This is a genomic window from Rhodococcus sp. K11/5 (genome assembly GCF_055193735.1).
The window spans coordinates 3,502,635-3,614,814 of sequence record NZ_CM143721.1 but is presented as its reverse complement, the minus strand read 5'-3'; the positions used below and the strand labels follow the sequence as shown (position 1 = coordinate 3,614,814).

Annotated in this window: 117 protein-coding genes and 1 pseudogene (2 of these 118 only partly in view); 75 read left to right on the top strand and 43 right to left on the bottom strand. The window is 68.2% G+C overall.

Annotation, left to right across the window (positions count from 1 at the left end; all coding sequences use genetic code 11):
* Together ACY466_RS17085 and ACY466_RS17080 are read left to right on the top strand one after the other, a co-directional pair.
* Positions 1–285, top strand: partial view of a non-ribosomal peptide synthase/polyketide synthase gene (locus tag ACY466_RS17085; RefSeq protein WP_463246836.1) — the 3' end only. The gene continues 30,639 nt to the left of window position 1, outside the view; 285 of the gene's 30,924 nt are visible here — the last part of the coding sequence; its start codon lies beyond the left edge, outside the window; it ends in the stop codon at positions 283–285.
* 106 nt (positions 286–391) lie between these two features.
* On the top strand, positions 392–1,432 hold the full coding sequence (locus ACY466_RS17080; protein ID WP_463252335.1) for an alpha/beta hydrolase: 1,041 nt from the start codon (positions 392–394) through the stop codon (positions 1,430–1,432).
* Between the two features lie 28 nt (positions 1,433–1,460).
* Here the strand turns inward: ACY466_RS17080 and ACY466_RS17075 are convergent, their stop codons facing one another.
* Positions 1,461–1,952, bottom strand: a complete 492-nt coding sequence (locus ACY466_RS17075; RefSeq protein ID WP_463246834.1) for a hotdog fold domain-containing protein — start codon at positions 1,950–1,952, stop codon at positions 1,461–1,463.
* A 415-nt stretch (positions 1,953–2,367) separates the two neighbouring features.
* Here ACY466_RS17075 and rpsJ point away from each other — a divergent pair, with 415 nt between their 5' ends.
* The 12 genes from rpsJ (at position 2,368) to ACY466_RS17015 (ending at position 8,735) form a co-directional block, all read left to right on the top strand.
* Positions 2,368–2,673 (top strand): 30S ribosomal protein S10, encoded by a 306-nt coding sequence (rpsJ, locus tag ACY466_RS17070; RefSeq protein ID WP_003938093.1) that lies wholly within the window; start codon positions 2,368–2,370, stop codon positions 2,671–2,673.
* Between the two features lie 14 nt (positions 2,674–2,687).
* On the top strand, positions 2,688–3,353 hold the full coding sequence (rplC, locus tag ACY466_RS17065; RefSeq protein WP_463246832.1) for a 50S ribosomal protein L3: 666 nt from the start codon (positions 2,688–2,690) through the stop codon (positions 3,351–3,353).
* The gene (gene rplD / locus ACY466_RS17060; RefSeq protein WP_463246830.1) at positions 3,350–4,042 is read left to right on the top strand and encodes a 50S ribosomal protein L4; all 693 of its coding nucleotides are present in this window, start codon (positions 3,350–3,352) and stop codon (positions 4,040–4,042) included. Before rplC ends, rplD begins: the two co-directional genes overlap by 4 nt.
* Complete coding sequence (gene rplW / locus ACY466_RS17055) at positions 4,039–4,344, top strand: 50S ribosomal protein L23 (RefSeq protein WP_463246829.1); 306 nt, start codon at positions 4,039–4,041, stop codon at positions 4,342–4,344. The genes rplD and rplW overlap by 4 nt, the downstream gene beginning before the upstream one ends.
* Positions 4,345–4,391: 47 nt before the next feature.
* On the top strand, positions 4,392–5,228 hold the full coding sequence (gene rplB, locus ACY466_RS17050; RefSeq protein ID WP_463246827.1) for a 50S ribosomal protein L2: 837 nt from the start codon (positions 4,392–4,394) through the stop codon (positions 5,226–5,228).
* Between the two features lie 18 nt (positions 5,229–5,246).
* A complete protein-coding gene (gene rpsS / locus ACY466_RS17045; RefSeq protein ID WP_463246825.1) occupies positions 5,247–5,528 on the top strand; it encodes a 30S ribosomal protein S19 in 282 nt (93 codons plus the stop codon).
* Complete coding sequence (gene rplV / locus ACY466_RS17040; RefSeq protein WP_463246824.1) at positions 5,525–5,929, top strand: 50S ribosomal protein L22; 405 nt, start codon at positions 5,525–5,527, stop codon at positions 5,927–5,929. The genes rpsS and rplV overlap by 4 nt, the downstream gene beginning before the upstream one ends.
* Positions 5,929–6,732 carry a 30S ribosomal protein S3 gene (rpsC, locus tag ACY466_RS17035; RefSeq protein ID WP_463246822.1) on the top strand — a complete coding sequence of 268 codons (804 nt, stop codon included), beginning with the start codon at positions 5,929–5,931 and terminating at the stop codon, positions 6,730–6,732. The genes rplV and rpsC overlap by 1 nt, the downstream gene beginning before the upstream one ends.
* A 3-nt stretch (positions 6,733–6,735) precedes the next feature.
* Positions 6,736–7,152, top strand: a complete 417-nt coding sequence (rplP, locus tag ACY466_RS17030) for a 50S ribosomal protein L16 (RefSeq protein WP_463246820.1) — start codon at positions 6,736–6,738, stop codon at positions 7,150–7,152.
* Positions 7,152–7,397, top strand: a complete 246-nt coding sequence (gene rpmC / locus ACY466_RS17025; RefSeq protein ID WP_463246819.1) for a 50S ribosomal protein L29 — start codon at positions 7,152–7,154, stop codon at positions 7,395–7,397. The genes rplP and rpmC overlap by 1 nt, the downstream gene beginning before the upstream one ends.
* Positions 7,394–7,693, top strand: a complete 300-nt coding sequence (gene rpsQ, locus ACY466_RS17020) for a 30S ribosomal protein S17 (protein WP_463246817.1) — start codon at positions 7,394–7,396, stop codon at positions 7,691–7,693. The genes rpmC and rpsQ overlap by 4 nt, the downstream gene beginning before the upstream one ends.
* Before the next feature lie 67 nt (positions 7,694–7,760).
* On the top strand, positions 7,761–8,735 hold the full coding sequence (locus ACY466_RS17015; protein ID WP_463246816.1) for an FAD-binding oxidoreductase: 975 nt from the start codon (positions 7,761–7,763) through the stop codon (positions 8,733–8,735).
* 103 nt (positions 8,736–8,838) lie between these two features.
* On the opposite strand, the gene ACY466_RS17010 is transcribed toward ACY466_RS17015, so the two are convergent.
* The gene (locus ACY466_RS17010; protein ID WP_463246814.1) at positions 8,839–10,383 is read right to left on the bottom strand and encodes an alanine/glycine:cation symporter family protein; all 1,545 of its coding nucleotides are present in this window, start codon (positions 10,381–10,383) and stop codon (positions 8,839–8,841) included.
* Positions 10,384–10,514: 131 nt separating this feature from the next.
* A complete protein-coding gene (locus ACY466_RS17005) occupies positions 10,515–11,519 on the bottom strand; it encodes an aldo/keto reductase family protein (RefSeq protein WP_463246813.1) in 1,005 nt (334 codons plus the stop codon).
* A 58-nt stretch (positions 11,520–11,577) separates the two neighbouring features.
* Between ACY466_RS17005 and ACY466_RS17000 the strand changes: the two genes are divergently transcribed.
* Complete coding sequence (locus tag ACY466_RS17000; protein ID WP_463246811.1) at positions 11,578–12,270, top strand: hypothetical protein; 693 nt, start codon at positions 11,578–11,580, stop codon at positions 12,268–12,270.
* A 1-nt stretch (position 12,271) separates the two neighbouring features.
* Here the strand turns inward: ACY466_RS17000 and ACY466_RS16995 are convergent, their stop codons facing one another.
* From ACY466_RS16995 to ACY466_RS16975, 5 genes are all read right to left on the bottom strand, one after another.
* Positions 12,272–15,388, bottom strand: coding sequence for a helicase HerA domain-containing protein (locus ACY466_RS16995; RefSeq protein WP_463246809.1), 3,117 nt, complete (start codon positions 15,386–15,388; stop codon positions 12,272–12,274).
* 11 nt (positions 15,389–15,399) lie between these two features.
* Positions 15,400–16,083, bottom strand: a complete 684-nt coding sequence (locus ACY466_RS16990) for a hypothetical protein (RefSeq protein WP_463246807.1) — start codon at positions 16,081–16,083, stop codon at positions 15,400–15,402.
* Entirely contained in the window at positions 16,080–17,111 is a 1,032-nt protein-coding gene (locus tag ACY466_RS16985; RefSeq protein ID WP_463246805.1) for an endonuclease domain-containing protein, read from the bottom strand. Before ACY466_RS16985 ends, ACY466_RS16990 begins: the two co-directional genes overlap by 4 nt.
* Before the next feature lie 77 nt (positions 17,112–17,188).
* Positions 17,189–18,454, bottom strand: a complete 1,266-nt coding sequence (locus tag ACY466_RS16980) for an AIM24 family protein (protein ID WP_463246803.1) — start codon at positions 18,452–18,454, stop codon at positions 17,189–17,191.
* Positions 18,455–18,550: 96 nt separating this feature from the next.
* Positions 18,551–19,447 (bottom strand): hypothetical protein, encoded by an 897-nt coding sequence (locus tag ACY466_RS16975; RefSeq protein ID WP_463246801.1) that lies wholly within the window; start codon positions 19,445–19,447, stop codon positions 18,551–18,553.
* A gap of 326 nt (positions 19,448–19,773) precedes the next feature.
* Between ACY466_RS16975 and rplN the strand changes: the two genes are divergently transcribed.
* The 5 genes from rplN (at position 19,774) to ACY466_RS16950 (ending at position 22,016) form a co-directional block, all read left to right on the top strand.
* Positions 19,774–20,142 (top strand): 50S ribosomal protein L14, encoded by a 369-nt coding sequence (rplN, locus tag ACY466_RS16970; RefSeq protein WP_463246800.1) that lies wholly within the window; start codon positions 19,774–19,776, stop codon positions 20,140–20,142.
* Between the two features lie 2 nt (positions 20,143–20,144).
* A complete protein-coding gene (gene rplX / locus ACY466_RS16965) occupies positions 20,145–20,459 on the top strand; it encodes a 50S ribosomal protein L24 (RefSeq protein ID WP_463246798.1) in 315 nt (104 codons plus the stop codon).
* Complete coding sequence (gene rplE / locus ACY466_RS16960) at positions 20,459–21,025, top strand: 50S ribosomal protein L5 (RefSeq protein WP_463246797.1); 567 nt, start codon at positions 20,459–20,461, stop codon at positions 21,023–21,025. Before rplX ends, rplE begins: the two co-directional genes overlap by 1 nt.
* Before the next feature lie 4 nt (positions 21,026–21,029).
* Complete coding sequence (locus ACY466_RS16955; RefSeq protein ID WP_463246795.1) at positions 21,030–21,215, top strand: type Z 30S ribosomal protein S14; 186 nt, start codon at positions 21,030–21,032, stop codon at positions 21,213–21,215.
* Positions 21,216–21,383: 168 nt separating this feature from the next.
* A complete protein-coding gene (locus tag ACY466_RS16950) occupies positions 21,384–22,016 on the top strand; it encodes a GPP34 family phosphoprotein (protein ID WP_463246794.1) in 633 nt (210 codons plus the stop codon).
* 59 nt (positions 22,017–22,075) lie between these two features.
* Here ACY466_RS16950 and ACY466_RS16945 read toward each other — a convergent pair whose 3' ends face one another.
* The 3 genes from ACY466_RS16945 to ACY466_RS16935 are packed head-to-tail and all read right to left on the bottom strand — an operon-like array spanning position 22,076 to position 24,307.
* Positions 22,076–22,657 (bottom strand): hypothetical protein, encoded by a 582-nt coding sequence (locus ACY466_RS16945; protein WP_463246792.1) that lies wholly within the window; start codon positions 22,655–22,657, stop codon positions 22,076–22,078.
* Positions 22,658–22,667: 10 nt separating this feature from the next.
* Complete coding sequence (locus tag ACY466_RS16940) at positions 22,668–22,769, bottom strand: methionine/alanine import family NSS transporter small subunit (RefSeq protein WP_463246790.1); 102 nt, start codon at positions 22,767–22,769, stop codon at positions 22,668–22,670.
* Positions 22,766–24,307: a sodium-dependent transporter gene (locus ACY466_RS16935; protein WP_463246789.1), complete on the bottom strand. Its 1,542-nt coding sequence runs from the start codon at positions 24,305–24,307 to the stop codon at positions 22,766–22,768. The genes ACY466_RS16940 and ACY466_RS16935 overlap by 4 nt, the downstream gene beginning before the upstream one ends.
* Positions 24,308–24,727: 420 nt before the next feature.
* Here ACY466_RS16935 and rpsH point away from each other — a divergent pair, with 420 nt between their 5' ends.
* From rpsH to map, 9 genes are all read left to right on the top strand, one after another.
* The gene (gene rpsH / locus ACY466_RS16930; RefSeq protein WP_463246787.1) at positions 24,728–25,126 is read left to right on the top strand and encodes a 30S ribosomal protein S8; all 399 of its coding nucleotides are present in this window, start codon (positions 24,728–24,730) and stop codon (positions 25,124–25,126) included.
* A 14-nt stretch (positions 25,127–25,140) separates the two neighbouring features.
* The gene (gene rplF, locus ACY466_RS16925) at positions 25,141–25,680 is read left to right on the top strand and encodes a 50S ribosomal protein L6 (RefSeq protein WP_463246785.1); all 540 of its coding nucleotides are present in this window, start codon (positions 25,141–25,143) and stop codon (positions 25,678–25,680) included.
* Complete coding sequence (rplR, locus tag ACY466_RS16920; RefSeq protein WP_463246784.1) at positions 25,680–26,105, top strand: 50S ribosomal protein L18; 426 nt, start codon at positions 25,680–25,682, stop codon at positions 26,103–26,105. Before rplF ends, rplR begins: the two co-directional genes overlap by 1 nt.
* 46 nt (positions 26,106–26,151) lie before the next feature.
* Complete coding sequence (gene rpsE / locus ACY466_RS16915; protein WP_463246782.1) at positions 26,152–26,832, top strand: 30S ribosomal protein S5; 681 nt, start codon at positions 26,152–26,154, stop codon at positions 26,830–26,832.
* Positions 26,825–27,010 (top strand): 50S ribosomal protein L30, encoded by a 186-nt coding sequence (gene rpmD / locus ACY466_RS16910; protein WP_463246781.1) that lies wholly within the window; start codon positions 26,825–26,827, stop codon positions 27,008–27,010. The genes rpsE and rpmD overlap by 8 nt, the downstream gene beginning before the upstream one ends.
* Positions 27,007–27,450: a 50S ribosomal protein L15 gene (gene rplO, locus ACY466_RS16905; protein WP_463246780.1), complete on the top strand. Its 444-nt coding sequence runs from the start codon at positions 27,007–27,009 to the stop codon at positions 27,448–27,450. The genes rpmD and rplO overlap by 4 nt, the downstream gene beginning before the upstream one ends.
* Positions 27,451–27,661: 211 nt before the next feature.
* Positions 27,662–28,984, top strand: a complete 1,323-nt coding sequence (gene secY / locus ACY466_RS16900; RefSeq protein WP_463246778.1) for a preprotein translocase subunit SecY — start codon at positions 27,662–27,664, stop codon at positions 28,982–28,984.
* Positions 28,981–29,538, top strand: a complete 558-nt coding sequence (locus ACY466_RS16895; RefSeq protein WP_463246777.1) for an adenylate kinase — start codon at positions 28,981–28,983, stop codon at positions 29,536–29,538. Before secY ends, ACY466_RS16895 begins: the two co-directional genes overlap by 4 nt.
* Positions 29,539–29,543: 5 nt before the next feature.
* On the top strand, positions 29,544–30,338 hold the full coding sequence (map, locus tag ACY466_RS16890) for a type I methionyl aminopeptidase (RefSeq protein WP_463246775.1): 795 nt from the start codon (positions 29,544–29,546) through the stop codon (positions 30,336–30,338).
* 9 nt (positions 30,339–30,347) lie between these two features.
* On the opposite strand, the gene ACY466_RS16885 is transcribed toward map, so the two are convergent.
* Together ACY466_RS16885 and ACY466_RS16880 are read right to left on the bottom strand one after the other, a co-directional pair.
* Positions 30,348–31,367 (bottom strand): glutathione S-transferase family protein, encoded by a 1,020-nt coding sequence (locus ACY466_RS16885; RefSeq protein WP_463246773.1) that lies wholly within the window; start codon positions 31,365–31,367, stop codon positions 30,348–30,350.
* 9 nt (positions 31,368–31,376) lie between these two features.
* Positions 31,377–32,090, bottom strand: a complete 714-nt coding sequence (locus ACY466_RS16880; RefSeq protein ID WP_463246771.1) for a GNAT family N-acetyltransferase — start codon at positions 32,088–32,090, stop codon at positions 31,377–31,379.
* Between the two features lie 193 nt (positions 32,091–32,283).
* Here ACY466_RS16880 and ACY466_RS16875 point away from each other — a divergent pair, with 193 nt between their 5' ends.
* The gene (locus tag ACY466_RS16875) at positions 32,284–33,072 is read left to right on the top strand and encodes an enoyl-CoA hydratase/isomerase family protein (protein WP_463246770.1); all 789 of its coding nucleotides are present in this window, start codon (positions 32,284–32,286) and stop codon (positions 33,070–33,072) included.
* On the opposite strand, the gene ACY466_RS16870 is transcribed toward ACY466_RS16875, so the two are convergent.
* Positions 33,069–33,839, bottom strand: a complete 771-nt coding sequence (locus ACY466_RS16870) for a tyrosine-protein phosphatase (RefSeq protein ID WP_463246768.1) — start codon at positions 33,837–33,839, stop codon at positions 33,069–33,071. The two genes, ACY466_RS16875 and ACY466_RS16870, sit on opposite strands and share 4 nt — an antisense overlap.
* Before the next feature lie 142 nt (positions 33,840–33,981).
* Here ACY466_RS16870 and ACY466_RS16865 point away from each other — a divergent pair, with 142 nt between their 5' ends.
* Both ACY466_RS16865 and ACY466_RS16860 read left to right on the top strand, forming a co-directional pair.
* Positions 33,982–34,461 (top strand): MarR family winged helix-turn-helix transcriptional regulator, encoded by a 480-nt coding sequence (locus ACY466_RS16865; RefSeq protein ID WP_463246766.1) that lies wholly within the window; start codon positions 33,982–33,984, stop codon positions 34,459–34,461.
* Between the two features lie 79 nt (positions 34,462–34,540).
* Positions 34,541–36,430, top strand: a complete 1,890-nt coding sequence (locus ACY466_RS16860; RefSeq protein ID WP_463252334.1) for an MDR family MFS transporter — start codon at positions 34,541–34,543, stop codon at positions 36,428–36,430.
* A 152-nt stretch (positions 36,431–36,582) separates the two neighbouring features.
* On the opposite strand, the gene ACY466_RS16855 is transcribed toward ACY466_RS16860, so the two are convergent.
* The 8 genes from ACY466_RS16855 to ACY466_RS16820 are packed head-to-tail and all read right to left on the bottom strand — an operon-like array spanning position 36,583 to position 43,372.
* Positions 36,583–37,014, bottom strand: coding sequence for a heme-binding protein (locus ACY466_RS16855; protein WP_463246765.1), 432 nt, complete (start codon positions 37,012–37,014; stop codon positions 36,583–36,585).
* Positions 37,011–38,063, bottom strand: coding sequence for an L-glyceraldehyde 3-phosphate reductase (gene mgrA, locus ACY466_RS16850; RefSeq protein WP_463246763.1), 1,053 nt, complete (start codon positions 38,061–38,063; stop codon positions 37,011–37,013). Before mgrA ends, ACY466_RS16855 begins: the two co-directional genes overlap by 4 nt.
* 10 nt (positions 38,064–38,073) lie before the next feature.
* Entirely contained in the window at positions 38,074–38,691 is a 618-nt protein-coding gene (locus ACY466_RS16845; protein WP_463246762.1) for a bifunctional 4-hydroxy-2-oxoglutarate aldolase/2-dehydro-3-deoxy-phosphogluconate aldolase, read from the bottom strand.
* Positions 38,679–39,422 (bottom strand): IclR family transcriptional regulator, encoded by a 744-nt coding sequence (locus tag ACY466_RS16840; RefSeq protein ID WP_463246761.1) that lies wholly within the window; start codon positions 39,420–39,422, stop codon positions 38,679–38,681. The genes ACY466_RS16845 and ACY466_RS16840 overlap by 13 nt, the downstream gene beginning before the upstream one ends.
* A gap of 57 nt (positions 39,423–39,479) precedes the next feature.
* Complete coding sequence (locus ACY466_RS16835; RefSeq protein WP_463246759.1) at positions 39,480–40,391, bottom strand: sugar kinase; 912 nt, start codon at positions 40,389–40,391, stop codon at positions 39,480–39,482.
* Positions 40,384–41,883 carry a tripartite tricarboxylate transporter permease gene (locus ACY466_RS16830; protein WP_463246758.1) on the bottom strand — a complete coding sequence of 500 codons (1,500 nt, stop codon included), beginning with the start codon at positions 41,881–41,883 and terminating at the stop codon, positions 40,384–40,386. Before ACY466_RS16830 ends, ACY466_RS16835 begins: the two co-directional genes overlap by 8 nt.
* Positions 41,880–42,368 (bottom strand): tripartite tricarboxylate transporter TctB family protein, encoded by a 489-nt coding sequence (locus ACY466_RS16825; protein ID WP_463246757.1) that lies wholly within the window; start codon positions 42,366–42,368, stop codon positions 41,880–41,882. The genes ACY466_RS16830 and ACY466_RS16825 overlap by 4 nt, the downstream gene beginning before the upstream one ends.
* Before the next feature lie 17 nt (positions 42,369–42,385).
* Positions 42,386–43,372 carry a tripartite tricarboxylate transporter substrate binding protein gene (locus ACY466_RS16820; protein WP_463246755.1) on the bottom strand — a complete coding sequence of 329 codons (987 nt, stop codon included), beginning with the start codon at positions 43,370–43,372 and terminating at the stop codon, positions 42,386–42,388.
* Positions 43,373–43,611: 239 nt separating this feature from the next.
* On the opposite strand from ACY466_RS16820, the gene ACY466_RS16815 reads away from it, so the two are divergent.
* Complete coding sequence (locus tag ACY466_RS16815; protein WP_463246754.1) at positions 43,612–44,613, top strand: IS481 family transposase; 1,002 nt, start codon at positions 43,612–43,614, stop codon at positions 44,611–44,613.
* Here ACY466_RS16815 and ACY466_RS16810 read toward each other — a convergent pair.
* A complete protein-coding gene (locus ACY466_RS16810) occupies positions 44,610–46,097 on the bottom strand; it encodes a molybdopterin-dependent oxidoreductase (protein WP_463246752.1) in 1,488 nt (495 codons plus the stop codon). The genes ACY466_RS16815 and ACY466_RS16810 overlap by 4 nt on opposite strands.
* Positions 46,098–46,200: 103 nt before the next feature.
* Here ACY466_RS16810 and ACY466_RS16805 point away from each other — a divergent pair, with 103 nt between their 5' ends.
* Positions 46,201–46,881 (top strand): TetR/AcrR family transcriptional regulator, encoded by a 681-nt coding sequence (locus ACY466_RS16805; protein WP_463246751.1) that lies wholly within the window; start codon positions 46,201–46,203, stop codon positions 46,879–46,881.
* On the opposite strand, the gene ACY466_RS16800 is transcribed toward ACY466_RS16805, so the two are convergent.
* Positions 46,850–50,290 (bottom strand): TM0106 family RecB-like putative nuclease, encoded by a 3,441-nt coding sequence (locus ACY466_RS16800; RefSeq protein ID WP_463246749.1) that lies wholly within the window; start codon positions 50,288–50,290, stop codon positions 46,850–46,852. The two genes, ACY466_RS16805 and ACY466_RS16800, sit on opposite strands and share 32 nt — an antisense overlap.
* Before the next feature lie 99 nt (positions 50,291–50,389).
* On the opposite strand from ACY466_RS16800, the gene ACY466_RS16795 reads away from it, so the two are divergent.
* Entirely contained in the window at positions 50,390–51,007 is a 618-nt protein-coding gene (locus ACY466_RS16795; protein WP_463246748.1) for an alpha/beta hydrolase, read from the top strand.
* Here ACY466_RS16795 and ACY466_RS16790 read toward each other — a convergent pair.
* Together ACY466_RS16790 and ACY466_RS16785 are read right to left on the bottom strand one after the other, a co-directional pair.
* Entirely contained in the window at positions 51,000–52,574 is a 1,575-nt protein-coding gene (locus ACY466_RS16790; protein WP_463246746.1) for a molybdopterin-dependent oxidoreductase, read from the bottom strand. The two genes, ACY466_RS16795 and ACY466_RS16790, sit on opposite strands and share 8 nt — an antisense overlap.
* Before the next feature lie 122 nt (positions 52,575–52,696).
* The gene (locus ACY466_RS16785; protein WP_463246745.1) at positions 52,697–54,487 is read right to left on the bottom strand and encodes an AMP-dependent synthetase/ligase; all 1,791 of its coding nucleotides are present in this window, start codon (positions 54,485–54,487) and stop codon (positions 52,697–52,699) included.
* A 178-nt stretch (positions 54,488–54,665) separates the two neighbouring features.
* Here ACY466_RS16785 and ACY466_RS16780 point away from each other — a divergent pair, with 178 nt between their 5' ends.
* A complete protein-coding gene (locus tag ACY466_RS16780) occupies positions 54,666–56,420 on the top strand; it encodes a DEAD/DEAH box helicase (RefSeq protein WP_463246744.1) in 1,755 nt (584 codons plus the stop codon).
* Positions 56,421–56,467: 47 nt separating this feature from the next.
* Positions 56,468–56,590 (top strand): type B 50S ribosomal protein L36, encoded by a 123-nt coding sequence (ykgO, locus tag ACY466_RS16775; RefSeq protein WP_463246742.1) that lies wholly within the window; start codon positions 56,468–56,470, stop codon positions 56,588–56,590.
* A 13-nt stretch (positions 56,591–56,603) separates the two neighbouring features.
* Here the strand turns inward: ykgO and ACY466_RS16770 are convergent, their stop codons facing one another.
* Entirely contained in the window at positions 56,604–57,890 is a 1,287-nt protein-coding gene (locus tag ACY466_RS16770; RefSeq protein ID WP_463252333.1) for an MFS transporter, read from the bottom strand.
* A 783-nt stretch (positions 57,891–58,673) separates the two neighbouring features.
* On the opposite strand from ACY466_RS16770, the pseudogene ACY466_RS16765 reads away from it, so the two are divergent.
* Positions 58,674–60,434: pseudogene (locus ACY466_RS16765) on the top strand (putative bifunctional diguanylate cyclase/phosphodiesterase); the annotation flags it as partial.
* A 37-nt stretch (positions 60,435–60,471) separates the two neighbouring features.
* Here ACY466_RS16765 and ACY466_RS16760 read toward each other — a convergent pair.
* Positions 60,472–61,077 carry a histidine phosphatase family protein gene (locus ACY466_RS16760; protein ID WP_463246741.1) on the bottom strand — a complete coding sequence of 202 codons (606 nt, stop codon included), beginning with the start codon at positions 61,075–61,077 and terminating at the stop codon, positions 60,472–60,474.
* A gap of 98 nt (positions 61,078–61,175) precedes the next feature.
* Between ACY466_RS16760 and ACY466_RS16755 the strand changes: the two genes are divergently transcribed.
* Together ACY466_RS16755 and ACY466_RS16750 are read left to right on the top strand one after the other, a co-directional pair.
* Positions 61,176–62,351 (top strand): acyl-CoA dehydrogenase family protein, encoded by a 1,176-nt coding sequence (locus ACY466_RS16755; RefSeq protein ID WP_463246739.1) that lies wholly within the window; start codon positions 61,176–61,178, stop codon positions 62,349–62,351.
* An 11-nt stretch (positions 62,352–62,362) separates the two neighbouring features.
* Entirely contained in the window at positions 62,363–63,493 is a 1,131-nt protein-coding gene (locus ACY466_RS16750) for an acyl-CoA dehydrogenase family protein (protein WP_463246738.1), read from the top strand.
* 187 nt (positions 63,494–63,680) lie between these two features.
* Here the strand turns inward: ACY466_RS16750 and ACY466_RS16745 are convergent, their stop codons facing one another.
* On the bottom strand, positions 63,681–64,514 hold the full coding sequence (locus ACY466_RS16745; protein WP_463246737.1) for a tryptophan-rich sensory protein: 834 nt from the start codon (positions 64,512–64,514) through the stop codon (positions 63,681–63,683).
* Positions 64,515–64,906: 392 nt separating this feature from the next.
* Here ACY466_RS16745 and ACY466_RS16740 point away from each other — a divergent pair, with 392 nt between their 5' ends.
* From ACY466_RS16740 to ACY466_RS16705, 8 genes are all read left to right on the top strand, one after another.
* Positions 64,907–65,455 (top strand): alternate-type signal peptide domain-containing protein, encoded by a 549-nt coding sequence (locus ACY466_RS16740; protein WP_463246735.1) that lies wholly within the window; start codon positions 64,907–64,909, stop codon positions 65,453–65,455.
* Between the two features lie 51 nt (positions 65,456–65,506).
* Entirely contained in the window at positions 65,507–66,067 is a 561-nt protein-coding gene (locus ACY466_RS16735) for a hypothetical protein (protein ID WP_463246734.1), read from the top strand.
* Positions 66,064–66,621, top strand: coding sequence for a signal peptidase I (locus ACY466_RS16730; protein WP_463246733.1), 558 nt, complete (start codon positions 66,064–66,066; stop codon positions 66,619–66,621). Before ACY466_RS16735 ends, ACY466_RS16730 begins: the two co-directional genes overlap by 4 nt.
* Entirely contained in the window at positions 66,618–67,166 is a 549-nt protein-coding gene (locus ACY466_RS16725) for a SipW-dependent-type signal peptide-containing protein (protein ID WP_463246731.1), read from the top strand. Before ACY466_RS16730 ends, ACY466_RS16725 begins: the two co-directional genes overlap by 4 nt.
* A 31-nt stretch (positions 67,167–67,197) precedes the next feature.
* Entirely contained in the window at positions 67,198–68,751 is a 1,554-nt protein-coding gene (locus ACY466_RS16720) for a signal peptidase I (RefSeq protein WP_463246730.1), read from the top strand.
* A gap of 145 nt (positions 68,752–68,896) precedes the next feature.
* Entirely contained in the window at positions 68,897–69,403 is a 507-nt protein-coding gene (locus ACY466_RS16715) for a mycothiol transferase (protein ID WP_463246728.1), read from the top strand.
* Between the two features lie 46 nt (positions 69,404–69,449).
* Positions 69,450–69,977, top strand: a complete 528-nt coding sequence (locus ACY466_RS16710) for a hypothetical protein (RefSeq protein ID WP_463246726.1) — start codon at positions 69,450–69,452, stop codon at positions 69,975–69,977.
* A gap of 53 nt (positions 69,978–70,030) precedes the next feature.
* Entirely contained in the window at positions 70,031–70,510 is a 480-nt protein-coding gene (locus ACY466_RS16705) for a phosphoribosyltransferase (protein WP_463246724.1), read from the top strand.
* 38 nt (positions 70,511–70,548) lie between these two features.
* Here the strand turns inward: ACY466_RS16705 and ACY466_RS16700 are convergent, their stop codons facing one another.
* Positions 70,549–71,574: an NADPH:quinone reductase gene (locus tag ACY466_RS16700; RefSeq protein WP_463246722.1), complete on the bottom strand. Its 1,026-nt coding sequence runs from the start codon at positions 71,572–71,574 to the stop codon at positions 70,549–70,551.
* Positions 71,575–71,654: 80 nt separating this feature from the next.
* Between ACY466_RS16700 and ACY466_RS16695 the strand changes: the two genes are divergently transcribed.
* Genes ACY466_RS16695 through ACY466_RS16685 form a run of 3 tightly spaced genes read left to right on the top strand, consistent with a single transcriptional unit; the run spans position 71,655 to position 75,069 of the window.
* Positions 71,655–73,304, top strand: coding sequence for an alkaline phosphatase D family protein (locus ACY466_RS16695; RefSeq protein WP_463246720.1), 1,650 nt, complete (start codon positions 71,655–71,657; stop codon positions 73,302–73,304).
* A 38-nt stretch (positions 73,305–73,342) separates the two neighbouring features.
* Positions 73,343–74,185 carry an oxygen-dependent tRNA uridine(34) hydroxylase TrhO gene (gene trhO / locus ACY466_RS16690; protein WP_463246718.1) on the top strand — a complete coding sequence of 281 codons (843 nt, stop codon included), beginning with the start codon at positions 73,343–73,345 and terminating at the stop codon, positions 74,183–74,185.
* Entirely contained in the window at positions 74,182–75,069 is an 888-nt protein-coding gene (locus ACY466_RS16685; protein WP_463246716.1) for a pseudouridine synthase, read from the top strand. The genes trhO and ACY466_RS16685 overlap by 4 nt, the downstream gene beginning before the upstream one ends.
* 13 nt (positions 75,070–75,082) lie before the next feature.
* Here the strand turns inward: ACY466_RS16685 and ACY466_RS16680 are convergent, their stop codons facing one another.
* Genes ACY466_RS16680 through thiM form a run of 3 tightly spaced genes read right to left on the bottom strand, consistent with a single transcriptional unit; the run spans position 75,083 to position 78,044 of the window.
* Entirely contained in the window at positions 75,083–75,955 is an 873-nt protein-coding gene (locus ACY466_RS16680) for an alpha/beta hydrolase family protein (RefSeq protein WP_463246714.1), read from the bottom strand.
* Positions 75,952–77,184: a glutaminase A gene (gene glsA / locus ACY466_RS16675; RefSeq protein ID WP_463246712.1), complete on the bottom strand. Its 1,233-nt coding sequence runs from the start codon at positions 77,182–77,184 to the stop codon at positions 75,952–75,954. The genes ACY466_RS16680 and glsA overlap by 4 nt, the downstream gene beginning before the upstream one ends.
* Complete coding sequence (gene thiM, locus ACY466_RS16670) at positions 77,181–78,044, bottom strand: hydroxyethylthiazole kinase (RefSeq protein WP_463246710.1); 864 nt, start codon at positions 78,042–78,044, stop codon at positions 77,181–77,183. The genes glsA and thiM overlap by 4 nt, the downstream gene beginning before the upstream one ends.
* Positions 78,045–78,317: 273 nt before the next feature.
* On the opposite strand from thiM, the gene ACY466_RS16665 reads away from it, so the two are divergent.
* The 8 genes from ACY466_RS16665 (at position 78,318) to ACY466_RS16630 (ending at position 86,216) form a co-directional block, all read left to right on the top strand.
* Positions 78,318–78,518, top strand: a complete 201-nt coding sequence (locus tag ACY466_RS16665) for a cold-shock protein (RefSeq protein ID WP_027504730.1) — start codon at positions 78,318–78,320, stop codon at positions 78,516–78,518.
* 198 nt (positions 78,519–78,716) lie between these two features.
* Positions 78,717–79,805 (top strand): BMP family lipoprotein, encoded by a 1,089-nt coding sequence (locus ACY466_RS16660; protein ID WP_463246708.1) that lies wholly within the window; start codon positions 78,717–78,719, stop codon positions 79,803–79,805.
* A gap of 16 nt (positions 79,806–79,821) precedes the next feature.
* Positions 79,822–81,372, top strand: a complete 1,551-nt coding sequence (locus ACY466_RS16655; protein ID WP_463246706.1) for an ABC transporter ATP-binding protein — start codon at positions 79,822–79,824, stop codon at positions 81,370–81,372.
* On the top strand, positions 81,369–82,589 hold the full coding sequence (locus ACY466_RS16650; RefSeq protein WP_463246704.1) for an ABC transporter permease: 1,221 nt from the start codon (positions 81,369–81,371) through the stop codon (positions 82,587–82,589). The genes ACY466_RS16655 and ACY466_RS16650 overlap by 4 nt, the downstream gene beginning before the upstream one ends.
* Positions 82,586–83,845, top strand: a complete 1,260-nt coding sequence (locus tag ACY466_RS16645) for an ABC transporter permease (RefSeq protein ID WP_463246702.1) — start codon at positions 82,586–82,588, stop codon at positions 83,843–83,845. The genes ACY466_RS16650 and ACY466_RS16645 overlap by 4 nt, the downstream gene beginning before the upstream one ends.
* A 99-nt stretch (positions 83,846–83,944) precedes the next feature.
* The gene (locus tag ACY466_RS16640) at positions 83,945–84,592 is read left to right on the top strand and encodes an SDR family oxidoreductase (protein ID WP_463246701.1); all 648 of its coding nucleotides are present in this window, start codon (positions 83,945–83,947) and stop codon (positions 84,590–84,592) included.
* Between the two features lie 9 nt (positions 84,593–84,601).
* On the top strand, positions 84,602–85,438 hold the full coding sequence (locus ACY466_RS16635) for an HAD family hydrolase (protein ID WP_463246699.1): 837 nt from the start codon (positions 84,602–84,604) through the stop codon (positions 85,436–85,438).
* 52 nt (positions 85,439–85,490) lie between these two features.
* The gene (locus ACY466_RS16630) at positions 85,491–86,216 is read left to right on the top strand and encodes a siderophore-interacting protein (RefSeq protein ID WP_463246697.1); all 726 of its coding nucleotides are present in this window, start codon (positions 85,491–85,493) and stop codon (positions 86,214–86,216) included.
* 17 nt (positions 86,217–86,233) lie between these two features.
* On the opposite strand, the gene ACY466_RS16625 is transcribed toward ACY466_RS16630, so the two are convergent.
* Genes ACY466_RS16625 through ACY466_RS16615 form a run of 3 tightly spaced genes read right to left on the bottom strand, consistent with a single transcriptional unit; the run spans position 86,234 to position 89,186 of the window.
* Positions 86,234–86,836 (bottom strand): hypothetical protein, encoded by a 603-nt coding sequence (locus ACY466_RS16625; protein WP_463246695.1) that lies wholly within the window; start codon positions 86,834–86,836, stop codon positions 86,234–86,236.
* 56 nt (positions 86,837–86,892) lie between these two features.
* Positions 86,893–87,690, bottom strand: coding sequence for an ESX secretion-associated protein EspG (locus ACY466_RS16620; protein ID WP_463246694.1), 798 nt, complete (start codon positions 87,688–87,690; stop codon positions 86,893–86,895).
* Entirely contained in the window at positions 87,687–89,186 is a 1,500-nt protein-coding gene (locus ACY466_RS16615) for a WXG100 family type VII secretion target (protein ID WP_463246692.1), read from the bottom strand. Before ACY466_RS16615 ends, ACY466_RS16620 begins: the two co-directional genes overlap by 4 nt.
* Before the next feature lie 212 nt (positions 89,187–89,398).
* On the opposite strand from ACY466_RS16615, the gene ACY466_RS16610 reads away from it, so the two are divergent.
* Positions 89,399–90,634, top strand: a complete 1,236-nt coding sequence (locus ACY466_RS16610; RefSeq protein WP_463246691.1) for a metallophosphoesterase — start codon at positions 89,399–89,401, stop codon at positions 90,632–90,634.
* On the opposite strand, the gene ACY466_RS16605 is transcribed toward ACY466_RS16610, so the two are convergent.
* Positions 90,603–91,898, bottom strand: a complete 1,296-nt coding sequence (locus tag ACY466_RS16605) for a helix-turn-helix domain-containing protein (protein WP_463246690.1) — start codon at positions 91,896–91,898, stop codon at positions 90,603–90,605. The genes ACY466_RS16610 and ACY466_RS16605 overlap by 32 nt on opposite strands.
* A 149-nt stretch (positions 91,899–92,047) precedes the next feature.
* Between ACY466_RS16605 and ACY466_RS16600 the strand changes: the two genes are divergently transcribed.
* Genes ACY466_RS16600 through ACY466_RS16580 form a run of 5 tightly spaced genes read left to right on the top strand, consistent with a single transcriptional unit; the run spans position 92,048 to position 96,927 of the window.
* Positions 92,048–92,854, top strand: coding sequence for an ABC transporter ATP-binding protein (locus tag ACY466_RS16600; RefSeq protein WP_463246688.1), 807 nt, complete (start codon positions 92,048–92,050; stop codon positions 92,852–92,854).
* On the top strand, positions 92,844–93,605 hold the full coding sequence (locus ACY466_RS16595) for an ABC transporter ATP-binding protein (RefSeq protein WP_463246687.1): 762 nt from the start codon (positions 92,844–92,846) through the stop codon (positions 93,603–93,605). The genes ACY466_RS16600 and ACY466_RS16595 overlap by 11 nt, the downstream gene beginning before the upstream one ends.
* A 16-nt stretch (positions 93,606–93,621) precedes the next feature.
* Positions 93,622–94,500, top strand: coding sequence for a branched-chain amino acid ABC transporter permease (locus ACY466_RS16590; RefSeq protein WP_463246686.1), 879 nt, complete (start codon positions 93,622–93,624; stop codon positions 94,498–94,500).
* Position 94,501: 1 nt separating this feature from the next.
* Positions 94,502–95,596: a branched-chain amino acid ABC transporter permease gene (locus tag ACY466_RS16585; RefSeq protein WP_463246684.1), complete on the top strand. Its 1,095-nt coding sequence runs from the start codon at positions 94,502–94,504 to the stop codon at positions 95,594–95,596.
* Entirely contained in the window at positions 95,593–96,927 is a 1,335-nt protein-coding gene (locus ACY466_RS16580) for an ABC transporter substrate-binding protein (RefSeq protein ID WP_463246682.1), read from the top strand. The genes ACY466_RS16585 and ACY466_RS16580 overlap by 4 nt, the downstream gene beginning before the upstream one ends.
* Positions 96,928–96,944: 17 nt before the next feature.
* Here the strand turns inward: ACY466_RS16580 and ACY466_RS16575 are convergent, their stop codons facing one another.
* Positions 96,945–97,589, bottom strand: a complete 645-nt coding sequence (locus ACY466_RS16575) for a maltokinase N-terminal cap-like domain-containing protein (RefSeq protein ID WP_463246681.1) — start codon at positions 97,587–97,589, stop codon at positions 96,945–96,947.
* Between the two features lie 10 nt (positions 97,590–97,599).
* Positions 97,600–98,763, bottom strand: a complete 1,164-nt coding sequence (locus tag ACY466_RS16570; RefSeq protein WP_463246680.1) for a hypothetical protein — start codon at positions 98,761–98,763, stop codon at positions 97,600–97,602.
* A 217-nt stretch (positions 98,764–98,980) separates the two neighbouring features.
* Here ACY466_RS16570 and ACY466_RS16565 point away from each other — a divergent pair, with 217 nt between their 5' ends.
* The 6 genes from ACY466_RS16565 (at position 98,981) to ACY466_RS16540 (ending at position 103,417) form a co-directional block, all read left to right on the top strand.
* A complete protein-coding gene (locus ACY466_RS16565) occupies positions 98,981–99,646 on the top strand; it encodes a CsbD family protein (RefSeq protein WP_463246678.1) in 666 nt (221 codons plus the stop codon).
* Between the two features lie 284 nt (positions 99,647–99,930).
* The gene (locus ACY466_RS16560) at positions 99,931–100,290 is read left to right on the top strand and encodes a WXG100 family type VII secretion target (RefSeq protein WP_463246677.1); all 360 of its coding nucleotides are present in this window, start codon (positions 99,931–99,933) and stop codon (positions 100,288–100,290) included.
* Positions 100,287–100,580 carry a WXG100 family type VII secretion target gene (locus ACY466_RS16555; RefSeq protein WP_463246675.1) on the top strand — a complete coding sequence of 98 codons (294 nt, stop codon included), beginning with the start codon at positions 100,287–100,289 and terminating at the stop codon, positions 100,578–100,580. Before ACY466_RS16560 ends, ACY466_RS16555 begins: the two co-directional genes overlap by 4 nt.
* Positions 100,580–101,851, top strand: coding sequence for a WXG100-like domain-containing protein (locus ACY466_RS16550; RefSeq protein WP_463246674.1), 1,272 nt, complete (start codon positions 100,580–100,582; stop codon positions 101,849–101,851). Before ACY466_RS16555 ends, ACY466_RS16550 begins: the two co-directional genes overlap by 1 nt.
* Complete coding sequence (locus ACY466_RS16545; RefSeq protein WP_463246673.1) at positions 101,848–102,090, top strand: hypothetical protein; 243 nt, start codon at positions 101,848–101,850, stop codon at positions 102,088–102,090. The genes ACY466_RS16550 and ACY466_RS16545 overlap by 4 nt, the downstream gene beginning before the upstream one ends.
* Before the next feature lie 196 nt (positions 102,091–102,286).
* The gene (locus ACY466_RS16540) at positions 102,287–103,417 is read left to right on the top strand and encodes a cellulase family glycosylhydrolase (RefSeq protein WP_463246671.1); all 1,131 of its coding nucleotides are present in this window, start codon (positions 102,287–102,289) and stop codon (positions 103,415–103,417) included.
* Positions 103,418–103,546: 129 nt separating this feature from the next.
* Here ACY466_RS16540 and ACY466_RS16535 read toward each other — a convergent pair whose 3' ends face one another.
* Entirely contained in the window at positions 103,547–104,143 is a 597-nt protein-coding gene (locus tag ACY466_RS16535; RefSeq protein WP_463246670.1) for an excalibur calcium-binding domain-containing protein, read from the bottom strand.
* Between the two features lie 115 nt (positions 104,144–104,258).
* A complete protein-coding gene (locus ACY466_RS16530) occupies positions 104,259–105,632 on the bottom strand; it encodes an MmgE/PrpD family protein (RefSeq protein WP_463246669.1) in 1,374 nt (457 codons plus the stop codon).
* Positions 105,633–105,803: 171 nt separating this feature from the next.
* Between ACY466_RS16530 and ACY466_RS16525 the strand changes: the two genes are divergently transcribed.
* Both ACY466_RS16525 and ACY466_RS16520 read left to right on the top strand, forming a co-directional pair.
* Positions 105,804–106,619, top strand: a complete 816-nt coding sequence (locus ACY466_RS16525) for a cyclase family protein (RefSeq protein ID WP_463246667.1) — start codon at positions 105,804–105,806, stop codon at positions 106,617–106,619.
* The gene (locus tag ACY466_RS16520) at positions 106,616–108,022 is read left to right on the top strand and encodes an MmgE/PrpD family protein (RefSeq protein WP_463246666.1); all 1,407 of its coding nucleotides are present in this window, start codon (positions 106,616–106,618) and stop codon (positions 108,020–108,022) included. The genes ACY466_RS16525 and ACY466_RS16520 overlap by 4 nt, the downstream gene beginning before the upstream one ends.
* 34 nt (positions 108,023–108,056) lie before the next feature.
* Here ACY466_RS16520 and ACY466_RS16515 read toward each other — a convergent pair whose 3' ends face one another.
* On the bottom strand, positions 108,057–108,902 hold the full coding sequence (locus ACY466_RS16515; protein WP_463246665.1) for an HpcH/HpaI aldolase/citrate lyase family protein: 846 nt from the start codon (positions 108,900–108,902) through the stop codon (positions 108,057–108,059).
* The gene (locus tag ACY466_RS16510) at positions 108,899–109,711 is read right to left on the bottom strand and encodes an IclR family transcriptional regulator (RefSeq protein ID WP_463246663.1); all 813 of its coding nucleotides are present in this window, start codon (positions 109,709–109,711) and stop codon (positions 108,899–108,901) included. The genes ACY466_RS16515 and ACY466_RS16510 overlap by 4 nt, the downstream gene beginning before the upstream one ends.
* A gap of 277 nt (positions 109,712–109,988) precedes the next feature.
* Between ACY466_RS16510 and ACY466_RS16505 the strand changes: the two genes are divergently transcribed.
* Both ACY466_RS16505 and ACY466_RS16500 read left to right on the top strand, forming a co-directional pair.
* On the top strand, positions 109,989–111,209 hold the full coding sequence (locus tag ACY466_RS16505) for an ABC transporter substrate-binding protein (RefSeq protein WP_463246661.1): 1,221 nt from the start codon (positions 109,989–109,991) through the stop codon (positions 111,207–111,209).
* Positions 111,206–112,180 carry the 5' portion of a branched-chain amino acid ABC transporter permease gene (locus ACY466_RS16500; protein ID WP_463246660.1) on the top strand. 24 nt of this gene lie beyond the right edge of the window, so 975 of the gene's 999 nt are visible here — the first part of the coding sequence; its start codon is at positions 111,206–111,208; its stop codon lies off the right edge, out of view. Before ACY466_RS16505 ends, ACY466_RS16500 begins: the two co-directional genes overlap by 4 nt.

Here is a 112,180-nt window from a genome sequence, read left to right as displayed (position 1 = left end):
GTGCAGCGATGGATCCGGGGAATCGATCGGGCGGTGGAACTGTGGATGTCACACACGCCGAGCGTCGTCGACGTCCCCCTGCTGTACCTGGCCGCAGGACAGGACGACCCGACCGGCCTCCGCGGCGTCGAAGAATGGTCGTCCTATGTGACGGGTCATAAAGACAGTTACGCTATCGACACTTCACATTGGCGAATGGCGACGGCCGAATCATGGAAGATCATCGGAGTTGCCCTCGGCGACGAGCCGGTGCCCGTCCGCCGGACTTCAGACCGACAGACCTAGCCCGACAGAAGGACGCAGGACACACGTGAACGAAGCACCTCGCACACACGGCCGGACGCCCCGCGCTCTCGTGCGTACGCCGTCGATTCTTCTCGCTGCCACCACGGTGACCGCAGCTCTCGTCTTCGGATCCGGCGTCGCGGCTGCCGACGGCCTCCCGGACGCACCCGCCGCATCCGCACCCGTGTCGGGCGCCGTCACCTCCAGCGCACCCGCGTCGGGCGTCGTCACCGCCGACGGCACCCGCATCGAGTCGGTCACCGCCGTCGGTGGCAACCGGTACGACGTCACCGTGTACTCGCCGTCCATGGATCGGGTCATCGACCTGCAGGTCCTGCGTCCGGCGGACACCTCGGCGCCGCGCCCCACCCTGTACCTGCTCAACGGCGCCAGCGGCGGCGAGGATCCGAGCAGCAATTGGCCGGACCAGGCCGACATCGAACAGTTTTTCGCGGACAAGAACGTCAATGTCATCGTGCCCAAGGGCGGCGCGTTCAGTTACTACACCGATTGGCGCCAGGACGACCCCGAGCTCGGGCGCAACAAGTGGGAGACGTTCCTGACGAAGGAACTGCCGCCCGTCGTCGACGCCTCGTTCGGCACCAGCGGCCGTCAGGCCATCGCCGGTATCTCGATGTCCGGCAGTGCCGTGCTGATGCTGGCCGCGAACTCGCCGGGGCTGTACTCCTCGGTGGCGTCGTACAGCGGGTGCGCCCGGACGTCCGACCCGGTGGGGCAGTTCTACGTGAACTCCGTCGTCGAGGCCCGCGGCGGCGGCGACACCGTGAACATGTGGGGCGAGGCCGACGATCCCCTCTGGGCCGAGAACGACGCGTTCCTGCAGGCCGAGAAGCTTCGCGGCACCCCGATCTACGTGACCACCGGATCCGGACTGCCGGGGCGCGACGACAACCTGGCCAGCCCGCGTCTCGAGGGCTCGCCCGTCGCACTGGCCAACCGCGTGATCGTGGGCGGTCTCATCGAGGCCGCCACCGCCGAGTGCACCCGCCAGCTCGCGGGACGACTCGCCGAACTGCAGATTCCGGCGACGTTCGATTTCCGTCCGGACGGCACCCACTCGTGGGAGTACTGGCAGCAGGATCTCAAGGACAGCTGGGCGATCCTGGGCCCGTCGATCGGCGCCTGAGTCTCGCGAGGTCGGCGGCTGCGGGAGGTCAGCGGTCCCGCGGCGTCACCCACACGGTGATGTCCGCGTGGACCACCTCGCGACCGTCGCGATCTCGGATGGACACCGGCACCGTCAACTCCCGCCCCTCGGTGACCTCCGCCCACACGGGGAGGTCGTCGAGGCGGGCTGTCGCCGTCATGCGCGTCGTGCCCGGTCGGAGGTACTGCACCGTCATGCCCTTCGGGATCCACCGGTGCGAGGTGGGCACCGTCGCCTCCGCGAGCATGCCCATCGCCACCTCGGCGAGATTGCACGACGCGATGGCGTGGAACGTTCCGAGGTGGTTGCGCACGCCCCACCACTTCGGGGCCGTCACGACGCAGTGCCCGGGTGCGAGTTCGGTGACGCGGGGCAGCACCGACGCGAAGTAGGGCACCCGGGCACACATGCCCAGCGAGAACGCGACCGAGCCGACGACGTTGTCGGGGAGCTTGCGCCACATCGAGTAGGTGGCGGTGGGGGCGGAGCCGGGATTCATGGTCGGGGACCTTACTCGACGGTAGGGTCGCCGGCTTCGCGTACGGATTTGAACTCGAGTGCTCCCGTGGGTCATACTGTTCGGGTTGCCTTGACCGAGGTGAGTGTCGCCGTGCGTTCGCGCGTGGCCACGACTCTCGGTGGAGGTGGAGCACGAAGAACGTAGCAACACCGCGCCGGCACCGTTGGCGCATCCGGAATCTGCTGTTCGGGCGAGCGACACACCCGACCGCGTGGACCGGAGAACCATGACAGATGAACAGCGGCAACGGATGACCCTGGCCACGCCTGTGCGTGCAGCGAGACTCTGCCACGTTCTTCTTCATGGTTGCTACCGAAACATCGAGACCGGATCCGCGGATCCACCGAGACCCTCGGAATCACCGAGAACTACGGGCAAGGAAGAGGACATAAGCGTGGCGGGACAAAAGATCCGCATCAGGCTCAAGGCCTACGACCACGAAGCGATCGACGCCTCAGCGCGCAAGATCGTCGAGACCGTGACCCGTACCGGGGCACGCGTGGTCGGACCTGTGCCGTTGCCCACCGAGAAGAACGTGTACTGCGTCATCCGTTCGCCGCACAAGTACAAGGATTCTCGCGAGCACTTCGAGATGCGCACGCACAAGCGACTCATCGACATTCTCGACCCGACCCCGAAGACGGTCGACGCGCTCATGCGCATCGACCTGCCGGCCAGTGTCGACGTCAACATTCAGTGAGCGCGGGGACAACCATGACTGACAACATCAAGCGTCCGGCCAAGGGAATTCTGGGCACCAAGCTCGGAATGACCCAGGTCTTCGACGAGAACAATCGCGTCGTCCCGGTCACCGTCGTCAAGGCGGACCCGAACGTCGTGACCGCAATCCGCACCGAAGAGCGCGACGGCTACAGCGCCGTGCAGGTCGCCTTCGGCGCGATCGATCCGCGCAAGGTGAACAAGCCGGTCTCCGGTCAGTTCACCAAGGCCGGAGTCACCCCTCGCCGTCACCTCGCGGAGCTGCGCATCGCCGATGCGTCGAGCTACGAGGTCGGCCAGGAGCTCACCGCTGCCGAGTTCGAGGACGGCGCCTTCGTCGACGTCACGGGCGTCAGCAAGGGCAAGGGATTCGCCGGAACGATGAAGCGTCACGGCTTCGCCGGTCAGGGTGCGAGCCACGGTGCACAGGCTGTCCACCGCCGCCCCGGTTCCATCGGTGGCTGCGCGACCCCCGGCCGTGTCTTCAAGGGCATGCGCATGTCGGGTCGGATGGGTAGCGATCGCATCACGACGCAGAACCTCTCGGTCCACAAGGTGGACGCCGAGAACGGCCTGCTGCTGATCAAGGGAGCGATCCCGGGCCGCAAGGGCGGCGTCGTGATCGTCAAGAGTGCAGTGAAGGGTGGTGCGCGAGCATGACCAGTGTCGAGAAGAAGTCCGACGTCAAGCTGACGCTCGACGTGAAGGAAGCCGGCGGTAAGACCAACGGCACCGTCGATCTCCCCGCCGAGATCTTCGACCGCACCGCGAACATCGCGCTGATGCACCAGGTCGTCGTCGCGCAGCTCGCTGCCGCACGCCAGGGCACGCATTCGACGAAGACGCGTGGCGAGGTCCGCGGCGGTGGCAAGAAGCCGTACCGCCAGAAGGGCACCGGCCGCGCCCGTCAGGGCTCGACCCGCGCACCGCAGTTCGTCGGCGGTGGCACCGTCCACGGCCCGCAGCCGCGCGACTACAGCCAGCGGACCCCCAAGAAGATGAAGGCCGCAGCCCTGCGCGGAGCCCTCTCCGACCGGGCCCGCAGCGAGCGCATCCACGTGATCACCGAACTCGTCGCCGGACAGGTTCCCTCCACCAAGGGCGCCCGCACGTTCCTCGCCGAGCTCACCGATCGCAAGAAGGTCCTGCTGGTCATCGGCCGCGCCGACCTGGCTGCATGGAAGTCCGTGCAGAACCTGGACGGCATCCACCCGATCGCGCCGGATCAGCTCAACACGTACGACGTTCTGGAAGCCGACGACGTGATCTTCAGCGTCGAGGCCCTGAACAGCTTCATCGCCGGGCCGGCGAACACGGCAGCAGTGGAATCCCAGGAGGACGCCAAGTGAGCACCATCGCCGATCCCCGCGACATCCTGCTGGCGCCGGTCATCTCGGAGAAGTCGTACGGACTGATCGAGGAGGGGACCTACACGTTCATCGTGCACCCCGACTCCAACAAGACGCAGATCAAGATCGCCGTCGAGAAGATCTTCGGTGTGACCGTGACCAGCGTCAACACGATGAACCGACAGGGCAAGCGCAAGCGGACCCGATTCGGCTACGGCACGCGTAAGAGCACCAAGCGCGCGCTCGTGACCCTCTCGGCCGACAGCAAGCCGATCGAGATCTTCGGAGGCCCGGTCGCGTAAGCGGCCGGCGCACCGAGGACCCTCGAGGATCAAGGGACGAGACAAACATGGCAATTCGTAAGTACAAGCCGACCACTCCTGGTCGTCGTGGCGCGAGTGTCTCCGATTTCGCGGAGATCACGCGTTCGACGCCCGAGAAGTCGCTCATCCGCCCGCTGCACGGCCATGGTGGCCGCAACGCCCACGGCCGCATCACCACCCGTCACAAGGGTGGCGGCCACAAGCGCGCCTACCGGTTGATCGATTTCCGTCGTAACGACAAGGACGGCGTGCCGGCCAAGGTCGCTCACATCGAGTACGACCCCAACCGCACCGCCAACATCGCACTGCTGCACTTCGCAGACGGCGAGAAGCGCTACATCATCGCGCCCAAGGGCATCTCGCAGGGTTCGCCCATCGAGACCGGTCCGACGGCCGACATCAAGCCGGGCAACAACCTGCCGCTTCGCAACATCCCGACGGGTACCACCATTCACGCGGTGGAGCTTCGTCCCGGTGGTGGCGCCAAGATGGTGCGCTCCGCCGGTGCGGGTGCGCAGTTGCTCGGTAAGGAAGGCCCCTACGCCACGCTGCGTATGCCGTCCGGCGAGATCCGTCGCGTCGACGTGCGCTGCCGCGCCACCGTCGGCGAGGTCGGCAACGCCGAGCAGTCCAACATCAACTGGGGCAAGGCCGGCCGTATGCGCTGGAAGGGCAAGCGCCCGACCGTCCGTGGTGTCGTCATGAACCCGGTCGACCACCCGCACGGTGGTGGTGAGGGCAAGACCTCCGGTGGTCGCCACCCGGTCAGCCCCTGGGGACAGCCGGAAGGCCGTACCCGCAAGAACAAGCCGAGCGATCAGCTCATCGTTCGCCGTCGCCGCACCGGCAAGAACAAGCGCTAGCCAAGGAGGGAGTACAGGATGCCACGCAGCCTCAAGAAAGGCCCGTTCGTCGACGACCACCTCCTTGCGAAGGTGGATGTTCAGAACGAAAAGGGCACCAAGCAGGTCATCAAGACCTGGTCACGACGCTCCACCATCACCCCTGACTTCATCGGTCACACCTTCGCCGTCCACGACGGTCGCAAGCACGTGCCGGTGTTCGTCTCGGACGCGATGGTCGGACACAAGCTCGGTGAGTTCGCGCCGACGAGGACCTTCAAGGGTCACATCAAGGACGACCGGAAGGCGAAGAGGCGATGACCAACTACACCGAAACCGCCAACCCGATCGCTCGGGCCACGGCCAAGCACGTTCGCGTGACGCCGATGAAGGCTCGACGCGTCGTGGATCTGGTCCGCGGTCGTAGCGTCGAGGACGCACTCAACATCCTCAAGTTCGCACCGCAGGCCGCCAGCGAGCCCGTGGCCAAGGTCGTGGCCAGTGCCGCAGCCAACGCCGAGAACAACCTGAACCTCGACCCCAGCACGTTGATCGTTGCTGCTGCCTACGTCGACGAGGGTGCAACCCTCAAGCGTTTCCAGCCGCGTGCACAGGGTCGCGCGTTCCGCATTCGCAAGCGCACGTCTCACATCACGGTCATCGTGGAGAGCATCCCCAAGTCGGGCGGCTCTGCACGTGGTCGCCGGAAGGGAGCTCAGTAGTGGGCCAGAAGATCAACCCGCACGGCTTCCGCCTCGGCATCACGACCGACTGGAAGTCCCGCTGGTACGCAGACAAGCAGTACGCGGAGTACGTCAAGGAAGACGTCTCCATCCGCAAGCTCCTCGCCACGGGCATGGAGCGGGCCGGCATCGCCAAGGTGGAGATCGAGCGCACGCGTGACCGCGTTCGCGTCGACATCCACACCGCGCGTCCCGGCATCGTCATCGGTCGCCGCGGCGCCGAGGCGGACCGCATCCGTTCCGAGCTCGAGAAGCTGACCGGCAAGCAGGTTCAGCTCAACATCCTCGAGGTGAAGAACGCCGAGTCCGAGGCTCAGCTCGTCGCCCAGGGTGTCGCCGAGCAGCTCTCGAACCGTGTTGCCTTCCGTCGGGCCATGCGTAAGGCCATTCAGTCGGCCATGCGTCAGCCCAACGTCAAGGGCATCCGCGTTCAGTGCTCCGGTCGCCTCGGCGGCGCGGAGATGAGCCGGTCCGAGTTCTACCGCGAAGGTCGCGTTCCGCTGCACACGCTGCGTGCGGACATCGACTACGGCCTCTACGAGGCGAAGACCACCTTCGGTCGCATCGGCGTGAAGGTCTGGATCTACAAGGGCGACATCGTCGGCGGCAAGCACGAAGCCGTCGCCGCTGCAGCACCGGCCGGCGATCGCCCCCGTCGTGAGCGTCCGTCCCGGCCGCGTCGCAGCGGTGCCTCGGGCACCACGGCGACCAGCACCGAGGCCGGCCGCGCCGCGACCGCAACCGCTGATGCACCCGCTACGACCGAGCAGAAGGAGGGCTGACGCATGTTGATCCCCCGTCGGGTCAAGCACCGCAAGCAGCACCACCCCAAGCGTTCGGGTGCCGCCAAGGGCGGAACTCAGGTGACCTTCGGTGACTACGGCATCCAGGCTCTCGAGCCCGCCTACATCACCAACCGTCAGATCGAGTCGGCCCGTATCGCGATCACTCGCCACATCAAGCGTGGCGGCAAGGTCTGGATCAACATCTACCCGGACCGCCCGCTCACCAAGAAGCCTGCCGAGACCCGCATGGGTTCCGGTAAGGGTTCGCCGGAGTGGTGGGTTGCGAACGTCAAGCCCGGTCGCGTGCTCTTCGAGCTCAGCTACCCGGACGAGCAGATCGCTCGTGAAGCCCTGACGCGCGCGATTCACAAGCTGCCGATCAAGGCACGCATCATCACGAGGGAGGTTCAGTTCTGATGGCTACCGGTACCCCGGCTGCCGAGCTCCGTGAGCTCGGCGACGAAGAACTGATCGACCGCCTTCGTGAGTCGAAGGAGGAGCTGTTCAACCTCCGCTTCCAGATGGCCACCGGCCAGCTGGACAACAACCGTCGACTGCGTGTGGTCCGCCACGAGATCGCACGCATCTACACCGTGATGCGCGAGCGTGAGCTCGGGCTCGCTGCCGGACCGGCCGAGGACACGGCAGGTGACGCAGCATGAGCGAGGACACTGTGAACAGCACCGCTTCAGATTCCCCAGACCAGGCACGCAACAGCCGCAAGGTTCGTATCGGCTACGTCGTCTCCGACAAGATGGAGAAGACGATCGTCGTCGAGCTCGAGGACCGTGTGAAGCACGCCCTCTACGGCAAGATCATCCGTCGCACCACCAAGGTGAAGGCCCACGACGAGAACGGAGTCGCCGGCGTCGGTGACCGCGTTCAGCTCATGGAGACCCGGCCCCTGTCCGCCACGAAGCACTGGCGACTGGTCGAGGTCCTGGAGAAGGCCAAGTAATACCTGATCACACACGGCCCCGCACTCGAATCCGAGTGCGGGGCCGTTGTGCGTCCGGGCTCTGTGAGTGCCCCCTCGGATTCCGCGTACGGAATGTGCGGTTGCACGCGAAATATCGCGTGCGGATGGCAATGTCGGTCGCGAAATCGGTGGTGGAGGCACAAAGTCCTCGTGGATCCGGGCATGCGATGCCGTCACGCCGTCCATCGCGGCGGCCTGGGACGAGGTGTACTGGCTGTTCGCCACACAGCTGATCGCCACCGAAGCGCGGATGTACGCGGCGGCGGACATCGATCCGCACGATGCGTTGCGGCTCTACCGCGTCGTGAAGCGGGTGCAGGAAAGTGCCGGAACCGTGTCGCTGGTACTCGAGACGGTCGACGGGGCGCCGCTTCCGATGATCGAGCCGGGCCAGTACGTCTCCGTGTTCGTCGATCTCGCCGACGACACGCGCCAGCCGCGGCAGTACAGCGTCTCGTCGCTCGTGTCGACGACCCGGCTGCAGATCACCGTCGCCGCGGTACGGACGGGGCCTCCCGGACAGGTGTCGACGCATCTGCAAGAAGTCGTCGCCGTCGGCGATGTTCTGGAGGTGAGTACCCCTGCCGGTGACTTCACGATCCCCGAGGGCGACGGCCCGATCGTGCTGGCGACGGCCGGCGCCGGGATCACGACCGCATTGCCGCTCGTGGAACATCTGTCCCGTACACACCCCGCGCGTCCGCTGATCCTGGCGCATGCGGATCGGACTCGGTCCGACCACGCTCTGCGCGCATCGGTGGCCGATGCGGCCGCCGGGCTCGATCACGTCACGTCGCACTCCTGGTACGAGGAACTCGACGACAACGACTCGACGTCGTCGCGACGCCTCATGGACTTCGATCGGCTGGAGATGAGCGCGCAGACGCATGTGCTCGGGTGCGGGCCGCTGCCGTTCCTGCGCGCCCTTCGTGCCGCCGCCCTGGTGCACGGTGTTCCCGCCGAGCAGATCTCGTACGAGGTGTTCGGGCCGGACCTCTGGTCGCCGCAGCTCGCGTCCTGAGGGCGCCCCCTCGGATTCCGCGTACGAAACTGCCACCCGCTCACGAAATATCGCGTGCGGATGGCAGTTTCGGTCGCAGAATCGGGGGAGGGGAGCGGGGAGGTTACTTCTTCAGCGACGTGGTCCCGGCCGGATCCGTGGAGTTCCGCCGCATCGCCATGTACTCGCTGAGTTCCCTGCGCACCACCGGGAGCAGGATGTAGAGCCCGATGATGTTCACGACGGCCAGCGCGAACAGGGCCGCGTCGGCGAAGTCGAGGACCGATCCGAGCGAGAGCACCGTACCGATGACGGTGAAGACGCAGAAGATGATGTTGAAGGAATGGCGCGAGACGGCGCTGCGGCCGAAGAGCGACTGCCACGCCTGCGATCCGTAGTAGGCCCAGGTGATGGCGGTGGACAGGGCGAACAGGGCCACGGCCACGGTGAGGACGTACGGGAACCACGGCAGCACGGTGGCGAACGCGTCGGACGTGAGGGTCACGCCGCCCGCGGGAAGCTCACCGGTCTCGGCGACCACCTGGCGCTGATCCTGCCAGGTCTGCGTGTTGGCGATGACGATGGTGAGGGCGGTCGCGGTGCAGATGATGACCGTGTCGATGAAGGGCTCGAGCATGGCCACGAATCCCTCGGTGACCGGGTGGCGCGTCTTGACCGCGGAGTGCGCGATGGCGGCCGAACCGAGGCCGGCCTCGTTGGAGAACGCGGCGCGCTGGATACCGATGATCATGACGCCGAGGATGCCGCCGGTGACTCCGGTCGGAGTGAACGCGCCCTCGAAGATGGCGACGAACGCGCCGGGAACCTGGTCGTAGTTCACGCCGATGACGATCGCGCAGGCCACGATGTAGATGATCGCCATGGAGGGCACGAGCTTCGCGGTGACCGACGAGATGGACTTCATGCCGCCGATGATCACGAGGCCGATGACGATGGCGACGACGAGGCCGAAGCCGAACTTGGCGGCGTCGGAGCCGAGGAAGCCGTCGTCGCCGCCCGTGACGTCACGCACCTGGGCGTAGGTCTGGTTGGCCTGGAACATGTTTCCGCCGGAGACACCGAAGAAGATGATGATGACGGCGTAGACGACGGCCATGCCCTTGCCCAGGCGGGGAAGGCCGCGCTCGGCGAGACCCTTCGTCAGGTACTTCATGGGCCCGCCGGAGACGGTGCCGTCCTCGTGCACGTCGCGGTACTTCACGCCCAGCGTGCACTCGACGAACTTCGTCGCCATCCCGAGGAAACCGGCGAGGATCATCCACAGCGTGGCGCCGGGGCCACCGAGCGTGACGGCGACGGCGACGCCGGCGATGTTGCCGAGACCGACGGTGCCGGACACGGCGGCCGTGAGCGCTCGGAAGTGGCTCACCTCGCCGGGGGCGGTGGGATCGTCGTGCTTACCGCGCACCAGTTCGAGGGAATGCTTGATCCCGCGAACCTGCAGCAGCTTGAACGTGACGGTGAAGATGATGGCTGCTGCGAGCAGCCACAGCACCACGAGCGGTACCGACGCGCCACCGATGTTCACGGAGTAGAAGACGACGCTCGTGACAGCGGTGGTGATCGGATCGAAGGTGCTGTTGATCGCGTTCTCGATGGACGACAGGGTGCCGCCGTCGGCGGCCAACGTCCAGGTCTCGGGGGTCATGGTTACACCCAAGACCTATTGCCGGATTTTTGCACGGTCAACGAGAAGATTCGCTGGTCGATTTACCGAATGTTGACGAAATTCCCGTTGACGAAGCGCCTGTTGGCGGCACCCTGTCGAACCGAGACGGGTCAGACGATGCGCGTCTCCGGGCTGACCGTCTTCGCCGGATCCTTCTCGACGATGTCGCCGAGCGCGTCGTCGATCTTCGCCAGCACGTCCGCGTCGAGGGTGACGTCCATGGCCTTGACGTTGTCGGCGATCTGCTCCGGGCGCGACGCGCCGACGAGCGCGGCCGCGATGTTGTCGTTGGCCAGCACCCAGGCGATGGCGAGCTGCGACATGGTGATGCCGAGATCGTCCGCGACGGGCTTGAGCTTCTGCACGCGGGTGAGCGTGTCGTCGTTCATGTAGCGCGAGATCATGTCCGCGCCGCCCTTGTCGTCCGTGGCACGCGAGCCTTCCGGAAGCGGCTGTCCCGGAACGTACTTACCGGTCAGGACGCCCTGGGCGAGCGGGGACCACACGATCTGCGAGATGCCGAGTTCCTTCGACGCCGGCACCACGTCCGCCTCGATCACGCGCCACAGCGCGGAGTACTGCGGCTGGTTCGACACGATCGAGAATCCGCGCTCCCGGGCGAGCTCCTGCCCGCGGCGCAGCTCGTCGGCCGTCCACTCCGAGACGCCGATGTACAGCGCCTTGCCCTGCTGGACCACGTCGCCGAACGCGGCGATGGTCTCCTCGAGCGGCGTTTCGTAATCGAAACGGTGCGCCTGGTAGAGATCCACGTAGTCCATACCGAGGCGGGTCAACGACTTGTCGATGCCCTCGAAGATGTGCTTGCGCGACAGGCCGGTGTCGTTCGGGCCCTTGTTCCCCACCGGGAAGTAGACCTTGGTGAAGATCTCGAGGTTCTCGCGCTGCTCACCGGCAACGGCCTTGCCCAACACCGTCTCCGCCGCACCGTTGGCGTAGACGTCCGCGGTGTCGAAGGTGGTGATGCCGGCGTCGAGCGCGGCCTTCACGCACGCGGTCGCGACGTCGTTCTCCACCTGCGAGCCGTGGGTGAGCCAGTTGCCGTAGGTGATCTCGGAAACCTTGAGTCCACTGTTGCCCAGATATCTGTAAGCCATGCGAACCAACCTACGCTCGATAGACTTCGGCGACGACCGACAGTCGAGGGGTGAAGTCATGGGAGCGATTCTGCAGTTCATCGCGCAGTACTGGTGGCTGTGGTTCATCTTCGGCGGATCCATCGCCGGGGGTGTGAAGGCCGTCGGTGCGGCCAACGAGCGTCGTGCCGACCGGCGGCTCGAACGCTTTCGCATCAAGGAGCAGGCCAAGGCTGCGGCCCTCGAACGTACTGCCGCGCTTCACCTCGACGAGGACTCGCAACGGCGCGCGGCGCGGAAGGCCCTGGACGAGCACACCGCCACCGACGCTCGATGGTTCGCCTACGAGACCGACGTCGTCGATCTGCTCGAGTACCCGATGATGACGAACATGCGCGACCCGCTGACCGTGGCGTTCCATCGCGCCAAGCTCGAAGCCGATTCACGGCGCCCCGCCGATGCCGACGAACTCGTCGGAAAGCCGGAAGCCCTGGCCGAGTACCGCTCCGCTGTGCACGACTACGTCGTCGCGTTCGCCGCCGCCGAGTCCGAGGCCAAGCGTCGTCGCCGCGGCGATTTCGCCGACGCCGAGCAGAAGCGGTTGGTCCGGGCACAGCAGTTGCTGCGGATGGCCATGGACGAGGCGTCGACCCCGGCCGAGCGGCAGGCCGCCTACCGCAAGGCGCGGGCCGAACTCGACGGCCTCGTCGCGCTCCCGGCGGTCGCGTACGCCCAGATCGAACACCGCATCGCCGGGGCGCTCGAGGCCTGACTCACTGCCTCGCGAGCTCCAGGACCTCCTCCTCGGTGGGCGGGCTCTTCGGGTGATAGGTCAGGCACAGGGGAGTAGCCGTGCGGCGGAACTCCGACCCCTCGACCGCGGCGTAGAACTGGCCGGCGGGCAGGCGTCCGACATCGGGAACCGACCCGCCCTTCGCCCGCGCCATCTCCTGCGCGGCATGAATCTGCGCCGGGCTGTTGAGAAGTCCGTAGAATTGCGTGGCGGCGTTGCCCGCGATGCGGTTGTGCAACCCCTTCGGCGCCTGCGTCGCGAACACCAGGCCGAGCCCGTACTTGCGCGCCTGGGACGCCAGCGCGAGCGTGCTGTGCGTCGCGGCGGTCGCGCGGTCGGACGGAGCGTAGTTCTGCGCCTCGTCCATCACGAACAGGCCGCCGAGCGGCCGGTCACCCGCGGGGTTCTTCTTGATCCACGCGAACAGACCCATCTGCAACTGGTTGACGAAGCTCTGCTTCTGCTCCTCCGTCGTCAGCCCGGACAGGTTGATCACCGACACCCGAGCCTTCTTGCCGTCGGTCGGGGTGAGAAGCACTCCGGGATCGACGGGGGTACCCGCACCGGCGAACATGGGATCGTTCGTCATCGCGGCCTTGAGGTTCTCCGCCAGACCCGCCGCGATACGCACCGCGTCCCGCATCTCGCTGCCGTCCTCGGGGAAGTTCTCGAGGAGGTCGACGAAGTCGGACAGGTCGCCCGCCGAGCGTCGGCCGAAGCCCGCCAACGCTTCCCGGAGCACGGCCTGGCGATGCCGAGCCTTCTCCGACGGCCCGGTCACCCCGGCGGCCGGGGCGAGGGCCGCCAATGCGGATTCGACGGACGCGTCGAACTCGTCGGGATCGTTCACCACGCTCGCGAAATCGGGCAGCGGCTGGAAGCTCAGCGGTCGGCCGCTGGACTTGCGCGGAGTCCACACGACCACCTCCGTGTCCTCCAGGTACGACGCGGCTTTCGCCTCGTCGCCGGGCGGCCAGGTGCGGTCGTCCTCGGGCCACGCGGTGCCCAGACGAGCGAGGTCGTTGTTGATGTCGAGCACGATCGACGAAACACCCTGCAGTGCAACCTCTTCGACGAGGCGACGTATCAGGACGGTCTTGCCCGAGCCGGATCCCGCGAAGATCGCGGTGTGCTTGCGCAGCGCCTCCAGCGGAATCTGCACCTCGCCGTTGGTGGTCACCTCGGCGCCGATGGTGATCGACGCACGGCGCGGGGCGGGCGCCGGAGTCGCCGGTGTGTCCTCGGGTTCCGCGGCGACGGCATCGTCGACGGCCGAGACCTCCGGCAGGATCGTGCGGAACAGCTCCACGTCGTGAGCGGGCTTGCGAGCGAGCAGCCACGCCGTCAGGTGCGGGGAGTTCTCGGCCAACAACGTGCCGAGAGCGGACAGCGCCCGACGGTCCGCGTCACCGAGGGCCACCTCGACGCCTCCCGCCCGGTGCAGCGCCGCGACGGTCTGCTCGGTCTTGGCGCCGTTGGGCCAGGGGGTGTTGCGAATCAGGACGAGCTTGCGGCGCGGCATGTCGATGTGCAGACCGGCCGCGGTGACCGCACGCTCGATGCGGGCGAGCGCCGCGCGCGCGTTGGGCGAGGTGACCGCCCGGAAGCACCAGTGCTCCTCGTCGTCGGTGTCCGTGTCGACGGTGTGCCGCAGCCGGGCGTGCAGAGCCGGCTTGCCGCTCGGCGGCGGATCCTGCGCCAGGCTGTCGTCCGAGGTCTGGTGCTCGTGGATCCACGCGGTCAGACCGGCCGACAGCAGAGCGGGAACCAACGAGTCCTCGCTGCCGGGAGCGAGCGGGGTGGACAGGTCCGCGTGGTCCCGGAGTTCGGCGTAGCGCTTGTCCAGCGTTTCCATCTCGCCCTTCTCGGGCGGCGGGATGACGGGCTTCTCGTCGGGTCCGGAACTCTCCCGGAAGTCGGTCAGCTCCGTCGCCGTCCCCGTCTCGAGGCACCGGCGGATGTGCCGGTCCACCGCTATCAGCAGCTGCCGGGGCGTGAAGTCGGGGGCCTGCGCGAAGGCGTCCTCGGCCACCGGCCACGTCAGGTACGGCGGTTCGAAGTCCACCTCACGGAAGCACGCCTGCAGGCGTCGTCCCAGCAGCAGACGGCCGATCTCCGACGACGGAATGCGCTCGAGATCGTCGGTGATGCGGAACCGGTCCTTCACCGGAGCGGTCCCGCGGGCGGCGATGAGCTCCCACGCGCTGGACAGGGCCGACAGCACGGACGCCGTGCGCGGCAACGTCTCCCGCAACGACATCAGACCGTGCGCGAGCTGCTCGACGACCTTGTCCTCCTGCGCGTCCGCGTAGCCCTGATCCGCACCGGTGCGGGCCTGAGCGACGAGGGTGTCGATCTGGTCGATCGCCAGGATCGTCGGTCCGGTGATGGCGAGCAGGCGCGAGATGTTCTCCGCGATGCCCTGGTGGCCGAGTTCCGCCCGGCGGATGCCCCAGGTCTCGAACTCGCCCGGATCGACGTCGTCGATGGACTGCAGGTACGCGTCGCCGATGTCCTGGACCGACGCGTCGGGCGCGATCGACAGGACCAGGGCGCGCAGCGTGTGCTGCGAGGTTCGCCGGTGCCGCGGGTAGGCCTTGTAGACCCCGGTGACGAAGTCGTTCAGCGTCTCGAGGTCGATCATCTTCTCGCCCATGACCTGCAGGCGCTGATCCTCGGTCATCCCCCCGATCTCGCACAGTCGGCGCAGGGCCAACCCGAGCTGGCTGTCGGCGTCGTGTCCGGAGGGTCGGGTGAGGTCGTCGAGCATGCCCATCAGCACCGACCGCCAGAAGCCCGCGGCGTCCAGAAGGCGAATGAGGAAGAAGTAGCCGCCCCGACGCTGCACCTCCTCACGGACCTGACCGAGAAGGTGCGTCTTGCCCGAGCCGGCGGGACCGCGGACCACCACGCCCAGCGGGCTGGCGTCGTCCGAGCCGTCGGCGTCGGCGTACGCGTTCATGACGTCGTTGAACACCCGGTCGTGCAGACCGGGAACGTGGACGTCGGACTGCGATCGCCACACGTCGTCCGGGGTGGGGGCCCAGCTCAGCCGGACCGACTCGAGGGCGCGGATCTGAACGTCTGCGGTGCTCATGGAATCGCCTATCACGAGTGGATCGCCAAAAGGTGGTTGTGCTGGTTGCCGACGAGGACGGCCGCGGCGCGATCCTCGTCCGTCAGGGTCTTCTGATTCTCTTCCGGGATCAGGTTCACACCGCGTTGCCGCTGCAGCAGCACGAGAGCCGAATCCTGATCCGCACGGGGGATGCCGTCGAGTGCGGGCCGCAGGCGCGACAGCCGAAGGTACGCACCGGGCTCACGAGCCAGGTCGGCGTACGCCGCGCGCACGCGAGCCTCCACCTCCGCGGGCGTGAGGGGGACCTGCTCGCGGACGGCGGGGGTGACGACGGCGTTCGCGGGGGTGGGGATCGGTTCGATCGTGGCCGGGGTGTCGCGGGGGAAGAAGACCTCCGCAGGGCGACGGTCCTCGCGGTCGAGCCAGCGACGAAGACCGGCGAGGACGGTGAACAGTGCCTTGCTCGCTTGGGGCGGGGGCTGCGATCCCATCAGGTCGTGGCACATCTTCCACCCCTTGTCGGTGAGTTCGAGGGTCATGGTGCGACCCTCCTTGCCCACCTCGACGGCGCCCATGCGGACCAGCTTGTCCCGCGACGGTTTCTTCAAGTCCGACGCGAGCTCCTTGAACTCCGGATTCCGCACCGTCCGTGCCTCGGCCATCAGCACCATCAACGCGGCCACCTCGGTGCCGGTCAGCTCGTTCGCACTCACGTCGTGTTCCCTCTCGATCGTCGTTGTCGCACAGCCTTCTCGATGGTCGCCGACACCTGCTCGTGGTCGGTGAGGACGTCCTCGTTGGTGAACCGCAGAACGATGTACCCGTGTGTCTGCAGTTGATTGTCGCGGGAGCGATCATCGGTGAAACGTGCCCGCCCCCGATGCTCCGGTCCGTCGATCTCCACCGCTACCTTCTCCGCCGACCACAGCACGTCGACGGTGAACGGTCGCGACAGCGTCGTCAACCGCAGCACCCGATTGTGTCCGCGGCCGCGCGCCCACTCGTGGCGGCTCAGGTGTCGGTCGAGGAGTTTCTCGGCGGCGCTCGCCGCGTGCGGGTGACCCTCGACGGGTGGGTAGCCGAGCGGCCGGAACCGCTCGACGACGGTCGCGACATCTGCGGGTGCGGTCGGGGCGTCGACGCGGATCGAGGGGAACCGATCGACGGCTTCCGCCCCCGGCCCGGTCAACCAGACGGCGACCCCCGCAGCGCTCACCCACTCGGCGGCTGCGGCCACCGCTGCGGGGTCCACGGCGGTGGGGACGTCGAGAACCAGGAGCGTCGACGGCCGGCCGTTCGCCGCGGCCACGACGCGACCGCACCCGGCGAGCCTGGTCTCGCGGGCGAACGCGTCGGGCCGGGGTGTGGTGCCGGCGACGAAGGCGTCGGCCAGGGCGGCGAGGTAGGGGCCGAAGTGCGGCGTCGTCGAGGCGAACTCGCGGGCCCGCGCCTGCGCAGCGCGTCGTTCCAGGGTTGAGGTGTCTCCGGCCTCGCGACCGCCGGGAAGCCACAGGGGCACCAGGTCGAGCGCGGCGCGTTCGAGGGCCGCGGCGACGGCGCTCGCGAGGTGCGACGCGGTTCCCGGTGCAACGGTGAGGAAGAGGACGGCGGGCGCCTCCGCGGGGAGTGGATCGACGGACTCGGCGAGGTCACGCAACGGTGAGCCGTGCAGGCGGACGACCCGGTCGAGGGGGCCACGCTGCCACCAGGGCGACGTCGTATCGGTGTCGGCGCGCGTCACGTCGATCCCACACCTCCCCCCGGACGGATATCTCCCTCGAAACCGTACCCGGGGCCCGTGGTCGACGTGTGTTCCGGTCACCTGCCCAGCAGGCCGCCGAGGGCTCCGCCGACGCCCGCCTGCTGTCCGCCCCCGGTGCCGCCGATCATGCCGCCGGGCGGTTCCTCCGACGGTTGCACGACGACGAAGCCCTGTCCCGCGAACTGCAGCGTGAAGCGCTCGCCCGTGCTGCGGCCGATGAGCGTGCCGAAGTTGAGTTGGTCGTTGCGCTTGACGGAGGTCTGCAGGCTCGACGACCACGCGACCGCCGCCTGCGGGTCGGCGAAGGTGGGCTGGTCGACGGTCAGCACCACCGGTACGCCGTCGGTGGTGATCGCGATACGACCGCGGCCCTCGAAGACGCAGTTGAAGAAGCCGGCGTTGCCGCCCGCCGCCGCGCCCTGGACCCGCCCGATGCGGTAGGACAGCGTGGGCTCGAACGCGAGCACGTTGGAGCCGTTGACGGTCAGGCCGTCGGTGCCGTCCAGATCGATGATGTGCACGTCCTGCGCGGCGTTGGCCAGGAACAGGTCGCCGCGCCCCGACACCTTCATCAGCGGCACACCCTCGCCGGACAGTTTCTGCCGCACGAGGTTGCCGATACCTCCGGCGCCCATGGCCTCGAATTTCAGATCGCCCTGGTAGGCGACCATCGAGCCGGCGCGGGCGAGGAGTTCGCCGTTCATGGCGACGCGGCACATCTTGCTGCCCTGCTTCTGGATTCCCGTGCCACCCACCTCGGCGTGGCTGGGTGCGAACAGTTCACTCCTCATCGGCAGTGCTCCCGGGTTCTGGTGGGTCGGTGGGTTCTGAACGGTCGGTGGGTTCGGCGGAGGTTCGTCGTCGACGGTGATGCCGAAGGCGGTGGCGATGCCCGCGAGCCCGTCGTCGTATCCCTGCCCGACGGCCCGAACCTTCCAGGCATCCGCGCGGCGGTAGATCTCGACGCACACCAGGGCCGTCTCGGTGGTCAGACCCGTCGGGTCGAAGGTGAACTCGTCGCCGATCGTCACCCGGAGGGCTGCGCCCTCGAACGTCGCGGCGCCGGATCCGTCCGGGCCCGCGGTGATGGCCACGGTCTCGACGTCGGGCGGCAGCTGCTTCGTGTCGACACGCACGCTCGCGCCCTCGACGGTGACGCCGGGGCCGCGGGGATTGTTGAAGAAGACGAGGTCGTCGTCGCTACGGACCCGACCGTTCGCGGCGAGCAGCAGTGCGGAGACGTCGACTGCCGTGCCGGTGACCGTGATCGTCAGCGTGTCCGTCGAGGCGGGACGGTTCTCGCCCCTCGAAAGGCTGTACACGCGGGCCAGTCTGCCACTGCGGGCGCAGGTGTCGCGGATACTCGCGGTTGTTCTGTACAAACGGGAGCACTGCAGCGCCCACAGATCCACACAACGTCAGCGACGAGCGAGATCGAACCCTGCTGCCAGGATTCTTCGCAATCTGGACGGGCTCCGAAGGTCGTCCCACGTCCACCGCACCACGTAAACGCCCATCGCCCGAAGCGCGTCCTCGCGGTGCTTCTCCTTCACCACGGCGGCGGATCCGTCGGCCGCGTACTTGACCATCCCGTCGAATTCGCCGACGAGTCGCCCGTCCCAGTCGAAGTCGGTGCGCGCGACGAAGCGCCCGAGTGGGTCTCGGAACTCGTGTTGCAACCGAGGAGCCGGTACTTCCGGCCACTCCATCATCAGCGCTCTGCTCCACGATTCCCCGATGCTCTCGGTCGCGGGATCGGCGAGCGCGACGGCGCGCCGTGCCGACGGGATCCCGCGTCGCCCGCCCATCCGTTCGAGAGCGCCGGCGAGATCGGTGCAGCCGGTGCGGAGCGCGGATTCCACGACGCAGAGTGCCTTGATCGACGAGAGGTCGCACGCGAGATCCAGGGCGGTTCGAGCCGCCGTCGTGACCCGAAGTCCGTCGAGGACGGTGCAGTCCTCCGCAGCGAGCCGAACGCGGTGCTCGACGATCTCGGACCCTCGGCTTCCACCGCCGCGCCCATCGAGGCTCAGGTGCACCAGTCGATGGTCGGGGGCGAGGGTCGCGAGGCCGTGCAGCGCCGCGGCAGACCAGTGGCTGGCCACCCAGATCGGCGCCCGGCACGACAACGCCGCGGCCGTGCGCACACGAAAGCGTTCGATCTCGTCGAGGTTGTTCCAGGCCTCGCTGTCCGAGTAGACGCCTCGGCGAACTCGGCGAAGTTCGCCGCGACCGACTCGCGTGCGCAGCTGAGCGTCGGTCAGCCCTGCACGCCGAGCGTCGAGTCGGCTACGAAACCGGTCCGGTGAGTCCATGCGTCCAGCGTCGTTCGACCGCCGTGCGATCGGTAGCGAGGTGGTCGCACCCGGGGATCGAATCGTCCTTCCATCCCCACGTCGGGTTGCCCCCTTGTCGATGCGGGTGCTCTGTGTATGTGTGAACGCTGCAGTTCGCCCGGATACGTGGAACGACCGCAACCGCGCCCACTGCGCACGCCGGCGAGCGATTTGGTTCCCACTGGCGCGTTGCCTACACTGAACCGGTTGTCCGTGGTAGACGCATGCGTCCGCTCGGCCGACATGACCGCGCGCGTCGGGTCGGTATCCGCCGCGTACGTACATCCAGGTCTGAGGAGAATTCAGTGATTCAGCAGGAGTCGCGGCTACGCGTCGCCGACAACACGGGAGCCAAGGAAATCTTGTGCATCCGCGTTCTCGGTGGTTCGTCACGCCGCTACGCCGGGATCGGCGACATCATCGTCGCCACCGTCAAGGACGCGATCCCCGGTGGAAACATCAAGAAGGGCGAGATCGTGAAAGCGGTCATCGTCCGCACCACGAAGGAACGGCGTCGTCCCGACGGCTCGTACATCAAGTTCGACGAGAACGCTGCCGTTCTCATCAAGCCTGACAACGATCCCCGCGGCACCCGCATCTTCGGCCCGGTCGGCCGCGAGCTGCGCGAGAAGAAGTTCATGCGCATCGTGTCGCTGGCTCCGGAGGTGTTGTGAGTATGAAGGTGCACAAGGGCGACACGGTCATCGTCATCTCCGGTAAGGACAAGGGCGCGAAGGGCAAGGTCATTCAGGCTTTCCCCGACACCTCCAAGGTCCTCGTCGAGGGCGTCAACCGCATCAAGAAGCACACCGCTGTCTCGGCGAACGAGCGCGGCGCATCCTCGGGCGGCATCGTCACCCAGGAAGCCCCCATTCACGTATCCAACGTCGCGGTCGTCGACTCGGACGGAAACCCCACTCGCGTGGGCTACCGCACCGACGACAACGGCAAGCGCGTTCGGGTCTCCCGTAAGAGCGGGAAGGACATCTGATGACGACCACCGAGAACAAGACGGTTCCCCGCCTGAAGACTCGCTACCGCGAGGAAATCAAGAGCGCGCTGAACAGCGAGTTCGAGTACGACAACGTCATGCAGATCCCCGGCGTCGTCAAGGTCGTCGTGAACATGGGTGTCGGCGACGCCGCCCGTGACGCGAAGCTGATCAACGGTGCGGTCTCCGACCTCGCCGCGATCACCGGCCAGAAGCCCGAGGTCCGTACGGCCCGCAAGTCCATCGCGCAGTTCAAGCTTCGTGAGGGAATGCCCATCGGCGCCCGCGTGACGCTGCGCGGCGACCGCATGTGGGAGTTCCTCGACCGCCTGACGTCCATCGCGCTTCCCCGCATCAGGGACTTCCGTGGCCTGTCGGGCACGCAGTTCGACGGCAACGGCAACTACACCTTCGGTCTCAACGAGCAGTCGATGTTCCACGAGATCGACGTGGACAAGATCGATCGTCCGCGCGGCATGGACATCACCGTCGTCACGACGGCCACCAACAACGAGGAAGGCCGCGCGTTGCTCAAGCACCTCGGCTTCCCGTTCAAGGAGAACTGAGCGTATGGCTAAGAAGGCACTGGTCAACAAGGCCAACAAGAAGCCCAAGTTCGCAGTGCGTGCCTACACGCGTTGCCAGCGTTGCGGGCGCCCCCACTCGGTGTTCCGCAAGTTCGGCCTCTGCCGTATCTGCGTGCGCGAGATGGCGCACCGCGGCGAGCTCCCCGGAGTGCGCAAGAGCTCCTGGTGATCTGATCACCGACAGGCCCGAGTCGTTCGCGACTCGGGCCTGTCCTCGTTCTACCCCTTCGGCGTTCCGTTGGGTTTTTACAACAAAAAGTCTTGTCACGACGCAGTGTGTTCGATAACGTCGATTGCAGTTCGTAACCGACGCAGAACGCACGACGGAAGGCAAGACATGACCGACTCTCGCTCGGCTCTCGGCGGATTCACCGTTCCGACCGCGCTGATGTCCCTGATCCACACCGACGACGGACAGCCGTATCAGCGCTTCGCCCCCGCGAAGATCGCCGCGGCCGCCGAACTCGCCGAACTGTCCATCCGTGGTCTCGTCGAACTCGAGGGGAGGGACATCGTCGGCGCTCGCCCCGCTACCGACGGTCCGACCTGGGTCCGAGACCTCTCCACCGAGCTGGCCGCCGCGGCGTCCCGTCGGCGGATCACCGTGTCGTCCTGGATGAGTCGCCGACCCCGGGCGTACACCGAGCAGCGCGACGTGGCGGTGACCGATGGGGTGCTCCAGCGGGACCGCGCTCGATTGTTCGGGCTGGTTCCCTATCGCACTCACATCGCCGACGCCGGCGTCCGGGCGCGGGTTCTCGACGCTCTCACCGGCCCGTCCTACGAGGATCCGCGCGTGGCTGCACTTGCCACCATCGTGGTGTCCGCGAAGATGGCGCCGGTGTTGGGCCTCGACAGCGCCGCGGAAGCCCTCGTCGTCGAGAAGGCCGACATTCCGGAAGCCGGTACCCGGTCGCTCGCCATGGGGGCGGCACTCGCGACGGTCGGCTACGTGGTGCTCACCGGCTGACCCCACCGACGAATCGAGCCCCGGTCCACGTGGGACCGGGGCTCGATTCGTCGTTCGGATCAGCTCTCGAAGAGGTCCAGCAGGTCGAGCGGCGAGGATCCGCCGCCGGTGGGGGGAGTGATCGGGGGCAGCTCGCCCGCGGGGAGTGCGCTTGAAAGAACCGGCAACAGCGTCGATACCGTGTTGTCCTCGTCGGTGCACGTTGCGGTGACCAGATATGCACCCGCGTCGAGGTCCTCGATCGTCGCCGTACCGAGGCCGAGGCCGGACAGAGTGACGTCGGCGGTGCCGGCGGGGTCTTCGTCCTCTCCGACTGGTGTGGCCGTGACCGTGCACTCCACATCGCCGGTGAATCCGATGCTGGGCAGTACTGCGGGCGTCGCTGTCACCAACACACTGATCGATTCGACCGCGGGAGTTGGCGCGGCCACCACGACCGAAATCGCCGCCGATGCCGTCCCGGACGTCGCCAGCAGCCCTGCCGCCACCGCGGCTGTCACCACACCGACCTTGCCGATGTTTCGAGTCGTACGTGTCACGGTGTTCTCCCTCTGGTTCGAAGTCGAGCGTTCTTGTGAAGTCACACTAAAACGCGCGGTTCGATTCGTGTCCGTTTTCACCCGATTGGTCAGGTGCGGCACGACCGAAGGGTCAGTCCTCGCCCTGCCGGCGCAGGTGAATCATGCTGGCGATCAGTCCACCCCAGACCAGGACCAGGGCGATGATCATCATGACGATCGCGGATGTGCTCATCGAGTGGCCTCCATGGAGCTGTCGGTGGGAATGGAGTCGGTGACGGTGCTGCGGTGCCAGGGGAGCAGCGAGAGCACCACCGCGACCACGATGAGCAGGATCTGAATGCCCCATCCGAAGACGCCGACGAGGCCCGTAGGCAACCCGCCGTAACCGTCGCGGAACCGCTCGATCAGCTGATCGAGGAGCATCCAGATCAGCACCGCCGGGGTGAGGACGCCCGCGAAGAACCGCCAGACGACTCCGAGGCGCACCGACGACATCGAGTCGAGATGGGCCTCGAGGTCCTTGAGGCTGCGCGCGCCGTAGGTGACGGTGAGCAGCGTGACCAGTGCGACCGCGACGATGCCGACGTTGTTGGCGAAGTTGTCGACGATGTCGAGAGTGTTCAGCCCGGTGGTGGTGGGGAAGAGAAGCAGGGAGATGACGGTGGCGACGCCGCCGACCGAGAGCACCGCGGTGGACCGGCTGACGCCGGTCTTGTCCTGCACGGACGCCACGACGACCTGCACGATGGAGATCAGCGAGGTGAACCCGGCGAAGACCAGCGCAGCGAAGAAGGCGATGCCGAACAGGGCGCCGCCGGGCATGGACGACAGGATGGTCGGGAAAGCGATGAACGCGAGCCCGATGCCGCTCTCGACGACCTCGTCCACCGCGACCCCGCTGCTCTGCGCGAGGAAGCCGAGGACCGAGAACACACCGATGCCGGCAAGGATCTCGAAGCTGGAGTTGGACAATCCCACCACCAGGCCGGAACCCGTCAGATCGGTCTTGCGTCCCAGGTACGACGCGTACGTGATCATGATGCCGAAGCCGACGGACAGCGAGAAGAAGATCTGTCCGTAGGCGGCGATCCACACCCCGCTGTCTGTCAGCGCCGACCAGTTCGGGGTGAAGAACGCGTCGAGTCCGAGTGCGGCACCCTCGAGGAACAGCGAGCGCACGACGAGAATCGCGAACAGGACGACGAGGAGCGGCACGAAGATCTTGGCCGACGCGCCGATGCCGCGCTGGACGCCCAGGGCCAGCACGCCGATGGTGACCAACCAGACCACCAGCAGCGGCCACACGACGCCGGGAACGAAGTCGAAGCCGAACGTGGAGTCGCTCTGCTGAAGGAAATCCGACGAGAAGAACGTCGCGGCGTCGTCACCCCAGGACTGATCGACGGAGAAGAAGACGTAGCGCAGAGCCCACGCGATGATGACCGCGTAGTAGACGCCGATGACGAAGCAGAGCGAGACCTGCCACCAGCCGATCGCCTCCGTGCGGCGATTCATGCGGCGGAAGGACAGAGGCGGTGAACCGCGGAACTTGTGTCCGATCGCGTAGTCGACGAACAGCAAGGTCAGACCGGCGGTGGCCAGGGCGATCAGGTACGGAACGATGAACGCACCGCCGCCGTTCTCGTACGCGACGTACGGGAAGCGCCAGATGTTGCCCAGCCCGACGGCCGAGCCGATCGCGGCCAGGATGAATACCGTGCGGCCGGGCCATACTTCACGTTCCCGACCGGTGGTCGCGTTCTCCGCCAACGCCTGGACCTTTCTCGAAGGGGTGCCGGCACCGCGAGCACGGCGCGGCGGATTTCAAAGCCAGGTGAGTGTCACACATCGCTCCGACAGCGCGCACACAGACGGCCCGGGCGGTCGGGCGGATCGGTCGATTTGGCTGGTGGGAAGCGGTTGCATACACTGGACCGGTTGCCCCGGTGTCGTCGCGTCAGCGCGTGCCCGGATCGACCCACACCCGGTAGAGCAGTACCAGCTCGCCAGTGCACCGCAGAGCTCGATCGCGCTGCACTGACGGGAGCTACCACCCCTGACCGACATCAGCCGGTCAGGACATCACTTCGTGGTAGGCCCACGACGTGTCGCACGAGGCCCGCACCAGCGGGAACCGGTGTCGCGCGTGCTGGATGGGAACCGCTGCGAGAAAGGGCCATGAACTCTGTCATGACCATGACCGACCCAATCGCAGACTTCTTGACGCGTCTGCGCAACGCCAACTCGGCGTACCACGATCAGGTGAGCCTGCCGCACTCGAAGCTCAAGGCGAACATCGCCGAGATCCTCAAGCGTGAGGGCTACATCTCCGAGTACCGCACCGAGGACGCCGAGGTGGGCAAGACCCTCATCGTCGATCTCAAGTACGGACCCAGCCGCGAGCGCAGCCTCGCCGGCGTTCGCCGGGTGTCCAAGCCCGGACTGCGTGTGTACGCAAAATCCACCAATCTGCCCAAGGTGCTCGGCGGCCTCGGCGTGGCGATCATCTCCACGTCCACCGGCTTGCTGACCGATCGCCAGGCGGCCAATCAGGGCGTCGGCGGCGAAGTCCTCGCGTACGTCTGGTAAGGGAGGCCACCACAATGTCGCGTATCGGAAAGCTTCCAGTGGCAGTTCCCGCCGGAGTGGATGTCACCATCTCCGGCCAGGACGTCACCGTCAAGGGCCCCAAGGGCACCTTGTCCCACACCATTGCCGAGCCGATCACCATCGCCAAGAACGATGACGGATCACTCTCGGTCTCACGGCCCGACGACGAGCGTCGTAGTCGCTCGCTCCACGGCCTCTCGCGCACGCTCGTCGCGAACCTCATCACGGGTGTGACCACCGGTTACACCACCAAGATGGAGATTCACGGCGTCGGCTACCGCGTGGCACTGAAGGGCAGCGACCTCGAGTTCGCTCTCGGCTACAGCCACCCGGTGCCGATCACGGCGCCCGACGGCATCACCTTCGCGGTCGAGACGCCCACCCGATTCTCGGTTTCGGGTATCGACAAGCAGAAGGTCGGCCAGATCTCGGCCAACATCCGTCGTCTCCGTCGTCCCGACCCGTACAAGGGCAAGGGCGTTCGGTACGAGGGTGAGCAGATCCGCCGCAAGGTCGGAAAGACAGGTAAGTGATGAGCAATTCAGCAGCAGCAACGAAGGGTTCTGCGTCGAACCCGAAGCGCATTCCGCTGGGCAAGGACGTCTCCACTCGTCGTCGCCTGTCCAAGACGCGTCGTCATTTCCGTCTGCGCAAGAAGGTGTCCGGCACCGCCGAGCGGCCCCGTCTCGTGGTCAACCGCTCCTCGCGGCACCTGCACGCGCAGCTGATCGACGACCTGACCGGCCACACCCTCGCGTCCGCGTCGAGCATCGAAGCCGATGTCCGCGCGACCGAGGGCGACAAGAAGGCTCGGGGCGCGAAGGTCGGCGCTCTCATCGCGGAGCGTGCGAAGGCAGCCGGCATCGAGGCAGCGGTCTTCGACCGTGGTGGCCACGATTACGCCGGACGCATCGCGGCGCTCGCCGATGCAGCTCGCGAAGGCGGGTTGAAGTTCTGATGACCCACGCAACCTCGACCATGCTCATCAACGGAAGGACAGCCTGATGCCGGGACGTCAACGGCGTGACGGCGGAAGCGGCCCCGCCGGACCCAACACTGGAGGACCCAACGCGGCCGGAGGTGACAACCGCGGTGGTGGAAACGACCGTGGCGGTCGCGGTGGTCGCGATTCTCGGGGCGGCAACGCTCAGGAGAAGAACAACCTCGAACGCGTAGTCGCGATCAACCGCGTCTCCAAGGTCGTGAAGGGTGGTCGTCGCTTCAGCTTCACCGCCCTCGTGATCGTCGGAGACGGCAACGGTCTGGTCGGCGTCGGCTACGGCAAGGCCAAGGAAGTTCCCGCGGCCATTCAGAAGGGCGTCGAGGAGGCTCGCAAGAGCTTCTTCCGTGTCCCGCTGATCGGTAGCACCATCACGCACCCCGTTCAGGGTGAGGCTGCGGCCGGCGTGGTCATGCTGCGCCCGGCCAGCCCCGGTACCGGTGTCATCGCCGGTGGCGCGGTGCGTGCCGTGCTCGAATGTGCGGGCGTTCACGACATCCTCGCCAAGTCGCTCGGTAGCGACAACGCGATCAACGTCGTCCACGCCACCGTTGCGGCTCTCAAGAGCCTGCAGCGTCCGGAAGAGGTCGCGGCTCGTCGTGGTCTGCCGATCGAGGACGTTGCTCCCGCCGGCATGCTGCGCGCTCGCGCCCAGGCAGCAGCAGGGGGTGCAGCTCATGGCTGAGCTCAAAGTGACCCAGATCAAGAGCACCATCGGTCAGAAGCAGAACCAGCGCGACAGCATTCGCACGTTGGGCCTCAAGAAGATCCGCCAGTCGGTCATTCGCGAGGACAACGCGCAGACGCGTGGTCTGATCAACGTGGTGCGTCACCTCGTCGTCGTTGAGGAGGTCACGAAGTGACCATCAAATTGCATCACCTTCGTCCCGCACCGGGATCGAAGAGTGCCAAGATCCGTGTCGGTCGCGGTGAAGCGGGCAAGCGCGGCAAGACCGCCGGTCGCGGAACCAAGGGCACGGGCGCACGCAAGAACGTGCCCGCTCGGTTCGAGGGTGGACAGATGCCGCTGCACATGCGGCTTCCGAAGCTCAAGGGCTTCACCAACCGCAACCGCGTCGAGTACCAGGTCGTGAACCTGGGCGACATCGAGCGTCTCTTCCCCGAGGGCGGTGAGATCTCGAAGGCGGATCTCGTGGCCAAGGGTGCAGTGCGCAAGAACCGCCTGGTCAAGATCCTGGGCGACGGCGATCTGTCGGTGAAGGTCTCCATCACCGCCGACAAGTTCACCGGCAGCGCACGTGAGAAGATCAGCGCGGCCGGCGGATCCGTCACCGAGTTGTGAGTCGACTCGGCCGCCCGTCACACGGCGGTCGATTCCGATGAACCCCGATGGCCGCAGCACATCGTGCTGCGGCCATCGGTCGTCGGCGCGGCGTCCGGTCCGGCCGTCCCTGTCCGGAAGGTCGGGTCGGTCGTGTCGGCGCCGCTGTTAGAGTTCGAGTTCGTACGTCCGAGTTCCACCCCGCATGCAGTTACCCCGTCCAGGAGGATCATTGCTTTCCGCCTTCGTGTCGGCCTTCAGGACACCTGACCTGAGACGGAAGATTCTCTTCACGCTCGGCTTGGTCGCGCTCTACCGTTTCGGTGCGACGCTGCCGTCGCCGGGTGTCGACTACGGCAACGTGCGTCAGTGCATCGACCAGGTGTCGGGTGGCGATTCCGCCGGCATCTACTCCCTCATCAACCTGTTCTCGGGTGGTGCGCTCCTCCAGTTGTCGGTCTTCGCGATCGGCATCATGCCGTACATCACCGCGAGCATCATCGTCCAGCTCCTCACCGTGGTCATCCCTCGGTTCGAGGAACTCCGCAAGGAGGGCCAGTCCGGCCAGGCGAAGATGACGCAGTACACGCGGTACCTGTCCATCGCGCTCGCCGTGCTGCAGGCCACCGGCCTCGTCGCCCTCGCGTCGCGTGGACAGCTCCTGCAGGGTTGCAACCTTCCGATCATCGCGGACGAATCCATCTTCGGGCTCGTCACCATCGTGCTCGTCATGACCGCGGGTGCCGCCCTGGTCATGTGGTTCGGCGAGCTCATCACCGAGCGCGGCGTGGGCAACGGCATGTCGCTGCTCATCTTCGCGGGCATCGCCTCGCGCATCCCCACCGAGGGCAAGAACATCCTCGACAGCCGTGGCCCGATCGTCTTCTCGCTCGTGTGCCTCGCGGCGCTGGCCATCATCGCGGCCGTCGTGTTCGTCGAGCAGGGTCAGCGCCGGATCCCGGTCCAGTACGCCAAGCGCATGGTCGGTCGCCGCATGTACGGCGGATCGTCGACCTACCTCCCTCTCAAGGTGAACCAGGCCGGCGTCATCCCGGTGATCTTCGCGTCGTCGCTGCTGTATCTGCCGAACCTCGTCGCGCAGCTCACCAACGCCACCTCCGCGGCGGATCCCACCTGGTGGCAGCGAGCCATCAACACCTATCTGGTGAACCCGTCGAGCCCGGTCTACATCGCCATCTACTTCGGTCTCATCGTGTTCTTCACGTACTTCTACGTCGCCATCACGTTCAATCCCGAAGAACGTGCCGAGGAGATGAAGAAGTACGGCGGGTTCATCCCGGGCATTCGTCCGGGTCGGCCCACCGCCGAGTACCTGCAGTTCGTCCTCAGTCGCATCACGCTGCCCGGCTCGATCTACCTCGGCACCATTGCCGTCCTCCCGAACCTGTTCCTCGACATCGGTAACGCCGGCGGCGCACAGAACCTGCCGTTCGGTGGCACCGCGGTGCTCATCATGGTGAGCGTCGGTCTCGACACGGTGAAGCAGATCGAGAGCCAATTGATGCAGCGCAACTACGAAGGGTTCCTCAAGTGAGACTCGTACTCCTCGGTCCTCCCGGCGCCGGCAAAGGCACCCAGGCCACACTGCTCTCCGAGAAGTTGGGTGTGCCGCACGTGTCCACCGGCGATCTGTTCCGGGCCAACATCGGTCAGGAGACGCCGCTCGGTGTCGAGGCCAAGAAGTACCTCGACGCAGGCGATCTGGTGCCCAGCAAGCTGACCATCGACATGGTCCGGGACCGTCTCGCCGAGCCCGACGCCACCGGCGGCTTCATTCTCGACGGCTTCCCCCGCTCCACCGAGCAGGCCGACGCACTCGCGGAGATCCTCGAGAGCATGGGTACCAAGCTCGACGCGGTCGTGTCCTTCGTCATCGACGAGGATGTCGTCGTCGATCGCATGCTCGCCCGTGGACGCGAGGACGACAAGGAAGACGTCATCCGCAACCGGATGCAGGTCTACCGCGCCGAGACCGCGCCCCTGCTGGAGTACTACGCCGATCACGGTCGACTGGTCACGGTCGACGCCGTCGGCGAGGTCGACGCGGTGAACAAGAAGGTCATCGACTCGATCAAGGATTCCGAGTAGATCTCATGGCGTTCGGACGCAAGCGCAAGGTGGTCCCGTTCCGCACCGCCGGTGAACTCGACGCCATGGCGGCGGCGGGGGCGATCGTGGGTCGGGCGTTGGTCGCCGTGCGCGACGCGGCCAAGGCCGGAGTCTCCACGTACGAACTCGACGAGGTGGCGGAAGCGGTGATCCGCGATGCGGGCGCCGTTCCGTCCTTCCTCGGGTACCACGGGTTCACCGGAAGCATCTGCTCGTCGGTCAACGACCGGGTGGTGCACGGGATCCCCAGTCGCACCGACGTGCTCGCCGAGGGGGATCTGATCTCCATCGACTGCGGCGCCATCCTCGACGGATGGCACGGCGACTCGGCCTGGACGTTCGGCATCGGCCCCCTGACCGACGCGGACGCCGATCTCAGCGAGGCGACACGACTGTCCATGGAAGCGGGCATCGCCGCGATGCTTCCCGGTAACCGACTGACCGACGTCTCGCACGCCATCGAGCAGGGAACGTACGCGGCCGAGAAGGCACACGGACGGTCCTACGGCATCGTCGACGGATACGGCGGACACGGCATCGGCCGCGAGATGCACATGGAGCCGTTCCTGGCGAACGAGGGCAAGCCCGGCAAGGGTCCGGAACTCGTCGTCGGTTCCACCCTGGCGATCGAGCCCATGCTCACCCTCGGAACGCACGAGACCGAGATCCTGGGCGACGACTGGACCGTCGTCACCACCGATGGATCGCGGTCCGCGCACTGGGAGCACACGGTGGCCGTCACCGAAGACGGCCCCCGCATCCTGACGCTGCGTCCGTAGACCGGACCCTCAGGCCCAGTGCTCTGCCGGGACCTTCTCGTCGTCCTTGGGCGGCGGCGGGGGAGTGCCGTCACCGAACGGCTTGCCGCCCAATGCCTCCCGACCATGGGGGCTCAGCCAGTTCGACAGGTCCGGACCCTTGGGGACGATTCCGGTGGGGTTCACGTCCTTGTGCACCTCGTAGTAGTGCGACTTGATGTGCACGAAGTCGGTGGTGTCACCGAAGCCCGGTGTCTGGAACAGGTCGCGCGCGTACGCCCACAGGACGGGCATCTCCGAGAGCTTGCTGCGATTCGCCTTGAAGTGGCCGTGGTAGACCGGATCGAACCGTGCGAGCGTCGTGAACAGCCGAACGTCGGCCTCGGTGATGGTCTCGCCGACCAGGAAGCGCTGGTTCTCGAGCCGCTCCGTCAGCCAGTCGAGTCGAGCGAAGAGGGCGTCGTACGCCTCCTCGTACGCGGTCTGCGAACCGGCGAACCCGCACTTGTACACGCCGTTGTTGACGTCGTGGAAGATCGCTTCGGCGACCTCGTCGATCTCGCCGCGTAGCTTCTCGGGGTACAGATCGGGTGCGCCGTCGCGGTGGAACTCGGTCCACTCCGTCGAGAAGTCGAGGGTCATCTGCGGGTAGTCGTTGGTGACGACCTTGCCCGATTCGATCTCGACCATCGCGGGCACGGTGATGCCGCGTGGATACTCCGGGTCGCGGGCGAAGAACGCGTCCTGCAGGCGCGGGATCTTCAGAACGGGGTCGAGCCCGTCGGGGTCGAGGTCGAAGGTCCAGCTGCGCTTGTCGTGGGTCGGACCGCAGATGCCCATCGAGATCGCGTCCTCGAGGCCGAGCAACCGTCGAACGATGATCGCGCGGTTCGCCCACGGGCACGCCCGCGCCACGACCAGTCGGTACTTCCCGGACTCGACGGGGTACCCGTCCCGACCGTCCGCGGTGATCCGCGTTTCGATGTAGTTGGTGTCGCGTCGGAAACCGTCCTTCTCCACGTAGGAGCCGGACTCGCTGTCGGAAGTCATGCCCGGAGGTTACCCGGGGGGCCTCAATTCCATTCCGATCTCTACTCCGAGTTCGGTGAACCCCAGCTTTCGCGCGTACAACCGAGCCGACGGATTGTCGGGCGCAACCCGAAGCTGCGGGATCAGGCCCGCGTCCATCGCATCGTTCGTCGCGAGGCGGCCCGCCGTCAGCCCGAACCCCCGCCGGCGGTGGGACGGGACGGTGAGCGCGGCGGTGACCGCGACGAAACCCTGCCACTCGACGTACCCGCACGACGCGACCGCGATGGCGTCGTTCTCGCCCGCGGCGTCGTCGAACACGGTGAACCACGACATCTCGACGCGCCGTAGACCCGCGGCGTCGTCCGGCGGCACCGACGCGAGCACGGTGTCGGCGTCGGATCGGTCGTGCGAGACCAGGGGATGTTCGACGGGGACGTCGTCGCGCACCTCGTCCAGGTAGGCCAGGACCGAGGGGCCACCGCAGCGCCCCCGACGGTCGCCGACGATGGAGGACAGTCCGTCGCGGGTGGCGAGGACGTCGTGCGAGAGGTCGGCGGCGCGGTCGACGATGTCGGCGGGACCGACGAGGATCGCGCGGCCGTCGATGACCACGAAGCGCACGTGGTCCGCGTCGTCGTCGATGACGTCGAGGCGTGCGGCGTCGTCGAGCGATGCGTCGTCGGGTAACCCGAATTCCCGCACCCACGCGAGTCGAACGATGTCGGTCTGGTGAGAGTTCATTGCGAACCACGCTAGCCCGCCCGGAGTCGGGGGTCCCCTCACCCCGGCAGACGGACCGAGGGTGCCCCTCACTCGGCCGGCCCGCCCGGAGTCGGGGGTCCCCTCACCCCGGCAGACGGACCGAGGGTGCCCCTGACTCACCGAGAGCGCCGAGCGCACGGCCCCCGAACGCCGATATGGCATGCTCCGGGTCATGACGAACCCCACCAGCCTCGAGCGCACCACGACCGACGCCGGTGCGGAGGTCGCCGTCCTCACCCTGCACAACGGCGCCCTGAATCTGTTCGATCAGGCCATGTTCGACGCGATCAGGGCCGACATCGCCGATCTGGTCGCGTCCCCGCCACGCGCGGTGCTGCTGCGCGCCGAGGGCAAGGTGGTGTCGGGCGGCGTCGACGTGCACGTCTTCGACGGGCTCTCCGAGGCCGAGGGCGCGCAGCTGTGGGAGGACATGTTCGACACCATCGCGCATCCGCTCGAAGCGCTGCCGTGCCCGGTGGTGTTCGCCGCGCACGGTCTGACGCTCACCGCGGCGCTGGAGATCGCGCTGGCCTGCGACATCATCCTGGCCTCACCCAACGCGAAGTTCGGGCTGGTGGAGACGGTCGTCGGCCTGACCCCGTCCATGGGCGGTCCCCAGCGGATGGCGGAGCGGGCGGGCAGCGGCCGGGCGCGTGAGTTCGTCATGACCGGTGATCTCTACCCGGCCGAGACGATGCGCGAGTGGGGCGTGGTCAACCAGATCCACGACGATGTCGACGCCGCGGCGCGGGCTCTGACGAACCGCTTGGCCGACGGCCCGACGCGGGCGCACGCGGCGACCAAGGAGATCGTCGGCGCCTGGCGTTCGGGCGGCGTGCGCCATGCGGATTCGGTCACCCCGGCCGCGTCGGGTGCGCTGTTCGAATCGTCGGACCTGAAGAACGCGGTGCGCAGCTTTCTCGACGTCGGCCCCGGCAAGGCGACCTACACCGGTCGTTAGGCGGTGGGCGGCGTGACCAGTGAACGCCGCACTCCCGCAACGACATCGGCGTCGATACCGAGCGCGTCGAGGTAGTTGTCGAACGAGCCGTGCGCCTCGGTCATGGCGTCGAGCCCGGCGCGGTAGTACTCCTCCCGCACCCCGAGCAGGTCGTCGTCCAGCTTGTCGGCGGGAGCTCCGTGGTCGAGCACGTGGCGGCGTAGCGGTTCGACCGCTGAGTTGCTGACCAGGTAGTCCGCCAGGATGTCGTCGTCCACCACGCCGGCGGTGCGCAGCACGGTCGCCGCCGTCCAGCCCGCGCGGTCCTTGCCCGCCGCGCAGTGGAGCAGAACCGGGGTCTCGCTCGTCGCCACGGCCCGCAGCACGGACGCGACGGCGATGCGCGCACCGTCCAGCGTCGGGAACGCGCGGTAGGTGTCGGTGAGGTAGCCGCGAGCGTCGAAGACTCGACGGTCCGGTTCATGAGGCGCGGCGTCGGCGCCGATGACGGGGACGTTCACGAACGGGACCGCATGGACGGTGACCGACTCGGCCACCTGGTCCGAGCCGTACCGCTCGACCTCGGCGGTTCCGCGGAAGTCGAAGACGTCCCGCACTCCGAGACGGTCCAACTCCGCCCGGCCGGACTCGGTGAGCCGGGTGAGCTCGGACGATCGGAACACCGCACCCGTGCGCGTGACCGAGCCGTCCGCGGTGCGCAGTCCGCCGAGATCACGGAAGTTCCAGGCACCGGACAGGCGGAACTGGTCGCGTTCGGTAGGGCTCACGGTTCGACAGTAGACACCGTCTCCGACAGCCGACCCCTCCGGCTTCGGGGGGCGGGCATCGGCGCGTCATTAATAGTTGTTTACCCGATACATCTATCTATATAGTTGCTCTCAGCAAGTAACGAGAACGAGGAGCATCGCCGTGACCGTCCGACACGACACCGCTGAATCCCTGGTGGAAGAAGTCTTCCGCTTCGGTCGTGCGCTGCGCGTGGCCGTGGCGTCCGGGGACGATCGGGCCGAACTGCCGTTCGCTCTGGTCGCCGTCCTGAGCGCCCTGGCCACGTTCGGCGAGTGCAGACAGAGCGAGTTGGCCACGGAGATGTGCGCCAGCCAGTCGGTGCTCAGTCGGCAACTGGCCGAGCTCGCCGAGGGCGGCCACGTCGTACGCACTCGTGATCCCGACGACGGACGTGCCACCCGGGTACGGGTGTCCGACGCCGGTCTCGCCTGCTTGGAACGCATCAAGAGTCACCGAGTCGAGCGACTGTCCGCCATGTTGGCGGACTGGGACGAGGAGACGGCGAATGCCGCGCTCGAGTCCGTGCGCCGACTCACCACCACCTTCACGGACACCGCGCAGGCCCGGCATTGCGGGCCTCGCGTCCTCACCTCTAACTGACAAAGAAGGACCGAACACCATGGCCACCACGTACGACTCTCCGCCCACTCCGGCGGTCGAGGCAGCGGAACCGATGCCGATGACGCACCGGCAGATCCTCGAAGCCCTGGTGGGGCTGCTCGCCGGTCTGTTCACGGCGCTGCTGAGCACCACCATCGTCTCCACCGCACTTCCCACGATCATCGGCGACCTGCAGGGATCCCAGACCGCCTACGCCTGGGTCATCACCACCGCACTGCTCGCCAACGCGGCGTCGACGCCCATCTGGGGCAAGCTGGCCGACCTGTTCAGCAAGAAGATGCTGGTCCAGACCTCGTTGGTCATCTTCGTCATCGGCTCGATCATGGCCGGTTTCGCGCACAACGTGCCGATCCTGCTCGCCGCTCGCGTCGTCCAGGGCATCGGCATGGGAGGCCTGACCGCCCTCGTGGTCGCGATCATCGGCAGCATCGTCTCCCCGCGTGAGCGTGGCCGCTACTCCGGCTACATGGGTGCCGTCATGGCCGTGTCCATGTCCGGCGGGCCCATCCTCGGCGGCGTGATCGTCGACAGCCCGCTCGGCTGGCGCTGGTGCTTCTTCGTCTGCATCCCCCTCGCGGTGATCGCGCTGTTCCTCCTTCAGCGCACCCTGCACATCACCACCGAGCGCAAGAACGACGTGTCCATCGACTGGCTCGGCGCGCTCCTCCTGACGGCGGGTGTGTCCATCCTGCTGATCTGGGTGTCCTTCGCCGGCAAGGCCGGATACTACGAGTGGCTCTCCCGTGAGACCGCGCTCTACGTCGGCGTCGGTGTCGCCCTGCTGATCGCGACCGTCATCGTCGAGTCCAAGGTCAAGAGCCCCATCATCCCGCTGAAGATCGTCACCGAGCGCACCACCGGTATGGCCATCATCGCCTCGGTCGCCGTGGGTGTCGGCCTCTTCGGGGCCACCACGTTCCTCGGCCAGTACTTCCAGACCGCTCGCGGCTACTCGCCCACGGCTGCCGGACTGCTGTCCATCCCGCTCGTCGCCGGCATGCTGGTCTCGTCGGTCGGCTCCGGTCAGCTGATCTCCCGCTTCGGCAAGTGGAAGCCGTTCATCGTGACCGGCTCGATTCTGCTGGTCGTCGGCTTCGGGCTCCTGGGCTCGGTGGACCACGCCACCAACCTGTGGCACGTGGGCATCTTCATCGCCATCGTCGGCCTCGGTACCGGCGCGCTGATGCAGAACCTCGTCCTGGCCGTGCAGAACACGGTGAGCGTGCAGAACATCGGCGCCGCCTCCTCCACCGTGGCGTTCTTCCGCACGTTCGGTGGCGCGATCGGCGTGTCGGTCCTCGGGTCGGTGCTCGCCACCCGCGTCGCGGACAACTCGGCCGGCCCCCTCGCAGAGCTCGGCGTCCCCGCCGGATCGTCCGGCGGCGGCTCCCTCGACATCGCATCGATGCCGGCGCCGGTCGCGGAAATCATCCGCACCGCCTACGGCGACGCGACGGGTCGCATCTTCCTCATCGCCTCGTTCGTCGCGCTGGTGACCGTGATCGCCGTGCTGTTCGTCCCGAATCGCCCGCTGCGCACCACGATCGACCTCAAGCCGGAGTCGGCCGAGGCCGTCGCATCGGGACAGGCCGTCGGTGCAGAGCGAGCCGAGGACGACGCGGTGGTTCCCGCACCCACCGCCGGAGGCAAGCACGAAGCCGCGGACGGGTCGGAGCCGTTCGACGGATTGAGCACGGATGCCCGTGACCGCCTGCTCTCGTTGCTCCTCCCCAAGCCCGCCGAAACGCTCGACGCGCTCGAGGAAGCCGAGGTCCTACGGGCCGAGGTCGCGCAGTTACAGCAGGAACTCGACGCCAAGATGCTCGACTTCGACGCGGTGTGCGAGCGGCTGCGCCGGTTGGGTCTGAGCGAGGACCAGATCGCTCGGGTTCTCGGGGACGTCCACGTTCCGGACGTGCACGCCCGGTACAGCCCCTCCCACAACTGATCTCCTCCACGACGGCGGGCGCACTCCATCGGAGCGCGCCCGCCGTCGTGCGTCCCACCCGTGCACCATCGTCCGATTTCCACCCGAACTCGCGGGAAACTGTCGATCCGGGCCGAAATCGGATCACGGTGCACGCGTTCGACCCGACGCGCCTAGCGGTCGGCGAACTCGCGCACCTGCTCCACGACGAACTCGTCATCCTTCAGGTGCGGCAACCCCGACACACCGACGAACCCCACGATGCCAGCGGATGCGACCCGCAGGGGAACCACACCTCCCGCCGCCGCGAACTGCTCGGCGGGGAGCCGGGAGTGGCGGTCGAACTCGCGCCCGGTCTCGGTGAAGAACTCGAGCACACCGAGCGAACTGCGCCCGTATCGCCGAGCGGAGGCCATCTTTCGAGCGAGCCACTCGTCGTTCTCGGGGTACGACCCCGGCAGCGCGCTGTGGAACACCCGGTGGTGGCCGTGCTCCACGCCGATCACCAGAGGCAGCGATCGCGCCGCTGCCGCCGCGCGCATGCGGCAGCCGAGGTCCCACGCGTCGTCGTACCCGAACGACGCCAGGACGATGTCCTCGCTCATGCCGTGGAGGACGCGAGCCAGATGTTGAGTCCGCCGTCGACGGCGTACCGGTCGATCTCGTCGAGGTCGGCCTCGGTGAACTCCGGACTCTCGAGGGCCCCGACGCTGTCGGCGAGCTGACTCGGCCGCGATGCTCCGAGCAGCACCGAGGACACCTCGCTGCGACGCAGCACCCAGGCGAGTGCCATGTGCGCGAGCGACTGTCCGCGTCGCTCGGCGATCTCGTTCAGCGAGGCCACGTTTCGAAGGTTCTCGTCGGAGAGCATGCCGTCACGCAACGTCTTGCCCTGCGTCGCACGCGATCCCTCGGGAATGCCGTTCAGGTACTTCGTGGTCAGCAGTCCCTGAGCCAGCGCCGAGAACGCGATGCAGCCGATGCCCTCGTGCTCGAGCACCTCGAGCAGCGACGGCTCGCCCTCCTCGACCCAGCGATTCAACAACGAGTACGACGGTTGATGGATGGCCAGCGGCGTACCGAGATCGCGAAGGATGGAGGCGATCTCGACGGTCCGGGCCGCGGAGTAGGACGAGATACCGGCGTACCGCGCCTTACCCGACCGCACGGCGGTGTCCAGCGCCCGTGCGGTCTCCTCGAGGGGCGTGGTGGGGTCGTAGCGGTGGCTGTAGAAGATGTCCACGTAGTCCAGGCGCAGGCTCGTGAGGGAGTGCTCCAGACTGCCGAGCAGATACTTCGCGCCGCCGCCTCGGCCGTAGGGGCCGGGGAAGAAGTCGTATCCCGCCTTGGTCGAGATCACCAACTCGTCGCGGTGGTGCGCGAAGTCCTCGGCCAGGATGCGACCGACGTTCTTCTCCGCGGATCCCATCGGCGGCCCGTATCCGTTGGCGAGGTCGAGGTGCGTGATGCCCAGATCGAAGGCGGCACGGACGATCTCGCGCTGGTCGCGGAGTGGGGTGTCGTCACCGAAGTTGTGCCACATGCCCAGCGAGACCGCGGGGAGCAGCAGGCCGGATCGGCCGACGGGCCGGTAGGCCATCGAGTCGTAACGGGTGGACGCCGGGGTGTAGGCGTCGTTCAGGCGTGAGGCCATGGTGGGGCTCCTATCGGGTGGGGGAGGGCAGCAGGCGGGTCAGGAGGTCGATCTGCGCGTCGTCCTCGAGCGCGGACCCCACGGCGACGACGTCGGCCCCGGCGGTCAGATACTCGGCGGCGTTGCGGGCGTTCATGCCGCCGGTCGCCACGAACTTCATGGCGGGGAACGGGCCCTTCATGGCCGCGAACCAGTCCGGTCCGAGGACCGACGCGGGGAACGCCTTGACCCAGCCGAGTCCGAAGGCGGCCGCGGCCTGCACGTCGGTCCCGGTGGCCACGCCCGGGAGGTGGGGCATGCCGGCGTCGAGGCTCGCGGCGGCCACGTCGCGGTCGAAGCCGGGAGCGACGGTGAAGGCCGCGCCCGCCCGCCGGGCCTCGGCGACGAGGTCGGTGGTCACCACGGTTCCGGCGCCGACGGTGGCCCCGCGCTCCGCCGCGGCCTGCGCCACGGCGATCAGGGCCTCGATCGCAGCGGGGGACTGGATGGGGATCTCCACACAGCTGATCCCGGCATCCCAACCGCGGCAGGCGAGTTCGACCGACCGGGCGGGGGAGAACCCGCGCAGGATCGCCATCACCGGCCTCGACGAGAATGCCTCGTCGAACCAGGTCGTCATGGTCTCCATCCGAGCTCCTTCGATACGTTGTCGGTGACCGCCCGAAGATCGGGCAGCAGTAGTTCCAGGGCCGCGAGATCGGCGCGACCCTTGAGAGCGGTGATCGACACCGCGGCGACGACGCGATCGGCGGCGTCGCGGACGGGCATGGACACGCAGTTGACGTAGTCCTCGTACTCGCCGTCGTCGACGGACCAGCCTCGCTCCGCGACCACGGCCAGCTCCGCGTCGTACCGCTCTCGCGAGGTGATGGTCGTCGGAGTGTGTTTCTCGAAATCGGCTGCCGTCATGACGGACTCGACGACGTCCGGTGTCTGGAACGCCAGGATGGATTTGGCCACCCCGGCGGTGTGCAGGCAGACCGGTGCACCGATCTGGGAGAAGAGCTTGATCATTCCGGGCTGCTCGATCTTGTCCACGTAGATGATTCGCTGCCCCTCGAGGGCAGCGAGGTGAATGGTGTGCGAGCACTGTTCACCGAGGCTCACGAGGTAGGGGCGGGCCACGTTGGCGAAATCGAACTGTTCACGGGCGGCGTTGGCCAAACCGGCGAGTCGGTAACCGACGCCGTACTTTCCGTCCGCCCGCTTGCGGGTGAGCCCGTACTCGGTGAGCGTCTGGAGCACCCGCAACGCCGTGGAGCGGTGCACGTCGAGATGTGCGGCGACTTCGCTCTGGGTTCGGGGCGCGATCGCCACGAACTCGAGAATCTCGACGGCGCGTTCGACGCTCTGCGACATGGGCTGCTCCTACGACGGAAAGACGGTGGGACGGATGAACTGTGACACGACGATGACTCAGGCATCGAGGGATGCGACCGGTACGAAGTCGTTGGTGCTCGACAGGGCTCGCGCCGCGAGATCGTGTCCCCGCTGCAGGCGCCCGGGCGCGTCGTCGCCGGCCATCACCCCGGACAGGTATCCGGCGGCGAACGCGTCCCCGGCGCCGACCACCTCGACCACGTCGACCCGGTGGGCGGGAACGAACGTCGTGTCCGTGTCGGTGAATTCGGTCGCCCCGACGTCACCGTCCTTGACCACCAGTGCGCCGACACGGTGCTGCTCCGCCTGAACGAGAGCGCGGACGGAGTCGGCGTCCGTGGTGCCCCACAGCTGCGCGGCCTCGTCCCGTCCGACGAAGACGATGTCGGCTCTGCGCGCGAGGTCCAGCAGGACCGGGGCGGCGTCGGCGACGTCCCAGACGCCACTGCGGTAGTTCACGTCGAACGACAGCCGGGTCGTGGTGCCGATGCAGGCGTCGAAGAGGGCGTCCATCATGGCGGCGCAACTCCTCGACAGGCCGGCGTTGATGCCGGACACGTGAATCGTCCCGCTCTCGCGCAACGGCAATCGGTCGAGAGTGGCGGGCGACATGCGGGATGCCGCCGAGCCCCTGCGGTAGTAGTGCACGGTGGTCGACCCGTGGTCCGGGTCCTTGAAGTAGACGCCGGTGGGGGCGTCGTCGAGCATCCGGACGAACGAGGTGTCGACGCCGTGGGAGGCGATCTCGTCCGCGATGCGGTGCCCCAGAGGATCGTTCCCCAGGTCGCTGGCCCAGCTCACCCGATGCCCCTGCTCCGCCAGGTACAGCGCGACGGTCGATTCGGCGCCGCCCATGTGCAGGGTGAACAGGTCCGCCGACGTCAGCGGGGTGGCGTCCACCGGGGCGACGAGGGTCATCGTCTCCCCGATGCAAAGGACGTCAGGCATCGACGGTCTCCTTCCGCCGGCGGACCTTCTTCAGACCGGTGCGCAGGTAGGGGCCGAACACGGCGAGAGCGCTGAGGACCAGCAGCCCCACGGCGATCGCGCTGGTGTAGACGCTCGCGGCACCGTCGATGAGGAACGCGCGGCGCACGTTGCTCTCCGCCAGTGGCCCGAGGATGAGACCGAGGACCAACGGCCCGGCGGGAAAGCCGTTGCGGCGCAACGCGAGTCCGATCAAGCCGAACGCCAGCATGAGGCCGACGTCGAACGCGCTGTTCTGCACCGCGTAGGTACCCACCATGCAGAACGTCACGATCACCGCCCACAGGTACTGCTGGGGAAGGTCGAGCAACTTCACGACACCGCGCATGCGCACCAACGCCAACGCGAGTGCGCCGAAGGTGGCGATCAGCATGATGGCGGCGAGGCTGTAGACGAGGTCGGGGGATTCGACGAACAGCGCGGGGCCGGGTTGCAGACCCCAGATGATCATCGAGCCGATCATGACGGCCATGACCGCGTCGCCCGGAACACCCAGGGCGAGTGTCGTGGTGACCGAACCACCCATGGTGGCGGTGCTGGCGGTGTCCGCGGCCGCGAGGCCTTCGAGGGACCCCTTGCCGAACTTCTCCGGTGTGGCCGAGGCGCGTCGGGCCTGATCCCAGGCCACGATGCCGGCGATGTCGCCGCCCGCGGCGGGAACGACGCCGACGACGGCGCCCACTCCGGATCCGATCACGGCCGGCTTCAGCAACTCTCGACGCTCCGAGCGATTCGGCCACCACTTGCCGAGCTGCGTGATGGGGGTGGGGACCAGGGTCGGATGACGGCTGATGATCTGGTTGAACACCTCGGCGATGCCGAAGAGTCCGACGATGGCGGCGATGAAGGGGATGCCGGAGCTGAGTTCGTTCAGTCCGAAGGTGAAGCGGGCGTCACCGGTGATGGGATCGCGGCCGATGGCACCGAGCATCAGGCCGAGGACGCCGGCCGCGAGGCCCTTGGCGACGCGTCCACCGGAGACGCCGATCATCATCGTCATGCCGAAGACCACGAGGGCGAACAACTCGGCCGGGCCGAACCGGAGCGCGACGCTCGCGATGGGTTGGGCGGCGAAGATCAGGATGCAGATACCCACCACGGACCCGACGGCCGAGACCAGAGCCGAACTGGTGAGCGCGATTCCGGCCTTGCCCTGCTTGGCCAACGGGAACCCGTCGAAGGTGGTCGCGATGGACGCCGGGGTGCCGGGGGTGTTGATGAGGATCGCCGGAACCCGGTCGCCGAACTGGGCGGCCACGTAGATCGACAGCAGGACGGCGAGCCCCTGGAGGGGTTCGAGCGTGAGGGTGAAGCCGGCTGCCAGGGCGACGGCCATGGCCGCGGTGATGCCGGGGACCGCTCCGACGAGCGTTCCCAGGAGGACGCCGATCAGGACGCAGAGTCCGATGCTCGGATCGAGCAGAGCGCTCAATCCGTCGGCCACGGCGGTCACAGCGGAACCTGCAGCAGGAGATCGAAGATGGCCCACAGCAGGATCGTCGTGACGATCGGGAAGACGACGAGAGCCTTGATGCCACGACCGCCGAACAGCGCGACGAGACCGGCGAGCAGGACCACCGTGACGGCCCGGAAATCGAGGTACTGCCAGGCGAATCCGTATCCGACGATGAGCGCCACCGTCGCGGCGAGAACGACGCTGCCGGACCGGGTGATGGGCGGCTCGTCCGAGGTGATGCGTCCGGCCACGGCCTGCACCACGAGGACGAGACCGATGACGATCATCGATACGGCCAGGGCCGTCGGCCACCAGCGCGGCCCGAAGGATTGTCCCTCGCGGGCGACGTCGATGCCGTCGGCCAGGAAGTACACGGCGATACCGAGAGCCACGACGGCGCCGCCGACGACGATCTCGTATCCCCGAGTGTTCGGCTCACGCGCGTCCGACGGTGCGGCGGAGAGGGGCTCGGGCGCGCTCACAGGGAGATCCCGGGTGGTCATTCCTGGCTCGCCAACTCGCCGAAGCGGTCCGACTCGGTGCCGACGAAGGTGGTGGTCTCGTCCGCCGAGCGGTACAGCGGGAGGTTGCCACCGGACTCGATCAGCTCGATGTACTCCTCTGCGCCCGAAGCGCTTTCGACGGCGTCCTCGAGGCGCGTGGCCACGGCGTCGGGCAGGCCGGTCGGGGCGGCGATGACGGCCCAGCTGCCGATCACGACGTCGAGTCCGAGTTCGGTGGCGGTGGGGACACCGGGCAGGGCGGGCGCGGATTCCTCGGTGAACACGGCGAGGACCCGGAGTCGGCCGTCCTCGTTCGCGGGTGCCGTCTCGCCGATGCCGGCGACGACGGCGTCGACCTGCGAGCCGATCGCGGCGGTGACCGCGGGTGCGCCGCCGTCGAACGGGACACCGGTGAACTCGACGCCGGCGACGCGGCCGAGCTCCACCGCGCCTGCCTCCCAGATGGATCCGGGCCCGGCGTTGGAGACGGTGATACCGCCGGGATCGGCTTCGGCGGCGGCGATCAGGTCGTCGAGCGTCTGGTACGGGCTGTTCGCGGGCACGGCGATGGTGCCGGGCTGGGAGTTGACCTGGCCGAGGAAGTCGTAGGAGGCCGGGTCCGTCGAGTAGCCCTGGTGGCCGAGGAGACTGACCTCCACCGGCAGGACGCCGATGGTGTAACCGTCGGGATCCTGCTCGGCGAGGTACTCCATTCCGATGGATCCGGCACCGCCGGGACGGTTCTCGACGACGACGCTGACGCCGAGGTCGTTTTCCATCTGCTGCCCCAGGGTGCGCGCCGTGAGGTCGGTCGCGCCGCCGGCCGCCGTCGGGGTGAGCAGGGTGATGGTGCCGGTGGGAAAGTCCTCGGACGCGGCGTCACCGGACGACCGGTCGGCGCAGCCCGAGGCGCCGACGACGAGGGCGAACGCCGCCAGTCCGCCGACGACGGTCCGCGGGGAGCGAGGGAAAGAGGTGCGCACGGAGGGCCTCCAGGGTTGTGTGTTGCAGTGTGTGCAACACGGTTGCTGACTGTGCACTCAGTGTAGGACATGTGTGAGCCAGCGCATACCCCTTGGGAGAATGTGATCGACGACGGCCTAGTTGTTGCGGGTCATGAGGTTGTAGTCACGCGGTGATGCGTCCCCGTAGTGGGACAGGTCTTCCCGGTAGGCAGGATGAGAAGTACCACCAACTCGTCCGCCGACCAGAAAGACCTGTCGTGACACACCGTAATGCCCCACTGTCCCCGGAAGGCCGCCGCCGACTCGTCGAACGGTGCCGCACCCGGCCCATCGCGCACGTCGCCGCCGAGATGGGCATCTCTCGCGCGTGCGCCACCAAGTGGGTTCACCGGTACCGCGAGTTCGGCGACCTCGGCCTCGAGGACCGCTCCAGCGCCCCGCACCGTCAGCCCACCGCCGCGGACCCCTCGGTGGTCGTGCGGATCGAACGCTTCCGCCGCGAGAAGAAGTGGCCCGCGTCGCGGATCGCGTTCGAGCTGCAGCGGGACGGTATCGAGATCAGCCGGCGCACCGTCACCCGCCACCTCGATCACCTGGGCATCAACCGACGCCGATTCCTCGACCCCACCGGCGAGACGAACCGCACCCCACGCACGATCGTCGCCCGCCGGCCCGGCCACATGGTCCACGTCGACATCAAGAAGGTCGGGCGCATCCCCGACGGCGGAGGATGGCGCGCCCACGGCCGCGGCAGCGCCGAAGCCAAAGCCGTCGACCGCGCCAAGACCAAGGGCGCGAGAGCCGGTTACGTCTACCTCCACTCCGCGGTCGACGGGTACTCCCGCCTGGCCTACACCGAAGCCCTCGCAGACGAGAAAGCCGTCACAGCAGTGGGATTCGTGCACCGGGCAAGGGTGTTCTTCGCCGCGCACGGCATCGACCGCATCGAACGTCTGGTCACCGACAACGGGTCCTGCTACCGGGCCGAGGTGTTCGCCCGAGCGTTGCTCGGGTCCAGGCACCAGCGCATCACCCCGTACACCCCGCGCCACAACGGAAAAGTCGAGCGCTACAACAGGATCCTCGCCGAAGAGTTCCTCTACGCCCGAACCTGGTTCTCCGAACACCAGCGCGAGGACGCCCTGAGGATCTGGAACGTGCACTACAACTACCATCGACCTCACACTGCCGCCGGGAACCAACCACCAGCATCACGGCTCACCGCTGGCGTCACCAACGTCATGGCCTCATACACCTAGTCGACGGTGATGCCCGCGTACCCCGTCGCGCCGTCGGGGACGGTGTCCACGCGCTCGGCGGTCTGCACGGCTCCGGTGCCGTCGGTGGCGCGCGCCCGGACCGACTGCGATCCGGGGGCGGTCGGCCAGCGGTACACCCACTGCCGCCACGTGTCTCGCGAGTACTCCTCGGAGAGCTCGGCCTCGTTCCAGTCACCGTCGTCGATCTGCACCTCCACTCGGGAGATGCCGCGATGCTGGGCCCAGGCGACGCCGGCGACCAGCGAGGTGCCGTCGGACCGGCTCGAGGTGTCGATGCGGCACGCCGTCTTGATCGGCCCGCGCTCGGACCAACCGCGGTCCGTCCAGTAGGCCCTTGCCTGGCTGAACCGCGTCACCTCGAGGTCCGTGACCCACTTCGTCGCCGACACGTAGCCGTACAGTCCGGGCACCACCAACCGCGCCGGGTAGCCGTGCTCGATGGGCAGCGGCTCGCCGTTCATCGCGACGGCCAGGATGGCATCGCGTCCGTCGAGCAGAACCTCGAGTGGTGTGCCCGCGGTGAATCCGTCGCTCGACGTCGAGAGCACCATGTCCGCATTCGCCCGCGGTCCGGCCAGCTCGAGCAGTTCGCGCAGCGGGTAGCCCGTCCACATCGCGTTGCCGATCAGGTCGCCGCCGATGGGGTTGGAGACACAGGTGAGGGTGACCATGCGCTCGACGGAGGCCCGGTTCAGCAGGTCCTCCATCGTCAGGACGACCTCCTCGTCCACCATGCCGTGAATGCGCAGTTGCCAGTCCTGCGACGAGATGCGAGGGACCACCAGGGCGGTGTCGATGCGGTAGAAGTCGTCGATCGGAGTCACGTACGGCTCCACGCCCGGGATGCGCAGGTCGGCCGCGGCCGGAACCGGCGGGGCGGGACTGTCGGGTGTCGGGACCGCGAATGCCGTCCGGTCGTCGGTCACCGCTCGGGTCGACGCGCCCAGCGCGCGTCCGGCGACCGCGGTCACGGCCGCAGCGCCCGCGACGACGGCGGCGAACGTCACGAAGCGTCGTCGGTCGATCGCGCCGGTCGAGGTCTGTGCCGTGTCCGCGCGCAGGGTGAGCGTGCGCAGGACGAACACCCCGGCCACGACACCGATCACGGTGGGTACGGCCGCCTCTCCGCCCGTCCCGGACCGCCCGACCGCGGCCCAGACGCCGATGATGCCGAGGACGACGAACACGGCAGACCCGAACGGACGGCGTCGCCTCTCGACGATGCCCGCACCCGCGGCGATCAGCGCGATGACGATGCCCATACCCACGAAGAGCGCGATCTTGTCGGCGGTGCCGAAGGTGTCGATCGCGAAGTCGCGCATCGGCTCCGGGCTGCCGTCCACCACCGCGTTCCCGACGGCGACGAAGGGTGAGGATTCCGGCCCGAACGCCGCCGCCAACAGCTCGCCGACACCGAGGACGAGCGCCGCGGCCAGAACACCCGACAGAGCTTTGTGCACCATGCTTTCACTGTAGGTGCGGACCGAGAACGTGCTGTTCGGCCGACCGCCCCGACGCGCCTCGGACCTGGACGAGTGTCCAGTCGGGAGACGTAGCATCGAGGGTATGACTGCACGACTGTCGGCGGACGTCCGTCGCAGATCGCTGGTCGAAGCCGGACTGGACGTGGCCGCCCGGTCCGGCATCGGCGCGGTGACCGTCCGGGCCGTGGCCGACGAGGCCGCGGTGTCGCTGGGAGTCGTCCACTACTGCTTCGAGAACAAGGAAGCGCTGGTGACGGCGATGGGGGAGCACCTGATCGCCGAGATCGGCACGGCGGTCCATGCGGCGTTCACCGAGGCCGTGGCGTCCGACGGCCTACCCGGTGGTACCGGAATTCGCGCTCTCCGGGAGGCGATTCACCGTGGACTGGACTCGCTGTGGGAGGTCGTGGAAGCGACCGCCGATCGGCAGCTGTTGACCTACGAGATCACCGCGCACTCCGTCCGAAGCCGCCGCCAGGGATCGGCCCCCGCCGGCGAGATCGGCACCCTGCAGTATCGAGTGATGGACGTCGAGGCCGAGCGGTTCCTGGTTCGTGCCGCCGACGCCGCGTCGATGCGCTGGACCGATCCCCTCGACGTCCTCACCCGCTCTGCTCTGGCCACGGTCGACGGTGTGGTGCTGCGGTGGCTCGTCGACCGCGACACCGTCTCCGTCATCGCCGAGCTCGACGACCTGGCGGGCCGACTCGCCTCGCGCGCGGTGCCGTCGGTCAGCTCGGCTCGTCCGGACTCACCCTCATGAACGCCCCCAGCAGCCCCAGCTCCGCAGGGCTCGACGGCAGATAGTGCGTCAGCGCGGGGGATCGCACTACGTACGCCGCCCACTGACCCCGCGACAGCGCCACGTTGATGCGGTTGCGAGACAACAGGAATCCCATCCCGCGGGGGACCTCCTCGGGTGCCGACGCGGCCATCGACACGATCACGATCGCCGCCTCCCGGCCCTGGAACTTGTCGACGGTTCCACACGCGGTGTCGGTCATGCCCGCGGCGTCGAGCGCGATCCGCACCTCGTGCACGTGCGCGTTGTACGCCGCGACCACCAACACGTCGGCGGCAGTGAGGGGCCGCGTCGCATCGCCGTCGATCCAGGTGGATCCGACGAGGGAGCGAATCAGATCGACCACCGCGGCGGCTTCCTCGGGGGACGACGTCGCGTTCCCCTCGTGCGGAACGAGGACCGTGTGTACACCGGGCGGAACGCCCTCCAGGGACCGGGCGTTCACCGACGGGTGCGCGTGCAGGCGCCCGTCGTAGGACAGCGTGGAGACCGGTTCGCACAGCGCACCGTTCATGCGGCGAGTGGTGGCGAGGAAGTACCCGAGTTCCGTGGGCAGGGTGCCGCGACCGTCGGCGAGCCACCCCAACGCGGAGGTGTCCACGGGCTCGGGGTGGCTGCCCTGGCTCACCTGTGGGAGTTGCTGCGGATCACCGAGCAGCAGAACGTTGTTCGTCGCTCCGCCGACCGCGAGGGTGTTGCCCAGCGAGAACTGTCCTGCCTCGTCGATCACCAGTAGATCCAGGGGCTCCGCGGGCGCGTCCCTGCCGCAGAACGCCCACGCCGTTCCGCCGATGACGCACCCCTCGGGATGCTCACCGAGGAACCCGACGACCGAGGTGGTGTCCTGGTAGGCGTGCGCTGCGGACTTCGTGGTCTTCTTGCCGATTCGCGCCGGGTCCAGCCCCGCCTTCACCACCGCGTCGAGCAGGTTCTCGACGACGGCGTGGGACTGCCCGACGACTCCGATGCGCCAACCGTGGTCGCGCACCAGCGTCGCGATGACGTGCGACCCGGTGTAGGTCTTCCCGGTCCCGGGCGGGCCCTGCACCGCGAGGTACGACCGGTCCAGATCCAGCAACGACGCGGTGATGGCGCCGACGTGATCGTCGCCGACGACGGCGCGAAGTCCGCCGCCGGACCGGGTGCGCGGCGCGGCGCGGCGCAGCAGGTCGAGCACGGCGGTGCGCGGGAGCTCGGGCAGCGAGCCGACCACATCGCGCGCCTGCTCCGCGATCGCCGTGCGCAGGGTCTCGGTGCGCACGTTGTCGTCCGGAGCCGTGGCGACCGGCTCGAGCACGTGCTCGTCGGCCCCGGTGGCCAGCATCTCCTCGAGTGTGACGGTGGCGCCGTCCGGCGCGATGTCGAGGATCTTCGCCTTGGTCGTCCACCGATTCTGCGGGTTGGTCTTGTCGCTGTCCTTGACCCATTCCGGAGCCGGCGGCGCGTAGAGCACGTGTACGGACGAGCCCACCGACGGCGTGCTGCCGGGACCGAACTCACCGGCCAGAACCAGAGTGCGGCGCGCGTTGGAACGCGCGTTCTTCTTCACCCAGTCGGTCCGCTCGAGCGTGGACTCCACCACGAACACGTCACGGGTGTCCGCCCATTCGTCCACCGGGGACGACAGTCGATCGAAATGCGCCCACCAGTAGGGCTTCTCCTCACGCTGGTGGTACCCCAGCGCCGCGGCGACCATGGCCGCGGCCTGCCGATCCGGGTCCCGGAGCCCCGGCTCACCGGCGTGCGCGTACAGCGCCTCGCGCAGTTCGGCGTTCTCGTCGTCCGGTCCCGACTCGGTCTCGGCGGACGCATCGTCGACGATCGCGCGGCGCGGCACCGCGGCGTCGTCGGCGAAGCCGAGCAGCCAGTCGCGCAGCCGCAACGTCGACACGCAGTCGTATTCGTTGTATTCGGCGATCTCCGCGAGCACCTCTGCCGCGGAGTCCGTGTCGCCGCGATCACGCAACTCGCACCACCGCGCGTACTCCACGATGGAATCCGCGGCGTTGGTGACGCCGTCGCGCACGCCGTCCATGTAGAACGGCTCGAGCTTCTTGATGCTGTACGACTGCGCGCCGATGCGCAGAGCGGACTTCACGATCGGGTACAGATCCACGAGGACGTGGCCACGCAGAAGATCGTCGACCTCGTCCTCGCACACCCCGTGCCGGGCGGCCAGACGCAGCAGTGCCGACTTCTCGTACGCCGCATAGTGATAGACGCACATGCCGGGGTAGGAGCGGCGACGGTCCGCCAGGTAGTCCATGAACGCGACGAACGCAGCCTTCTCCTCGGCGCGCGTGTGGGCCCAGAACGGCCGGAACACCGTGGTCCCACCGACGCCGTGCTCGACGATCCCGAACAGGTACTCGAGCCCCCAGTCCTTCCACCCCGCCTCCATGTAGAGCGGATCGCCCTCGAAATCGAAGAAGATGTCACCGTCGTTCGGAGTGGGCAACGCGCCCAACGCCTCCGGAGTGTGGACCTCGACCACCGGCGTCCCCGTCGATTCCTGCTCGACCTGGGCGCGGGCCTGGGCCCGGAGCGCGGTGGACATCCGGACGGACAGGCCGGGCACGGGCTCGGTCGACGCGGCGAGTTCGTCGATGGTGACGATCCCGGCGTCGTGCAGGGTGGCCCGCGTGGTGCCGCGCATCCCGGCCACGATGAGCAGATCGCGTCGGGCGTGTACTTCCGGGAGGCAGTCGTCGCAGCGATGGCAGGCCCGGATGTCGTCCGACCACGCGGCGGGAAGCAGCTGCTCGAGGTGGCTCTGCAGCAGAGCGACCATCTCGGTACGGGCGCGTCGAAAGACCGGCAGCACGTCGGGGAGATGCGTCGGGACCGAGGTGCCGTCCCCGAGGATGACGCAGCCGGTGTCCGACACCGGAATGCCCGCGGACGACAGCGCGTCCGAGTAGGCGGCGAGTTGCAGAAGCGACGTGACCCGTTCCGTGCGAGAGAGTTTGGTGTCGTGCACCTCGTAGGACTCGGTGACCGGATCGAAGACGAGGAAGTCGCCGAACCCCAGGAAGTCGCCGGTGTAGAACGTGCCCTGATAGATCACCGACACGCGATCGCGGGCGGCGGCGGCCGTGGCCTCGGCGGCGGAGCGAAGTTCCGACGGGATGCGCGCGGGCCGCTCGATCTCGACGACCCCGTCGCCGAAACGCTGCCGGAACCGTGCCAGCTGCTCCCGCTCGTGCTTGCCGCCGAGGGCGGCCGCTCGCGCGAACATCGGATCCTCGTCCCGCGTCGTCTCGATGCGCCCCAAGCGGGCGTCGAGGTTGCGCAGCAGCGCGAACTCGCACTGCGAGGCGAGCGCCAGGTCGCTGGCGCTGTGAACGAGGCGGTCTTCGAGAAGGAACACACGACGACCCTAGTGACGAGGACCGACACGGGGCCGCCCGTCCTCGAGACATCCGGCACGGCGCGCGCGGCGCGGCACCGGTCGGTCACAATGACCCCCATGCCGTTTTTCGAAGGATCACGAGGCCGAGTGCACTATCGGACGTGGCCGGCTCCCGAACCGCTGGGCACCCTGGTGTTTCTGCACGGTCGGGGTCAGCACAGCGGGAACTACCACCGGTTCGCGTCGTTGATGGTCGCGCGTGGGTTGTCCGTCTGGGCGCTCGATCACATCGGCCACGGCCTGACCGAGGGCGAGGTGGACGAGAACGCCGACCACCGCGAAGTCGAGTCGTATCTCTCCGACATCGGTTCCGACGCGCGCACGCTGGTCGAACTGACCGGCGACCCGACGCCGTCGATCATGGGCCACTCGCTCGGCACGGCCGCGGCGGTGCGGGCGCTGGCTGCAGGAACGACGGTCAAGAACGCCGCTCTCATCGCCCTGCCACCGATGCTCGTCTCGCCGGAGATGCTCCGCGCCGCGGCGACGTCGCCGACCATCGCGATGCACGGCGTCGACGATCGCATTGCGCCCATCGGCGCAGTTCGGGAACTCGTCGCCGCGTCCGAGGTGGCGATCCCGCTGCACGAGTACGCCGACACCGGCCACGATCTACTGCACGAGAAGGTGCACCGCGCCGTCACCGACGACGCGGCCGATCACCTGCTCAGCTGACGATGATGGTGACGGTGTGCCAGCCGGTCGAGCCACCCGGGATGGGCGGCGTGCGCTCCTCGGTCTGCGTGTCGCCGTTCTGATCGGTCGCGCGCACACGGACGCTGTGGTTGCCCGCGGTCGCCTCCCAGTCCAGGAACCACTGACGCCAGGTGTCCACGGAGTACTGCTCGGCCAGCGTCGCCAGTTCCCAGTCGCCGCCGTCGATGCTCACCTCGACGCGCTCGATGCCGCGCGTCTGTGCCCAGGCGGTTCCGGCGATGCGGACGGGGCCGGGGGACACCGGTGAGAAGGCCGCGGGAACGTCGATGCGCGACGCGGTCTTGAGGTCGGTGCGGGCGCCCCAACCGCGCTCCGTCCAGTACGCCTCGACCTGGTCGAAGCGGGTCAGCTCCCAGTCCACGACCCACTTGGTGGCAGAGACGTAGCCGTACAGGCCGGGCACGACCTGGCGCACGGGGTATCCGTGTTCGAGGGGGAGGGGCTCTCCGTTCATCGAGATCGCGAGGATGGCGTCGCGGCCGTCGGTGAGGTCGGCGACCGGGGTGCCGATGGTCATGCCGTCGATACTCGTCGACAGCAGCATGTCGGAGTCGGCCTGCACGCCCACCTCGGCCAGGAGGTCCGCGATGGGGAAGCCGACCCAGGTGGCGTTGCCGGCCAGCGGTCCACCGACCTCGTTGGAGACGCAGGTCAGGGTGATCACGCGCTCGATCGGGGTGCGCGCCATCAGATCGTCCCAGGACAGGGTGATCTCGCGATCGACCATGCCGTGGATCCGCAATTGCCACTCGTCGGTGGTCAGCTGTGGGACCTGCAAGGCGGTGTCGATGCGGTAGAAGTCGTTGTTGGGGGTGGTGAACGGCGTCGCACCCTCGACCCCGATGTCCGTGCCCGCCGGGATCGGCGCGGCCCTGTTCTCGCCGGAGACGCCGGGGATCCGGAAGTTGGCCATGTCGTCGGCGATACCCGCGACACGATCGCCGAGGTAGCGACCCGCGGCACCGGCCGCGACGGCCACCGCGGCGGCGGCACCGGCGAGGACGAAGAACTGACGACGCGGCATGGCACCGTCGGGCTCGTTCGCCGGGACCACGAGGAAGCGAGTGAGAAGCCGCAGCACCACGACACCGGCCACGACGCCGACCACCGTGGGAACGATGTCGATCACATCCGAGGTGGGGCGCGCGAGTACGGCGTAGACGCCCACGGCGCCGAGCAGAACGAGGATCAGCGACCCCACGGGCCGCTTCGGACGTTCGAGGAGTCCGGCCACCGCGGCCAGGATCACGATGAGCACCGACATCCCCACGAAGAGGGCGATCTTGTCGTTGGTGCCGAAGGTGTCGATGGCGAACTCGCGGGCGAACGCGGGCGTGCGGTCCACCGTGGTCGATCCGACCGCGATGAACGGGGACGACGCGGACGAGAACGCGAGCGACAGCAGTTCACCGATGCCGAGCACCACGCCGGCCGCGATGATTCCGCTGAGCATCCGCGCGAAGGGATGGACACGTCGCCTGGACGTGTCGCCCTCGGGTGCCGGATGCGCGCTCGTTGTGGTCATGTCCAGTATTCGCCACCGCAGGCGTGTCGGCTTGCTACCCGGTCGGTTGTTGTGCTGAACGCACGATGCGCGCCCGTGAGGAGATCTCACGAACGCGCATCGTTGTGCTCGAGGTCGACTGCCTACTTGCTGTAGATCCCGGCGACGTCGTCCTTGTGGGACTCCATGATGACGTTGCGCTTGAGCTTCATCGTCGGGGTGAGCTCACCGGACTCGATGGAGAAGTCCGTGGTGAGAATCGTGTACTTCTTGATCTGCTCCGCACTCGACACCTTGGTGTTGGCGTTGGCCACGGCCGCGTCGAGTTCGGCGACCAGATCGGGGTTGGTGGTCAACTTGCTCACCGGGGTGTCGGTGGGGAGATCGTGGCGCTCGAGCCAGCCGGGCAGCGCCTCCGGGTCCAGGGTGATCAGCGCACCGATGAACGGCTTGGCGTCGCCCACGACCAGGCACTGGGAGACCAGCGCGTGGGCCCGGATGGAGTCCTCGAGACCGGCCGGTGCGACGTTCTTGCCGCCTGCGGTGACGATGATCTCCTTCTTGCGGCCGGTGATCGAGACGAAGCCGTCCTTGTCGATCGAGCCGAGGTCACCGGTGTGGAACCACCCGTCGATGATGGATTCGGCCGTGGCCTTCTCGTTGTGCCAGTACCCGCTGAAGACCACGGGACCCTTCACCAGAAGCTCGCCGTCGTCGCCGAGCTTGACCGAGCATCCCTCGATGGGGCGGCCGACGGTACCGATGCGCTGGTTCTCCGTGGTGTTGACGGTGATGGCCGCGCTGGTCTCGGTCAGGCCGTAGCCCTCGAAGACCGGCACGCCGATGCCGCGGAAGAAGTGACCGAGCCGTGCGCCGAGCGGAGCACCGCCGGCGACGGCGCGGTCGCACTTACCACCGAGGGCGGCGCGAAGCTTGGAGTACACGAGCTTGTCGAAGAGGGCGTGCTTGGCCTTGAGAACCAGGCCGGCGCCGCCGGTGTCCTGTGCCTTGCTCCACTCGATGGCCACGTCGGCCGCCTGATCGAAGATCTTGCCCTTGCCGCCGTCGTGCGCCTTCTGCTTGGCCGAGTTGTAGACCTTCTCGAAGACGCGGGGCACGGAGAGGATGAAGTCCGGCTGGAACTGCGAGAACTGATCGACGAGGGTCGTGACGTCGGAGGTGTGCGCAACGGTCACCTTCGACTCGAACGAGCCGAACGAGATTGCTCGGGCGAACACGTGGGCCATCGGCAGGAACATCAGGGTCCGCTTGCCCTCGCTCATCGCGTCGTGCAGGGCGACCTGGGTGGCCTTGACCTCGGCGTAGAAATTGGCGTGGGTGAGCTGGACGCCCTTGGGGCGGCCCGTGGTTCCCGACGTGTAGATCAGGGTGGCCGGCGAATCGGCCTTGACCTGAGTGCGTCGGGAATGCAGGTCCGCGTCGGAGACGCTCGCACCGCGGGTGGTGAGCTCGTCGAGCGCGCCGTGGTCGATGACGAGGGTCTCGCGCAGATCGGCGGCCGACTCGGTGACGTCCTTCATCTTCTCCTGATGATCGGACGTCTCCAGGACGAGGATCTTCGTCGCCGAGTCCTCGAGGATCCACTGGGCCTGATCGGCGGCCGAGGTCTCGTAGATCGATACGGTGCATCCGCCGGCGGTCCAGATGGCGTAGTCGAGGACGACCCACTCGTAGCGGGTGCTCGAGAGAATGGCGACGCGGTCGCCGAGTTCCACGCCCGACGCCATCAGGCCCTTGGCGACGCCGGCGACTTCCTCGGCGAAGGCGCGGGCGGTGACGTTTTTCCAGCTGTCACCCGACCGGCGCTGGAACGGGACGAAATCGGGGCTTTCCTCCACGTACCGGAAGACCGTGGCGGCCATCGAGGCGTCCTCGGGAATCGTGTAGGAAGCGGGGACGGAGTATTCGCGCACTGTTGGAACCTTCCAGTTGCAGCTATTTTCCTGTGTATTGGATCACATCAACTGCGGATGTGGTGTTCGAGGTCGAGTATCCGCTTTGTCCGCTTCGTGCGGGCGGTCTTCGCGATCTCGATTCGACGTCGATCACCGGGTACGGTCGGCGCCCCACCTCGACTAGACTGTGGTGTATATGACTGCCTCCGACACTGGTCAGAACTCCGCTGTCTCGCACTCACCCGCGGAGAACCAGACACCCGACGCTTCCGCCGAACCCGCCACGTTCGCCGATCTCGGCATCGACGAGCGGGTGCTGAAGGCACTTTCCGACGTGGGATACGAGACCCCGTCGCCCATCCAGGCCGCCACGATCCCGCCGCTGATGGCCGGGAACGACGTCGTGGGCCTCGCGCAGACCGGCACCGGCAAGACGGCCGCGTTCGCCGTGCCGATCCTCTCGCGACTCGACGTGACCAACCGGACCCCGCAGGCCCTGGTTCTCGCACCGACCCGTGAGCTCGCGCTGCAGGTGGCCGAGGCCTTCGGCAAGTACGCCACCCACATCCCGGGTCTGCACATCCTGCCGATCTACGGTGGCCAGGCGTACGGCGTGCAGCTCTCGGGCCTGCGCCGCGGCGCACAGATCATCGTCGGTACGCCCGGCCGCGTGATCGACCACCTGGAGAAGGGCACGCTGGACCTCTCGCACCTCGAGTACCTGGTGCTCGACGAGGCGGACGAGATGCTCAAGATGGGGTTCCAGGAGGACGTCGAGCGCATCCTCGCCGACACCCCGGAATACAAGCAGGTGGCGCTGTTCTCGGCGACCATGCCGGCGACCATCCGCAAGATCTCCAAGCAGTACATGCACGATCCGGTGGAGATCACCGTCAAGACCACCACCTCGACGGCGCCGAACATCACCCAGCGGTACGTCCAGGTGGCGCACCAGCGCAAGCTCGACGCGCTGACCCGCATCTTCGAGGTCGAGGACTTCGAGGCGATGATCATGTTCGTCCGCACCAAGCAGGCCACCGAGGACCTCGCCGAGAAACTCCGGGCACGGGGATACTCCGCAGCCGCGATCAACGGCGACATCGTGCAGGCTCAACGCGAGCGGACCATCGGTCAGCTCAAGAGCGGCGCGCTCGACATTCTCGTCGCGACGGACGTCGCGGCGCGCGGTCTGGACGTGGACCGCATCTCGCACGTCATCAACTACGACATCCCGCACGACACCGAGTCGTACGTGCACCGCATCGGCCGCACCGGTCGCGCGGGCCGGGCCGGTCAGGCGTTGCTGTTCGTCGCACCGCGGGAACGGCATCTGCTCAAGGCGATCGAGAAGGCCACGCGCCAGCCGATCACCGAAATGCAGTTGCCCAGCGTCGAGGACGTCAACGCCCAGCGCGTGTCGAAGTTCGCCGATTCCATCACCGAGTCGCTGTCCTCGCCGTCGCTGCATCTGTTCCGTCGGCTCATCGAGGACTACGAGCGCGAGCACGACGTGCCGCTCGCCGACATCGCGGCAGCGCTCGCGACGCAGTCCCGCGACGGCGACGCCTTTCTCATGTCGCCCGATCCGCCGCCCCCGCCGCCGCGCGAGAGGGCCGCTCCGCGCGATCGGCCGGAGCGCAAGTTCGACGACCGGGATGCGGCGCCGCGCAAGAGCCGTAAGGGCGATCAGGACCTCGCGATGTATCGGATCAGCGTCGGTAAGCGGCACAAGGTGGCCCCCGGCGCCATCGTGGGAGCCATTGCCAACGAAGGCGGTCTGCGTCGAAGCGACTTCGGGCACATCAGCATTCGCGCGGACTACAGCCTCGTCGAGCTGCCGGCCGATCTCGCGGACGAGACGCTCGAGGCGCTGCGGCGCACGCGGATCAGCGGCGTGCTGATCCAACTGCAACCGGACCACGGACCCCGGCACGGGGGCCGCAAGGGCTGACGCGGTAGCTTATCGACAATTGTTGTCGATAAGCCTGGAGGTCTGCCGTGAAGGTCCGTGCGTCGCTGAAGTCGTTGGTCGCCCAACCCGGGGCACAGGTGGTGCGTCGCCGCGGGCGCATGTACGTGATCAACAAGAAGAACCCGCGGTTCAAGGGGCGGCAGGGCTGACGGGACCGGCCGCTCAGGCGTTCTCGCGCGCCGTCGGGTGAGCCGGGGTGTCGATGCCGGGAGTCCCACGCCCGCGCAGCGACGCCCCGGCGGTCTCGGCCACGAACTTCAGCGCGATCAGGCCGACCACGCAGGCGCCCATCATGTAGAACGCGGGCACCAGATCGTTGCCCGTCTGCTCCACCAACCACTCGTTCGCCGCCGGCGCCGTACCGCCGAACAGCGACGTCGAGACGTTGTAGGCGATGGCGAATCCGGCGAATCGCACGTGCGTCGGGAACATGGCCGGGAACGTCGCGGAGATCGTCGACAGCTGCAGGACGTACAGAAGTCCCAGCACGGTGAACGCGACGATCGCCCAGCCGAAGTTGACCGTCATCAGCATGTACATCGGGATGGCGAAGACGAACAGCCCGAGCATCGACACCAGCCAGAGCGGCTTGCGACCGATCCGGTCCGACAGCGCGCCGGCGAAGGGGATGACGACCATCATCGCGAGCTGACCGATGACCACGAGGAACAGCGACGACGTCGCGGTGAGGCCGATGCGGTTCTCCAGGTAGGTCGGCATGTAGCTGAGCAGCGTGTAGTTCGTGACGTTGAGCGCGACCACGAGGCCCATGAGGACGACGATCGGGCGCCAGTACTGCGTGATCAGGTCACGGAACTGGGTGCCGGTGTCCCTCTCGACTTCCTCGGCCTTCTCCAGTTCGCGGAACACCGGGGTGTCCTCGAGCTTCGAGCGCAGGTAGAGCCCGATCAACGCCATCGGACCGGCGACGAAGAACGGAAGACGCCACCCCCACGTGTCCATGAAGGCGTCCGTCGACAGCAGATCGACCGCGAGCACCACCAGTGCACCGAGCGAGAATCCACCGAGCGTGCCGAACTCGAGGAAGCTGCCGTAGAAGCCGCGCTTCTTGTCCGGGGAGTACTCGGCCATGAACGTCGCCGCTCCGCCGTACTCACCGCCCGTGGAGAAGCCCTGGATCATGCGCAGGACCACCAGGATGACCGGCGCCCAGAAGCCGATCGAGGCGTAACTCGGAATCAGGCCGATGAGGAACGTGGCCGTTCCCATGATGACGATCGTCAGCGCGAGAACCTGCTTGCGCCCGAGCCGGTCGCCGAGCGGCCCCCACACCAGACCACCGAGCGGGCGGACGAGGAACGACACCGCGAAGATGCCGAGGGTCAACAGCGTCGCGGACTCGAGATCCTCGGGAAAGAAGGCGTTCGCGATGTACGTGGCGGTGTAGGCGTAGACGCCGTAGTCGAACCACTCGGTCGCGTTGCCCATGGCGGAGGCGGCGATGGCGCGCTTGACCACTCCGGGGGGCGCGTCCGACGGGTGGTCGGCTGTACCGGTGTGCGAAGTGCTCACGTTCGGTCTCCTCGGGGTGTCTCACGGCGAACATCACCATTGGCGGACGGAAGCAACCTTCCGGGTCTACCGAACCGTGACCCACCACGCCGAACCGGAAATCGGACATCGGTTTGTTCGTTATCGCTTCGTGACCCCGTAAGGACCCCGATCCGGGCGATACCCCACAAATCGGACTTTTTCCCGTTACGGCGCCAACCTGCGGTCCGTGACCCCCTCTCACTTCCCCGGAAAGTGCCATCATGACGGCACGAGGTGTCGATCGACGTTCGACGCCGACGGCGCGGAAGGGAGCGCCCCGCGGTGCTGTACTCCCGCGTGTCCGGCCGGTTCCTCCTGGTGACCGTCGCTGCCCTGGCGGCCTCGCTTCTCGCGCTGGCCTGGACCTCCGGAGTTCAACGCATCGTCGTCACGACGGTCCTCGCGACGCTCTGGGTGGTGCTGGTCGCAGCGGGCATCCGTCGCAACACCCCGTCTCGCGTGGAGTCCTGGCGTTACCTCGTCGGTGCCGGCGGCGCGTTCGGGACGGGGCTGGCGCTCCGCGAGGTGCCGGGTTCGTACGTCGGGTCGGTCGTGCCGGAGCTGGCGATCTCGCTGGGATACGTGCTCGTGGTCGTCGGCCTGGTGAAGTGGTCGTCGCAGGACGGTTCGCCGCCCAACACGATCGCCGTCCTCGACACGGTTCTGGTGACGCTCGGCATGCTGTTCGTCTCGTGGGTCCTGCTGGTCGCACCCGCACTCGAACGGACGGACGACCTCGCTTCGCTGGCCTTCAACGGGCTGTATCCGGCGATCGACGCCGGTCTGCTCACCATGGCGTACTTCGGTCTGCTGTCCCGGCGCCGGAGCAACCCTGCGCTCGCGATGCTGGTGATCGGTCTCGCCGCGATTCTCGTCGGAGACCTGATCATCGCCGTGGCCACGGTCCGCGGTGCGGTGGTGCCCACGGGCGCGGTCGAGGCGGCGTACGTCACGGCCTTCGTGGCGGTCGCCGCGGCTGCTCAGCATCCGTCGATGTCCCGAGTGGGTGGACCCGGCACCGGCGCGACGCGGGAGAGCAGCCGACATCGCATGACCGTCCTGGTCGTGCTGGTGGCGATCTGCGCGGCGTTGCCGCTGGTGGGGGATTCCGTGGGATCCGTCGACATCGTGGTGCGATCGGGTTTTCTCTCCGTGATTCTGGTGGGAATGTTCGTCCGAGGAGAGCTTGCGCTGAGCCGGGCACGGCGGAGCGAGACCAAGGCTCGTCACGACGCCACCCACGACGCGTTGACGGGGCTACCGGATCGGTCCGCGCTGCCCGGCGTCTTCCGTCGGCTGCGTTCGCACACGAACACCCCCGTCACGGTGCTCTTCGCCGACTTCGACAACTTCAAGGCCGTCAACGATTCCTACGGACACCGCGCCGGCGACGAGCTCATCCGCCAGGCGGCCCGTCGCATCCGGGCCACGGTGGCGCCGCCGGGAACGGTGGTGCGCTACGCGGGCGACGAATTCATGGTGATCACGCGATCCACTCGCTCCGCCGCGGAGAGGTTGGCGAAACGGGTGTCCGCGTCGTTCGCGGAACCGTTCGAGCTGGGCGTCGCCTCGGTGTACCTGACGGTGTCGGTGGGAATCGCGAGCTCCGACGGGCCCGTCGTTGCCGACGATCTGATCCGCGAGGCGGATTCGGCGATGTACTTCGCGAAGTCACAGGGCGCCGGCACCCACGCGTTCTTCGACGAATCACTGCGCACGGCCGCGACGTCCGCGCTCGAACTCGGCTCCGCGCTGCGGGGCGCCATGCGTCGCGGCGACCTGTCGGTGCACTACCAGCCGATCGTGGCGGTCGACGACCACACACCCGTGGTCTTCGAGGCGCTGCTGCGGTGGACGCACGACGGTGTACCGATTGCTCCCGACGTGTTCATCCCCGTCGCCGAGTCGACGAATCTCATCTCCGAGATCGGCACCCGGGTGCTCGACACCGCACTGGCCGACCTGGTGCGTCTCCGCGCGGACGGGCGGCCCGACGCGCGGATGTCGGTGAACCTGTCCGTGCTCCAACTGCGCGACGAGCGGTTCCCGGACGTGGTGGCCGACCTGCTCGCCCGGCACGGGCTCCAGGGCGACAGCCTCGGCCTCGAGGTCACCGAGAGTGCGCTGATCGCCGATCCCGCGGTGACGCAGCGTGTGCTGCTGCGGCTCGCGGACCAGGGAGTCCAGCTGGTGCTCGACGATTTCGGAATCGGTCACTCGTCGCTCGGTCGCCTTCGAGATCTGCCCATCTCGGTGCTCAAGATCGACAAGTCCTTCATCGGCGCCATCACCACCGACGCCACCGCGGTGTCCTTGGTGACCGCCATCGCCGCGATGGCCAACGCACTGGAGGTGCACGTGGTCGCGGAGGGGGTCGAGACGCCGGGGCAGGCGGCGATCGTCGAACGGCTGGGCATCGGGTTCGCCCAGGGGTACCTGTTCGGTCGGCCCGCGCCGATCGAGGACCATCTCGGCGTCAGCGAAGCGGCCCACGGCGACGCGGTCGTACCGGAATCGAGTTCACCGTCCGCACGGTCCACTCGGAACCGTCGTGCTGCAGCATCGACACCCCCGCGTTCGCGATCCGAGGCGCAGGAAACCCGGTGACGGTCTCGAGGATCGCGCGGATGATGCCGCCGTGCGCGACGGCGAGGATCGATTCGCCGGGGTGATCGTGGGCGAGGCGATCGAGACGATCCCGGCCGCGCGCCGCGAGTTCCTCGATGCTCTCCGCACCGGGGAAGCGGCCGTCCGGCCAGTAGACGCCGGCCTCCCATCCGCTCATGCCCTCGGCGTGCCCGAAGTGGCGTTCGGCCAGGTCGTCGTAGTCGGCGGTGCGGTGCATCCCCACGACGTGGCCGATGATGTCCGCCGTCTCCGTCGCTCGTGACAGCGGCGAGCTGACCAACCGGTCCCACGACGCGGTGGCCAGGTTCACCGCAGCCCGACGGGCCTGCGCGCGCCCGACGTCGTTGAGCGGGATGTCCGACGAACCCTGCAGGCGACCGACGATGTTCCAGTCGGTCTCGCCGTGCCGCACCAACGCGATGCTCGTCGTCGCGTCGGGCTCGGTTTTTGTCATGGTGGCCTCGAGAATATCGGTTCCCCGACCCATGTCGCGGGCAGGTTACCGAGGAGTACGGTCACCTGTAGAGCTATTGCGTACTGGAAAGGTCTCCGATGAATCTGGCACTGACCGACGAGGAAGCTGCGTTCCGCGACGAGATGCGAACGTTCTTCCGCACCGAGATCCCCGAGGACATCCGCGAGCGGAACGCGTCCGGCGAAGAACTCGCCCGCGAGGACATGATCACCACCCTGCAGATCCTGAACAAGCACGGCATGGCCAGCCCGCACTGGCCGGTCGAGTGGGGCGGCAAGGACTGGACGCCGATGCAGCACCACATCTGGCTGGACGAGCTGCAGCTCGCCTCCGTTCCCGAGCCGCTCGCGTTCAACATCTCGATGGTCGGCCCGGTCATCGCGACGTTCGGTTCCGAGGAGCAGAAGCAGAAGTTCCTTCCGCCGACGCAGAACCTCGACATCTGGTGGTGCCAGGGCTTCTCCGAGCCCGAGGCCGGATCCGACCTCGCGTCGCTGCGCACCACGGCGATCCGTGACGGCGACGAGTACGTCCTCAACGGACAGAAGACCTGGACCACGCTCGGGCAGTACGCCGACTGGATCTTCGTCCTCGCCCGCACCAATCCCGACGCCCCCAAGAAGCAGGCCGGGATCTCCTTCATCCTCGTGGACCTGAAGACGCCCGGCATCACCGTGCGCCCGATCAAACTGATCGACGGTGGCCACGAGGTCAACGAGGTCTGGTTCGAGGACGTCCGCGTCCCCGTCGAGAACCTCGTCGGCGAGGAGAACGCCGGCTGGACCTACGCGAAGTTCCTCCTCAGCAACGAGCGCACCGGCATCACCCGCCTGGGCTTCACCAAGACCAAGCTGGCGCAGGCCAAGGCGCGGGCGGCCGAGACCAAGGTCGGCTCCGGAACGTTGCTGGACGATCCGGTGTTCGCGGCTCGCTTCGCCGAGATCGAGAACCAGGTCCTCGCGCTGGAGATGACGCAGCTGCGCATCGTCTCCAGTTACGTTGCGGGCAAGGAGAACCCGGCGTCGTCCGTGCTCAAGCTGCGCGGCAGCGAGCTTCAGCAGCTCGCCACCGAGATCCTCGCCGACGTCGCCGGACCGGACTCCCTGCCGTTCTCGGCGGGCGAGGATTCGCCGTCCCCGGTGTGGGCGCAGCGGGCCACGCCGCAGTACCTGAACTTCCGCAAGACGTCCATCTACGGCGGCTCGAACGAGGTGCAGCGCACCATCATCGCGTCCGGCATCCTCGGCCTCTAGGAGCTACTGACATGCAATTCGAACTGGACGAAGAACAGAAGTTGCTGCGCGACACCGTTCGTGAGGTGCTCTCGCGCAGTTACGACAACGAGAAGCGCAAGGCGGCCGTGGACAGCGAGCGCGGCTGGAGCGATTCGGTGTGGAAGCAGTTCGCCGAGCTCGGTCTCCTCGGTCTGAGCTTCTCCGAGGACGACGGCGGCATGGACGCCGGTCCGGTGGAGACCTTCGCCGTGATGACGGAGATCGGTCGCCGGTTGGCTCCGGAGCCGCTCCTCGACGCCGTGCTGATCCCCGGCGGTCTCATCACCGCGGTCGGTTCCACCGAGCAGCGTCAGCGCGTGTTGCCGCAGGTCGCCGAGGGTCAGACCCTACTGGCGTTCGCCCACGCCGAACCCGGCGTTCGCTGGCCCGCGGTCGAGATCACCACCACCGCCACCGACAACGGCGGGTCCTGGTCGCTCTCGGGCACCAAGAACCCGGTGCTGCACGGTGACTGCGCCGACCACTTCGTCGTCAGTGCGGCGTTGCCGGCCGGCGGCGTCGGCCTGTTCCTCGTCGACGCGGACGCCGACGGTCTCACCCGCTCCACCTACCGCACGCACGACGGTCTGCGCGGCGCGACGCTCGTGCTGAGCGACGTCGCCGCCGAGCCCCTCGGTGACGGCGGGGATGCGTCGGAGGCCATCGTGGCGTCGGACGTGCGTGCGCAGGCCGCCCTGGCCGCCGAGGCACTGGGCGCCATGGAGGAGTCGCTGCGGTTGACCACGGATTACCTGAAGCAGCGCAAGCAGTTCGGGGTGCCGCTGGCCAAGTTCCAGGCCCTGACGTTCCGTGCCGCGGACATGTACATCCAGCTCGAGCTGGCCCGCAGCATGGCGCTGTACGCCACCATGTCGCTGGCGGACGGCTCCGTGGACCCGATCGTGGCGTCGCGCACCAAGCTGCAGATCGGCCGCTCGGCCCGCCTGGTCGGCCAGGAGTCGATCCAGCTGCACGGCGGCATCGGTGTGACCGATGAGTACCCGGTCGGCCACTACTTCAGCCGCCTCACCGCCATCGAGCACACGCTCGGCGGCGTCGACGATCACCTGCGGATCGTCACCGGCGCACTGAAGGATCACGACATGTTGGGCGTCACCTAGGCCGCTTCCGCTTCTGCCGCACCCCTTCTGCTCGTTCGCACGCGTGTTGCCTTGCGATCGAGCGGGAGGGGTGCGGTCGTGTGTGGTGGGCCTGGTGTGTGGGGCCTGCGCAGGCTGCACACAACCATGGCCGAGAGGGCCGAATGTGCCGACATGGGCATGGTTGTGTGCAGCTGGTGCACCAATCTCAGACCCGCGATCGACGCACCCGCAGCGCCACGGTTCCCGCCAGCACCGCCACAGCGGCGATCGCCGCGACCCACCCGACGGTCGTGTTGACCAGTTCGCCCGACAGGCGCCCCTGCGCCACCCAGCCCAGGCCCCACGTCAACGAGAGCGCCTGGGCGATGCGTCCCGCCGACACCGCCGCGAGGAACAGCCCGACGCTCGCGGCCACCGCGAGGACGACGATCGCCCACACCGTCGACACCGAGGTGAATCCGACTCCCGGCTCCGTGCCGACCTTGCCGACGCCCATATCTGCGAGCCAGGCGCTGATGTTCACCGCGGTCGCGATGGTCACCCATCCGAGGTACAGGCCCATCGTGCCGTCGGTGACCACGGCGTCGACCTTCCCGGTCGGGACGGAGCGGATCAGCAACGCGAACACCAGGGCCAGGCTCGCGAGCAGCAGGGCGATCACCACGACGCTCGCGAACACGGAACCGAACTGGACGACGAGGATCCACGCGGCGTTGAGGATCATGGTCGCGGCGATGGGTCGCCGGAGCCGACGCTGCCGCTCGGATCGCTGCTGTGAGGGCAGTGCCTGCCAGACGGCGTACGCGAGCAATCCGGCGTAGACGACGGACCAGATCGAGAAGGCCGGGCCGGCCGGTGCGACGTACGTGGCCGTGGCGCTGAGTGCTCCGCCGGCGGTTTCCGCGATGGGCGTGCCCACCACGGCGCCGGACCCCAGGAATCCGCCGAGGACGGCGACGATCGCGCTGACGATCACCAGAACGACGCCACCGCGGTCGGGTCGCACGGTGGTGGACGAGTCGAGGGTTCCTGCAGTCATGTCCTGTGTCCTTTGGTGCGGCCGTTGTGTGTGTGGCGACGGGATGCCCGTGCGGGCGTGAGGGTAAACAAACTTCGAGTCGGGTCCTGAACTAGTTCCGGCGGTCCGCCTGAACCACTCGTGAATTAATGGTTTTACGGTACGAATCAATGTTGGTACAGAATGGCGCGTTTATGCGGTAAAGGCGCAGTTGGGAGCGGCTTTCGATGCTCATCGGGTGCGTCGGAGGGGTCGGCACCGCTCGAGTCTCGATGATCAGGGCCAACTTTCGAGCCATCCGACCGAGTGGTGGCTCCGAATAAAGGGCGTAACGGTGGGTAAGCCATTTGCGAAAGAATGGTCGGGGGATCGGGAATCACACCGCGAACCACAACACGATGATGGAGACCACCATGAACAAGACCACCAAGGGCGCACTCGCTGCGGGCGCCGCCGGACTTCTCCTCCTGGGCGGGGCCGGCTCGTTCGCTCTGTGGAGCGACGGCGAGGACGTCGCCGGCGGCACGATCACGGCGGGCAACCTCGACATCTCCCCGGTCGCGGCAGGGTCCTGGACCGACGTGTCACCGGGTCCGCAGAATTCCGGCGCCATCGCCGACATCACTCAGTTCCGCATGGTTCCGGGCGACGTCCTCGAGTACACGGCGTCGTACCTGGTCACGGCCGACGGAGACAACCTCCAGGCCGTCCTCGAGGCGGACGCGTCCAGCGTGACGTACTCCGGCGAACTGAATGGCACGCTCGTCCCGGTGACGGTCGTCGCGAGCACGGGTGGAGAGCCGTTGGACGGCAACATCATCACCGAGGACCAGGACGGAACTGTCGTCGACGTCCTCGCGCGGGTCACGTTCGATGCGAGTACCCCCAACCAGGTCGGCACCGAAGACACGGTGAACCTGTCCGGGTTTCGCATCAACCTGTCGCAGCAAGCCCGCACCTGACGCTCCATTCTGTATCACGATGATCGACCGTCGATGACGAGGTGAATTCTGTTGTCCCGCAGGGTGTGGTTCGCGGCAGCCGCGATGGCTGCCGCCACGCTGGCGTTCGGCTCCGTGCAGACCACCGGCGCCCTGTGGAGCGACAGTGAGACCGTTGCGGGTGGGACCATCAGAACGGGCTCGCTGTCGTTGTCGACGGGCACAGGGGCCGGCACCGCGTTCACGTTCGACGCGTTGTCGCGCAACCCGGTGACCGTCGGGCAGGCAACGCAGGCGCCGCTGACCATCACCAACACCGGCACCACACCTCTGCAGTTTCGGTTGGCGGCCGCCGGTCCCGCCGTGCAACCACCCGGCGGCGGGACCGTCACCGTGACCTTGGCCGGCGCCACGGTGACGGGGCCGGCGGAGTGCACCGCGTCAACCGGCATGGGATCGGCGTTCACGACGCTCTCGGCAACCGCGCCGGGCACGACGGTGGCGGGAACGCCGCAGCGACTCGATCCGGGGCGGAGTCAGACCTGGTGTATCAGGTCTATTCTCACCGCGGCGCCGTCGTCGTCGGTCACCTACCGTCACCTGTTCTCCTTCGCGGCCGAGCAGGTGCGATGACCGCCACCGAGACCGCCGACGATCAGAGCACGGGTGTGTTCTGGTGGGTCAGCCGGATTCTGTCCCTGCTTCTGCTCTTCGTGATGACGGCCGGATTGCTGGCCGCTGTCGTCGTGCCGAAACTGGCCGGGGCGCAGCCCTATACGATCCTCACGCAGTCCATGGAACCCAACTACCCACCGGGGACGCTCGTCATCGTGCGACCCGGTGACTCGTACGGTGTCGGCGAGGCCATCACGTATCAGATCCGCTCGGGTGATCCCGAGGTGGTCACCCACCGCATCATTTCCACCGGTGTGGGCCGGGACGGTGAGCGCGTCTTCGTCACGCAGGGAGACAACAACCCGCAACCCGACGACGGCAACGTCCAGCCTGGACAGATCCGCGGCGCCGTCTGGTACCACATTCCCTACCTCGGCTATGTCAACAACTGGCTGACCGGCACCAACCGGACGGTCGTCGTCGGCATCGCCGCCGGGTCTCTCTTTCTGTACGCCGCAGTGCAATTCGTCCTGGCCGCGCGTGGACGCTCGACGGGGAGGCACGCCGGATGACCGTGATACTGACCGCGCTCCGCAGCGTACGGCTGCGTGCGCTCCTCGCGCTCGGCATGGTGCTGGGCCTCGGAACCGTCGGCACCCTCGCCGCCTGGTCGGCCACCACCACGACCACATCGGGCACGTTCGTCACCGGAACCGTCGACATTACGGTGAACAACGCGCAGGGCAACCCCACTCCTTTCGTTCTCACGATGCCCACCGGGACTCTGCTGCCCGGGGGATCCACGGCCGTTCTGGTGACGGTGCGCAACGCAGGAAGCCTCGCCGTCGACTACACGACGGCATCGGCCATCACGGGAGCGCTCGGAACCAACGTGAGCGTCGCCAGTCGCGCCGGCGCTGGAGTGGCCGTCACCGGATCCACCTGCGCCGGCGCCGCGACCGGCGTGATCGGGTCGACCCGGACCCTCGCGGTGAACGCGGCCGACGTCCTCTGCATGCAGTTCACCCTCGCCCCCACCGCGCCGAACACAGCGCAGGGGCAGACGGGCACCGCCACGTTCACGTTCACCGCGACGGGAGTGCCCAGTGCCGGATAACTCCACGGAGTACTCGGAGGATCGAAAGCCCGTGCCCGACGCGGCGAGGAAGCCCCGTCGGGGCCTCGACATCGCGCTCTCGGTGGGCGCCGTCGTCGGCACCCTCTGCATCGTGTTCGCGCTGTTCGCCACCCTGTTCTCGTTGACTCCGTTGGTGTTCCGCTCCGGATCCATGGAACCGGCCATCCCCACCGGGTCGTTGGCGCTCGCCCGTGACGTTCCCGCCGCCGAGATCGCCGAGGGCGACGTGCTGAGCGTCCTGCGCACGGACGGCTCGCGCATCACTCACCGCGTCGAGCAGGTGGACGGGGTCTTCGGCGAAACTGCCGTGCTGATCATGAAGGGCGACGCCAACGCCGCCGCCGACCCCGATCCCTACATCGTGGCCGACGCCTCGCGGGTCATCGGCCACGTTCCGTACGCGGGTTATGCAGCATCGTGGCTGTCGACGCCTTACGCCTGGGTGGTGGGCGGCGGACTCGCACTGGCGCTGCTGTACCTGGTGTTCCGGCCCGATAAGTTGAGCGCTCCCCGCGGTCCGGCACCGGTCGGACGGCACCGCGCCGTGCCCGCCGCTGCGGTTGCTCTGGTCGCGATCGTCGTCGTGCCGGGCTTCGGCGGGACCGAGTCGACCCTGGCACAACAGGGCGACAGCGCGCAGGCGAGCGGAACGGTCACCGCCGCAACCCTGCTGCCACCCGCGACGTTCCGCTGTGACAACGCCGGTACCAATACGGTCCGCTTCACCTTCCCTCGACGCACCGCCACCGGCGTGACCTTCGGCTATCGCATCGGTGTGCGCGGTGGATCCAGCACGGACATCACACCGACCACGGACCCCGTCACGTTCGAGATGAGCCGTGGATTTCTCGGTGGGCTTCTGACGTCGGGGACCCGTCAGGTCGACCTGTTCACCACCCTGGGGTCCTGGACATCCCCTACGGCGATCACGCAAGTGATCAACTATCCAGCACTGAACGGACTGCGGTGCGTCACCAACGGCAGCGTCGTCTCGCTGGGAGGTGCACCGGCTGCCCGGTCCTTCGGCGCCTTCTCCGCACCGGCTCCGAACGCGCTGAACGCCCCCGAGACCGTTCTGACACAGCCCGCGCCGACCACGTCTGCGGCCCCCACCAGCGAAGCCCCCGGAAGCACCGCCCCGAGCGCGTCGTCCAGCAGCCCGACCCCGAGCAGCTCGGCCCCCAGCAGCCCGCCCCCATCCACCACGACACCACCACCCCCGCCCACCACGACCACCGCCCCACCCCCGCCCACCACGACCACCGCCCCACCCCCGCCGGCGAGCGCGTTCGTCGCCGACGGAGGTTCTACGACGAGCGGAGGCAACACGGCCGCGGTCAGCGGCGGAACGCTGACGCTCACGGATGCCGAGGGCACCGTCCTGACCACCCGTCCGGTGACCACGAGCGCTCGCTACGGAACCGGCGTCGTCTTCTCGTCGACCGGTGACCTGTACGTGCTGACCGACAGCGGTGTCACCCGCATCGTGATCGCGGGCGGTACGGCAACGGCATCCGCCGCTGCGGTCGACTCGCTCCCGGCGGACATCCGCGCGCTGCTCTGACCCCGGCGCGCACCCGTGCGCCATGATCCGATTTCGTCCCGAATCTGCGGGAACCCGCGAATTGCGAGCGTTTCCGGATCATGGTGCACGGGCACCCGTCCGATGAGCCCGAACCAAGCCGGGCCGAGCAACCAGAGGAGTTCCCGTGGACCACCGAGGTGTCCTGACCGACGCGTTCGAGCGCATCGCCGAGACCGCCCGCGCGGCGTTGGACGGAATCGACGCCCGAGCCCTCACCCATCGCATCGACCCGCAGGCCAACACCATCGCCTGGCTGATCTGGCATGCGGCGCGGGTGCAGGACGATCACGTCGCGGGCGTCGCCGGCTCCGAGCAGGTCTACACCGCGAGCGGATGGAACGAGAAGTTCGCACTTCCCTTCGACGACGCGGACATCGGGTACGGACAGTCGTCCGACGACGTCGCGGCGGTCACCTCCGACGCCGAGACCCTGCTCGGCTACCTCGACGCGGTGACCGCCCGCACCACCGAGTACCTCGGCACGGTGACGTCCGAGGACCTCGATCGCGTGGTCGACGAGAACTGGGACCCGCCCGTCACCCTCGCGGTCCGACTGGTGAGCGTGGTGTCGGACGACCTGCAACACGTGGGCCAGGCGGCGTTCGTGCGGGGAATCGTCGACAGGGCCTGACCGCATCGAGCAACAACTGTCGCACCCCTGTGCCACAGTGCCGGTCATGAGCAGATCCCCCCGTTGGCCGGACTCCTGGCCCGCCGAGGCGACGACCATCGCCGATGCCACGGTCCGAGGCGTCAACGCCCTCGTCGACCAGGACCCCGATGCGGTGGACGAGGCGGTCGGTATGGCCCTCGACGTTCCCCAGTCCAGGGTCGACATCGTCCACGCAGCGGTGGTGCGGGACCTGCTCGAGCAGACCTATCCCGCCGAGGTCACGGGGGACGATCTCCGCACCGTGGTGCAGACCGCCGTCGTCGCGCACGGCGGCTGGCTTCCGGAGCTCGATCTCTCGGTACTGGTCACGGTGCTGCTCGGTGCACTCGGCATGGATTCGGCACCGGCGGCCACCGACAGCCAGGACCCGGACGACGTCCCCGAGCCGGTACGTCCACCGCGCGCCGCTCTCGTTCGGCACGGGTTTCTCGCGATCGCCGCGCTGTGCGCGCTCGCCGACAGCGACGAGATCGCGTCCGTGCGCGCCGCGGTCGACGAGATCCAGCGCGCGGAAACCATCGAGATGCCCTGATCAGCGATTTCTCGCCCTGCGGGTGATCGCGAGCAGCGGTAGCGTCAGCGCCCATGCGCGAGATTCTCACCTGGGACCTGTTCGACACGGCCATGCGTGAGTTGGCGACGACGGTGGTGGACGGCGGCTTCGCCCCGGACATCGTGATCGCGGTCGCGCGCGGTGGTCTCATGCCGGCCGGCGCGCTGTCCTACGCCATGGGTGTGAAGGCGGCGGGAACCCTCAACGTCGAGTTCTACACCGACGTGGAGGAGACCCTTCCGGATCCGGTCGTGCTCGCCCCGATGCTCGACACCGACGCCATCGTCGGCAAGAAGGTGCTCGTGGTGGACGACGTCGCGGACTCCGGACGCACCCTCGCCCTCGTCGTCGACCTACTCGGGCAGCACGCCTCCGAAGTCCGGTCCGCCGTCATCTACACCAAGCCCACCACCATCGTGACGCCCGATTACTCGTGGCGGGAGACCGACCGCTGGATCAACTTTCCGTGGTCGGCCCGCCCCGCGCTCACCGGCGGCGTCCGCGACGCCTGACCGGCAGCTCACGCGATAGCTGCTCGAGCATCGGCACCTCAGGAACCGATGTCGATGAGCACCTTCCCGGTGACCCCGGACTCGACGGCGGCGTGCGCATCGGCCGTGTCGTCGAGGGAGTAGCGGATCAACCGCAACCCGGCCGCCTCGCCCACGGGCAGCGCACCGGCGGCCACCGCCGCGTTCACGTCGGCCTTCGCTGCCTCGAGTGCATCCGTGCCCACGGTGTAGAGCAACACGAACTGGTAGCGGATGTTGCCGACCATGCTGGGCCGGACGTCGATGCTCATGGTGTCACCGCCGTTGTTGGCGTAGATGGCGACGGACGCGCGCGGTGCGGCCACGGCGACATCGAGCTCGGCGTTCTGCGCCGGCGCGACCTCGACGATCAGATCGACTCCGTCCGACGCGATCGATCGGATGCGCTCGGCCGCGTTCTCGGTGCGGTAGTTCACCACGTGATGCGCACCGGCCGCGGTGGCCAGCGCCCCCTTCTCTTCGCTGCTGACGGTGGTGATCACGGTCGCGCCCGACCACGCCGCGAGCTGGATCGCCGCGTGCCCCACGGCCCCGGCGCCGCCGGCCACCAGCACGGTCTTCCCGGTCAGCGCACCGGGGTGCAACCGGCTGGGTCCGTCCTCGGCGACCGTGAGCGCGCGATGGGCGGTCACGGCCGGGACGCCGAGGGATGCACCCAGGTCGAAGTCGGCGTTCTCCGGAAGCACGGCCACGCGGTCGGCGGGGACGGTGGTGAACTCCTGCGCCGTACCGGTGGGCCGCTGGTGCTGAGCGAGCATCAACCACACGCGGTCGCCCACGCCGATGCCCGCGACCTCGGGTCCGACCGCGTCGACCACGCCCGCGCCGTCCTGCCCGGGAACCACCTCGTCGAACGGCGGCTTCTCGCCGGGTCCGCCGCCGGTGCGCGACTTCCAGTCGGTGGGATTGACGCCCGCGACGACGATGCGCACTCGGACCTCGCCCGCGGCGGGCTCGGTGGGTTCGCGCTCGACCGCGGTCAGGACGGAGGGAGTGCCGGTCTCGGTGTAGACGATTGCCTTCATGGAGGGGTGCAACGCGGGCACCCGGTCCCGATGTTCCGTGTTCACTTGACCGAGGGGCCCGCGTGCAATGAACTGAGCGAGTGCACGAGACACCCCACGGGACCTTCACCAGGCGCGGCTTCCTCCGCACCACCACCATCGTCGCGGGAGTGTCCGTCGCGGCCTCCCTGCCCGGCCACGCGAGCGCAGATCCGTCGGCGGTGTTCCGGCACGGCGTGGCCTCCGGAGACCCCCTGCCCGACGCGGTGATCCTGTGGACCCGCGTCACCCCCGCGCCCGACGCACTCCCCGGTTCCGGGGTCGGTCCCGATACTCCCGTCACCTGGACCGTCGCGCGCGACGCCGCGCTCACGGACGTCGTGCGCAGCGGCACCGTCACGGCGTCGAGCGCGCAGGACCACACGGTCAAGATCGACGCCGACGGTCTCGCACCCGCCACCACCTACTTCTATCGGTTCACCGCCGCGGGACAGTCGTCTCCGGTGGGCACCACGCGCACCGCCCCGGCCGCCGACGCCGACGTGCAGCGGCTGCGATTCGGCGTCGTGTCCTGCTCCAACTGGGAGTCGGGCTACTTCTCCGCGTACCGCCACCTCGCCGCCCGGCCGGACCTCGACGCGATCATCCACCTCGGCGACTACATCTACGAGTACGAGACGGGCGGCTTCACCGGCAAGAACGGTGTGGTGCGCGTACACGATCCCGTGCACGAGATCGTGAGCCTCGCCGACTACCGAATCCGTCACGCGCAGTACAAGACCGATCCGGATCTGCAGGCGGCGCACCGCGGCGTGCCGTGGATCTGCACGTGGGACGACCACGAGTCCGCCAACGACGCGTACGACACCGGCGCCGAGAACCACCAGCCGGACACCGAGGGGGACTGGGCGACGCGCAAGGCCGTCTCCGTCCAGGCGTACTACGAGTGGATGCCGGTCCGTGCCGCGGGAACGGCGAACAACCGTCACCTCTACCGCCGCCTGCGGTTCGGCAATCTGATGGAGCTGTCGATGCTCGATCTGCGCACCTACCGCACGCAGCAGGTACTCCCGTTCCAGGGCGCCGCCGTCGATTCCCCGGATCGCACCATCACCGGCGCGGCGCAGATGGCGTGGCTGACGGAGTCGCTGAACAACTCGCCCACGCAGTGGCGCATCGTCGGCAACCCGGTGATGATCACGCCCACGCTGATCCCGCCGCTCGACCCGGAGACGACGCGGGGAGTCACCGAGCTTCTCGGTCTGCCTGCAGCGGGCGTGTCGTACAACGCCGACCCGTGGGACGGCTACACCGCCGACCGCGCGCGTTTGCTGAACTCCCTGAAGGACAACGGCACCACCAACACCGTGTTCATCACCGGCGACATCCACTCGTCCTGGGCGTGCGACATCCCCGTCGACGCGGCGAACTATCCCGCCGCCGGCACCGTCGCGACGGAGTTGGTGGTCACCTCGGTCTCGTCGGCGAACATCGACGATTTCCTCCGGGTGCCCGAGCACACCGTGGGCCGCGTCGCCGAGTCCGCGTTCCAGGGCCTCAACCACCACGTGAAGTACGTCGACCTCGACACTCACGGCTTCGGGGTCTTCGAGGTGTCCACGACGGGTGCGCAGATGGACCACTGGTACCTCACGGCGAAGGAGGATCCGGCGTCGGCGACGTACTTCGGGGTCGCGTACCGCGTCGAGGACGGAACGCAGCGGGTGACCCCGGCAGCGCCCCTGAGCTGAGGGTGATCGGCCGACGCGCCGGCACCTAGAATGTGCCGGTGTCGACGCCGAAGATCGTGCTGTTCTACGTGTTCACCCCGCTCTCGGACCCCGAGGCGATTCGGCTGTGGCAGCACACCCTCGCGGCGTCGAACGGCCTGACCGGCCGCATCGTCGTCTCCGAGCACGGCATCAACGCCACCGTGGGCGGCGACGTGCGCGCGGTCAAGAAGTACGTCCGCGGCACCCGCGAGTACGGACCCTTCGCCGACGCCGACATCAAGTGGTCCGACGGGCAGGGACAGGACTTTCCCAAGTTGAGCGTGCGGGTGCGTCCGGAAATCGTCACCTTCGGCGTGCCCGACGAGGTGGTGGTGGACGAGCAGGGCGTGGTCGGCGGCGGGGTGCCGCTCTCCCCGGACGAGGTCCACGACCTGGTGTCCCGACGCGACGACGTGGTCTTCTTCGACGGCCGCAATCGGTTCGAGGCGGCGATCGGGCGCTTCCGCGGCGCGGTGGTTCCGGAGGTCGACAACACGCGGGAGTTCGTCGAGCAGCTCGACTCGGGCGTGTTCGATCACCTCAAGAACAGCCCCGTGGTCACCTACTGCACCGGGGGAGTGCGGTGCGAGGTCCTCTCGTCCCTCATGCGAGCGCGCGGCTTCGGTGAGGTCTACCAGCTCGACGGCGGCATCGTGCGGTACGGGGAGAAGTACGGAGACGACGGTTTGTGGGAGGGCTCGCTTTACGTCTTCGATCAGCGGCAGAGCGTCGACTTCTCCGATCACACCGCCGTGATCGGCACCTGCGCGGGATGCGGGTACCCGACGTCGCGCTACGTCGATGCGGACGGCGAGGACGGACGCGGCCTGAAACTCCTGTGCCGAACGTGCGCGCCGTGACCGAGCCCCCGCTCCCGTTCCGAGACGGACTGGCGCCGTTGCGCATTCGCCTCCCGCACCCGAGGCGGGACGGGACGCTCGTGGAGTACCTCGAGCAGAACCATCCGGGCGATCGTTGGGCCGAGATGATCACCACCGGGACCGTGGTCGACGAGAAGGGTCGGCCCTGGCATCCCGAGTCCGCCTATGCCGCAGGGCGGTTCGTGATCTTTCACCGCACCCCGGCGCCCGAGATCCCGGTGCCCTTCGACCTCGAGATCCTGTACGCGGACGACGATCTGATCGTGGTCCACAAGCCGCACTTCCTCGCGACCATTCCGCGGGGGCGCCACGTCACCGAGACCGCGACGGTTCGGCTGCGGCGCCAGTTCGGCGATCCCACCGTCACCCCCGCGCACCGCTTGGACAGGTCCACGGCCGGTGTCCTGCTGTTCACCCGGGGGCAGCGGCTCCGGCGGCCGTACCAGGAGCTGTTCGCCACCCGGGCGGTGCGCAAGGAGTACCTCGCGATCGCCGACGTCGATGCGGCGCTGACCTTCCCGCGGGTGGTGCGCAGCCGCATCGTCAAGGAGCACGGGGTGATGACGGCCCGCGAAGAGCCGGGGGAGCCGAACAGCGAGACCCACATCGAGCTCGTCGACGCGTCGGGAACGCGGGGGTTGTACCGGCTGCACCCGGTCACGGGAAAAACGCATCAACTGCGTATCCACCTGGCGTCGTTGGGGATTCCGATTCACGGTGACCCCTATTACCCGGTCTACACCAGCACCCCGGCCGACGATTTCTCGACGCCGCTGCAACTCCTCGCCGCGTCCCTCGAGTTCGTCGATCCACTGTCCGGGGTGGAGCGGCGCTTCGTCAGCCCGGTCCGACTCCACCTCTGACGGAACCGCGCGATCACGACGAGGGTGGGCGGTGCGCAGACCGAACGATGTGTTCGCGCACGGTGTTCCACGCGGTCGACGTCGGATCGCCTATCGAGAGGTGATCCTCACCGGACAGCACCCGCAGCGTCGCCGGGTCGCCGAGTCGGGTCGCGGCCGCGACGTAGTCGATGCTCTGGCGCACGGAGACCGTACGGTCCATGTCGCCGTGGAAAGCGGTGACGGGCACACCGATCGGGAGTTGCTCGATGGGGGCGGCCAGACGGTAGCGCTCGGGTACCTGTGCGGGTGTGCCTCCGAGAAGACCTGGCAGGTAGCGATCACCGCCCACCGTCACCGCTGTGGCGGGGTCGAAGACACCGGCCATGGTCGTCACGCCCCGAAGTCTGACCACGGGTTCCGGACCCGGTGCGTACGGTCCCATGGTGGGCCGCCCGGCGAGCCACGCCGCGAGGTGACCGCCGGCGGAGTGGCCGGCGACGTGCACGCGGTCGAGATCGAGTCTGCCGCCGGAGCGGGTCTGAACTGCGCCGCCCAGCGCGTCGGTCGCGTGGACGACGTCGGCGAGCGTCATCGGCCAGCCGCCGGATCCGCCGACCCGTCGATACTCGATGTTCCACACCGCGATTCCGCTGGGCACCAGTGCTTCCGCGAGCCCACGCGTCCCGTCCAGGGCGTACTTCTGGAGCCAACCGCCGCCGTGGATCATGACGACCACCGGAAGTTCGGAGCCGTCGGCGGGGAGGTACAGATCCCCGACGTGGTCGGGGCTCGGCCCGTATCGGATGCGGGTGGGGGCGTCGGTGGTTGCCCGGGCGACGGACATCCCGGTCAGCAGACTCGCGGCCGCCACCGCGCCGAAGGCGCGCCGGCTGATCGCTCTCATCGTTCGTCGCGGGTGACGGACACCCGCTCGTCCAAGCCCTCGGTCACCAGATCGTGGGGGTCGTTGATCGACACGCGGTGATCGTCGTCCAGCATGCACTCCACGATCTCGACGAGCAGTCGGCGTCCGGCGCTGTCCATGCCGCGCACCGCGCCGAGGTCGAGCGTCACGTCGGCGGCGAGTTCGTCGTCCCGCAGCCGGCCGACGACGGTCTCGGCGCCGGCGAACCGGATGTCGCCCTGCAGTTCGTACGTCGAGGCGTCGTCGTCGGTGTGGGTCGACCGGATCACCGACCGCCCCGACGGCGCGATGTCCATCATGTGCAGTTCCATGTCGCGGGAGAGGCGTTCGAAGATCTCGATGCCGCGCACGCTGTTGCCGTGTTCGTTCAGGCGGGGGGAGTGGACGGCCAGTCCGAGTTGGCCGGGAAGGACGCCGATGATGGCTCCCGAGATCCCGCTCTTGGCCGGAATGCCCACGGTGGCAATCCAATCGCCGGTGCCGTCGTACATCCCGCACGTGGTCATCGTGGACAACACCTGCCGCACGACGCCCACGGGGGCCACGCGGTCCTGGCTCTCGGGGTGAACGCCGCCGTTGGCGAGGGTCGCCGCCAGATGCGCGAGGTCGGTGGACGTGACGTCGATGGAGCACTGTCGCGAGTAGCCCTCCACCACCTCGGCCGGTTCGCAGTCGAGCACTTCGACGGACGCGAGCATGTGGGCGATGGCCCGGTTGCGGTGGCTCGCGGCCAGTTCCGCGTCGTAGACCGCCTCGTTCATCGTCAGGTCGTGCCCGACGAACGCCGCGTGCAGATCGCGGACGCGCCGAAACCGTTCGTCGGCGTCCTTCCCGTCGATCAGCGAATGCGCGGTCAGCGCACCGGCATTGATCATCGCGTTGCGGGGACGGCCGGTGTCGGCCTCCAGCGAGATCTCGTTGAACGCATCGCCCGACGGTTCGACGTCGATCTTGCTCTTCACGGTCTCGAGGCCCCGGTCCATCAGCGCGAGCCCGTATCCGAGGGCCTTGGAGATCGACTGGATGGAGAACTCGACGTCGACGTCCCCGGCGGCGTAGACGGTGCCGTCCACGGTGACCATCGCGACGGACAGGACATCCGGATCCGATTCGGTCAGCACACTGTTGGCGGGCGAGACCTCCCCGCCGTCCAGGGAGCGGCAATCGTCGAGAACCTCGTTCAGGTAGTCCAGGATCGGTGATCTCATCGGGGGCTCCACTCGATGGTGGCGCGGGCGGCGATGTCGTCCTCGGTGACGGAATGCAGTGCGTCGAGGTAGGCGACCGCGAAACTGCCGGGGGCCGTGGCCGATTCCGCGGCTATGTCGGCGGCGACGGTGGCGTGCGTGTGCGCGGCGAGGACGGCCGTGGCGCGATCGGGGACGGCCCCGCAGTACGCCGCGACGAGAGCGCCCAGCGAGCACCCGGTCCCGGTGACCTTGGTCAGCAGAACACTGCCCCCGACGACGCGTGCGGTGCCGGTCTCGGAGACGACGTGATCGATCGCACCCGACGCGGACACCACGTCCGCGCGGGAGAGAAGGGCGACCGCGGAGTCGACGGCATCGGCGGGATCGTCCGAACTGTCCACGCCCCGGCCGCCGCCGTCGACACCGGCGAGACCGGACAAGCCCCGCAGTCCGATGATTTCCGAGGCGTTGCCGCGGATCGCCGCGGGACGGTGCTCGAGCAGTTCCACCGCGACCTCCCCGCGCCACGGGAGGCCGCCGGCGCCGATCGGATCGAGGACCCAGGGCGTTCCGTTCTGCGCCGCGGCGCGCGCCGCCGCGACGTAGGACTCGCGCAGATGTGGTTGCGGCGTACCGAGATTGATCAGCACGGCGTCCGCGACCGACGCGAACAGGGCGGCCTCGTCCACGTTGTCGACCATCGCGGCACTCGCCCCGGCGGCGAGCAGAACGTTCGCGGTGAAACCGGCGGTGACGTAGTTGGTGAGCGCGTGCACCAGGGGTGCTTTCGCGCGCATGGCGACGAGTGCGTCGGCGACGGGGGCGACCCACGCGGACGGATCACGGACGGTGCCGGACGGGGGTCGAGTGGAGGTCATCTGTTCGGTGTACCCCACGGCGCGGGTGCGCACTGCGGCCGGTCCGGGGACGCGAGGGGCGGGGCGGTAGCGGACAGCCCCGTGGGTGCGGTAACCTTCCCAGTGCTGACAGGTCGTAGTTTTTGTGTGTTCGTGTTTCATGCACGCTCGCTGGGAACTTGTAGTTGCGAGCGTGAACGTTCTGAGGAGACTCGGAGTTCGTCGCGTTCAGTGCCGACCCGGGTTTCACACGGTGTGATGCCCGAGACGTCAGCTGCATAAGGGAGTAACATCATGACTCAGGGCACCGTCAAGTGGTTCAACGCTGAAAAGGGCTTCGGCTTCATCGCTCAGGAAGACGGACCGGACGTTTTCGTCCACTTCTCCGAGATCCAGGGCACCGGCTTCAAGAGCCTCGAAGAGAACCAGCGTGTCGAGTTCGAGGTCACCTCGGGCGCCAAGGGACCGCAGGCCAGCGGCGTTCGCGCTATCTGATCTCCACCCAAAGCTTGATGCCGTAGGCATCGAAAAGTCTTCGACGTAGGGCCGTACACCGCAAGGTGTGCGGCCCTACGTCGTTTGCGTGTGCGGACGATGGTGTCGGTGACGGGGTGACAGGGGGTGGACGCGAAGCAGACGTCGGCCGCTCGGGTTAATGTTCCCTCACAGCCACGAGCGAAACGGAGCACACCTGTGCCGAACACCCTGTCCAAGTCAGTACTCACCACCGTTGCCGCCGCCAGCAGTCTCGCTCTCCTCGCCGCGTGCGGCGCAGCCCCGGAGGACGACGGGTCAGGCACCGGTGGCAGCTCCGCGGCGGGCGACTTCAAGCCCTGCATGATCTCGGACTCCGGCGGCTTCGACGATCGGTCCTTCAACCAGCTCGGCTTCGAGGGCCTCACCGCCGCGTCGGAGGAGCTCGGTGTCGAGCCCATCACGGTGCAGTCCAACTCACCGACGGACTACGGCCCCAACCTGTCCAACCTCGCCGATCAGGCGTGCAACCTCATCGTCACCGTCGGGTTCGCGCTCGCCGACGCCACGCAGGCGGCCGCGGAGCAGAACCCGGACGTGAACTACGCGATCATCGACGACGCGACGATCGAGGCGGACAACGTCAAGCCGCTCACGTATGACGCAGCGCAGTCCGCGTTCCTCGCCGGCTACGCGGCCGCGAGCTTCAGCGAGACCGGCACCGTCGGCACGTTCGGTGGTTCGCAGTTCCCCACCGTCACCATCTTCATGGACGGCTTCGTGGACGGCGTGAACTACTTCAACGAGCAGAAGAACGAAGAGGTGCGGGTCATCGGCTGGGACGTCGATTCCCAGAACGGTTCGTTCACCGGTGGTTTCGAGGCCAACGAGGTCGCGAAGAACACCGCCCAGGGCCTGATCGACCAGAACGCGGACGTCATCTTCCCGGTCGGCGGTCCGATCTATCAGAGTGCCGCCCAGGCCATCCGCGACTCCAACCGCCCCATCGCGCTCATCGGCGCCGACGCGGACGTCTTCGAGTCCGATCCCACCGTCTCGGACCTGATGCTCACCTCGGTGACCAAGGGCCTGAGCACGTCCGTCGAGGAGGTCGTGATGGCCGCCGGTGACGGCGCGTTCGACAACTCCCCGTACGTCGGCACGCTGGAGAACGACGGCGTCGGCATCGCCCCGTTCCACGACTACGAGTCGCAGGTCGATCCGGAACTGCAGGGTGAGCTCGACGAGATCCGGGCCGGCATCGTCGACGGTTCCATCACGGTGATCTCGCCGTCGTCGCCGAACTGATCGGTCGAATCGACCTATGGCGCCCACGCTCGAACTCCGGGGAATCACCAAGCGTTTCGGTTCCCTGGTGGCCAACGACCACATCGACCTGACCGTCGATTCCGGTGAGATCCACTGTCTGCTGGGCGAGAACGGCGCCGGCAAGTCGACGCTGATGAACGTCCTCAGTGGGCTCTACCGGGCCGACGAGGGACAGATCCTTCTCGACGGTGAACCGGTGACCTTCGCCGGTCCCGGCGCGGCCATGACGGCCGGGATCGGCATGGTGCATCAGCACTTCATGCTCATCCCGGTCTTCACCGTCGCGGAGAACATCGTTCTCGGCAACGAGAAGACGTCCTTCGGCGGTCGGCTCGACCTGGACGCGGCGCGGGCCCTGGTCCGAGAGGTGTCCGCCCGCTTCGGTTTCGAGCTCGATCCCGACGCGGTGGTCGGGGATCTTCCCGTCGGGGTCCAGCAGCGGGTGGAGATCGTCAAGGCACTCAGCCGCGAGGCGCGCATCCTGGTGTTCGACGAGCCGACGGCCGTGCTCACTCCGTCGGAGACGGACGAGCTCATGGTCATCATGCGTCAGCTCGCCGACGCCGGTACCGCCATCGTGTTCATCACCCACAAGCTCCGCGAGGTGCGCGCGGTGGCGGATCGCATCACGGTCGTCCGGCTCGGCGCGGTGGTCGGTCACGCCGAACCCACGGCGTCGGACGGCGAACTCGCGTCGCTCATGGTGGGGCGCGACGTCCAGCTGCGCGTCGCGAAGGGTGAACCGCACCTCCACGATTCGGGACTGGTCGTGAAGAACCTGACCGTTCCGGGCGCCTCCGGGGTGCCCGTCGTGGACGACGTCGAGTTCGAGGTGCGCGGCGGCGAGATCCTGGCAGTCGCGGGTGTGCAGGGCAACGGCCAGACCGAACTCGCGGAAGCGTTGCTCGGTCTGCACGCCGGGGTGACGGGGACCATCGAACTCGACGGGACGTCGCTGATCGGTCGCGACGTGCGTGCGGTTCTGGACGCCGGCGTCGGGTTCGTGCCCGAGGACCGGACGGACGACGGCCTCGCCGCACAGTTCACCGTCGCCGAGAACCTCATGCTCGACCGTTCGCACGGCGCGCCGTTCTCCGCGCGGGGCAGCATCGCGCGCACGGTGCTCCGCGCCTTCGCCCGCGACAAGGTCACCGAGTTCGACATCCGTACGCCGTCCGTCGACACCCCCGTGGGTCGGCTGTCCGGCGGCAACCAGCAGAAGGTGGTGTTGGCTCGTGAGCTCGGCCGGGAGTTGCGACTGCTCGTCGCGGCGCAGCCCACGCGCGGAATCGACGTCGGGTCCATCGAATTCGTCCACAAGCGCATCGTCGAGACCCGCGACGCGGGCATCCCGGTGATCGTGATCTCGAGCGAACTCGACGAGGTGTCCGCGCTCGCGGATCGCATCGCCGTGATGTACCGGGGAAGGATCGTCGGCATCGTGCCGGGCGACGCCACCCGTGAGGAGTTGGGGTTGTTGATGGCCGGCGGACGCCACGCGAACAGCGAGTCGAGCACCGAGTCGAGCAGCGGGACCGGCGCGTGACCGATACCCGCCCCGCTCCGCCCGCACCCGCGGCGGAGGATTCCCGCTGGACCACCGCGCTGCGGTCGATGGCGAGCGGCAGCGTCGTCATCTCCGTGCTGTCCGTGGTCCTGGCCCTCCTGGTCGGCGCCGTTCTCATCGCCGCGACCGACTCCGACGTCCAGTCCACCGCCGGCTACTTCTTCTCCCGCCCCACGGACATGCTGACCGCGATCTGGGACTCCGTTTCCGGTGCGTACTCCGCTCTGTTCCAGGGCAGCGTCTACAACTTCCGGCGACCGAGCTTCGCCGACGGCATCCGGCCGCTGACCGAGACCCTGACGTTCGCGACGCCGTTGATCGCCGCCGGACTCGGCGTGGCCCTGGCCTTCCGCGTCGGCATGTTCAACATCGGCGGCCGCGGCCAGATGCTCATCGCGTCCGCGTGCGCCGGCTATGTCGCGTTCACGTTCGACATGCCTCCCGTGGTGCACCTGATCGTCGCCGTTCTGGCCGGCGTCCTCGGCGGCGCGTTGTGGGGCGGGATCGCCGGCGTGCTGCGGGCCCGGACCGGCGCGCACGAGGTGATCGTCACGATCATGCTCAACTACGTTGCCTTCTACCTCATCTCGTACCTGCTGCGAACCCCCGGTGCGCTGCAGGCGCCCGGCTCGAACAACCCGCAGACTCCCGCGATGGCGAGCACCGCGGTGTTCCCGGACCTGCTCGGCTCGCGCTACTCGCTGCACGCCGGCTTCCTCGTGGTCATCGTGGTGACCGCCTTCGTGTGGTGGCTGCTCGAGCGCTCCTCGATCGGCTTCCGGTTCCGCGTCGTCGGGGAGAACCCGAGCGCGGCGCGCGTCGCGGGCATCAAGGTCGAGCGCGTGTACATCTACGCGATGGTCATCGCCGGCGCCCTCGTGGGCCTCGCCGGAGTCATCCAGGTACTCGGCACGGTCACCACCGGCTTCGGGTCCGACATCGACGCCGGTATCGGGTTCGACGCCATCACGGTGGCGCTGCTGGGTCGTTCGCGACCGTGGGGTGTTTTCTCGGCCGGAATCCTGTTCGGTGCGTTCAAGGCCGGCGGCTTCGCCATGCAGGCCGCGGAATCGATCCCGATCGACATCGTGCTCGTCGTGCAGTCGGTGATCGTGCTCTTCATCGCGGCGCCGCCGCTGGTGCGCGCGGTCTTCCGATTACCCGCGCCCGTACCCAAGGCAGAGGTGTCGCGATGAGCACGCTGGCCGTCTCCACACCCAACTCCACGTCCTCGACGTGGAAGGTGCCCGTCACCCTGGGCGTCTTCGCGCTGATCGCGCTCCTCGTCTTCGGGATCCGCGGGGAGAGCGGTACCAGTACGTTCTCGCTGTCCACGGACACCGACCTCGTGCAGCTGCCGGACATCTCGCTACCGGCGCGCGCCACCTGCATCGTCCTGGCCGCTCTGCTGGTCGGTCTGGCGGCGTTCTCGGCCGTGCGGGCAACCTCCGGTCGGCGCACCCCGGTGTGGGCGGTCTCCGTGTTCGCGGTCGCGTTCGTGGTGCTGTTCCTGACCTGGTCGGCCGTGGGGGAGACCATCCCCGTTCCGGGCCTGCTGCTCGGGACGGTCGCCCTGAGCACCCCGCTCATCTTCGGCGCGTTGGGTGGCGTGCTGTCCGAGCGGTCCGGCGTCATCAACATCGCGATCGAAGGCCAACTTCTGGGCGGCGCCTTCGTCAGCGCACTCGTCGCCACGATCACCGGATCGGCCATCGTCGGCCTGCTGTCGGCGCTGTTCGCCGGGGCCCTGGTCGGCAGTGTGCTCGCGGTGTTCTCGATTCGCTACCGGGTCAATCAGGTGATCGTCGGCGTCGTGCTCAACGTGCTCGTCGTCGGTCTCACCAGTTTCTTGTACTCGCAGGTGCTGGTACCCAACACCGCGACCCTGAACACACCGCCGCGCTTCCCGCGCATCGCGATTCCGCTGCTCTCGGAGATCCCCATCCTGGGACCGGTGCTGTTCCGCCAGACGGTGATCGAATACACGATGTTCGTCGCCGTGGGCGCCGTCTTCTTCGCCCTGTTCAAGACCCGCTGGGGCCTGCGGCTCCGCGCGGTCGGCGAGCACCCGCGTGCTGCCGATTCCGTCGGAATCGACGTCCGCCGCGTGCAGTTCTGGAACGTGTGCCTCGCCGGCGCCATCGCCGGGGTCGGCGGTTCGTACTTCACGCTCGGCTCGGTCGGGGCGTTCGGTCAGGAGATGACGGCGGGCGCCGGCTACATCGCGCTGGCCGCGGTGATCTTCGGTCGGTGGGACCCGGTGCGGGCGACGCTCGCGGCACTGCTGTTCGGTTTCGCGTCGAACCTGCAGAACGTACTGGGCATCATCGGGTCGCCGGTGCCCAGCGAGTTCATGCTGATGCTGCCGTACGTGGTGACGATCCTCGCGGTCGCCGGTCTCGTCGGGAAGGTCCGCGGACCGGCCGCGGCGGGCAAACCCTACGAGAACTAGACACGGATCACCGGGCGCCGACGTCGGCCCGGCGTTTCGATCCTCCGGCGTCGGGAACCCACTCGGGGAACGTTCGTCGACGAAAGGACTACTCCGCTCATGTCTCGTATCGCGATCATCGGTGGCCACGGAAAGATCGCGCTGAAGCTGGCGAAGATCCTCACCGACGGTGGCCACCAGGTCACTTCGCTCATCCGCAACCCCGACCAGACGCCCGACATCGAGAAGATCGGCGCCACCGCGTCCATCGCCGATGTCGAGAACCAGACCACCCCGGAGATCGCGAGCTCGCTCTCCGGCCACGACGTCGTGGTCTTCGCCGCGGGCGCCGGCGGCGGTGATCCCGAGCGCACCTACTCGGTAGACCGTGACGCGGCCATCCGCAGCGTCGACGCCGCGCAGGCCGCCGAGATCTCTCGCTTCCTGCTGGTCTCGTATTTCGGCGCCGGAATGGATCACGGTGTGTCCCCGGATGATTCGTTCTACGCGTACGCCGAGGCGAAGGCCGAGGCGGATCAGCACCTGCGCAACAGCGACCTCGACTGGACGATCGTCGCGCCCAGCGGCCTCACGGACGACGCCGGCACCGGCAAGATCACCACGAAGGACGCCGGAGCGACCGGTGAGACCGTCGCCCGCGACGACGTCGCCGCCGTGCTCGCCGCCGCGATCGACATGCCGTCGACGTACAAGAAGATGATCGAGTTCGACAACGGCGACACCGCCATCGCCGACGCCCTGAGCTGAGCCGGACGAGTGGGGACCGTACGGCTGTTCGCGACCGACCTCGACGGCACCCTGCTCCGCCCGGATCGCACCGTGTCACCGCGGGCCGCGCGCGCCATGACGGCCGCGCGGTCCGTCGGCGTCGAGGTGGTGTGGGCTACGGCGCGCGCCCGGCATTCCGTGCACGAGTTCGCCCGGAGTTGCGGCTTCCGCGGCATCGCCCTGTGCGCGAACGGCGCGGTGGTCGTCGACCTGGCGGACGGCACCCCCCGCATCGTGTCCACCGTCGCGATCGACGACGACGCGGCCGCCGCGGCCATCGACCGAGTTCGCGCGGCAGTGCCCGGCGTGGTGTTCGCCGCCGTCGGCCCGTCCCGGTTCGTGGCGGAGGACGGATACGCGGCGCTGACCGTGTTCGCCGATCACCATCGTGATCCGGTGACGATGGACCGAGCGGGGGGCGCGTACCCCTGGCTGGATCAACCGTGCGTCAAGATCGTCGCCCGGCACCCGACGATTCCCAGCGAGGACGTCTACGCCTCGGTCGCCGCGGCCGGTATCGACGGTGTCGAGATCACGCACTCCGGAGCGCCCTACGTCGAGATGTCCGCCTCGGGGGTGTCCAAGGCCAGTGCTCTTGCCGCCCTGTGTGCCGATCGCGGGATCGACGCCGAGGAGGTCGCCGCGGCCGGGGACGCGCGCAACGACCTCGCGATGCTGCGGTGGGTGGGCACCGCGCTGTGTCCGGAGAACGCGATCGACGAGGTGCGCGCCGTCGCGGATCGGGTGCTGCCCGGCAACGACGCCGACGGCATCGCGTCGTACCTGGAGGAGCTGGCGGGCCACCGCGGACCCGTCATGACTTAGGCTCACCTCAGTCGCGGGCGATCGACGCCCGGTCGAGGACGAGGGGAGCGCGGTGAGCACGTCGCGGGGCATCCAGGGCGCGCTCCTGAAGCTCATCGGTGCGCCGGACGTGGTTCTCACCGTCACCGGCACCGAGGACGTGACCGCGCACTACCGGCGCATCACCGTCGATGCGGGAAGACTGTTCGAGCGCACCGCCGTGCACCCCACGATGTGGCTGCGGGTGTGGTTCCCCGCGGAAACGGAGGGCGAGTCGCTGCATCAGCGCGCGTACACGCTGGTCGACCCGGATCCGGACGCGAACTCCTTCGCCCTGGAATTCGCCCTGCACGATGGTCTCGCCGCCCGCTGGGCGCGCCGGGCGGTGGTCGGTGACACCGTCGTCGCGACGCTGCAGGGGTCGAAGTTCGCGCTCCCGGACCCACTGCCCGACGGTTATCTGATCGTCGGCGACACGGCGTCTCGGCCCGCGCTCACCTCGCTCCTGCGTGCGCTGCCCGCGGAACTGCCCGTCACGGTGTGGTTCGAGACCGTCCACGCCGACGACGATGCGCTCTCACCCGCACCTCGAGCGGGCACCGAGATCGTCCGCGTCCCGCGGCGCGCCGACGGTGCGTCGATGGTGGAGGCGGTGTCGGCGGCCGCGTTCGACGCGTCGGGTCACGCGGCCTGGGTTGCCTGCGACACGGTGACCACCCGCGCGGTCACGGCGGTGCTGAAGTCGCGATACGGCGTGCCGCGCCGCGCGATCAAGTCACAGGGCTACTGGATTACCTGATCGACGTCGGGGTGAGGTCAGGGACGGCCGTGGTAGGTCCGCGCCGCGGTGGTCGAGAGCAGCGCGAGGATCACGAACCCCATCAGACCGTTCACGATGGCCGATCCGATGGCCGCGGTGATCGCTCCGGCGGCGAGGAACGGCAGCACGATGATGCCGACCACCACCAGACCGGTGATCCAACTGAAGAACGTCGTCGGTGACGGCACCGCCTGGAACAGCAGCAGCATGAAGGCACCGGCCAGGACGGCGGCGAGGGCACCGTAGATCCCGGCGATCCAGGGATCGTTGAGCCCGTACATCCAGAACACGGTGGTGTTGGTGCGGGTGTAGACCGCCTGCACGATGGCCGCGGCCACCCATCCGGCGATGAACGTGGTGACGGCCGTGGCCACGACGCCGCCGACGAACGGGCCGACGTCGAACTTCGGGTTGCCGGAGGACGACGGCGCGGGCTGCTTGTACTGGGGCTCGCCGTACGGGGGTTGGTTGTACTGAGGCTGGTTGTACTGGGGCTCGGCGTAGTGGGCCTGGCCGTAGTCGTCCGCTCGGCCGTACGCCCGAGTCCGGTCGTCACCTCGGCCGTAGCCGTCCGATTCGCGCGGGTAGCGATCGCTCATCTGCCCACTCCCTCCTCCATCGATCCACCGGGGGACCGGCGTCGTTGCTGCCAACCCTAACCGCGACCGGCGTCGGTTCGGCGCGGCGCGCCCCGAACCGACGTGATCCCCGGCCCCGATGGCGGGCCCTCGGGGCGCCGGAGAGCAGGAGCGATCAGGGCGGCGATGTCCTCGGTGGAAGCGGGAGCGAGGGTGAGCGTGTCCGTCCCCGTCACGAGGTACCGCCCGTCGCCCTGGACGTCGATCCACACGGCACCCACGTCCACCTGATCGATCGGTGCATCGTCTCGGCTGCTGCGGCCCACCAGGATGTCCCCGAATCGGGCGAGCGGTGTCGCCAGCAAGCCGCGCACCGTCCGCCGGTAGTCGGCGCGGGCCGAGTTCTCCAGAACCGACCGGGACGACGCGGACAGCGCCGCCCTCTCCACGCTGCAGCGTTCGGCCCGGCCGGGTGGCGCGGTGGGGAGCGCCGCGGCGAACGCCCGCGGTATCGCCGACGCGGGCAGAGCGGACACCGTCATGTCGTCGGTCGAGGCATCGTCCGACGAGGCGTGCTGCACCACGAGCACGCCTCGGGATCCGCGCACCGACGCGTGAATGCGCACCGACTGTTCGGAGGCTTCGAGCCCGCACGCCGTGACCCGCCGGTCGCCGTGCACCAGCACCGACGCGGCCTCACGGAGCGCGGGATCGTCCACTCGGCTCGCGGCGATCCGGCGACGATGCTGCAGCTCGTCGCGGGTGCGCGCGGTCGATCGCCAGGTCAGGGGGACGGGCAGCCGGTCCCGGCCGATACCGGCGAGCAGCACGGAGAGTTCGAGAGAGGACAACTCCCACCTCCGGATGTCGCTCACCCGATCACCGGCGGCGCCACCAGCGGGAGTTCGCCCACGAGTTCGTCGCCGTTGTCCGCACTGATCAGATATCCGGCCGTGGTGTGCTGTCCGTCCTGATCGCCGCCCGCCCGTGCCCCGGGCATCATCGCTCCGGGTCCGTATCCGGCCGCCCGAGCGCCACCGCCCGCCGCGGAACCGCTCTGCAGGATGCCTCCACCGGCCCCGGACGCGCCGGCGCCTCCGCTTCCGAATGCGCCGCGGGCGCCACCGGCCGTCGTGCGCGGCCCACCGCCGGCCGAGCCGGAACCGGGTCGACCCCCCGACGAGGTCGACCCGGCACCGCTGCGGCCGGGGGTGGTCGGGGACCACCGTGTCGGCGACGTGAGAACGCCGCTCGATCCGGGGCCGCCGAGTGGGCCGGAGGCCCAGCCGCTCGAGCCCGGCCCGCCGGACCCTACGCTCCCTCCCGCGGCCGTGGGACCTGCGGCGGACATCGGCGCGGCGCCCGACGGCGTCGAGTTCGGCGCGGCCGCGGCCGTGGTGGGTGCCGGCTCCTCGAGCGGCGATCCAGCGGATCCGGACAATGCGGGCGCCCGTGCGTCACCGGCCGTCGCGTTCCCCGCCGTCGAGCCCCCGAAGCCCGACCCGGCCGACCCCGATCCGCCGGAGCCCGCGCCGCCGAACCCCGCGCCACCGAACTGGGCGGCCGTCGTTCCCGTCGGGTCGAACGGCAACGGCAACGCCGGGACGCCGCTGTCGGCACCGACGATGGTGGGAACGTAGATGGAGTCCATGGCCAGAACGGCCTCTGCACGTCGCTCCTCGAGTGCGGCGCGCTGCGCGGTCAGGGCACCGAAGCCGCCCAGAGGACCCCACGCCAAGGTGTTCGACATCAGCTCCATGCCGTCGGCGAATCCGAACGTCTCCGGCGGCGGGACCGCGACCCGCGTCGCTTCCAATCCCGCGTGCGACGCGCTCAGTTTGGTCGACACCACCTCGAGCAGCGTCACCATGGCCAGCGATTCGTCGCGGTAGCGGGTCACGTCACCGAGGGCGCGGTCCGCGGTCGCTCCCTGCCAGTCGACCCCCAGGACCGCTCCGATCTCCGACCACAGTCGATCGACCAACGGCACCAGGGCCGCGTGCGCGGAGGTCCACATCCGCGCGCTGGCCTCCACCTGCTGCGGCGCCAGCTGCTGCGATCCGAGGTAGATCTCCTCGTGCGACATCGCCGCGAAGGCTTCCGGCTGCACCGAGGTCGGCAGTCCCCGCCCGGCGTCCGCGGCCACCCGCGTCATCTCCGCGGCCACGGCCGCGGCCTCGGCGGGAAGAACCGGACCCGACGCGTCCATCAGCCCCACCCGGTCGAGCAGCGCATCACGGGCGTCGTTGAACCCGTCGGCGGCTCCGACGACTCCGTCGACCACCGCGGATCCCGCCGACGACAGCGCGGATCCCGCCGACGACACCGCCGACCCCACCGCGTCCGCGAACGAACCCGGCCCGTCACTCATCGACAACCCCCGCACATGAACCCATCGCACGCCCCCCAGCACTCCGACATCACGCAGTCCGACATCACACCTCGACGCACCGGCCGGCCGATCGGTTCCACGTACCCTGGAACCTCACGATCGAGGCCGCACCGAGCAGCGGCCGCCCGCCCCGACCGGTCGCACACCGCGAGGCGCCCTCCCGCCGATCGACGAATCCGAGGAACACCCCCATGTCGGACGACACCGAGCTGTCCCGAGAATCGACCGGCCCCGCAGATCCCACCGGCCCCGCAGAACCGCCCACCCGCGGACGCTCCCGCACCCACGTCGTCCGCCTCGGCATCGTCGTCACTCTTCTCGCGCTGCTCTTCGGGGTTCCGTGGTGGACGGTGACCTTCGGCGGCGCGCGGTGGCCCGTGGCCGTGGAGTTGCTGGGCACGCTCGCCTTCGTCGCCGCCGCGCTGACTCTGACGATCGCCATGAAGCGCGGGCACGGTGAGCCGCACTCGGATCGGTGGGCTCGGACCGGCGACACCCTGCTCGGTCTGGAGTGGATCGCGTTCGTGTGGTCCGTGATCGGACTGCTCGTGGAGGTTGTCCTCGCGCTCGCCGGGGTCACGGACCCGCTGCGCTCGCGGATCGTCGCGGTCGCGGTGATCGCTGTCGTCGTTCTCCTCGCGCTGTGGGGCCACCGCGAAGCGATGCGCGTGCCGCGGATCAAGAACGTCGAGGTCCGGCTCGACCGGCTCGGGCCGGGACTCGACGGGCTGCGCATCGTGCTGATCACCGACACCCACTACGGACCCATCGATCGGGCCGGGTGGTCGGCGGCGGTCATGGCCGAGGTCGATCGGCTGGACGCGGACATCGTGGGCCACATCGGCGACATCGCCGACGGATCCGTCGCGCGGCGCCGCACCCAGGCCGCGCCCCTCGAAGGCGTCCGGGCCCGCCTGGCGCGGGTCTACGTCACCGGCAACCACGAGTACCTCGGCCAGGCCCAGGAATGGCTCGACCACATGACCGAGCTCGGCTGGGATTCGCTGCACAACCGGCACCTCGTCGTCACGCGCGGCGGGGACAGCCTGATCGTGGCCGGGGTCGACGACCGGACGGCACGCGGTTCGGGGGAGCCGGGCCACGGCGCGGACCTCGCGGCTGCTCTCGACGGCACCGATTCGGACCTACCGGTCTTTCTGTTGGCTCATCAGCCCAAACAAATCGCCGCCGCCGTGGACGCGGGGGTCGATCTGCAGGTCTCCGGCCACACCCACGGCGGCCAGATCTGGCCGTTCGGTGCGTTGGTGCGGCTCGATCAGCCGGTGGTGAGCGGGTTGAGCAGGCACGGCGAACGCACGCAGCTCTACACCAGCCGCGGCACCGGCTTCTGGGGTCCGCCGTTCCGGGTGTTCGCCCCCAGCGAGATCACGGTGCTCACGCTCCGCTCGACCTCGCCGCACGCGTGACCTGATCCACCGCTTCGGCCCAGTGTCCGGAGCGCACCAGCGCCAGGGTGAGCAGCAGTCTGTCGTCGGGTGCGGTGATGGTTCTTCCCGTCAGTTCCTCGACCTGCCGGATGCGGTAGATGACCGTATTGCGGTGGCAGTAGAGCAGTTTCGCAGCGTTCGTGGGCGAGCCGTCGGTGGCGAGGACGTGCGCGAGAGTCCGCAGCAGCGTGTCGCGTTGGGCCGAGGGATGCATCGCGAGCGAGCCCAGGGCGTGCCCGACGAGTAGATCCGACGTCTCGGCGTCGACGGACATCACGATGCGCGGCAGGCGTTCCGAGGCGATCGCGACGGGGCCCTCCGAGGCGGACACGGTGGCGGCGGCGCGAACGGCGGCGCGGTAGGCGGCGGCGAAACCGGCCAGCCCGTCCGGTGATTCGGCGACGCCGATCGGACCGTTGGCGCGCGCCGCGAGAGCGTCGGCCACGGTGGTGAGATCGGGCCGCGTCGGGGCCAGGATTCCGAACTGCATGCCGTCACGAATGTGCCAGTGCGACAACGACGCCACACCGTCGACGGCGTCCTCCGGGGCCGGCAGCGGGGGATCGCCGAGGCTGGACAACGGTCCCGCGACGCACACCACCGTGTGCTTGGGGGTGAGGCCGAGCGTGGCTCTCGCGTCGACCACGAATTCGGGGTCGCCGCCGCTGCCGTCCCGCAGACCGTCGAGAACCGCCATGGTCTTGGTGAAGTCGCGTTGCTGCATGCGCACCGTCTCGCGCCGGTACGCGTCGACCAGGATGCTGTTCTGGGCGTCGAGCGCTCGCCAGAGCCGTTGTCCCGCAACCATGAGCAACCTCGGTTCGAGCGGCGTGCGAGTGGTGGACTGGGCCGCGACCAACTCCTCCCAGAGCGTGCGACTGCCCTGGGTGTAGGCCTTGAGGACTAGCTCCATGGGGATGCCCTGGCGAGCGCGTTCGCGGCCGGTGCGTCGCCACACCTCGGTGTTGTCGTCGCCGGTCTTGTTGGTATCGCTCAGCTTTCGCAGTCCGAGCCTGATGTGTTCGCGGGTGCTCTTGCGAACCAGCGCGGTGGTGTCGGGGGAGCCCGCCGCGGTGTAGTCGGGGTCTTGCTCGAGCAACGCGAGCGTGATGGAGTCGGCGATGGCATCGGCATCCGGGAGCAGCGCCGTCCAGGCCCGTGCGATGGCGGTGCGGTCGGCGTCGCTCAACGGGTCGCGGACAGCGCTCGGTGCGAGTCGTCGGCCGACCGTCGGGAGCGCCATTAACGGAGTTTTGCGCACTGCGACTCGGAATCGGGTCGGTTTGACCGAAATTGGTACCCGCAATCTCAGCACTTTTGTGCGCTCGGACCATTTCGCTCCCTGTGCGGAGCGTCCATAGTGGGACCACACAACCTGTGAGGTGGACCACATTGTCGATTGTCGAATCCCATTCCGAGCGGGACACCGAAACCGTTTTCGAGCTGTCCTCCGTCACCGTGACCTTCGGCGGAATCGTCGCGCTGTCCGATGTCGGACTCGATGTCCGGCGCGGTGAGGTCGTCGGAGTCATCGGTCCCAACGGGGCCGGGAAGACCACGCTGTTCAACGTCGCGTGCGGGCTGGTGAGCCCGCAGTCCGGGACGGTGTCCCGCGACGGGCGCACGGTGTCCGCGCTGAAGCCGACCGACCTGCCTTCGCTGGGCATGAGTCGGACACTGCAGAGCCTCGGTCTCTTCGACCGAATGTCCGTGCTGGACAACGTGATGGTGGGCGCCGATCTTCACGCGAAGACGTCGTTCCTGTCCGGACTCCTGGGTCTGTCCAGCAGCGGCAAGGACACCGCGGCCATCCGCGAGCGGGCCATGGAATGCCTGTCGGAACTGCGCATCGCCCAGTACGCCCCAGCCTTTCCCGCGAGCCTGCCGTACGCGGTGCGCAAGCGGGTCGCCCTCGCCCGCGCGCTGGTCGGCGATCCGACCCTGCTCCTGCTCGACGAGCCGGCGTCCGGACTGTCCGAGGCGGAGAAGGACGAGCTGGGGGAACTGATCCGCGATCTGACCTCGCGCATGTCCATCCTGTTGGTCGAGCACCACATGGACCTGGTCATGAGCGTCTGCGACCGCCTGGTGGTCCTGGACTTCGGCAAGGTCATCGCCCGCGGCACCCCCGACGAGGTCCGGGCGAACCCGGCCGTCGTCGAGGCCTACCTGGGAGACGAGGTCGAGCATGACGAGTGAGAAGAACGGCGCATCCACGGTTGCCCGCGCCGCCCTGACGGTGTCGAACCTGACCGTGCGCTACGGCGCGGTGACGGCCCTCGACGACGTGTCGATGACGATGCCCTCGGGCGCCGTCACCGCCGTCCTCGGGGCCAACGGCGCCGGAAAGACCACGCTGCTGCGCACCATCTCGGCGCTGTGTGCGCCGGCGTCGGGTCGCATCACCATGTCCGACGGTGACACGGGCGAGGTCGACCTCGTCGGTGCGAGCTCGGAAACGATGTCCCGACGCGGTCTGTCGCACGTTCCCGAGGGTCGCGGCGTCATCGTGGAGCTGACCGTCGAGGAGAACCTCCGCCTCGGAGCGTTGGGTCGCAACAAGTCCCGGCCCGCGGTGGGGATCGACCGCATCTTCGAGATGTTCCCGGTGCTGAAGGAACGACGCTCGGTGAGCGCCCACACGCTGTCCGGCGGCGAGCGACAGATGCTGGTGATCGGCCGAGCGCTCATGGCGACGCCGTCGATCCTGCTGCTCGACGAACCGTCGCTCGGTCTCGCGCCGCGCATCGTCGCCCAGATCTTCGCAACCCTCCGCGAGGCGGTCGACGAGGAGAACCTCACGGTGGTTCTCGTCGAGCAGAACGCGCGCAGCGCCCTGTCCATCGCGGAGCACGCCGTCGTGCTGTCGCTGGGCACCGTCGCGCGCGAGGGCCCGTCGGCCGACCTGGTCGGGGACGACGAACTCCGCCACGCCTACCTCGGTTTCTAGGAAAGGACGACTTCGGGTGCAACAGCTGCTCACCATCGTCATCAACGGCGTGACCAACGGAATGGTCTACGCCGCATTCGCCCTCGCGCTCGTCCTCATCTGGCGATCGACGCGCATCGTCAACTTCGCCCAGGCGCCGATGGCCATGTTCACCACGTACATCGCGCTGGTGGTCATCGACGCCGGCTACTCCTACTGGATCGGCTTCGCGGCCGCGCTGCTGGGCGGTCTGGTGTTCGGCGCGCTCGTCGAGCGGCTGATCATCCGGCACGTCGACAGCTCGTCGCACATCAACCCGGTGATCCTCACGCTCGGGCTGTTCATCATCATTCACGCCGCGGCGGCGTTCATCTTCGGCAACCAGTTCCGGTCGTTCCCCTCGCCGTTCGGTCTGGACGGCCGCACGATCGGCTCCGTCAACGTGGCTCTCACCGGGAACGACATCTACAAGGTCGTGGCGGTCATGGTCGTCTTCGGCCTGCTGGTCGCGCTGTTCCGCTACACCAGTCTCGGACTGACGATGCGGGCGAGCGCGTTCAGCCAGGAGGTCTCCCGACTCCTCGGGGTTCGCGTGGGACGGTTGCTGACGCTCGGGTGGGCGTTGGCCGCGGTCGTCGGCTCCGTCGCCGGGCTGCTCATCGCCGGCGGATCGCTGGTGCACCCCGGCTACATGGACTCGGTCGTGGTCTTCGGCTTCGTCGCCGCGGTCCTCGGCGGGCTCGACAGCCCGGTCGGCGCCGTCGTCGGTGGGTTGCTGATGGGCATCGGTCTCAGCGCGGTCAGCGGTTACATCGGCCAGGATCTCGTGGCCTTCTCCGCGCTGATCATCCTCATCGCGGTCCTTCTGTTGAAGCCCAACGGATTGTTCTCCGCCGCAGTGGCCAGGAGGGTATGACATGAGTACCGCAACCACGGCCCGCCCCACCGCGAAGTCCGAACCGTCACGCTTCGCCCGCGTGATCTCCTCCCCGGTCCGTCGCCACCTGCTCGGAGCTCTGCTCGGCCTCGTCCTGATCGTCGTCGTGCTCGAGAGCGTGAGCACGTTCCGCCAGGGGCAGCTGACGTCCGTGGCGTACCTGGCCATCGCTGCCGCCGGACTGACCGTGCTCACGGGTCTGAACGGACAGCTCTCGCTCGGCCACGGCGCGTTCATGGCCGTCGGGGCGTACACCACGGCACTGATGCTGCGCGCCAACAACTCCGGGTGGTCCATCCCGCTGGTCCTGCTGATGGCGACCCTGGTGGCCGCCGTCGTCGGACTGATCGTCGGCATCGCCGCGGCCCGGCTGCACGGGCCCTATCTCGCCGGTGCGACGCTCGCGCTGGCGGTGGCGATTCCCGGCCTCGCGCTGTACTTCTCGGAGTACCTGGGCGGGGAGCAGGGACTCATCATCCCGGCGCCCTCCGTGCCGACCCTGCTCGACGACATCGCGTTCTTCGTCACCGGTAGTGAGCTGACCACCACCAAGTTCGTCGCCTACATCGGGTGGTTCGTGCTGCTTCTCGTCTTCTTCCTGCTGGCCAACCTGTCGTCCAGCCGGATCGGGCGACGGTGGCGGGCGGTGCGCGACGACGAGGTGTCGGCGGAGATCGCCGGTATCGACCTGGGACGTACGCGGGTTCAGGCGTTCGTCGTCAGTGCGGCGTGCGCCGGCGCCGGTGGAGCGATCCTCGCCATGGCCACCCGCATCGCGGCGCCCAGCGGATTCACCCTGGTGCTCTCGCTGACGCTGCTCTCCGCCGTCGTGATCGGTGGACTGGGCACTCTGTCCGGCGCTCTCATCGGCGCCGCACTGCTCACCTACATTCCGCCCGTGGTGACAAACCTCGGTCTGGACGCGGGATTGAGCAGCCTGCAGGCTGCCGAACTCGCACCACTGGTCACCGGAATCTTCACCGTCCTGGTGATCCTGTTCGCTCCGCTCGGACTGGTCGGAACCGTACGCGTTCGATGGCTGACGCGTCGCTCGAAAAGAAAAGGGGTTTCATGAACACATTCAGGTCAACGGCGTTGCGGGGGACCGCGATAGCCGCGACGGTCGTCATGGTGGCCTCGTGTGGCGCCGGCGGACGCGACGAGGCCGGTGAAGCGTCGGAGGGATCCACCGTCGGCGTGACCGACACCTCCATCAAGCTCGGTGCGCACTACCCGCTCACCGGCGTCGCTGCCCCCGGGTACAGCGAGATCCCCACCGGCGCACAGGCGTACTTCGATTTCGTCAACGCCAACGGTGGAGTCAACGGTCGCCAGATCGAGTACCTGGTGCGCGACGATGCGTACGACCCCACCACCACCACCGAGGTGGTGAACGAGTTGGTGTTGCAGGACGAGGTCTTCGCCGTGGTCGGCGGACTCGGCACCGCGACGCACAGCGCCGTCGTCGACTTCCTCAACGAAGAGGGAGTACCGGACCTGTTCGTGTCCTCCGGCGCCATCATGTGGGGCAACCAGCCCGAGGAGTACCCCAACACCTTCGGTTGGCAGCCCGACTACGAGGTCGAGGGCAAGATCATCGGTGACTGGGTCACCCAGAACCGGCCCGACGCCCGCGTCGGCCTCTTCCTCCAGGACGACGACCTCGGCCGCGACAGCGAGGCCGCGGTGCGGCAGTACCTCGACGATCAGATCGTCGGCGTAGCTCGCTACACCTCGGGCAACACCGACGTCGCCCCGCAGATCGCGTCGCTGCAGGCAGCCGGCGCCGATCTGATTCTCGGGTTCAACGTTCCGTCCTACACCGCGCTGAGCCAGCTGGTGTCGCGTCGACTGAACTACACCCCCGAGTGGTTCTACAGCTCCATCGGATCCGACGTGGAGCTCGTGGGCTCGCTGCTCGGGCGCTTCTCCGAGGGACAGGTCACCGACGGTGGTTCGGCGCTCGAGAACATGCTCTCCCTCGAGTACATCCCCGGTGCCGACGCGGTCGACAACCCGTGGACGGATCTGTGGCAGCAGGTGTGGGACGAGCACGGCACCAGCGGCGAGCTCACCAACTACCGGGTCTACGGCATGAGCCACGCCTACGCGTTCGTCCAGGCGCTGCAGGCTGCGGGCGAGAACCCCACCCGCGAGGGCATCGTCTCGGCGCTGCAGGAGATCGGTTCCGAGCTCGACGGACCTCAGTACGCCCCGTTCCGCTACTCCGAGGGCAGCCACCTCGGCATCTCCGGTGCGGCCGTGACCCAGGTCCGCGGCGGTGTGCCCGAGCCGATCACGCCGGTTCTGGTCACCGACGTCGGCGACTCGGAGGTCACGGAGTTCGACGGTGAACTCTCGGAGCCGCCGGAGAGCGGCATCCCGGACGTCGAACCGGTCGGCTGACCGGAGGCCGGGACGGGTCAGTGCGTGCGGGCAGTCGCCAGCAGCGCCGGCTCGTCCTGGCCCGGCCACGTACCGGTGAGCGTGTAGGTCTGCTCGCCGGAGGTGCCCGGCTCGAGAACGGCAGGGGCGGGGCCGCCCACGATGCGTAGCACCTCGGTGGTGACGAAATCCGCCACCGGGATCGCGTCGGGGGCGGTCCCGCTCTCGCGTGTCACCCCGCTGCCGCGAACCCGGGCGGTCACGACGCGTCGCTCGGCGGGGACCTCGGTGTCGAACACGAGTTCCGCCTGCTCGCCGCCGGTCAGGATCGTGCGGGCGAGCGCGGCGAGATACACCGGATCCTCGGTCCCGTCGTACACCCACCGGTCGCCCAACACGGTGTGGGTCATGGTCGTGACGAGGGCGGTGTCGAACGCGGTGCCGGGGTCGCCCTCGAGCGGTCCCGGTCGGTACGTGACGGGAACCTGCATGACCGTTCCGTCGGCCGCCCGCACCAGGAACGTCTCGATGCCGACGACGCCCTCGGGGTCGTCGAACCGAAACGTGTCGACGATGTCCATCGAGGACAGGTCCAGCGCCGCGGACCACGGCTGACCCGGGATCCACGCGCGCAGCATCTCGATCTTGGTCGGACTGATCTCGGCTCGGTGGATGAGTGCCATGGCGAGAACGCTACGCGCCGGGCCGATCCGCGTCGGGCACGTCGGGTTCGGCCTCGGGTGTCTCGGTCTCGACGTATTCGGTACCGAAGATCCGGGCCGTCGCGACGCCGTCGAGCACTGCGCGCTGCAACTGCGGCGGGACCAGGAGGAGCTCGGTGCCCACCAGGATTCCGTCGGCCACGAACGACTTCAGCCGGGCCGCCACCAGTTCCGCGGTCCGGCGATCCTCGCCCTCGAGGCTCTCGTAGTCCTCGTCGAGGTTGGCCTCGGGCGGATCGGGGGTCATCGCCGCGAGCACGGTCTGCGCCGCGAAGTTCTCCGCGACCGATCGCGAGACGTCGATCTCCTCGTCGACGGACAACTGCGCGCGGACGTAGGCGGCGACCACCGACCGCAGCACCTCGAGTTCGCGAGCCCGGAAACCGGCCGCGGAGGCTCCGGGGGCGGCGCCGGTGTCGGCGACCTCGATGAGCTGCGCGTCGAGAGCGGTGTGCCACAGGTCCGCGAGCTCCGGCACGTCCCCGACGCCCTGGAACGTGGACGCGGGCACGTCGATCCTCAGGCCCTCGGCCACCTCCTTGGCGTTCACGGGTCGGCCGCGGCCCGCCCACGCCAGCAGCGAGTCCAGGCGGGTGACGACGGCCAGGTCGGCCAGTGCGTTCGCCTCGTCCGAGGCGGAGACGTCCGGCAGCTCGATGTCCGCGGGGTCGATGAGATCCGGAAGCGAGTCGACGAAGTCGGTCAGGTCTTCCATGCAGTGCTCGTAGTAGGCATCGGTGCCGGACCAGAGATCCTCGTCGTCGAGGAACGTCAGGAACGACAGGGAGCTGAACACCAGGTGCAGGGCGGCGTCCTCGCTGGTGTCGAGGTCCTGGTCGAGCACGGTCTCGGCGGCGTCGAGCACCAGGTGCGCGTCGTCCGGAGTCCAGGCGGTGGGGGTGAAATCGGGCCGTACGCGGGTCAGCTCGCCGAGCAGCGATTCGACGACGCGACGGGTGGGTTCGATGTCCCCGGCCGCATCCTGTCCGCGCATCCATTCGACGAAGTCGGTCAGGAGGCGGGCGGTCGCGCGCACCGCCGCGGGTGCGGTCGGCGCCGACGTCTGTCGCCGCTGGCGGGCCTTGGTCTTGGCGGCACGCTTCTGTCCGCGCCCGGTCGGGCGATTCGATCCCATGTGCCGACACTATCGACAGACGATCCGTCGCGTCGGCGGGGAGCGTCCGGGGCGCGTCCGGGGCCACTGTGTGACGCAGATCATGTGACGGCGGCGTGCGTTTCGCCGTTGTCAGTTCGACCTACTTACACATCACGAACGCACATCGGCACGATGCCCCGTACCGAGAGTTCGGCGCGACACCGTGATCAGACCGAGTGCGACGGAAGGAGCAACCATGGCGGACTTCATCGACAAGGCGAAGGACAAGGCCGACGAGGCAGCCGGCGCAGCCAAGAAGAAGGCCGGCGAGGCCACCGGAGACGATTCTCTGCGCAGCGAGGGTGCGGCCCAGGAGACCAAGGCGGAGGGCAAGCAGGTCGTGAACAACGTGTCCGACGCTGCGGAGGACGCCGCCGACGCCGCCAAGAGCACGGTCAGTGACCTGGTCGACAAGGCGAAGTCGAAGGTCGACGAGGTGTCCGGTAACGGCGACGCGACCGACAAAGCCGCTCACAAGGCCGACAAGGCTGCCGACGATGCCGCAGCGAAGGCCGACGAGGTTGCGAGCAAGGCTGCGGACAAGGCCGAGAAGGCCGCCGACAACGTTGCGGCGAAGGCCGACGAGGTCGCGGGCAAGGCCAAGCACGCGGTGAACGACGTGGCCGATTCGGTACGCAACTTCGACGCCGGGAACATCGACGCGCAGGACGTAAAGAAGGCGTCCGCCGTGTCCGCGCCCGTCATCGCTGCAGCCATGGGTGCCGTCGTCGCCGTCGTCCTTCTGCGTCGTCGCCGTCGTCGTTACCTCCGCGTCGATCCGAAGACGGCGCTCGCGCACCGTCTCGGTGTCGCGCAGAACGTCGGACGCGACCTCGCGTACACCGCGAAGTCCAAGCTCTGAGCCACCCCTGATTTCTCGATCACCGATCGAGACACCGGCACAACGCAAGTGAGCTCCGCTTTTCACAGCGAGGGGGTTGCGTTGCGCTGATGCGCACCGCACCAGGTGTGCCCGAGAACCACCGCGGCGCCTGCCCACCCGGCAGGCGCCGCGGTGGTTTCGTCGTGTGAGGGCTCGGTCGTACGCCCATCCGGTCGCGGGGGAACCGAAATCCGCTCCGCCGCGTCCATTTCCGTGCAGACCCGGATCGATCGAACCGGGCCCGACGCGGGGAGGTATCGCCGGTGGACGATGTGGATATCGGGGGCGGAAGCAACGGGGGGATGGCCGTTGCCGCCGACGACGTGCAGTTCCGTGCGAAACGGATCGGGTCCCTGTCGGACGGATTACGTACGGAATTGAGCAGTGTGTCCGAGGACGTCGACCGACTCCTCGGATCGTGGCGCGGTGGTGCGGCCACCGCATATTCGGCCGGGTGGAGCGAGGTTCGCGCCGCAGCCGGGCACCTGCTCGATGCTCTGAGCGACACCTCGCTGCGTGTGGAGTCGGCCGTCGACGGATACCGGGCGGACGACGCGCGGAATGCGGAGACTTTGCAGCGCATGGCGTTCGGCGCAGCCGCGGCGCCGGGGTCACGCGCATGACCGCGTTCTCGGTCGACCTCGAGGCACTCGACGCCGTCACCGCCCGGCTGGCCGCGTTCGTCACGGCGGTCGATGCTCGTCTGGCCGACGTCGATGCCCACGTGGCGGAGGTGAGTCGACTGTGGACCGGTCCCGCGTCGAGCGCCCACCTCGACGGCCACGTCGCCTGGTCCACTGCGGCGCGGGAGATGCATCGCGGCCTCGATCGGCTCCGGTCCGCGGCCGCGACGGCGCACACGTCGTATTCGGCTGCGGTGCAGGCGAATCTGCGCATGTTCGGGGAGAGCTGATGGCGCCCGTCACCGTCGATGTCGCCCCGGAGGTCATCGCGTCGGTGGCCGATACACTGCGCGACAACCGGATTCGGGTATCCGATGCGGTGCGTCGGCACGGAGAGGTGGCCTGGACGTGGGCGTCGATGGCCGGAAGCGATGCGGCCGGCACCGAGTGGGGCCGGTCGTACGACTCCGACGCGGCCGACCTGCTGACGGCCGTCGCGGGCGTCACCGCTGCCCTCGGCACCTCTGCGGTGCTCGTCCGGCAGGTCGCCGCCAACTACGCGGCCGCGGAGGAGCGGGCGGGTGGGCCGCCGGCATCCGTCGGTCTCGCCGTCGTGGAACCGGTGCCGCCGGTGGCCACTCTGCCCAGCGCCGTGGGCGACGCCGGTCCCGGTCTGCAGGGAGCGATCGAACTGGCGGACGCCGTGGGCGTCCCGTGTCCCAACGGCGACACCGACGAGCTGCGCGCTGCCGCCCGGTGCTGGACCGATCTCGGGGCGAGCCTGGCCGGAGCGGCCGACGGTATCCGGGACGCCTCGCGGCGATTGACGGCGGAGGTGACCGCCCCCGAGGTGGAACCGGTGCGCCGCGACGTCGGGCGGGTGGCCACGGCGTGCACGGCCGCTGCTGCGGGATGCGCGGCCCTCGCCGATTCGTGCGACGACTACGCCGATCGGCTCGCCCACACCCGTGAACGGATCCGCGATCTGATCGAGCGGTTCGCCCTCGAGGAGGCTGCGGCCGTCACTCTGGGCATCGGGCTCGCGTTCGTCTCGGCCGGTCTGTCGGCCGCGGCCGCGATGGCGGTGTCCGCCGGGCGTTTCGCCGCGACCGCGAATCGGGTGCGGGCGCTGCTCGAGACCTTGCGGGCGTTCGCCGCGGTACGGCGTAGTTCGTCGACGGTCTCGCAGGCGCGCCGTGCCGCGGACGGCGTCGAGGACGTCGCCCGACGCGAGCCGATTCGTGCCGAGGCTCCCGGTCCGGGCAGTGTTGCCGAGGGCAAGCCGGGCTTCGCGAACACGCGGGCGCTCGACGATCACTTCGCGCGCCACGGCCGCGATGTCGGAGCACGGTCGGCGCAGGAGTACGCCGAGCTGGCCGCGAAGTTCCGCGCCGAGGGCACCCACCCCACGAAGGTGGGGGCCGATGGCACCGTGCGGATGTACGACCCGGCGAGCAACACGTTCGCTTCGTACACTCCGGACGGGACGATCAAGACGTTCTTCAAGCCGAGTTCCGGTGCTGCCTACTGGGACCGTCAACCGGGGGGATTGATTCAGTGAGTACCTACACCTGCCTCGTGTGCAGATATCCGGGCCTGTCCGAGCCGCCGTATTCGGACGCCGGGCCGTCGTACGAGATCTGCCCGTCGTGCGGATTCGAGTACGGGGTGACCGACGAGGACACCGGCATCACACCGGAGCAATGGCGCGCGGAATGGATCGACCGCGGTGCTCCGTGGAGTTCGACCTCGCCGCGCCCCGACGAGTGGGACGGCCTCGCGCAGCTGCGATCGTCGTGAATGACTGTGACGGACAAAAAGACTCTGCGGTTTTCACGACATGTAATCGTGACAATGATTCCGAAAGGAACGCCGCACCCGCGGGACCAGGAGTTCATACTTCCCTCTCGGGCATCGCCGTCATCCGCCGCGAATGCCGTCGTAGGAGCGGGTACCCGCGAACCCGCGGGGTGCCCTTCGAGAAGGGACCACAGTCATGCGCAGTACCGTCGTGCGCACCGCCGCAGTGCGGCTCGTCATCCTGGTGCTCGGAATCGTGATGATCGTTGTCGGACAACCGAGTTCGGCCTCTGCGGCCAGTCCGTACCCCGGTCGGCAGGGGATCGGGTTGCAGGGGATCAGCTTTCGCGACACGCCCGCTCAGCAGCAGGCTCAGGCGGCCCGGATCGCCGGCACCGGCGCCACGTGGGTTCGCATCGAAATCGACTGGTGGTACGTGCAGGACGGGGGTCGGAATTCGTTCGCCTGGGCCGGTCCGGATTCCGCGGTCACCGCCGCCAAGGGGCACGGATTGAATGTCCTGCTGCTCATTCAGAAAACGCCGCCGTGGGCGCGGACCACGGCGAACGGCAGTACTCCGCCGACGAACGTCGCCGAGTTCGCGACGTTCGCGGCCACCGTCGTCGCGCGCTACCGCCCGTACGACGTGTACGCGTTCGAGGTCTGGAACGAGCCCAACCTCGCCACCTTCTGGGCCGATCCCGTGACCGGCAAGCCCAACCTGCAGGGGTACGTGTCGCTGCTGAAGGCTGCGTACCCGGCGATGAAGGCCGCGACTCCGCTGGGCATCACCGTCGTCAGCGCCGGCCTCGCTCCGTGGGGGCGCACCGGAACCAGTCCCGACGGCCGGGCCGTCGCACCCCTGACCTACCTCCAGCAGATGTACGCCGCCGGTGCGAAGAACTACTTCGACGCGGTCGGATGGCACCCGTACACCGCTCCCGCCCTGCCGAACGATGTCTCGGACTACAACGCGTGGTCGCAGATGAGCGTCGATTTTCGGAACACCAACGGCTCGATTCGGCAGAAGAGCGCCCGAACGATCATGACCGAGAACGGCGACGCCGGAAAGATGATCGTCATGACGGAGGCGGGCGCCGCGACCGGGGGGACGCCGAGCCTCACCGAAGCGGGCCAGGCCGCGGCGTACCAGCAGGCCATCGACCTGCGGGCGTCGTACTCGTGGGCGGGACCGATCTTCTTCTACTCGATCACCGATCGTGCGCCCCTCACCACGGTGAACCCCGACTCGGAGGACTACTTCGGCGTCTACCGGAGCGACGGGACGGCGAAGCCGGCGGCCGGGGTGATGCAAGGCGTGGGGTAGCGGCCCGTTCCCACCCCTGCGCACCCTCCAGCGCCCCGTTCCCACCGCCGCGCACCCTCCAGCGCCGCGCGCACCGCGCAGCGTGCGCATGTCGCTGCACGGTGCGCGAGGTGGGGTTACTCGCCGGACCTACGACTCGCAGCCCACCCCGTCACCATCACGGTCGAGGTGCGATCCGTACCCGGGGCTGCCCGCGTAGACGGGCGCCGCGCCGGCGTTGCGGGCCGCGGTGCAGTTCTCGTAGTACGCGGAACTCGACGGCTCCGGAACGTACGCCTCGGGTTCGACGTAGGGCTCGGGTTCGACGTACGGCGCCGGCGCGACGTAGGGCACGGGTGCGGGGACCGGCGCGACGAAGGGAACGGGTGCGGGAACGTACGCGCGATCGACGTCGGGCACGTCGACGTAGGGGGTCTCGACGTAGGGCACCTCGACCGTGGTGGTCGCCTCGGCGCTGCTGGGTGCGGTGGTGACCGTGGTCGTCGATCGCGGTGTCGTGGTGCGCGGCGCGGTGGTCCGGGTGGTGGTCGGGGCCGCCGCGGTGGTGGAGGCGGCCACTTCCTCGACTGCGGAGACGGTGCGAGGCTCGGAGTCGCCCAGCGATACCGCGACGATGCCGAGTCCCACCAGCGCCGCCCCGCCCAGCGCGACCGCCTTCCCTCGACGCTTCCTGCGTGGCTGTTCGATCTTCGGGGTGGCGAACGGGGGCGGGTACGAGCTGTTCATGAACGGTCCTGAGGGCTGGAAGAATCGACGGTTGGTCGAGTGAGCCCGGTGGTGGACCCCGACGCTTGTCGCACTGGACAGCGTGACCGTTACAAGCGGTCGGTTTCGGACTGCGTCACGGAAGTTCGGCCAATAGAACCGCCACGTCGGTCGTCGATGCCATCGCGTCCACGATCGAGGCGAGAGCGGCCGTGTCCTGCGTGCCGACCAGCGCCCGTAACTTGGCTTCGACCGCCCCGCGGTCCATGGGGAAGTGGTCGACGTCGCCGACGGGATTGGGGGTGCTCGCACCGATCCGCTCACCGGTGCGCAGGGTGACGGTCACCGAGGCGGCGCGGCGACGGGGGAGGAGTGCATCCAGCTCGGACGCCGCTTCGACGGTCACCCGTTCGCTGAGGCGCTCGGCGGCCGCGAACGTCCGGCCGTCGGGATCGAGGGCATCGGCGTCGATCGCGTCCGCCGACAGCGCCGCCGCCACGACGAACGGCAGCGAGAACATGGCTCCGAGACGCGTGGTGGGATGTCGTCGGAACAGGGGTGCGGCCAACGAATGCGTCTGTACGAGAACATGATCGATGTCGTCCACGGTCCAGGACGCGGTCGCGGTCATGTTCTGGACGGTGTCGACGGCCGCGTGGGTGTAGGAGCAACTGGCGTGTCGTTTCGCGTACCCCTCCACCACCAGCCACCGGTGTCCGAGATCGGACGTGAGGCGGTCGAGGTCGAGGCTTCCGACGATGTCGCCCAGAGTCGACGCCACGGCACCGGAGTTGTGCACCAGTCCGGCCGACGCCAATCGGGCGCCGTCGAGACCGCCCCGCGCGGCGCCGGCGATCCACAGATTTCGAGTGAAGTCGCCGTCGAGCACCATCGCCCACGGCGTCACGTGGACGAGCCCGGTCGAGGAATCGATCGCGGCGGCGACGGTCTCGGCGTCTCCACCCCCGATGATGCTCGCCGCGGTCGCGGCGCCGGCGGCGCCCCAGTGGCCGTGGGTGTGCCACCGAGGGTCGCGGGTGAGCGCATGACCGAATCGAGCGGCCACCTCGTATCCGGCGACGATCGCTGCGATGAACGTCGCACCGCTGACGGCGGTGCTCGACAGCCGTGCCGCGGCGACGGCGGCCGGAACCACGTGCGCGGCCGGGTGCCCGGCCGCGTACTTGTTGCCCTCGTCGAGTTCGAGACAGCAGGACGCGATGGCATCGAGCGTCATGGCGGTCTCGACTGTGGTCCGTGTCTCGCGCCCGATGGTCGACGTGGACCCGGGTTCGGCGAGCCACGCGCGTCGAAGGGCGACGAGTTCTGCCGTTCGGGATCCGGCGAGGGTCACACCGAACAGATCCAGGAGCAGCAGGCGAGCGCGGTCGGCGAGGACCTCGGGCACGCCGCCGACGCCGGAATCGGGCTGCCCGTCACGCAGTGCGATGGCCATACCGGCCAGGTCGTCGACACGTTCCGTTGAACGGAACACCAATGGGGTCGCCATCGACGAGACGCTAGCGACGGTGAATGGACTGCGTCAATGGTGAGCGCAGCAAGCGACACGGCTGCTAGCGTGAACCACACCGCACGAGCCATTCTCGATGCAGGGTTTACGTTCCGCTGAAAGAAACGCAACTTCAGCGCACCGCGAGTCACCGACACGAAGGAGTCGCCCATGACGCCGGATCCCTTGCTCCAGGCCGTGCAGGCCGGGGTGCAGATCGTCGACCTGGGGAGACAGCTGCGCGTCGGGATGCCGCAGTCACCCAACCATCCCCAGTTCTGGCACACCCTCCCGCGCCGCCACGGCGACATGACGCGGGTCGACGGCGGCAGTGCGGCCAACGACATGATCACCACCGGGACGCACGTCGGAACCCACATCGACGCCCTGGCTCACGTGTCCCAGGACGGCAAGTTGTTCGGCGGCGCAGATGCGGGGGCCTCGTGCATCGGCGGAAAGTACGTCGAACTCGGAGTGCACACCATCGAGCCCATGATCCGACGGGGCGTGCTGCTGGACATTCCCCGCACACTCGGTGTGGATCGCTGCGAGGGCGGCTACGAGATCACCGTTGCCGATCTGGACAAGGCCTGTGCCGACGAGGGTGTCGAGGTCCGGGCCGGCGACGTCGTGCTCATCCGCAGTGGGTGGGGTCAGCTGTTCGACGAGGGGCAGCCGTACGTGGGGGGACCGTCCGGGGTGCCGGGGGTGAGTGAAGCCGGCGCTCGGTGGTTGGCCGAGCGCGGTGTCCACGCCGCGGGTGCCGACACCATCGCCTTCGAGCGTCTGGCGCCGGGCGGCGGCCACGCCATGCTGCCCGCTCATCGAGTTCTGTTGGTGGAGAGCGGGATCTACATCATCGAGGCTCTCGACCTCGAGGAGCTCGCGGCGGTGCGTCGCTACGAGTTCACCTTCGTGGTGGTCCCGTTGGAGATCTTCGGTGCCACCGGATCACCGGTGCGCCCGTTGGCGGTGACGTCCGCATGAGCGAGACCTCCGCGCAGATCCTCGCGCAGTTCACCGCCGGCACCTCGTTCGACGACCTTCCCGACGACGTGGTCACCAGCGTCGGAATGCGGGTGCTGGACACCCTCGGTATCGCCGTCGCCGCCACGAGTCTCGACACCAGCCGGGCGGCGATCGCCTGGGCACGTGAGCAGGGCGGTGCTGCGACGGCATCCGCCGTCGGCGTCGACATCGGGCTCCCACCGACTCTGGCGGCCTTCGTCAACGGGGTGCTGGCGCATTCGCTCGACTTCGACGACACCCACCTCCCGTCCGTTCTGCATCCCAGTGCCAGCGTGATTCCGGCAGCCCTCGCCGCCGCGCAGCAGCACGGTGCGGACGGCCGGACGCTGGTGCGGGGAATCGCACTGGGCCTCGAAACCTGTGTCCGGCTGGGCATGGCCGGGTTCGATCCCGAGACCAACAACTCGGTGTTCTTCGAACACGGCCAGCACGCCACGTCCATCTGTGGCGCGATGGGCGGCGCCGTCGCGGCGGCCGTCATCGGCGGCGCGGACGCCGATCGTATCGTCGACACGCTCGGCATCGCGGCCTCCATGGCGTCGGGCATCATCGAGGCCAATCGCACGGGTGGCACGGTGAAGCGACTGCACTGCGGATGGGCGGCGCATTCGGCGCTGTCGGCGGCGGGCCTGGCGGCCCATGGCATCACCGGCCCGCCGACCGTCCTGGAGGGCCGCTTCGGGTTCTTCCAGGCGTGGCTGCACGACTCGGGTCGGCAGAGCGAAATCGTCGACGGTCTGGGGACGGACTGGGCGGCGCCGAAGATCTTCTTCAAGCCGTACCCCGCCAATCACTTCACCCACGCGGCGCTCGACGCGGCCGCTGCGGTGCGCGCGAGAGGCGTTGCACCACAGGACGTCGTCCGCTACTCGCTGGGCGTACCCGCAGCGAATCTCCGGACCATCGGTGAGCCCATCGAGGTGAAGCGAACACCCCAGACCGGCTACATGGCTCAGTTCAGCGGGCCGTACGCCGTCGCCGTGGGCATGCTCGGCGGAGGTGGGTTGGGCGCCGACATGGCGGACTACTCCGACGATCTGGCGACGTCGGCCGAACGGGTCGAGCTCATGGCCAAGGTCGACGTGGTTCCGGACGCTCGTTGCGACGCGATCTTCCCGCACCAGTTCCCGGCGATCCTGACGGTCGAACTGACGGACGGCACCACGGTGGTCGAGGAGATGCTGACGACGCGCGGCGGGCCGGAACGCCCCCTGTCGTTCGACGAGGTGTCGGCCAAGTTCCGGTCGAACGCGGGTCCGTTCCTGCCGGCGGACGAGGTCGAGGCACTGGCTCGACGGTGCGGACGTCTTGCCGAGTTGACGCGAACGGACGAGCTGCTCGCGCCCCTGACCAGGGTCTGACCCTGGCGACGCCCGAGGTGGGCGTCCCGGACGCTCAGGCGCGCGCGAGGATCTCGCGCGCGCCTCGGACCACGGCCTCGTCGACGAAGCGACCGTGGTCGTCGACGGTGGGTCCACCCTCGGCGGTGTCGAACAGCTCGACCAACCGCCGAGCCCGCTGCACGTCGTCCGACGTCGGGGTGAGCGCGGCGTTGATGATCGGGATCTGCGTCGGATGCACGGCCGTGCGACCCCGAAATCCCAGATTGACCAGGTGCTCCGTCGACGCGACGAACCCGGTCAGATCTCGGAAGTCCGTGGAGGTGGGCGCGATCGGTGCGGCGATTCCAGCTGCGGCGCAACCGATCACGAGCTCCGTCCGCAGCTGATCGATCACCCCCGCCGTTCCGGGGGTGCGCCGGATGCGAAGATCCGCGAGCAGGTCCACTTCGCCGAGTCCGAAAGTGAGCACACGCGGTATCGCCGCCATCTCGTGGACCGATCGCAGCGAGTGCGCGGTCTCCACCAGCCCGATCACGGGTGTGTCGGCGAAGTCTCGTTCGCGCTCGTGACGGGACAACAGATCGTGGGTGCGTTCGAGCGCGTCGACCGTGCACTTGGCGACCATCACGCCGGCGATACCCCGGTGCGCGGCGGCGTCGAGATCGTCCTCGAGGAACTCCGGTGTCACCCTGACCCAGATCGCCGCCGAACCGTGGTCGTTCGCTCCTCTCCCCGTCAGCCACGCGGACACGTCGCGCCGCGCACTTATTTTGTGCTGCAGGGGAACCGCGTCTTCGAGGTCGATGATCACGGCATCCGCCGGACCCGCCGCGGCCTTGTCGAACAGGCTCGGCTTGACCGCCGGCACGTAAAGGAGGGATCGAGGTGCAGCGATCATCGGGCGGCCTTCTCTTCGAGCATCGAGGTGATGGACCGCGCGGCGGCCACCACCTGGTCGGCGTGGACGGCGTGCTCGTCGTCCGCCGTCGACGAATATCGGAACGCCGGCCCGGACGAGCTGACCGAGCCCAGGACGTGACCCGCGGCGTCGAAGAACGGGGCGGCGATGGACGCGGCACCGGTGTTGCGCTCGTTGATGGACGTGGCGTGGCCGATCTCGCGGATCTCGGCCAGCCGTGCCATGAAGGCGTCCGCGTCGACATCGGCTGCGGTCGAGCGCAACTCGGCCAACGCCTCGACGGCGAAGTGCTCCGGGAGGAACGCGAGGATGGCTCGACTCGACGCTCCCGAGTGCAGGGGGTACTGCGGGCCGATCTCCACGACCATCTTGACTTCCTGCGGGCTCTCGTATTGATCGAGATACAGGCGCCGGTGTCCCACGAGCACGGACAGCGTTGCGGTCTCGCGGGTTTGTGCCCGAAGCGATCGCAGGACGGGTGCGGCGATGGTGCGTACGTCGAGCTGGCTCCACGCCTTCGTGCCGAGACCGATGGCGGCGGGTCCCAGCGAGTACGTCGACTCACCCGCGACGGGTTGCACGATCGACCGTGACGACAGGGACTGCAGGATCCGGTGCACCACAGCCTTGCTCAGGTGCAGGCGTCGGGCGATCTCGGAGACGCCGAGAGCGCGATCCGATTGCGCGAAGGCCAGCAGCACATCGGCAACGCGATCGGCGGACTCGGTGCCGGTGTAGAGCTCGGGACTCTTGACCGGCGTCGAGGTGTCGGGTGAAGCGTCGGCCATCGTGGTCGCCTTTCGGGGGAGCCGAGAATGCATCCGGCAGGGTGTACCACCAGTGTGGCGTAACGGTGCCTGCCATCAGTGCGTTCCGCTGAGCGAACCACACCTTTAACAAGAAAGTCACGAAACAGCCTGTTCTGACCCAGTGAGCCATGCCATACTCATGTCGCGGGGGGATCGACCGTCATACCGACGGTGCGCTGAGCGGAACAGCAATCAGCGTTTCAGGCCATGCGGTTCGACTCGGTGCCGGCAGACGGCGCGGAAGGCAGACTCAACCATGAAAAAGCTCGTAGGCGTGCTGACAGCCGTCGCTCTGGTAGGCGCTTCGGCGTGCGGGTCCTCCTCGGGGGCCGACGATTCCGGTGCGATCAAGATCGGGTCCGTTCACCCCACCACCGGCGCACTCGCCGGAGTCGGCGGGTTGATGAACGACGGGGCCGCGATGGCGGTGGCCGACATCAACGCGGCCGGCGGCATCGAAGCTTTGGACGGTCGAGAGCTCGAGTTGGTCTCCGGTGACAGCCAGGGCCGGGCCGAGGTGGGACAGAGCGAGGCACAGCGCCTCATCGACGACGGCTCCGTCGCGCTCATCGGGACCTACCAGTCCGACGTGACTCTCAACGTGGCGTCGGTCGCCGAGCGGTCCCGCGTTCCCTTCGTCATCGACGTCGCGGTGGACGACCAGATCCTCGAGCAGGGATATCAGTACGCGTTCCGCATGCAGCCCAACGCGTCGAGCATGGGAACCGACGGCGCCAGGGCGCTCGCGGCCATCGAGGAGCAGACCGGCGAGGCCATCGATTCGGTGTCCTACCTCCACATCGAGGGGTCCTTCGGCGACAGCGTCTTCGACGCGTTCGAAGCCGAGGCCGCGAACCAGGGCATCGACTCCGTGCAGGAGATCAGCTACCCCGCGACCAACTTCTCCGACGCCACTACCGTCGTACGCGAAGCGGCCGTGTCGAATCCGGACGTCATCATCGCCACCGGCTACTACCCGGACGGCCTGTTGATCGCTCGCGCGGTGGAGCAGCTGAACGTCCCGGTCAAGGGCGTGTACGGAATCGCGAACGGTGCGTTCGACGACAGTTCGTTCCCGTCGGATGCGGCAACGGCCGGTGACGGCGTGTTGAGCGCCAACTACCACTACGACGCGACCAGCGAGCGAGTCACCGACATTCGCGCCCGGTTCGAGGAGCAGTTCGGACGCCCGATGGAGACGGCATCCATGCTGTCCTACCAGGCCGTCGAGGTCATCGCCGCCGGGCTCGAGGACGGCGCCGACAGCGACCCCGAGGCACTGCGCGAAGCCATCTCCGGAGTGTCGATCGAGGACCCGCTCCTCGCCTTCAGCGGACCCATCGAGTTCGACGAGACCGGCCAGAACACCAACGCGACCGTGATCGTCATGCAGGTCCGCGACGGCAGCATCGCCCAGGTGTTCCCGGAGGAGTTCGCGACCGCCGATCTCCGGTTCCCGACCGGATCCGGACAGTGACCACCGCAACCGAACCCACCGCCGCCGCGGCCACCGAGCCGTCCCGTCGGTCGGCCGGTGCCAACACCGGTCTGATCGCCGGTGGCGTGATGGTCCTGATCCTCGCCGTCGTCTTCTTCGCCGGTGGCAAGGACCAGGGTCTGGTGGGCCAGGCGATCGTCTCGGGGCTGCTTCTCGGTGGCGTCTACGCGCTCATCTCCGTCGGATTGACCCTGATCTTCGGCGTTCTCGGCATCGTGAACTTCGCCCAGGGCGCCATGCTCACCATGGCGATGTACATCGTGTACTCGTTGTCCAACGCGGGTCTGCCCGTCTACGTCGCCACCCTCGTCGCGGCGCCGCTGATGTTCCTGTTCGGCATGATCGTGCAGTCGGCACTGCTGACGAAGCTGACCATCAGCGGTAGTCACGAGGGGCCGCTGCTGGTGACCCTCGGCCTGTCCTTGCTGATCATCAACGTCCTGCTGATGATCTACGGCGGTCGCCCGCTGAGTGTGACGGCACCGGTGGACGGTTCGCTGTCCATCCTGGGCACCGTGGCGTCGTGGCCGCGCGTGCTGGCGTTCGTCGGCGCGGCGTTCGTCGCGGTCGCGCTCAAGGTCGTTCTCGAACGCACCCGGCTCGGATTGTCCATTCGCGCCGTCGCCTCGAACTCGGAGGGCGCCAAGCTCGTCGGCGTCGACATCGGCCGCGTGTACGCCCTGACCTTCGGTATCGGTGCGGCGTGCGTCGCGGTCGCCGGCGGTCTGATGACCCCGTTCACCTCGCTCACGCCCTCGGTCGGTGAGCAGTTCACCATCCTGGCGTTCGTCATCGTGGTGCTGGGCGGACTCGGCAGCGTCACGGGCGCGATGCTCGGCGGCGTGATCATCGGACTGGTCCAGACCGTCGGTGCGCTTTACCTGCCCGGCACCGGGTCGCTGATCCTCGTCTTCGTGGTGTTCGTCCTCGTCCTCTTTCTCAAGCCCGAA

What these genes read in the sequence shown, in the direction of transcription:
- ACY466_RS17075 (WP_463246834.1), bottom strand. Translation starts at nt 1,952, where the DNA reads ATGAATCCCGGCTCCGCCCCCACCGCCACCTACTCGATGTGGCGCAAG.
- rplC (WP_463246832.1), top strand. Translation starts at nt 2,688, where the DNA reads ATGACTGACAACATCAAGCGTCCGGCCAAGGGAATTCTGGGCACCAAG.
- rplD (WP_463246830.1), top strand. Translation starts at nt 3,350, where the DNA reads ATGACCAGTGTCGAGAAGAAGTCCGACGTCAAGCTGACGCTCGACGTG.
- rplB (WP_463246827.1), top strand. Translation starts at nt 4,392, where the DNA reads ATGGCAATTCGTAAGTACAAGCCGACCACTCCTGGTCGTCGTGGCGCG.
- rpsS (WP_463246825.1), top strand. Translation starts at nt 5,247, where the DNA reads ATGCCACGCAGCCTCAAGAAAGGCCCGTTCGTCGACGACCACCTCCTT.
- rplV (WP_463246824.1), top strand. Translation starts at nt 5,525, where the DNA reads ATGACCAACTACACCGAAACCGCCAACCCGATCGCTCGGGCCACGGCC.
- rplP (WP_463246820.1), top strand. Translation starts at nt 6,736, where the DNA reads ATGTTGATCCCCCGTCGGGTCAAGCACCGCAAGCAGCACCACCCCAAG.
- rpmC (WP_463246819.1), top strand. Translation starts at nt 7,152, where the DNA reads ATGGCTACCGGTACCCCGGCTGCCGAGCTCCGTGAGCTCGGCGACGAA.
- rpsQ (WP_463246817.1), top strand. Translation starts at nt 7,394, where the DNA reads ATGAGCGAGGACACTGTGAACAGCACCGCTTCAGATTCCCCAGACCAG.
- ACY466_RS17010 (WP_463246814.1), bottom strand. Translation starts at nt 10,383, where the DNA reads ATGACCCCCGAGACCTGGACGTTGGCCGCCGACGGCGGCACCCTGTCG.
- ACY466_RS17005 (WP_463246813.1), bottom strand. Translation starts at nt 11,519, where the DNA reads ATGGCTTACAGATATCTGGGCAACAGTGGACTCAAGGTTTCCGAGATC.
- ACY466_RS17000 (WP_463246811.1), top strand. Translation starts at nt 11,578, where the DNA reads ATGGGAGCGATTCTGCAGTTCATCGCGCAGTACTGGTGGCTGTGGTTC.
- ACY466_RS16995 (WP_463246809.1), bottom strand. Translation starts at nt 15,388, where the DNA reads ATGAGCACCGCAGACGTTCAGATCCGCGCCCTCGAGTCGGTCCGGCTG.
- ACY466_RS16975 (WP_463246801.1), bottom strand. Translation starts at nt 19,447, where the DNA reads ATGGACTCACCGGACCGGTTTCGTAGCCGACTCGACGCTCGGCGTGCA.
- rplX (WP_463246798.1), top strand. Translation starts at nt 20,145, where the DNA reads ATGAAGGTGCACAAGGGCGACACGGTCATCGTCATCTCCGGTAAGGAC.
- rplE (WP_463246797.1), top strand. Translation starts at nt 20,459, where the DNA reads ATGACGACCACCGAGAACAAGACGGTTCCCCGCCTGAAGACTCGCTAC.
- ACY466_RS16955 (WP_463246795.1), top strand. Translation starts at nt 21,030, where the DNA reads ATGGCTAAGAAGGCACTGGTCAACAAGGCCAACAAGAAGCCCAAGTTC.
- ACY466_RS16950 (WP_463246794.1), top strand. Translation starts at nt 21,384, where the DNA reads ATGACCGACTCTCGCTCGGCTCTCGGCGGATTCACCGTTCCGACCGCG.
- ACY466_RS16940 (WP_463246790.1), bottom strand. Translation starts at nt 22,769, where the DNA reads ATGAGCACATCCGCGATCGTCATGATGATCATCGCCCTGGTCCTGGTC.
- rpsH (WP_463246787.1), top strand. Translation starts at nt 24,728, where the DNA reads ATGACCATGACCGACCCAATCGCAGACTTCTTGACGCGTCTGCGCAAC.
- rplF (WP_463246785.1), top strand. Translation starts at nt 25,141, where the DNA reads ATGTCGCGTATCGGAAAGCTTCCAGTGGCAGTTCCCGCCGGAGTGGAT.
- rplR (WP_463246784.1), top strand. Translation starts at nt 25,680, where the DNA reads ATGAGCAATTCAGCAGCAGCAACGAAGGGTTCTGCGTCGAACCCGAAG.
- rpsE (WP_463246782.1), top strand. Translation starts at nt 26,152, where the DNA reads ATGCCGGGACGTCAACGGCGTGACGGCGGAAGCGGCCCCGCCGGACCC.
- rpmD (WP_463246781.1), top strand. Translation starts at nt 26,825, where the DNA reads ATGGCTGAGCTCAAAGTGACCCAGATCAAGAGCACCATCGGTCAGAAG.
- map (WP_463246775.1), top strand. Translation starts at nt 29,544, where the DNA reads ATGGCGTTCGGACGCAAGCGCAAGGTGGTCCCGTTCCGCACCGCCGGT.
- ACY466_RS16885 (WP_463246773.1), bottom strand. Translation starts at nt 31,367, where the DNA reads ATGACTTCCGACAGCGAGTCCGGCTCCTACGTGGAGAAGGACGGTTTC.
- ACY466_RS16880 (WP_463246771.1), bottom strand. Translation starts at nt 32,090, where the DNA reads ATGAACTCTCACCAGACCGACATCGTTCGACTCGCGTGGGTGCGGGAA.
- ACY466_RS16875 (WP_463246770.1), top strand. Translation starts at nt 32,284, where the DNA reads ATGACGAACCCCACCAGCCTCGAGCGCACCACGACCGACGCCGGTGCG.
- ACY466_RS16860 (WP_463252334.1), top strand. Translation starts at nt 34,541, where the DNA reads ATGACGCACCGGCAGATCCTCGAAGCCCTGGTGGGGCTGCTCGCCGGT.
- ACY466_RS16855 (WP_463246765.1), bottom strand. Translation starts at nt 37,014, where the DNA reads ATGAGCGAGGACATCGTCCTGGCGTCGTTCGGGTACGACGACGCGTGG.
- mgrA (WP_463246763.1), bottom strand. Translation starts at nt 38,063, where the DNA reads ATGGCCTCACGCCTGAACGACGCCTACACCCCGGCGTCCACCCGTTAC.
- ACY466_RS16845 (WP_463246762.1), bottom strand. Translation starts at nt 38,691, where the DNA reads ATGGAGACCATGACGACCTGGTTCGACGAGGCATTCTCGTCGAGGCCG.
- ACY466_RS16840 (WP_463246761.1), bottom strand. Translation starts at nt 39,422, where the DNA reads ATGTCGCAGAGCGTCGAACGCGCCGTCGAGATTCTCGAGTTCGTGGCG.
- ACY466_RS16835 (WP_463246759.1), bottom strand. Translation starts at nt 40,391, where the DNA reads ATGCCTGACGTCCTTTGCATCGGGGAGACGATGACCCTCGTCGCCCCG.
- ACY466_RS16810 (WP_463246752.1), bottom strand. Translation starts at nt 46,097, where the DNA reads ATGGTGCACAAAGCTCTGTCGGGTGTTCTGGCCGCGGCGCTCGTCCTC.
- ACY466_RS16805 (WP_463246751.1), top strand. Translation starts at nt 46,201, where the DNA reads ATGACTGCACGACTGTCGGCGGACGTCCGTCGCAGATCGCTGGTCGAA.
- ACY466_RS16795 (WP_463246748.1), top strand. Translation starts at nt 50,390, where the DNA reads ATGCCGTTTTTCGAAGGATCACGAGGCCGAGTGCACTATCGGACGTGG.
- ACY466_RS16790 (WP_463246746.1), bottom strand. Translation starts at nt 52,574, where the DNA reads ATGACCACAACGAGCGCGCATCCGGCACCCGAGGGCGACACGTCCAGG.
- ACY466_RS16780 (WP_463246744.1), top strand. Translation starts at nt 54,666, where the DNA reads ATGACTGCCTCCGACACTGGTCAGAACTCCGCTGTCTCGCACTCACCC.
- ACY466_RS16770 (WP_463252333.1), bottom strand. Translation starts at nt 57,890, where the DNA reads ATGGGCAACGCGACCGAGTGGTTCGACTACGGCGTCTACGCCTACACC.
- ACY466_RS16760 (WP_463246741.1), bottom strand. Translation starts at nt 61,077, where the DNA reads ATGACAAAAACCGAGCCCGACGCGACGACGAGCATCGCGTTGGTGCGG.
- ACY466_RS16755 (WP_463246739.1), top strand. Translation starts at nt 61,176, where the DNA reads ATGAATCTGGCACTGACCGACGAGGAAGCTGCGTTCCGCGACGAGATG.
- ACY466_RS16750 (WP_463246738.1), top strand. Translation starts at nt 62,363, where the DNA reads ATGCAATTCGAACTGGACGAAGAACAGAAGTTGCTGCGCGACACCGTT.
- ACY466_RS16745 (WP_463246737.1), bottom strand. Translation starts at nt 64,514, where the DNA reads ATGACTGCAGGAACCCTCGACTCGTCCACCACCGTGCGACCCGACCGC.
- ACY466_RS16740 (WP_463246735.1), top strand. Translation starts at nt 64,907, where the DNA reads ATGAACAAGACCACCAAGGGCGCACTCGCTGCGGGCGCCGCCGGACTT.
- ACY466_RS16730 (WP_463246733.1), top strand. Translation starts at nt 66,064, where the DNA reads ATGACCGCCACCGAGACCGCCGACGATCAGAGCACGGGTGTGTTCTGG.
- ACY466_RS16725 (WP_463246731.1), top strand. Translation starts at nt 66,618, where the DNA reads ATGACCGTGATACTGACCGCGCTCCGCAGCGTACGGCTGCGTGCGCTC.
- ACY466_RS16710 (WP_463246726.1), top strand. Translation starts at nt 69,450, where the DNA reads ATGAGCAGATCCCCCCGTTGGCCGGACTCCTGGCCCGCCGAGGCGACG.
- ACY466_RS16705 (WP_463246724.1), top strand. Translation starts at nt 70,031, where the DNA reads ATGCGCGAGATTCTCACCTGGGACCTGTTCGACACGGCCATGCGTGAG.
- ACY466_RS16700 (WP_463246722.1), bottom strand. Translation starts at nt 71,574, where the DNA reads ATGAAGGCAATCGTCTACACCGAGACCGGCACTCCCTCCGTCCTGACC.
- ACY466_RS16680 (WP_463246714.1), bottom strand. Translation starts at nt 75,955, where the DNA reads ATGAGAGCGATCAGCCGGCGCGCCTTCGGCGCGGTGGCGGCCGCGAGT.
- glsA (WP_463246712.1), bottom strand. Translation starts at nt 77,184, where the DNA reads ATGAGATCACCGATCCTGGACTACCTGAACGAGGTTCTCGACGATTGC.
- thiM (WP_463246710.1), bottom strand. Translation starts at nt 78,044, where the DNA reads ATGACCTCCACTCGACCCCCGTCCGGCACCGTCCGTGATCCGTCCGCG.
- ACY466_RS16665 (WP_027504730.1), top strand. Translation starts at nt 78,318, where the DNA reads ATGACTCAGGGCACCGTCAAGTGGTTCAACGCTGAAAAGGGCTTCGGC.
- ACY466_RS16655 (WP_463246706.1), top strand. Translation starts at nt 79,822, where the DNA reads ATGGCGCCCACGCTCGAACTCCGGGGAATCACCAAGCGTTTCGGTTCC.
- ACY466_RS16645 (WP_463246702.1), top strand. Translation starts at nt 82,586, where the DNA reads ATGAGCACGCTGGCCGTCTCCACACCCAACTCCACGTCCTCGACGTGG.
- ACY466_RS16640 (WP_463246701.1), top strand. Translation starts at nt 83,945, where the DNA reads ATGTCTCGTATCGCGATCATCGGTGGCCACGGAAAGATCGCGCTGAAG.
- ACY466_RS16625 (WP_463246695.1), bottom strand. Translation starts at nt 86,836, where the DNA reads ATGAGCGATCGCTACCCGCGCGAATCGGACGGCTACGGCCGAGGTGAC.
- ACY466_RS16615 (WP_463246692.1), bottom strand. Translation starts at nt 89,186, where the DNA reads ATGAGTGACGGGCCGGGTTCGTTCGCGGACGCGGTGGGGTCGGCGGTG.
- ACY466_RS16610 (WP_463246691.1), top strand. Translation starts at nt 89,399, where the DNA reads ATGTCGGACGACACCGAGCTGTCCCGAGAATCGACCGGCCCCGCAGAT.
- ACY466_RS16605 (WP_463246690.1), bottom strand. Translation starts at nt 91,898, where the DNA reads ATGGCGCTCCCGACGGTCGGCCGACGACTCGCACCGAGCGCTGTCCGC.
- ACY466_RS16595 (WP_463246687.1), top strand. Translation starts at nt 92,844, where the DNA reads ATGACGAGTGAGAAGAACGGCGCATCCACGGTTGCCCGCGCCGCCCTG.
- ACY466_RS16585 (WP_463246684.1), top strand. Translation starts at nt 94,502, where the DNA reads ATGAGTACCGCAACCACGGCCCGCCCCACCGCGAAGTCCGAACCGTCA.
- ACY466_RS16580 (WP_463246682.1), top strand. Translation starts at nt 95,593, where the DNA reads ATGAACACATTCAGGTCAACGGCGTTGCGGGGGACCGCGATAGCCGCG.
- ACY466_RS16575 (WP_463246681.1), bottom strand. Translation starts at nt 97,589, where the DNA reads ATGGCACTCATCCACCGAGCCGAGATCAGTCCGACCAAGATCGAGATG.
- ACY466_RS16570 (WP_463246680.1), bottom strand. Translation starts at nt 98,763, where the DNA reads ATGGGATCGAATCGCCCGACCGGGCGCGGACAGAAGCGTGCCGCCAAG.
- ACY466_RS16565 (WP_463246678.1), top strand. Translation starts at nt 98,981, where the DNA reads ATGGCGGACTTCATCGACAAGGCGAAGGACAAGGCCGACGAGGCAGCC.
- ACY466_RS16555 (WP_463246675.1), top strand. Translation starts at nt 100,287, where the DNA reads ATGACCGCGTTCTCGGTCGACCTCGAGGCACTCGACGCCGTCACCGCC.
- ACY466_RS16550 (WP_463246674.1), top strand. Translation starts at nt 100,580, where the DNA reads ATGGCGCCCGTCACCGTCGATGTCGCCCCGGAGGTCATCGCGTCGGTG.
- ACY466_RS16540 (WP_463246671.1), top strand. Translation starts at nt 102,287, where the DNA reads ATGCGCAGTACCGTCGTGCGCACCGCCGCAGTGCGGCTCGTCATCCTG.
- ACY466_RS16535 (WP_463246670.1), bottom strand. Translation starts at nt 104,143, where the DNA reads ATGAACAGCTCGTACCCGCCCCCGTTCGCCACCCCGAAGATCGAACAG.
- ACY466_RS16530 (WP_463246669.1), bottom strand. Translation starts at nt 105,632, where the DNA reads ATGGCGACCCCATTGGTGTTCCGTTCAACGGAACGTGTCGACGACCTG.
- ACY466_RS16525 (WP_463246667.1), top strand. Translation starts at nt 105,804, where the DNA reads ATGACGCCGGATCCCTTGCTCCAGGCCGTGCAGGCCGGGGTGCAGATC.
- ACY466_RS16520 (WP_463246666.1), top strand. Translation starts at nt 106,616, where the DNA reads ATGAGCGAGACCTCCGCGCAGATCCTCGCGCAGTTCACCGCCGGCACC.
- ACY466_RS16515 (WP_463246665.1), bottom strand. Translation starts at nt 108,902, where the DNA reads ATGATCGCTGCACCTCGATCCCTCCTTTACGTGCCGGCGGTCAAGCCG.
- ACY466_RS16510 (WP_463246663.1), bottom strand. Translation starts at nt 109,711, where the DNA reads ATGGCCGACGCTTCACCCGACACCTCGACGCCGGTCAAGAGTCCCGAG.
- ACY466_RS16505 (WP_463246661.1), top strand. Translation starts at nt 109,989, where the DNA reads ATGAAAAAGCTCGTAGGCGTGCTGACAGCCGTCGCTCTGGTAGGCGCT.